This window comes from Mesorhizobium qingshengii (assembly GCF_027563465.1).
GTDB classification, from domain to species: Bacteria; Pseudomonadota; Alphaproteobacteria; order Rhizobiales; family Rhizobiaceae; genus Mesorhizobium; species Mesorhizobium qingshengii_A.
On record NZ_JAPFQA010000008.1, the window covers coordinates 57,672 to 165,913 of the forward strand.

The 108,242-nt window shown below is 61.1% G+C and carries 122 protein-coding genes, 2 tRNA genes and 2 pseudogenes (1 of these 126 only partly in view); 59 read left to right on the top strand and 67 right to left on the bottom strand.

The window, feature by feature from the left end; translation table 11 throughout:
- Positions 1-556 carry the 5' portion of a bifunctional acetate--CoA ligase family protein/GNAT family N-acetyltransferase gene (locus OOJ09_RS18785; RefSeq protein WP_269906612.1) on the bottom strand. 2,126 nt of this gene lie to the left of the window's left edge, so 556 of the gene's 2,682 nt are visible here — the first part of the coding sequence; its start codon is at positions 554-556; its stop codon lies off the left edge, out of view.
- 158 nt (positions 557-714) lie between these two features.
- Between OOJ09_RS18785 and OOJ09_RS18790 the strand changes: the two genes are divergently transcribed.
- The 5 genes from OOJ09_RS18790 (at position 715) to OOJ09_RS18810 (ending at position 5,205) form a co-directional block, all read left to right on the top strand.
- The gene (locus OOJ09_RS18790; RefSeq protein WP_269906613.1) at positions 715-1,101 is read left to right on the top strand and encodes a DUF302 domain-containing protein; all 387 of its coding nucleotides are present in this window, start codon (positions 715-717) and stop codon (positions 1,099-1,101) included.
- A 34-nt stretch (positions 1,102-1,135) separates the two neighbouring features.
- Positions 1,136-2,989 carry a heavy metal translocating P-type ATPase gene (locus OOJ09_RS18795; RefSeq protein ID WP_269906614.1) on the top strand — a complete coding sequence of 618 codons (1,854 nt, stop codon included), beginning with the start codon at positions 1,136-1,138 and terminating at the stop codon, positions 2,987-2,989.
- A gap of 27 nt (positions 2,990-3,016) precedes the next feature.
- Positions 3,017-3,466, top strand: a complete 450-nt coding sequence (trxC, locus tag OOJ09_RS18800; protein ID WP_269906615.1) for a thioredoxin TrxC — start codon at positions 3,017-3,019, stop codon at positions 3,464-3,466.
- 13 nt (positions 3,467-3,479) lie between these two features.
- Positions 3,480-4,730 (top strand): MgtC/SapB family protein, encoded by a 1,251-nt coding sequence (locus OOJ09_RS18805; protein ID WP_269906616.1) that lies wholly within the window; start codon positions 3,480-3,482, stop codon positions 4,728-4,730.
- Positions 4,731-4,818: 88 nt separating this feature from the next.
- On the top strand, positions 4,819-5,205 hold the full coding sequence (locus OOJ09_RS18810; protein ID WP_269906617.1) for a hypothetical protein: 387 nt from the start codon (positions 4,819-4,821) through the stop codon (positions 5,203-5,205).
- A 234-nt stretch (positions 5,206-5,439) separates the two neighbouring features.
- Here OOJ09_RS18810 and OOJ09_RS18815 read toward each other — a convergent pair whose 3' ends face one another.
- Together OOJ09_RS18815 and OOJ09_RS18820 are read right to left on the bottom strand one after the other, a co-directional pair.
- Complete coding sequence (locus OOJ09_RS18815; protein ID WP_269906618.1) at positions 5,440-6,423, bottom strand: zinc-dependent alcohol dehydrogenase family protein; 984 nt, start codon at positions 6,421-6,423, stop codon at positions 5,440-5,442.
- A 244-nt stretch (positions 6,424-6,667) separates the two neighbouring features.
- Positions 6,668-7,165, bottom strand: a complete 498-nt coding sequence (locus tag OOJ09_RS18820; protein ID WP_269906619.1) for a cupredoxin domain-containing protein — start codon at positions 7,163-7,165, stop codon at positions 6,668-6,670.
- A gap of 259 nt (positions 7,166-7,424) precedes the next feature.
- Here OOJ09_RS18820 and OOJ09_RS18825 point away from each other — a divergent pair, with 259 nt between their 5' ends.
- From OOJ09_RS18825 to arcC, 6 genes are all read left to right on the top strand, one after another.
- Positions 7,425-7,706 carry a PepSY domain-containing protein gene (locus tag OOJ09_RS18825; protein ID WP_269906620.1) on the top strand — a complete coding sequence of 94 codons (282 nt, stop codon included), beginning with the start codon at positions 7,425-7,427 and terminating at the stop codon, positions 7,704-7,706.
- 43 nt (positions 7,707-7,749) lie between these two features.
- A complete protein-coding gene (locus OOJ09_RS18830; RefSeq protein WP_269906791.1) occupies positions 7,750-8,280 on the top strand; it encodes a cytochrome b/b6 domain-containing protein in 531 nt (176 codons plus the stop codon).
- Positions 8,281-8,571: 291 nt separating this feature from the next.
- A complete protein-coding gene (arcD, locus tag OOJ09_RS18835; RefSeq protein WP_269906621.1) occupies positions 8,572-10,038 on the top strand; it encodes an arginine-ornithine antiporter in 1,467 nt (488 codons plus the stop codon).
- Between the two features lie 13 nt (positions 10,039-10,051).
- Positions 10,052-11,266 carry an arginine deiminase gene (locus OOJ09_RS18840; protein ID WP_269906622.1) on the top strand — a complete coding sequence of 405 codons (1,215 nt, stop codon included), beginning with the start codon at positions 10,052-10,054 and terminating at the stop codon, positions 11,264-11,266.
- An 18-nt stretch (positions 11,267-11,284) separates the two neighbouring features.
- On the top strand, positions 11,285-12,286 hold the full coding sequence (gene argF, locus OOJ09_RS18845; RefSeq protein WP_269906623.1) for an ornithine carbamoyltransferase: 1,002 nt from the start codon (positions 11,285-11,287) through the stop codon (positions 12,284-12,286).
- A gap of 1 nt (position 12,287) precedes the next feature.
- Positions 12,288-13,205, top strand: coding sequence for a carbamate kinase (gene arcC, locus OOJ09_RS18850; RefSeq protein ID WP_269906624.1), 918 nt, complete (start codon positions 12,288-12,290; stop codon positions 13,203-13,205).
- 39 nt (positions 13,206-13,244) lie between these two features.
- Here the strand turns inward: arcC and OOJ09_RS18855 are convergent, their stop codons facing one another.
- Positions 13,245-13,538, bottom strand: coding sequence for a hypothetical protein (locus OOJ09_RS18855; protein ID WP_269906625.1), 294 nt, complete (start codon positions 13,536-13,538; stop codon positions 13,245-13,247).
- A gap of 171 nt (positions 13,539-13,709) precedes the next feature.
- Between OOJ09_RS18855 and OOJ09_RS18860 the strand changes: the two genes are divergently transcribed.
- The 7 genes from OOJ09_RS18860 to OOJ09_RS18890 all read left to right on the top strand — a co-directional run bounded on the left by OOJ09_RS18860 (position 13,710) and on the right by OOJ09_RS18890 (position 18,203).
- Positions 13,710-14,357, top strand: a complete 648-nt coding sequence (locus tag OOJ09_RS18860; RefSeq protein ID WP_269905888.1) for a helix-turn-helix domain-containing protein — start codon at positions 13,710-13,712, stop codon at positions 14,355-14,357.
- 49 nt (positions 14,358-14,406) lie between these two features.
- Positions 14,407-14,928 (top strand): GNAT family N-acetyltransferase, encoded by a 522-nt coding sequence (locus OOJ09_RS18865; protein WP_269906626.1) that lies wholly within the window; start codon positions 14,407-14,409, stop codon positions 14,926-14,928.
- Positions 14,929-15,196: 268 nt separating this feature from the next.
- Positions 15,197-15,286: transfer RNA gene (locus OOJ09_RS18870), tRNA-Ser, on the top strand.
- A 182-nt stretch (positions 15,287-15,468) separates the two neighbouring features.
- A complete protein-coding gene (locus tag OOJ09_RS18875) occupies positions 15,469-16,713 on the top strand; it encodes a tyrosine-type recombinase/integrase (RefSeq protein ID WP_269906627.1) in 1,245 nt (414 codons plus the stop codon).
- Between the two features lie 459 nt (positions 16,714-17,172).
- Positions 17,173-17,379: a transcriptional regulator gene (locus tag OOJ09_RS18880; protein ID WP_269906628.1), complete on the top strand. Its 207-nt coding sequence runs from the start codon at positions 17,173-17,175 to the stop codon at positions 17,377-17,379.
- An 86-nt stretch (positions 17,380-17,465) separates the two neighbouring features.
- Entirely contained in the window at positions 17,466-17,969 is a 504-nt protein-coding gene (locus tag OOJ09_RS18885; RefSeq protein ID WP_269906629.1) for a hypothetical protein, read from the top strand.
- A 33-nt stretch (positions 17,970-18,002) separates the two neighbouring features.
- The gene (locus OOJ09_RS18890) at positions 18,003-18,203 is read left to right on the top strand and encodes a hypothetical protein (RefSeq protein ID WP_269906630.1); all 201 of its coding nucleotides are present in this window, start codon (positions 18,003-18,005) and stop codon (positions 18,201-18,203) included.
- Here OOJ09_RS18890 and OOJ09_RS18895 read toward each other — a convergent pair.
- The 5 genes from OOJ09_RS18895 to OOJ09_RS18915 all read right to left on the bottom strand — a co-directional run bounded on the left by OOJ09_RS18895 (position 18,190) and on the right by OOJ09_RS18915 (position 23,306).
- Complete coding sequence (locus OOJ09_RS18895; RefSeq protein ID WP_269906631.1) at positions 18,190-18,657, bottom strand: hypothetical protein; 468 nt, start codon at positions 18,655-18,657, stop codon at positions 18,190-18,192. The genes OOJ09_RS18890 and OOJ09_RS18895 overlap by 14 nt on opposite strands.
- Positions 18,658-19,007: 350 nt before the next feature.
- Complete coding sequence (locus OOJ09_RS18900; protein WP_269906632.1) at positions 19,008-20,471, bottom strand: hypothetical protein; 1,464 nt, start codon at positions 20,469-20,471, stop codon at positions 19,008-19,010.
- The gene (locus tag OOJ09_RS18905; protein ID WP_269906633.1) at positions 20,468-20,764 is read right to left on the bottom strand and encodes a hypothetical protein; all 297 of its coding nucleotides are present in this window, start codon (positions 20,762-20,764) and stop codon (positions 20,468-20,470) included. The genes OOJ09_RS18900 and OOJ09_RS18905 overlap by 4 nt, the downstream gene beginning before the upstream one ends.
- A complete protein-coding gene (locus OOJ09_RS18910) occupies positions 20,764-21,429 on the bottom strand; it encodes a hypothetical protein (protein ID WP_269906634.1) in 666 nt (221 codons plus the stop codon). The genes OOJ09_RS18905 and OOJ09_RS18910 overlap by 1 nt, the downstream gene beginning before the upstream one ends.
- A complete protein-coding gene (locus tag OOJ09_RS18915; RefSeq protein WP_269906635.1) occupies positions 21,426-23,306 on the bottom strand; it encodes a hypothetical protein in 1,881 nt (626 codons plus the stop codon). Before OOJ09_RS18915 ends, OOJ09_RS18910 begins: the two co-directional genes overlap by 4 nt.
- 139 nt (positions 23,307-23,445) lie before the next feature.
- On the opposite strand from OOJ09_RS18915, the gene OOJ09_RS18920 reads away from it, so the two are divergent.
- Positions 23,446-24,054: a hypothetical protein gene (locus OOJ09_RS18920; protein ID WP_269906636.1), complete on the top strand. Its 609-nt coding sequence runs from the start codon at positions 23,446-23,448 to the stop codon at positions 24,052-24,054.
- Positions 24,055-24,208: 154 nt separating this feature from the next.
- Here OOJ09_RS18920 and OOJ09_RS18925 read toward each other — a convergent pair whose 3' ends face one another.
- Together OOJ09_RS18925 and OOJ09_RS18930 are read right to left on the bottom strand one after the other, a co-directional pair.
- Entirely contained in the window at positions 24,209-24,442 is a 234-nt protein-coding gene (locus OOJ09_RS18925; RefSeq protein ID WP_269906637.1) for a hypothetical protein, read from the bottom strand.
- A 245-nt stretch (positions 24,443-24,687) separates the two neighbouring features.
- The gene (locus OOJ09_RS18930; RefSeq protein ID WP_269906638.1) at positions 24,688-25,023 is read right to left on the bottom strand and encodes a P27 family phage terminase small subunit; all 336 of its coding nucleotides are present in this window, start codon (positions 25,021-25,023) and stop codon (positions 24,688-24,690) included.
- A gap of 235 nt (positions 25,024-25,258) precedes the next feature.
- Between OOJ09_RS18930 and OOJ09_RS18935 the strand changes: the two genes are divergently transcribed.
- Complete coding sequence (locus OOJ09_RS18935; protein WP_269906639.1) at positions 25,259-25,447, top strand: hypothetical protein; 189 nt, start codon at positions 25,259-25,261, stop codon at positions 25,445-25,447.
- Between the two features lie 5 nt (positions 25,448-25,452).
- On the opposite strand, the gene OOJ09_RS18940 is transcribed toward OOJ09_RS18935, so the two are convergent.
- The 9 genes from OOJ09_RS18940 to OOJ09_RS18980 form a co-directional block, all read right to left on the bottom strand.
- Positions 25,453-25,962 carry an HK97 family phage prohead protease gene (locus OOJ09_RS18940; RefSeq protein ID WP_269906640.1) on the bottom strand — a complete coding sequence of 170 codons (510 nt, stop codon included), beginning with the start codon at positions 25,960-25,962 and terminating at the stop codon, positions 25,453-25,455.
- A complete protein-coding gene (locus OOJ09_RS18945) occupies positions 25,952-26,140 on the bottom strand; it encodes a hypothetical protein (RefSeq protein ID WP_269906641.1) in 189 nt (62 codons plus the stop codon). The genes OOJ09_RS18940 and OOJ09_RS18945 overlap by 11 nt, the downstream gene beginning before the upstream one ends.
- Positions 26,130-26,723 carry a hypothetical protein gene (locus OOJ09_RS18950; protein WP_269906642.1) on the bottom strand — a complete coding sequence of 198 codons (594 nt, stop codon included), beginning with the start codon at positions 26,721-26,723 and terminating at the stop codon, positions 26,130-26,132. The genes OOJ09_RS18945 and OOJ09_RS18950 overlap by 11 nt, the downstream gene beginning before the upstream one ends.
- A gap of 2 nt (positions 26,724-26,725) precedes the next feature.
- On the bottom strand, positions 26,726-27,256 hold the full coding sequence (locus OOJ09_RS18955) for a hypothetical protein (protein WP_269906643.1): 531 nt from the start codon (positions 27,254-27,256) through the stop codon (positions 26,726-26,728).
- Positions 27,257-27,509: 253 nt separating this feature from the next.
- Entirely contained in the window at positions 27,510-28,259 is a 750-nt protein-coding gene (locus OOJ09_RS18960) for a hypothetical protein (protein ID WP_269906644.1), read from the bottom strand.
- Between the two features lie 252 nt (positions 28,260-28,511).
- A complete protein-coding gene (locus tag OOJ09_RS18965; RefSeq protein WP_269906645.1) occupies positions 28,512-28,655 on the bottom strand; it encodes a hypothetical protein in 144 nt (47 codons plus the stop codon).
- A gap of 15 nt (positions 28,656-28,670) precedes the next feature.
- On the bottom strand, positions 28,671-28,877 hold the full coding sequence (locus OOJ09_RS18970) for a hypothetical protein (RefSeq protein WP_269906646.1): 207 nt from the start codon (positions 28,875-28,877) through the stop codon (positions 28,671-28,673).
- Positions 28,878-29,133: 256 nt separating this feature from the next.
- On the bottom strand, positions 29,134-30,636 hold the full coding sequence (locus tag OOJ09_RS18975) for a DUF3987 domain-containing protein (protein ID WP_269906647.1): 1,503 nt from the start codon (positions 30,634-30,636) through the stop codon (positions 29,134-29,136).
- Positions 30,637-31,074: 438 nt separating this feature from the next.
- Positions 31,075-31,293 carry a DNA-binding protein gene (locus OOJ09_RS18980; RefSeq protein ID WP_269906648.1) on the bottom strand — a complete coding sequence of 73 codons (219 nt, stop codon included), beginning with the start codon at positions 31,291-31,293 and terminating at the stop codon, positions 31,075-31,077.
- Positions 31,294-31,711: 418 nt separating this feature from the next.
- Here OOJ09_RS18980 and OOJ09_RS18985 point away from each other — a divergent pair, with 418 nt between their 5' ends.
- The 4 genes from OOJ09_RS18985 to rimO all read left to right on the top strand — a co-directional run bounded on the left by OOJ09_RS18985 (position 31,712) and on the right by rimO (position 35,216).
- Complete coding sequence (locus OOJ09_RS18985) at positions 31,712-32,401, top strand: DUF2161 domain-containing phosphodiesterase (protein WP_269906649.1); 690 nt, start codon at positions 31,712-31,714, stop codon at positions 32,399-32,401.
- A gap of 100 nt (positions 32,402-32,501) precedes the next feature.
- Positions 32,502-32,909 carry a DUF930 domain-containing protein gene (locus OOJ09_RS18990; RefSeq protein WP_269906650.1) on the top strand — a complete coding sequence of 136 codons (408 nt, stop codon included), beginning with the start codon at positions 32,502-32,504 and terminating at the stop codon, positions 32,907-32,909.
- 187 nt (positions 32,910-33,096) lie between these two features.
- Positions 33,097-33,756 (top strand): TerC family protein, encoded by a 660-nt coding sequence (locus OOJ09_RS18995; protein ID WP_269906651.1) that lies wholly within the window; start codon positions 33,097-33,099, stop codon positions 33,754-33,756.
- Positions 33,757-33,902: 146 nt separating this feature from the next.
- Positions 33,903-35,216, top strand: coding sequence for a 30S ribosomal protein S12 methylthiotransferase RimO (gene rimO, locus OOJ09_RS19000; protein WP_269906652.1), 1,314 nt, complete (start codon positions 33,903-33,905; stop codon positions 35,214-35,216).
- Positions 35,217-35,288: 72 nt separating this feature from the next.
- Here rimO and OOJ09_RS19005 read toward each other — a convergent pair whose 3' ends face one another.
- From OOJ09_RS19005 to OOJ09_RS19040, 8 genes are all read right to left on the bottom strand, one after another.
- Positions 35,289-36,356 (bottom strand): BMP family ABC transporter substrate-binding protein, encoded by a 1,068-nt coding sequence (locus OOJ09_RS19005; RefSeq protein WP_269906653.1) that lies wholly within the window; start codon positions 36,354-36,356, stop codon positions 35,289-35,291.
- Between the two features lie 50 nt (positions 36,357-36,406).
- Positions 36,407-37,327 (bottom strand): ABC transporter permease, encoded by a 921-nt coding sequence (locus tag OOJ09_RS19010; protein ID WP_269906654.1) that lies wholly within the window; start codon positions 37,325-37,327, stop codon positions 36,407-36,409.
- Complete coding sequence (locus OOJ09_RS19015) at positions 37,327-38,457, bottom strand: ABC transporter permease (RefSeq protein WP_269906655.1); 1,131 nt, start codon at positions 38,455-38,457, stop codon at positions 37,327-37,329. The genes OOJ09_RS19010 and OOJ09_RS19015 overlap by 1 nt, the downstream gene beginning before the upstream one ends.
- Complete coding sequence (locus OOJ09_RS19020; protein WP_269906656.1) at positions 38,454-40,031, bottom strand: ABC transporter ATP-binding protein; 1,578 nt, start codon at positions 40,029-40,031, stop codon at positions 38,454-38,456. Before OOJ09_RS19020 ends, OOJ09_RS19015 begins: the two co-directional genes overlap by 4 nt.
- A 134-nt stretch (positions 40,032-40,165) precedes the next feature.
- Complete coding sequence (locus OOJ09_RS19025; RefSeq protein ID WP_269906657.1) at positions 40,166-41,143, bottom strand: quinone oxidoreductase family protein; 978 nt, start codon at positions 41,141-41,143, stop codon at positions 40,166-40,168.
- A 22-nt stretch (positions 41,144-41,165) separates the two neighbouring features.
- On the bottom strand, positions 41,166-41,972 hold the full coding sequence (pcsA, locus tag OOJ09_RS19030) for a phosphatidylcholine synthase (protein ID WP_269906658.1): 807 nt from the start codon (positions 41,970-41,972) through the stop codon (positions 41,166-41,168).
- On the bottom strand, positions 41,969-42,583 hold the full coding sequence (locus tag OOJ09_RS19035) for a DUF1326 domain-containing protein (protein ID WP_269906659.1): 615 nt from the start codon (positions 42,581-42,583) through the stop codon (positions 41,969-41,971). The genes pcsA and OOJ09_RS19035 overlap by 4 nt, the downstream gene beginning before the upstream one ends.
- A 14-nt stretch (positions 42,584-42,597) precedes the next feature.
- Positions 42,598-43,536 carry a DUF2182 domain-containing protein gene (locus OOJ09_RS19040; protein WP_269906660.1) on the bottom strand — a complete coding sequence of 313 codons (939 nt, stop codon included), beginning with the start codon at positions 43,534-43,536 and terminating at the stop codon, positions 42,598-42,600.
- Between the two features lie 70 nt (positions 43,537-43,606).
- Between OOJ09_RS19040 and OOJ09_RS19045 the strand changes: the two genes are divergently transcribed.
- Together OOJ09_RS19045 and hspQ are read left to right on the top strand one after the other, a co-directional pair.
- Entirely contained in the window at positions 43,607-44,818 is a 1,212-nt protein-coding gene (locus OOJ09_RS19045; protein WP_269906661.1) for a UbiH/UbiF family hydroxylase, read from the top strand.
- A 173-nt stretch (positions 44,819-44,991) separates the two neighbouring features.
- The gene (hspQ, locus tag OOJ09_RS19050) at positions 44,992-45,315 is read left to right on the top strand and encodes a heat shock protein HspQ (protein WP_269906792.1); all 324 of its coding nucleotides are present in this window, start codon (positions 44,992-44,994) and stop codon (positions 45,313-45,315) included.
- A gap of 93 nt (positions 45,316-45,408) precedes the next feature.
- Here hspQ and OOJ09_RS19055 read toward each other — a convergent pair whose 3' ends face one another.
- On the bottom strand, positions 45,409-46,038 hold the full coding sequence (locus tag OOJ09_RS19055; RefSeq protein ID WP_269906662.1) for an invasion associated locus B family protein: 630 nt from the start codon (positions 46,036-46,038) through the stop codon (positions 45,409-45,411).
- A 233-nt stretch (positions 46,039-46,271) separates the two neighbouring features.
- Between OOJ09_RS19055 and OOJ09_RS19060 the strand changes: the two genes are divergently transcribed.
- The 4 genes from OOJ09_RS19060 (at position 46,272) to mgtE (ending at position 53,002) form a co-directional block, all read left to right on the top strand.
- Positions 46,272-48,092, top strand: coding sequence for an extracellular solute-binding protein (locus OOJ09_RS19060; RefSeq protein ID WP_269906663.1), 1,821 nt, complete (start codon positions 46,272-46,274; stop codon positions 48,090-48,092).
- A gap of 16 nt (positions 48,093-48,108) precedes the next feature.
- On the top strand, positions 48,109-48,786 hold the full coding sequence (locus OOJ09_RS19065) for a DsbA family oxidoreductase (RefSeq protein WP_269906664.1): 678 nt from the start codon (positions 48,109-48,111) through the stop codon (positions 48,784-48,786).
- A gap of 687 nt (positions 48,787-49,473) precedes the next feature.
- Positions 49,474-51,366 carry an ABC transporter ATP-binding protein/permease gene (locus OOJ09_RS19070; RefSeq protein ID WP_269906665.1) on the top strand — a complete coding sequence of 631 codons (1,893 nt, stop codon included), beginning with the start codon at positions 49,474-49,476 and terminating at the stop codon, positions 51,364-51,366.
- 271 nt (positions 51,367-51,637) lie between these two features.
- Positions 51,638-53,002 (top strand): magnesium transporter, encoded by a 1,365-nt coding sequence (gene mgtE / locus OOJ09_RS19075; RefSeq protein WP_269906666.1) that lies wholly within the window; start codon positions 51,638-51,640, stop codon positions 53,000-53,002.
- Positions 53,003-53,058: 56 nt separating this feature from the next.
- On the opposite strand, the gene OOJ09_RS19080 is transcribed toward mgtE, so the two are convergent.
- The 4 genes from OOJ09_RS19080 to rpiA form a co-directional block, all read right to left on the bottom strand.
- Positions 53,059-54,222 (bottom strand): serine hydrolase domain-containing protein, encoded by a 1,164-nt coding sequence (locus tag OOJ09_RS19080; RefSeq protein ID WP_269906667.1) that lies wholly within the window; start codon positions 54,220-54,222, stop codon positions 53,059-53,061.
- 43 nt (positions 54,223-54,265) lie between these two features.
- On the bottom strand, positions 54,266-55,654 hold the full coding sequence (gor, locus tag OOJ09_RS19085) for a glutathione-disulfide reductase (RefSeq protein ID WP_269906668.1): 1,389 nt from the start codon (positions 55,652-55,654) through the stop codon (positions 54,266-54,268).
- Positions 55,655-55,771: 117 nt separating this feature from the next.
- On the bottom strand, positions 55,772-56,386 hold the full coding sequence (locus OOJ09_RS19090) for a DUF2059 domain-containing protein (RefSeq protein ID WP_269906669.1): 615 nt from the start codon (positions 56,384-56,386) through the stop codon (positions 55,772-55,774).
- The gene (gene rpiA, locus OOJ09_RS19095) at positions 56,373-57,104 is read right to left on the bottom strand and encodes a ribose-5-phosphate isomerase RpiA (RefSeq protein ID WP_269906670.1); all 732 of its coding nucleotides are present in this window, start codon (positions 57,102-57,104) and stop codon (positions 56,373-56,375) included. Before rpiA ends, OOJ09_RS19090 begins: the two co-directional genes overlap by 14 nt.
- A 164-nt stretch (positions 57,105-57,268) precedes the next feature.
- Between rpiA and OOJ09_RS19100 the strand changes: the two genes are divergently transcribed.
- Both OOJ09_RS19100 and OOJ09_RS19105 read left to right on the top strand, forming a co-directional pair.
- Positions 57,269-57,955 carry a phosphoglycolate phosphatase gene (locus tag OOJ09_RS19100; protein WP_256754471.1) on the top strand — a complete coding sequence of 229 codons (687 nt, stop codon included), beginning with the start codon at positions 57,269-57,271 and terminating at the stop codon, positions 57,953-57,955.
- Between the two features lie 137 nt (positions 57,956-58,092).
- Positions 58,093-58,167, top strand: a tRNA-Val gene (locus tag OOJ09_RS19105).
- A gap of 607 nt (positions 58,168-58,774) precedes the next feature.
- Here the strand turns inward: OOJ09_RS19105 and OOJ09_RS19110 are convergent.
- From OOJ09_RS19110 to OOJ09_RS19190, 17 genes are all read right to left on the bottom strand, one after another.
- On the bottom strand, positions 58,775-59,545 hold the full coding sequence (locus OOJ09_RS19110; protein ID WP_269906671.1) for a M48 family metallopeptidase: 771 nt from the start codon (positions 59,543-59,545) through the stop codon (positions 58,775-58,777).
- Positions 59,532-62,690 carry a type I restriction endonuclease subunit R gene (locus OOJ09_RS19115; RefSeq protein ID WP_269906672.1) on the bottom strand — a complete coding sequence of 1,053 codons (3,159 nt, stop codon included), beginning with the start codon at positions 62,688-62,690 and terminating at the stop codon, positions 59,532-59,534. Before OOJ09_RS19115 ends, OOJ09_RS19110 begins: the two co-directional genes overlap by 14 nt.
- Positions 62,687-63,994, bottom strand: a complete 1,308-nt coding sequence (locus tag OOJ09_RS19120) for a restriction endonuclease subunit S (RefSeq protein WP_269906673.1) — start codon at positions 63,992-63,994, stop codon at positions 62,687-62,689. Before OOJ09_RS19120 ends, OOJ09_RS19115 begins: the two co-directional genes overlap by 4 nt.
- A complete protein-coding gene (locus OOJ09_RS19125; RefSeq protein ID WP_333474475.1) occupies positions 63,988-66,123 on the bottom strand; it encodes a class I SAM-dependent DNA methyltransferase in 2,136 nt (711 codons plus the stop codon). The genes OOJ09_RS19120 and OOJ09_RS19125 overlap by 7 nt, the downstream gene beginning before the upstream one ends.
- A 74-nt stretch (positions 66,124-66,197) precedes the next feature.
- Complete coding sequence (locus OOJ09_RS19130) at positions 66,198-66,659, bottom strand: DUF6998 domain-containing protein (RefSeq protein ID WP_269906674.1); 462 nt, start codon at positions 66,657-66,659, stop codon at positions 66,198-66,200.
- A gap of 36 nt (positions 66,660-66,695) precedes the next feature.
- A complete protein-coding gene (locus OOJ09_RS19135) occupies positions 66,696-67,160 on the bottom strand; it encodes a hypothetical protein (RefSeq protein ID WP_269906675.1) in 465 nt (154 codons plus the stop codon).
- A complete protein-coding gene (locus tag OOJ09_RS19140) occupies positions 67,160-67,705 on the bottom strand; it encodes a hypothetical protein (RefSeq protein ID WP_269906676.1) in 546 nt (181 codons plus the stop codon). Before OOJ09_RS19140 ends, OOJ09_RS19135 begins: the two co-directional genes overlap by 1 nt.
- A gap of 203 nt (positions 67,706-67,908) precedes the next feature.
- Positions 67,909-68,262: a hypothetical protein gene (locus tag OOJ09_RS19145; protein WP_269906677.1), complete on the bottom strand. Its 354-nt coding sequence runs from the start codon at positions 68,260-68,262 to the stop codon at positions 67,909-67,911.
- Positions 68,263-68,502: 240 nt separating this feature from the next.
- Complete coding sequence (locus OOJ09_RS19150) at positions 68,503-68,811, bottom strand: helix-turn-helix domain-containing protein (protein ID WP_269906678.1); 309 nt, start codon at positions 68,809-68,811, stop codon at positions 68,503-68,505.
- Positions 68,812-68,999: 188 nt separating this feature from the next.
- Entirely contained in the window at positions 69,000-69,767 is a 768-nt protein-coding gene (locus tag OOJ09_RS19155; RefSeq protein WP_269906679.1) for a recombinase family protein, read from the bottom strand.
- 176 nt (positions 69,768-69,943) lie between these two features.
- Positions 69,944-70,789, bottom strand: a complete 846-nt coding sequence (locus OOJ09_RS19160) for a hypothetical protein (protein ID WP_269906680.1) — start codon at positions 70,787-70,789, stop codon at positions 69,944-69,946.
- Positions 70,790-70,985: 196 nt separating this feature from the next.
- The gene (locus OOJ09_RS19165) at positions 70,986-71,459 is read right to left on the bottom strand and encodes a terminase small subunit (protein ID WP_269906794.1); all 474 of its coding nucleotides are present in this window, start codon (positions 71,457-71,459) and stop codon (positions 70,986-70,988) included.
- Positions 71,460-71,661: 202 nt separating this feature from the next.
- Positions 71,662-72,921 (bottom strand): AAA family ATPase, encoded by a 1,260-nt coding sequence (locus OOJ09_RS19170; protein WP_269906681.1) that lies wholly within the window; start codon positions 72,919-72,921, stop codon positions 71,662-71,664.
- Complete coding sequence (locus tag OOJ09_RS19175) at positions 72,921-73,805, bottom strand: toprim domain-containing protein (protein ID WP_269906682.1); 885 nt, start codon at positions 73,803-73,805, stop codon at positions 72,921-72,923. Before OOJ09_RS19175 ends, OOJ09_RS19170 begins: the two co-directional genes overlap by 1 nt.
- A 389-nt stretch (positions 73,806-74,194) precedes the next feature.
- On the bottom strand, positions 74,195-74,419 hold the full coding sequence (locus OOJ09_RS19180) for a helix-turn-helix transcriptional regulator (RefSeq protein WP_269906683.1): 225 nt from the start codon (positions 74,417-74,419) through the stop codon (positions 74,195-74,197).
- 115 nt (positions 74,420-74,534) lie between these two features.
- On the bottom strand, positions 74,535-75,179 hold the full coding sequence (locus tag OOJ09_RS19185; RefSeq protein WP_269906684.1) for a hypothetical protein: 645 nt from the start codon (positions 75,177-75,179) through the stop codon (positions 74,535-74,537).
- Positions 75,176-76,489 carry a tyrosine-type recombinase/integrase gene (locus tag OOJ09_RS19190; protein ID WP_269906685.1) on the bottom strand — a complete coding sequence of 438 codons (1,314 nt, stop codon included), beginning with the start codon at positions 76,487-76,489 and terminating at the stop codon, positions 75,176-75,178. Before OOJ09_RS19190 ends, OOJ09_RS19185 begins: the two co-directional genes overlap by 4 nt.
- Before the next feature lie 365 nt (positions 76,490-76,854).
- Between OOJ09_RS19190 and OOJ09_RS19195 the strand changes: the two genes are divergently transcribed.
- The 3 genes from OOJ09_RS19195 to OOJ09_RS19205 all read left to right on the top strand — a co-directional run bounded on the left by OOJ09_RS19195 (position 76,855) and on the right by OOJ09_RS19205 (position 78,587).
- Positions 76,855-77,112, top strand: a complete 258-nt coding sequence (locus OOJ09_RS19195) for a PepSY domain-containing protein (protein WP_269906686.1) — start codon at positions 76,855-76,857, stop codon at positions 77,110-77,112.
- A 160-nt stretch (positions 77,113-77,272) separates the two neighbouring features.
- Positions 77,273-78,013 (top strand): lysozyme inhibitor LprI family protein, encoded by a 741-nt coding sequence (locus tag OOJ09_RS19200; RefSeq protein WP_269906687.1) that lies wholly within the window; start codon positions 77,273-77,275, stop codon positions 78,011-78,013.
- A gap of 88 nt (positions 78,014-78,101) precedes the next feature.
- A complete protein-coding gene (locus tag OOJ09_RS19205; protein ID WP_269906688.1) occupies positions 78,102-78,587 on the top strand; it encodes a hypothetical protein in 486 nt (161 codons plus the stop codon).
- A gap of 63 nt (positions 78,588-78,650) precedes the next feature.
- Here OOJ09_RS19205 and OOJ09_RS19210 read toward each other — a convergent pair whose 3' ends face one another.
- Positions 78,651-80,531, bottom strand: a complete 1,881-nt coding sequence (locus OOJ09_RS19210) for a L,D-transpeptidase family protein (protein ID WP_269906689.1) — start codon at positions 80,529-80,531, stop codon at positions 78,651-78,653.
- Positions 80,532-80,877: 346 nt separating this feature from the next.
- Between OOJ09_RS19210 and OOJ09_RS19215 the strand changes: the two genes are divergently transcribed.
- On the top strand, positions 80,878-81,273 hold the full coding sequence (locus OOJ09_RS19215; RefSeq protein ID WP_269906690.1) for a rhodanese-like domain-containing protein: 396 nt from the start codon (positions 80,878-80,880) through the stop codon (positions 81,271-81,273).
- 12 nt (positions 81,274-81,285) lie between these two features.
- On the opposite strand, the gene OOJ09_RS19220 is transcribed toward OOJ09_RS19215, so the two are convergent.
- Positions 81,286-82,197, bottom strand: a complete 912-nt coding sequence (locus tag OOJ09_RS19220; protein ID WP_269906691.1) for an alpha/beta hydrolase — start codon at positions 82,195-82,197, stop codon at positions 81,286-81,288.
- 47 nt (positions 82,198-82,244) lie between these two features.
- On the opposite strand from OOJ09_RS19220, the gene OOJ09_RS19225 reads away from it, so the two are divergent.
- Complete coding sequence (locus tag OOJ09_RS19225) at positions 82,245-82,697, top strand: MarR family winged helix-turn-helix transcriptional regulator (RefSeq protein ID WP_269906692.1); 453 nt, start codon at positions 82,245-82,247, stop codon at positions 82,695-82,697.
- A gap of 25 nt (positions 82,698-82,722) precedes the next feature.
- On the opposite strand, the gene OOJ09_RS19230 is transcribed toward OOJ09_RS19225, so the two are convergent.
- Positions 82,723-83,334, bottom strand: coding sequence for a pyridoxamine 5'-phosphate oxidase family protein (locus OOJ09_RS19230; protein ID WP_269906693.1), 612 nt, complete (start codon positions 83,332-83,334; stop codon positions 82,723-82,725).
- A 71-nt stretch (positions 83,335-83,405) separates the two neighbouring features.
- Positions 83,406-83,759 carry a DUF971 domain-containing protein gene (locus tag OOJ09_RS19235; RefSeq protein WP_269906694.1) on the bottom strand — a complete coding sequence of 118 codons (354 nt, stop codon included), beginning with the start codon at positions 83,757-83,759 and terminating at the stop codon, positions 83,406-83,408.
- A gap of 200 nt (positions 83,760-83,959) precedes the next feature.
- On the opposite strand from OOJ09_RS19235, the gene moaA reads away from it, so the two are divergent.
- The 13 genes and pseudogenes from moaA to OOJ09_RS19300 all read left to right on the top strand — a co-directional run bounded on the left by moaA (position 83,960) and on the right by OOJ09_RS19300 (position 93,632).
- On the top strand, positions 83,960-84,955 hold the full coding sequence (gene moaA / locus OOJ09_RS19240; protein ID WP_269906695.1) for a GTP 3',8-cyclase MoaA: 996 nt from the start codon (positions 83,960-83,962) through the stop codon (positions 84,953-84,955).
- A 56-nt stretch (positions 84,956-85,011) separates the two neighbouring features.
- Positions 85,012-85,485 carry a hypothetical protein gene (locus tag OOJ09_RS19245; RefSeq protein ID WP_269906696.1) on the top strand — a complete coding sequence of 158 codons (474 nt, stop codon included), beginning with the start codon at positions 85,012-85,014 and terminating at the stop codon, positions 85,483-85,485.
- Positions 85,486-85,601: 116 nt separating this feature from the next.
- Positions 85,602-85,961: a hypothetical protein gene (locus tag OOJ09_RS19250; RefSeq protein WP_269906697.1), complete on the top strand. Its 360-nt coding sequence runs from the start codon at positions 85,602-85,604 to the stop codon at positions 85,959-85,961.
- Between the two features lie 119 nt (positions 85,962-86,080).
- The gene (locus OOJ09_RS19255) at positions 86,081-87,001 is read left to right on the top strand and encodes a DMT family transporter (RefSeq protein WP_269906698.1); all 921 of its coding nucleotides are present in this window, start codon (positions 86,081-86,083) and stop codon (positions 86,999-87,001) included.
- A 55-nt stretch (positions 87,002-87,056) separates the two neighbouring features.
- Positions 87,057-87,689, top strand: coding sequence for a molybdenum cofactor guanylyltransferase MobA (gene mobA / locus OOJ09_RS19260; protein WP_269906699.1), 633 nt, complete (start codon positions 87,057-87,059; stop codon positions 87,687-87,689).
- The gene (gene mobB / locus OOJ09_RS19265; RefSeq protein WP_269906700.1) at positions 87,686-88,195 is read left to right on the top strand and encodes a molybdopterin-guanine dinucleotide biosynthesis protein B; all 510 of its coding nucleotides are present in this window, start codon (positions 87,686-87,688) and stop codon (positions 88,193-88,195) included. The genes mobA and mobB overlap by 4 nt, the downstream gene beginning before the upstream one ends.
- 157 nt (positions 88,196-88,352) lie before the next feature.
- Positions 88,353-89,138: an ABC transporter substrate-binding protein gene (locus OOJ09_RS19270; RefSeq protein ID WP_091585816.1), complete on the top strand. Its 786-nt coding sequence runs from the start codon at positions 88,353-88,355 to the stop codon at positions 89,136-89,138.
- Between the two features lie 80 nt (positions 89,139-89,218).
- Entirely contained in the window at positions 89,219-89,938 is a 720-nt protein-coding gene (locus OOJ09_RS19275) for an ABC transporter permease (RefSeq protein WP_269906701.1), read from the top strand.
- A complete protein-coding gene (locus OOJ09_RS19280) occupies positions 89,935-90,756 on the top strand; it encodes an ABC transporter permease (RefSeq protein WP_269906702.1) in 822 nt (273 codons plus the stop codon). Before OOJ09_RS19275 ends, OOJ09_RS19280 begins: the two co-directional genes overlap by 4 nt.
- A gap of 110 nt (positions 90,757-90,866) precedes the next feature.
- On the top strand, positions 90,867-91,736 hold the full coding sequence (locus OOJ09_RS19285) for an NAD(P)-dependent oxidoreductase (protein ID WP_269906703.1): 870 nt from the start codon (positions 90,867-90,869) through the stop codon (positions 91,734-91,736).
- Positions 91,733-92,462 (top strand): annotated as a pseudogene (locus OOJ09_RS19290) (DNA alkylation repair protein). Before OOJ09_RS19285 ends, OOJ09_RS19290 begins: the two are co-directional and overlap by 4 nt.
- Complete coding sequence (locus OOJ09_RS19295; RefSeq protein WP_269906704.1) at positions 92,459-92,998, top strand: GNAT family N-acetyltransferase; 540 nt, start codon at positions 92,459-92,461, stop codon at positions 92,996-92,998. Before OOJ09_RS19290 ends, OOJ09_RS19295 begins: the two are co-directional and overlap by 4 nt.
- 61 nt (positions 92,999-93,059) lie before the next feature.
- Complete coding sequence (locus OOJ09_RS19300; RefSeq protein WP_269906705.1) at positions 93,060-93,632, top strand: DUF3299 domain-containing protein; 573 nt, start codon at positions 93,060-93,062, stop codon at positions 93,630-93,632.
- Between the two features lie 14 nt (positions 93,633-93,646).
- Here the strand turns inward: OOJ09_RS19300 and OOJ09_RS19305 are convergent, their stop codons facing one another.
- The 4 genes from OOJ09_RS19305 to OOJ09_RS19320 form a co-directional block, all read right to left on the bottom strand.
- A complete protein-coding gene (locus OOJ09_RS19305; RefSeq protein ID WP_006205209.1) occupies positions 93,647-94,138 on the bottom strand; it encodes an Lrp/AsnC family transcriptional regulator in 492 nt (163 codons plus the stop codon).
- A gap of 108 nt (positions 94,139-94,246) precedes the next feature.
- On the bottom strand, positions 94,247-94,927 hold the full coding sequence (locus tag OOJ09_RS19310; RefSeq protein ID WP_269906706.1) for a uracil-DNA glycosylase family protein: 681 nt from the start codon (positions 94,925-94,927) through the stop codon (positions 94,247-94,249).
- The gene (locus tag OOJ09_RS19315; RefSeq protein WP_269906707.1) at positions 94,867-95,478 is read right to left on the bottom strand and encodes a glutathione S-transferase; all 612 of its coding nucleotides are present in this window, start codon (positions 95,476-95,478) and stop codon (positions 94,867-94,869) included. The genes OOJ09_RS19310 and OOJ09_RS19315 overlap by 61 nt, the downstream gene beginning before the upstream one ends.
- A gap of 43 nt (positions 95,479-95,521) precedes the next feature.
- On the bottom strand, positions 95,522-96,145 hold the full coding sequence (locus OOJ09_RS19320) for a thermonuclease family protein (RefSeq protein WP_269906708.1): 624 nt from the start codon (positions 96,143-96,145) through the stop codon (positions 95,522-95,524).
- A 75-nt stretch (positions 96,146-96,220) separates the two neighbouring features.
- On the opposite strand from OOJ09_RS19320, the gene OOJ09_RS19325 reads away from it, so the two are divergent.
- Positions 96,221-97,738, top strand: coding sequence for a sensor histidine kinase (locus tag OOJ09_RS19325; protein WP_269906709.1), 1,518 nt, complete (start codon positions 96,221-96,223; stop codon positions 97,736-97,738).
- 33 nt (positions 97,739-97,771) lie between these two features.
- Here the strand turns inward: OOJ09_RS19325 and OOJ09_RS19330 are convergent, their stop codons facing one another.
- Complete coding sequence (locus OOJ09_RS19330) at positions 97,772-98,770, bottom strand: nicotinate-nucleotide--dimethylbenzimidazole phosphoribosyltransferase (RefSeq protein ID WP_269906796.1); 999 nt, start codon at positions 98,768-98,770, stop codon at positions 97,772-97,774.
- 199 nt (positions 98,771-98,969) lie between these two features.
- Between OOJ09_RS19330 and OOJ09_RS19335 the strand changes: the two genes are divergently transcribed.
- Together OOJ09_RS19335 and OOJ09_RS19340 are read left to right on the top strand one after the other, a co-directional pair.
- Positions 98,970-99,203 carry a DUF1289 domain-containing protein gene (locus OOJ09_RS19335; RefSeq protein ID WP_269906710.1) on the top strand — a complete coding sequence of 78 codons (234 nt, stop codon included), beginning with the start codon at positions 98,970-98,972 and terminating at the stop codon, positions 99,201-99,203.
- Positions 99,204-99,216: 13 nt separating this feature from the next.
- Positions 99,217-99,921: a TIGR02281 family clan AA aspartic protease gene (locus OOJ09_RS19340; RefSeq protein WP_269906711.1), complete on the top strand. Its 705-nt coding sequence runs from the start codon at positions 99,217-99,219 to the stop codon at positions 99,919-99,921.
- A gap of 16 nt (positions 99,922-99,937) precedes the next feature.
- Here OOJ09_RS19340 and dusA read toward each other — a convergent pair whose 3' ends face one another.
- Positions 99,938-100,933: a tRNA dihydrouridine(20/20a) synthase DusA gene (gene dusA / locus OOJ09_RS19345; protein WP_269906712.1), complete on the bottom strand. Its 996-nt coding sequence runs from the start codon at positions 100,931-100,933 to the stop codon at positions 99,938-99,940.
- Between the two features lie 128 nt (positions 100,934-101,061).
- On the opposite strand from dusA, the gene OOJ09_RS19350 reads away from it, so the two are divergent.
- The 3 genes and pseudogenes from OOJ09_RS19350 (at position 101,062) to OOJ09_RS19360 (ending at position 102,774) form a co-directional block, all read left to right on the top strand.
- Positions 101,062-102,150: a site-specific integrase gene (locus tag OOJ09_RS19350; protein ID WP_269906713.1), complete on the top strand. Its 1,089-nt coding sequence runs from the start codon at positions 101,062-101,064 to the stop codon at positions 102,148-102,150.
- A pseudogene (locus tag OOJ09_RS19355) lies at positions 102,131-102,259 on the top strand (zinc-binding alcohol dehydrogenase family protein); the annotation flags it as partial. The gene OOJ09_RS19350 and the pseudogene OOJ09_RS19355, both read left to right, overlap by 20 nt.
- 254 nt (positions 102,260-102,513) lie before the next feature.
- Positions 102,514-102,774 (top strand): hypothetical protein, encoded by a 261-nt coding sequence (locus OOJ09_RS19360; protein ID WP_269906714.1) that lies wholly within the window; start codon positions 102,514-102,516, stop codon positions 102,772-102,774.
- Here the strand turns inward: OOJ09_RS19360 and OOJ09_RS19365 are convergent.
- The 3 genes from OOJ09_RS19365 to OOJ09_RS19375 all read right to left on the bottom strand — a co-directional run bounded on the left by OOJ09_RS19365 (position 102,764) and on the right by OOJ09_RS19375 (position 104,455).
- The gene (locus OOJ09_RS19365; protein WP_269906715.1) at positions 102,764-102,979 is read right to left on the bottom strand and encodes a hypothetical protein; all 216 of its coding nucleotides are present in this window, start codon (positions 102,977-102,979) and stop codon (positions 102,764-102,766) included. The genes OOJ09_RS19360 and OOJ09_RS19365 overlap by 11 nt on opposite strands.
- Before the next feature lie 90 nt (positions 102,980-103,069).
- The gene (locus OOJ09_RS19370; RefSeq protein WP_269906716.1) at positions 103,070-104,080 is read right to left on the bottom strand and encodes a sensor histidine kinase; all 1,011 of its coding nucleotides are present in this window, start codon (positions 104,078-104,080) and stop codon (positions 103,070-103,072) included.
- A 72-nt stretch (positions 104,081-104,152) separates the two neighbouring features.
- Complete coding sequence (locus OOJ09_RS19375; RefSeq protein ID WP_269906717.1) at positions 104,153-104,455, bottom strand: hypothetical protein; 303 nt, start codon at positions 104,453-104,455, stop codon at positions 104,153-104,155.
- A gap of 365 nt (positions 104,456-104,820) precedes the next feature.
- Here OOJ09_RS19375 and OOJ09_RS19380 point away from each other — a divergent pair, with 365 nt between their 5' ends.
- The gene (locus OOJ09_RS19380; RefSeq protein ID WP_181179957.1) at positions 104,821-104,997 is read left to right on the top strand and encodes a hypothetical protein; all 177 of its coding nucleotides are present in this window, start codon (positions 104,821-104,823) and stop codon (positions 104,995-104,997) included.
- A gap of 14 nt (positions 104,998-105,011) precedes the next feature.
- On the opposite strand, the gene OOJ09_RS19385 is transcribed toward OOJ09_RS19380, so the two are convergent.
- The 3 genes from OOJ09_RS19385 to OOJ09_RS19395 form a co-directional block, all read right to left on the bottom strand.
- The gene (locus OOJ09_RS19385) at positions 105,012-105,224 is read right to left on the bottom strand and encodes a hypothetical protein (RefSeq protein WP_269906718.1); all 213 of its coding nucleotides are present in this window, start codon (positions 105,222-105,224) and stop codon (positions 105,012-105,014) included.
- A 113-nt stretch (positions 105,225-105,337) separates the two neighbouring features.
- On the bottom strand, positions 105,338-105,799 hold the full coding sequence (locus OOJ09_RS19390; RefSeq protein WP_269906719.1) for a hypothetical protein: 462 nt from the start codon (positions 105,797-105,799) through the stop codon (positions 105,338-105,340).
- 78 nt (positions 105,800-105,877) lie between these two features.
- Positions 105,878-106,339, bottom strand: a complete 462-nt coding sequence (locus OOJ09_RS19395) for an Hsp20 family protein (RefSeq protein ID WP_269906720.1) — start codon at positions 106,337-106,339, stop codon at positions 105,878-105,880.
- Positions 106,340-106,657: 318 nt separating this feature from the next.
- Here OOJ09_RS19395 and OOJ09_RS19400 point away from each other — a divergent pair, with 318 nt between their 5' ends.
- Positions 106,658-106,861 carry a hypothetical protein gene (locus tag OOJ09_RS19400; RefSeq protein ID WP_269906721.1) on the top strand — a complete coding sequence of 68 codons (204 nt, stop codon included), beginning with the start codon at positions 106,658-106,660 and terminating at the stop codon, positions 106,859-106,861.
- 172 nt (positions 106,862-107,033) lie between these two features.
- Here OOJ09_RS19400 and OOJ09_RS19405 read toward each other — a convergent pair whose 3' ends face one another.
- Positions 107,034-107,270, bottom strand: a complete 237-nt coding sequence (locus tag OOJ09_RS19405) for a DUF6894 family protein (RefSeq protein WP_269906722.1) — start codon at positions 107,268-107,270, stop codon at positions 107,034-107,036.
- Between the two features lie 196 nt (positions 107,271-107,466).
- On the opposite strand from OOJ09_RS19405, the gene OOJ09_RS19410 reads away from it, so the two are divergent.
- Positions 107,467-108,186, top strand: a complete 720-nt coding sequence (locus OOJ09_RS19410; protein ID WP_269906723.1) for a Crp/Fnr family transcriptional regulator — start codon at positions 107,467-107,469, stop codon at positions 108,184-108,186.
- Positions 108,187-108,242: the final 56 nt, after the last annotated feature.

The following is a 108,242-nucleotide window of genomic DNA, read 5'->3' on the forward strand; positions in this document are numbered from 1 at the left end:
CGCCGAGAGAGACGATCTGCGAGAAGCCGACATTGTTATTGCCGGCCCAGTCGATCAGCGACGTGGCAATGGCGCCGGATTGCGACAGTAGCGCTATGTTGCCGGGCTTGGCGGCCATATGCGCAAATCCGGCGTTGAGTTTGACGGGCGGGATCATCAGTCCGACCGTGTTCGGCCCGATGATCCGGAAAAGAGTGGGCTTGGCGGCATCAAGCATCGCCTGGCGCAAGCCGTTTTCGCGCGTCAGCCCGGCAGTGATGACAACCGCCGCCCGCGTACCCTTTTCGGCAAGGTCGCGCACGATGGCGGGAACTGTCTCAGGCGGCGTGACGATGACACCAAGGTCTGGGACCCCGGGAAGGTCGGCCGCCTTGGCATAGCATCGTCGACCGGCGACCTCGGAGTATTTCTGGTTGACCGGCCAGATTTCGCCTGCGAAGCCTCCGTTGACGATGTTGTCGAACACGACACGGCCGACGGCGCCGTCACGCGCCGATGCACCGAAGACGGCAACCGACTTCGGGGCGAACGCATATTCGAGATTTCGGATCGTCACCCCTGTGCCTCCAGTTCGCAGCGATAGTCGCCATTCGATCTTGCCCGTTCATTGCGTTGGATCAAAGCCTTCTCCGGGATCGCGATTAACTGTCTCATGAGGTTCGAGCCGGCCGTTGGCGGAGTGGCGAGCGGTCATGATCAGAGATCGGAAAGTGGATGAGCTACTATTTCAGCAAGACCGTCGACATGCCGTTCACCGCGGCAGTCAACCATGTGACCAGCAAGCTCGCAAACAAGGGTTTTGGCGTCCTGACGTCGATCGACGTGCAGCAGGTGATGAAGGCCAAGCTCGGCGCCGATTTCAAACCCTACGTGATCCTTGGCGCGTGCAATCCGCATTTCGCGTGGCGTGCGCTTCAGGCCGAGGACAAGATCGGAACCATGCTGCCCTGCAATGTCATCGTCACGGAGATCTCCCCAGGGAAGGTGGAGGTCGCGGCAGTCGATCCTGTCGCCTCGATGGGTGCTGTCGACAACCCCGGACTGGCCGGCATCGCGAATGACGTGCGGCGTCTGCTGGAAGAGATGGTCAGCGAGCTCTAGCGTTGCAGGAATCATCAAGGTCGAGGGGCATCGAATGAACGAGTCCGCCTTGCGGCGAACATTGCTGGTCATCGCTCTCTTGGGGCTGGCCGGTGGGCTCGGAGTCTGGAGAACCGGATTCGGCCCCTTCGACGCCGGCACGATATGGACGGTGGCGACCCTGCCCGTGGTGGTGGCTCTCGCCATTTCCATTTTACGCGATTTCTGGATCGGTCGTTTCGGGGTCGACGCGATTGCGCTGGTGTCAATGTCCGCCGCGCTGCTGCTCGACCAGCCGCTGGCCGCGGTGGTGGTCGCTATCATGTATGCTGGCGGCACTGTGCTCGAGGATTTCGCGCGCGGCCGCGCGGAGCGGAACCTCAAGGCATTGACCGACCGGTCCCCGCGCGTCGCGAATCGCAAATCGGCGTCAGGAACAGAAACCATCTCCGTCGATGAGGTGGGAGTAGGCGACGATCTTCTGGTGCGTGCCGGCGAGTTGTTGCCTGTTGACGGCATCCTTCTCGATGCTTCGGCCTCCCTCGACGAGTCGGCGGTGACCGGCGAGCCGTTGCCGGTACGGCGCGGTGCCGGCGACACGTTGCGCAGCGGTACCCTCAATGCCGGTGAGACCTTCAGTATGCGGGCTTCTGCCCTCGCGGACCAGAGCACTTATGCCGCGATCGTGCGCATGGTCGCGGCGGCGCAGACCGTCAAAGCGCCCTTTATTCGCATGGCCGATCGCTTCGCCCTGTTCTTGTTGCCGGCCACCTTGCTTGTTTCCGGCATCGCGTGGTTCATTTCCGGTGATCCGATCCGGGCGCTAGCCGTGCTGGTTGTCGCAACGCCCTGCCCGCTCATTCTCGCCGCCCCCGTTGCCTTCATCGGCGGTGTGTCGCGCGCCGCGCGCGGTGGCATCCTGATGAAGGGCTCGGCGGCGCTGGAGGCCCTTGCGCAGGTTCGGACCGCGATCTTCGACAAGACCGGCACCTTGACCATCGGTGGTGCCGAGCTCATCGAAATCGAAGCGGCGCCTGGGCGCGGCACCGACCATCTGCTGCAGCTGTTGGCATCCTTGGAACAGGCCTCGCACCATGTGCTTGCCGACTCGATCATCCGGGCGGCGCGCGACAGGCAACTGGTGCTTTCGCATCCACATGATGTCCGCGAGCATCGCGGTGCGGGCCTGAAGGGCCGGGTCGAAAACACGTCGATCGCGGCGGGATCGCGGGCTTTCGCGCTCGCCGACAAACCCCTGCCCAACTGGGCCAAAAACGGTGAAGATCGGTATCGGGATGCGCCGGTGTTGAGGGTTTTCGTTACGCTCGGCGAACACCTTGCCGGCGTTTTCACCTTCGGTGATGCATTGCGTGCCGATGCACACGACGCGCTCGCCAATCTGCGCTCGGCCGGCATCACGCGCATGGTCATGCTGACGGGTGATGATGGTGCCGCGGCAAAGCGTATTTCTTCCATGCTGGATCTGGATGTCATCGTCTCCGATGCGGTTCCCGCGGACAAAGTCGCGACGGTCGAGGCCGAGAAGGCAACGGCGCCAACAATGATGGTCGGCGATGGCATCAACGATGCCCCCGCCCTCGCCGCCGCGACGGTCGGCATCGCCATGGGCGCGCGCGGGGCGACGGCCTCTTCCGAGGCGGCGGATGTCGTTGTTCTCGCCGACCGGCTGAAGCCTGTTGCCGAGGCGGTGCGGATCGCCCAACGCACGCGCGCGATCGCCCTGCAGAGCATCGTTGTCGGGCTCGCGCTCTCGGCCGTGGCGATGGTCGCGGCGGCCATGGGGCAGATCACGCCGGTGGCAGGCGCATTGCTTCAGGAGGGGATAGACGTAGCGGTTATTCTCAACGCGTTGCGCACCCTTGGCGATGGACGTCTCGGACGCGCATAGTAGGCGACCGCAAATCGGGGAACGGCCATGGCACAGCAGAATCTGGTGGTTTGCAGCAAATGCGGCGGGGTCAACCGCCTGCCGCCGGGCCGCGATGCCGGACAGGCTAAATGCGGGAAGTGCGGGACCAGATTGTTTTCGGGGCACCCCCAGGACGTCGACGCGGAGATATTCGATCGGCAGATCACGCGCAGCAGCGTCCCCGTTGTCGTCGACGTCTGGGCACCATGGTGCGGTCCGTGCAAGATGATGGCGCCGGCATATGAGGCGGCGGCGAACGAACTGGAGCCGCTTGTTCGCCTGATCAAGCTCAATTCCGACAACGAGCAGGCTGTGGCGACAAGGCTCGGCATTCGCGGCATCCCGACGATGATCCTCTTTCATGGCGGGCGCGAAATCGCGCGCGCGTCCGGCGCAATGACGGCAAGCCAGATCGTCAGGTGGGTTCGCGACCGCCTGCCGACGGTCGCCGCCTGAAAGCCGGCGCGCCGTGGATCCGCTCATCGCCCGGCTCGGACTGGCCCTGGCCATTGGCCTGCTCGTCGGGCTGGAGCGCGGCTGGCGTGAGCGGGAAGCGCCCGATCGCAGCCGCACGGCCGGCATTCGCACCTTTGGCATATCCGGCCTGCTCGGCGGGGTTCTGGCCGCGCTCGCCGAAGCGCTCGATGCGGTATCGGTGCTGGTCGGCGGGTTCATCGCATTCGCGGTGATCTTCGCCTGGTACAAGGCGCGTGAGGCTGCCCATGACGAGGATTTCAGCGTCACGAGCGTGATCGCCGGTCTCGGTGTTTTCGCGCTTGGCGCGCTTTCCGTAGCAGGGGATTACAGAGCCGCGGCTGCCGGTGGAACGGCGCTGGCGGCAATTCTTGCCAGTCGCGAAATCTTGCACAGCCTGCTGCGGCAACTGACGTGGATCGAACTGCGATCGGCGCTGATCCTGGCGGTGATGACGGCGATCGTGTTGCCCTTGCTGCCGAACCGAACGTTGGACCCCTGGGGCGGTTTCAATCCCTGGGAGGTCTGGTTTCTCACGGTGCTGATGGCCTCGATATCGTTCGCCGGCTATGTCGCCGTCCGCATGCTTGGCACCAAGCGCGGTCTGCTCGTCAGTTCACTCGCTGGTGCCCTGGTCTCTTCCACAGCCGTAACCGTGGCGCTCGCCCGTAACGCAGCGTCGGCAAGCAATCCACTGCCGCTCGCGGGCGCGGCATCGCTGGCGGCAATGGTTTCGGTCCTGCGCGTTTGCGTCGTGGTTCTGATCATCGAGCCAAGCGTGTTCGCTTCCGTCGGCGTCCCGGCGATTGGTGCGGCGCTCGCCTTCGCTGCCTGCGGAACATTGCTGCTGGCTCGCGACAGCGGGAATCGCGAAGGCGGCACGATCGCGCGCAATCCATTCGAACTTGGCCCGTTGCTGCTCTTCGCCTTGCTCTTTGCTGTCGTCGCGACCGCAAGTGCCGCGCTGGCCGCTCAATTCGGCGGGCGCGGCTTGCTGGCGAGTTCGGCACTTGCAGCCACGTTCGATGTCGATGTCTCGGTGCTTGGCGCGTTGCGCCTCGTCAAACACTCGGTCCCTGTCGATACGGTGGGCCAGGCGGTGCTGGCTGCGCTGGCGGCAAATGCGATTGGCCGCCTGCTGCTCGCAATCTCCGCTGGTCCGGTCCGGTTCTGGTTGCCATTGGCTGGCGCAACCCTGATCGCCGTAACCGTGGGCACCTGCGCCATGCTGTTGACCAGCCTTTGATGGAAGCGCGGTTCTCGATCCTCCTTTGATGCGGATCAAGGGCCAAGGCCCGCCACCGTTCTATGGAACTCCATGAAAGGAGTTCTCCATGACCGATTTGAAGGACCTTACCCCGAAATTCCGCAATGTCCGGCTGCTGCTCGCCCGCGAGAAAGGCCACCCGGAAGGCGACCGTGAGGAGGGCTATGACGTGCTCGCTCCGTTGACCGGCGAAGGCCGGATCGATGCCGAGGAATGGAAGTCGCACAAGGCCTCCTGCCGCGTGCGCCGGTTTCGCGCCGGCGAAGATGATCTGATCGGCCGGCTCCGCCGCAAGCCCGGTGGACAGTGGTATTTCGACTATGCCGAAGGCGATCGTGACGACGAGATCGGCTTTCATCTCGGCGAAGAACGGTTCGTGACCGGTGAGTATGTGTCGATCGAGCGCAACGGCGCCATGCATACCTACCAGGTGGCACGGGTCGAACGGCCTTGAAGCCTAGGGGCAAGGCTCACTGGAAGTGAACCATGCCGCGACGCGCCCTCAATTGTGGCCGGTTATCCCGACCCGTCCCCGGACCGGTTCTGCCGCGATCTTGCCATGCGGCGAAGCGGTGCGCGAGGCTTTGTTCGGCATGGTCGCCGCCGCCAGCGACGCAACCCGCGCGAAATGGATCAGGCAAATGCGTGGGCTGGGTGAACGGGCCAGATAACGATCGTTGAGTGTCAATCACGGCACCAGGACGGCGGCGCCGCTCAATCTCCCTTCCCTCAGATCGTCCAACGCCTGGTTGGCCTGTTCCAGCGGATAGACCTTGGTATGCGTGCGAACCTGCGCGCGCTTCGCAATGGGGAAGAACTCTTCCGCGTCGCGGCGCGTCAGGTTTGCTACCGACACCAGTTCACGCTCTTCCCAAAGCAATTTGTAAGGCATCGCCGGGATGTCGCTCATGTGAATGCCGCCGCAAACCACACGGCCACCCTTGCGGACAGCACGAAGCGCGATCGGCACCAGGTCACCGACAGGAGCGAAGATGATCGCGGCGTCGAGCTGCCTGGGCGGAAGTTCATCCGAACCGCCCGCCCAGGTCGCTCCGAGCGAGCGTGCAAATTCCTGTGCTTCCTTGTCACCCGGCCGGGTGACGGCGAAAATCTCACGACCTTGCCAGATCGCGATCTGGGCGACGATATGCGCTGCGGCGCCGAAGCCGTAGATCCCGAGCCGCTTGCCGTCACCGGCTTTCTTCAGGCATCGCCAGCCGATCAGGCCAGCGCAAAGCAACGGCGCCAGCGACACGGGGTCGGCATCCGGGTCCAGATCGAAGGCGAACCGCGCGTCGGCAATGACATGGCTGGCGAAACCGCCATCGCGTGTATAGCCAGTGAAGTCTGGCTGGTCACAGAGATTTTCACTCCCTGCGGCGCAGTAGGGACAATGTCCGCACGTATGCCCGAGCCAAGGCACGCCAACTCTGCGCCCGACCCTGGAACGGGCGACGCCATCGCCAACCGAATCGATGATGCCGACGATTTCGTGCCCCGGGATGAGCGGCAGTCTCGGATGAAGCAGATCACCGTCAACCACATGCAGATCGGTCCGACAGACCGCGCATGCCTCGACCTTCAGCCGGATCTCGCCCGCGCCAGGCATGGAATCGGGCCTGTCGAGGAGTTTCAGGGGGGTGCCAATGCTTTCGAGCACCATTGCTCTCATGACGCGCTCCATGATGCCCGGAAACAAACGAAAGCGGACTGCGATCCACCCTTTCCGCCAGACCCGAAATCACGCGACGGCGATGCGATCTTCAACCACGCGAAACACCGGACACTGCCCACGCAGCCCGTTCCGTCGCGCGTCGTGCGGCGGCCCCCCCCCCCGAGAACAATGGCGATCCCGGCAAGCTTTCAAAAGCCGCGACAATCGCAGGCTCGGGCCAAAGGGCTGCCTGGTTCAGGGCCTATGGATCGACGGTGAACTCGGCCCACATGCCGGCTCCAAAGTGACCCGGCACGTTGCAGATAAGCAGGTATTTTCCAGCCTTCAGTTCGACGGTCAATGTGCCTGATTTGCCGGGATCGAGCTCCGAGACTTCGCCCTTGTCGCCAGCCTTGTCTTCGTCGACCCGGTTCTCGGCCTCAACGTAAGGAAGTGGCTTGCCGGGATCGGCAAGGTACATCACGATCATTTCGTGAACGGTGTCCTTGGAGTCATTCGTCACATCGAATGTGACCTCCCCGGCCTTCACCGCACCGGGCGAGACCTTGATGCCCATGGTCGCCTTGGCGAGATCGAGTCCTGGCGTTGCATAGGCAAGACCCGTCGGCATCTCCGCACTCGCGCCCTTGTCCCACAGCGAGACCTGGACAACCGCGGCAGCCTGGGCAGCGCCAGCACTGCCGGCCATGAGCATTGCGGCAGCAAGCCCGAGCGCTGCTCTCCTCGATATGGATTTCATGACGATCCTCCTTCAGGACGGCAGCACAAGCGCTCCACATCCCGACCGCCATCCTGCTCGCGGCGTCCCCCGCCGTCCTTGCGCCAGATCAAACTCACCGGCGGCGAGCCCGATCGGTGGCGCCGATGCAGCTGTCAGCCAGTTGTCAGGTTGAATTGGTTATGCCGCATCAATGACGTCATATCGCCGTCAGACCGAACCGATCGAAATCCACCCCTCAAGGCGCATCACCGCGCCCAACCTCCCGAATGGAGCCTTCATGTATCGCACACTCGTTCTCGCCGCTCTCGCCGGCATGGTTGCTGCAGGACCGGCGCTCGCCGCTGGCGCCAGCTGCAGCACCGCCCCGAAATCACAGTTCAAGCCCAAGGCAACGCTCGAGGCGCAATTGACCGGCGAAGGCCTTACCGTCCGCCAGATCAAGGTCGAGAAGGGCTGTTACGAAGTCTACGCAGTCGACAAGGCCGGCAAGAAAGTGAACCTGGCCTACAATGCCGAGACCCTTGAAAAGCTCGACAATGCCGAAGCCGGCGAAAACTGATCGGAACGTATCGGTAGCCGCGGACGCGCAGCCATCTCCGGAGATGGTGCGCGTCTGGGACCGGGTCGTGCGGAGCTTCCACTGGGCGCTGGTGCTCAGCTTCGTCACGGCCTGGCTCACCTCCCATTCCTCGGAGGACATTCACCATTGGGCTGGCTTCGCCGCTGCCGGGCTGGTCGCGATGCGGCTCTTGTGGGGCGTTCTTGGTACCCCCTATGCGCGCTTCTCGCAATTCGTGCGTGATCCGGCAACAGTGCTACGCTACCTCCTGGCGTTGCTGAGCGGTCGCGAAGCCCGCTACATCGGCCATAACCCGGCCGGCGGCGCAATGGTCGTCGTGCTGATTGCGGCGATGGGTTCAACCGCGCTGACCGGATGGCTGATGACAACGGACGCCTATTTCGGCGTGTCGTGGGTCGAAGCGGCGCACAGCCTTGCCGCGCACGGCCTGCTTGTGCTGGTCTTTTTCCATATAGGTGGCGTCGCGCTGGCGAGCTTTCGACATCGTGAAAACCTTGTCAGGGCCATGATCACGGGGCGAAAACGCGCAGCCGAGCCGGCGGACATCGCCTGACGATCCGCCAACGCGCCAGCCCCGATTCGCATCCCGCCGAACAACAGGCGCATGTCGGTCGCCCGTTGTTCGGCATGATCGCGGGAGCCGGCGACGCCACACGGACGACGTGGACCGGACAAATGTGCGAGCCGGGATCAGCGAGCGGTTTACGCGGCGACCTTGAAATCGGAACGGCAACGCAAACCGTCATTTGCCACCGCGCGGATGGATTTGACCCGCATCAAAGCTCCCGCTCCTTTTTCGTGTTCAATGCCTCCCATCAAGGTCTTCGAATTTTGGGAGCGCATCATGAGCACGGCCGGAATCAACATCCCTGTCCCTAGAGCCACTACCTCGGCATCGACGAAGCTTCGACTTGGTTCCCTCACCGCACTGGTGATCGGCTCGATGGTCGGCTCCGGGGTGTTCAGCCTGCCGCAGAACATGGCTGCCGGCGCCGGGCCTCTTGCCATCCTGATCGGCTGGGCCATCACCGCGGTCGGCATGCTGGCGCTGGTCTTCGTCTATCAATCGCTTGCCACCCGCAAGCCCGAACTCGACGCCGGGCCCTACGCCTACGCCAAGGCCGGCTTTGGTCCCTTCATCGGCTTCAACAGCGCCTGGGGCTATTGGATCAGTGCCTGGGTTGGCAACGTCTCCTACGCCGTGATTGTATTCAGCGCCCTGTCCTATTTCTTTCCGGCCTTCGGTGACGGAAACACCTGGCAGGCAGTGCTCGGCGCGTCGATCCTGCTGTGGCTGATCCACATCCTGGTTCTCGCCGGCATCCGGCAGGCGGCGGTCGTGAACCTCATCGTCACGGTGGCAAAGATCGCTCCGATCGTCCTGTTCGTCGGGGTTGTTGCCGTCGCCTTCAAACTGCAGGTCTGGTCGCTCGACTTCACCGGTCTGGGCAACGCCAGTCTCGGCTCGATCACCGCGCAGGTGAAAAGCACGATGCTGGTGACCTTGTGGGTGTTCATCGGCATCGAAGGTGCCAGCGTATTTTCCAGCCGGGCCGAGCGCCGCAAGGATATCGCCACGGCGACAGTTCTCGGCTTCTTCACTTGTCTCGCGCTTTACGCCCTGGTGTCGCTGCTGTCGCTTGGCATCCTCAGCCAGCCTGAACTCGCCGTGCTTAAGAACCCGTCCATGGCAGGCGTGCTGGAGGCCGTTGTCGGGCCCTGGGGCGCTATTCTCATCAACATCGCGCTTGTCGTGTCGGTGGTTGGCGCCTTCCTGAGCTGGACCCTGCTTGCCGCCGAAATTCCGCATGTCGCCGCCAAGGACGGGACGATGCCGAAATTCTTCGGCCGCGAAAGCGACCGTGGTGTGCCGTCAACCTCGCTCTTGATCACCAACCTGCTCGTCCAGGCATTCCTGATAATCACACTTTTCGCACAAAGCACCTACCAGGCGCTGTTCTACATCGCGTCGGCCGCGATCCTGGTACCCTACATCTTTTCAGGGGCCTACGCTGCCAAGCTCGCGCTGACCGGAGAGAGCTACGAGGGCGGCGAGCAACGCGCCGGTCCGCTTTTCGCAGGCTTGCTGGCGACGGTCTATGGGCTGTGGCTCGTCTACGCGGCAGGCCCCGCATATCTGTTCATGTGCGCGATCCTCTATGCGCCCGGCATCCTCTTCTACATCTGGGCGCGCCGCGAAACCAATCAGCGCGTGTTCCATCCCGCCGAAGCGGCACTCGCCGCTGCCCTCGTCGCCGTCGCCATTCTCGCCGTTTACGAGATGTGGACCGGCGCTGTCAGCCCGCTGTGAGAGGAATGACGCGATGACAAGCTTGGGTGTCCATTCCGAAGTCGGCCGTCTGCGCGAGGTGATGGTCCATCGTCCGGATCTCAGCCTGCGCAGGCTGACGCCGGAGAACTGCAAGGCGCTGCTGTTCGACGACGTGCTGTGGGTCAAGCGGGCCCGCCAGGAGCACGACGTCTTCGTCGATGCCTTGCGCGAACGCGGCGTTCTGGTGCATTCCTTCGGGGAGCTGCTGACAGAGACAATGAGCCTGGCCAAGGCCCGCGACTGGCTCCTCGACCGCCGGGTTCATCCCGGCGTCGTTGGGCTGGACATGGTCGACGAGATGCGCGGATGGCTCAATGAGATGCCGTCGGAGCAGCTGGCGTCTTACCTTGTCGGCGGCATTGCCCGGGCGGAGCTTCCTTTCGAGCCCAAAGGCCTGACGGGAAGGACGCTCGCCCCCCAGGATTTCGTGCTGCCGCCGCTGCCAAACCAGCTTTTCACCCGCGACAGCTCATGCTGGATTTACGCTTCGGTTTCGGTCAACGCCATGTACTGGCCCGCCAGGCGCCCGGAAGCGGCCAATGTCGAAGCCGTCTATCGCTTCCACCCTCGCTTCCGCGACAGCGGCGTCCCCTTTGTTTCGCCGGACTTGGGAACGGGCACCAGCCTCGAAGGCGGTGATGTCATGCCGATTGGTGGCGGAACGGTTCTCATCGGCATGGGAGAGCGCACCACGCCGCAAGCCGTGGGCGACCTCGCGCGCAGCCTGTTCGCAGCCGGCGAAGCCACGCGTGTGATTGCCGCACTGATGCCGCGGGACCGCAGTTTCATGCATCTCGATACCGTCTTCACATTCTGCGACCGCGATTTGGTGACCATGTATCCGCCAGTGGTCGAGCGGCTGCGCACCTTCTCGCTGCGGCCAGGTGACGGAAAGTCCGCGGTTGAGGTCACCGATGAGAAGAAACCGTTCACCGAAGTGGTTGCGGAAGCACTTGGGCTGAAGTCCCTGCGGATCATCGCCACGGGCGGCGACCGCTACGAGGCCGAGCGCGAGCAATGGGACGATGGCAACAATGTCGTTGCGGTCGAACCCGGTGTGGTCATCGGCTACGACCGAAATGTCTATACCAACACGCTTCTGCGCCGCGCGGGAATTGAAGTGATCACGGTCGAGGGCGCCGAGCTTAGTCGCGGTCGCGGCGGCGGGCACTGCATGACCTGTCCGATTGCCCGTGACCCGATCTGACCCGAAAAGGAAATTCCCATGTCGATCAATCTTCACGGTCGCTCCGTGCTCACGCTGGACGATCTCACGGCCAACGAGATCCGATTTCTTCTGAAACTGGCCGCCGACCTAAAGGCCGCCAAGCTCGCGGGGCACGAGATTTCGCGTCTTGTCAGGAAGAACATCGCGCTGATCTTCGAGAAGGATTCGACGCGCACACGGACGGGGTTCGAAGTGGCGGCCTATGACCAGGGCGCCCACGTCACCTATTTCGGCCCCACTGGCAGCCATATCGGCCACAAGGAATCGATGAAGGATACCGCCCGTGTGCTCGGCCGCATGTACGACGCGATCGAATATCGCGGCTTTGGCCAGCATCAGGCCGAACTGCTTGCAGCGCATGCCGGCGTGCCCGTTTACAACGGCCTCACCGACGAAGCGCATCCGACGCAGATACTCGCCGATTTCATGACCATGCGCGAATTCACGCACAAGCATCTCTCCGACATGACCGTCACATTCGTTGGCGAAGGGCGCGACAACGTTGCGCTGTCGCTGGCGCTGGGTGCCGCCAAGGTCGGCATCGACATGCGCATTGCCTCGCCAAAGGAGCTGTGGCCGGATGAAAAATTCTGCGCCCATGTCCGGGAGCTGGTGGAGCGTAGCGGCGGCCGCTTCCGGCTCGACGAGGATGTGGTGAGTTGCGTCCAGGATGCCGATTTCATCTACACCGACGTATGGATGTCGATGGGCGAGGACAAATCGGGCTGGGCCGAGCGCATTCGCCTTTTGAAGCCATATCGTGTCACCAGCGAGGTGATGGCTGCCGCCGGCAACCCCCACGTCAAGTTCATGCATTGCCTGCCGGCGTTCCACGATACCGAGACAGAGGTAGGTGCCTTCGTCGCGAAGGAATACGGGATCGACTGCATGGAGGTCACCGACGAGGTGTTCGAATCGGCTGCCTCGATCGTTTTCGACCAGGCGGAAAACCGCATGCACACCATCAAGGCCTTGCTCGTCGCCACGATCGGCAACTGAGATGCGTATCGTCGTAGCGCTCGGCGGAAACGCACTGCTGCGTCGTGGAGAGCCGATGACGGCCGGGAACCAGCGCGCCAACATCGTGCGCGCCGCCTCGGTGCTCGCCGAACTCGTCGGCGAAGGGCACTCGATCGTGATCACGCACGGCAACGGACCGCAGGTGGGGCTTCTGGCCCTCCAGGCGGCGGCGACCTCGGATGGCGGCACATTTCCACTGGACGTGCTCGGCGCCGAGAGCGCCGGCATGATTGGCTATGTGATCGAGCAGGAGCTCGGCAACCTCCTCAGGCAGAGGCTGTTTGCGACCCTGCTGACGCAGGTGAAGGTGGATCCGCACGATCCGGCTTTCGCTCATCCGACGAAGCCTATCGGCCCGGTTTACGACGAGGCAACGGCGCGCAGGCTTGCCACCGAACGCGGCTGGCAAATCGCGCCCGATGGCGACAAATGGCGCCGCGTCGTGCCCTCGCCCAAGCCGCTGGCGATCCTGGAAGCATCCGTGATCTCGTTCCTTGTCGAACGCGATGTCATCGTCATCTGCACCGGCGGCGGCGGCGTTCCGGTGGTGGCGCGAGACGATGGCAGTCTTTACGGCGTGGAGGCCGTTATCGACAAGGATCTGGCAAGCTCGCTTCTTGGCCGCCAGTTGAAAGCCGACATGCTGCTGATGCTGACCGATGTCGACGCCGTCTATGTCGACTTTGGAACCACCGCCGCTCATGCGCTCCGGCGAGTGACGCCCAGGGAGATGTCCGGACGGAATTTCCCCGCTGGCTCCATGGGACCGAAGGTCAGCGCCGCAATCGAGTTCGTTGAAGCGACCGGCAGGCCGGCCGCGATCGGCAAGCTCGATGACGCCGTCGAAATCGTCAGGGGAAATCGCGGCACATGGCTCGAAGCCGGCGCTTCCCTTTGAGGCGCGCCGGGCGGATGAGCCACCCAGTTCGGCCTCGCCCTAGAAAAGCGTGCCGTCGTGATGGAATGGCCGAACGTGGCTGGGAGACGCCGAGTTTGCCGCGGCGTCCACCGTGGCGCGTTTGTAAACCAGGCGTATGACAAAGGCGAAGTATCCGACCTGCAGCAGGACTAGGTCGACGATCGCCCAGCCTAGTGCGCTCCAGATTGAACCGGTTGCCGTGTAGGCCCATAGGGCCACGATGCCCGACGAAAAAAACATTCCCACCAAAAATTGCGGAAGATACATCGCTGCCCACCAGCCGTTCCGATGCAAGGGTTCGAAGTCCCCCACTGCTATCGCCCAGCGCAAAGGAACATTCTAGCGGCCGGAGTGCCTGGCCGCTTGATATGAATCAACAAGCCGGACGACCAGATTAGGTAGTTTCCCGTAGGGACATAACCGAATTTCGCCACCTGCGGATTCGCGCGATTGCTGTGTCGCGGATCAACCGGGAAAACAGCCATGCACACCTACACGACCTCCAGAATTGCCCTGCCGTCACGGTCCTCCCAGCCTGCCCTGCCAGAGGCTTTCGAGCCCGCGCTGCTGCAACCGCTCAGCTTCTTTCCCGCCGGCGCGGAAATCTATGCCCAGGGCGAGAAGGCAGGGCCCTTCTATCAGGTCGAATTCGGCGCCGTCCGCATCTACCGCCTGCTGGCCGATGGCCGCCGGCAGATCAGTGCCTTTCACCTGGCCGGCGAGACATTCGGCTTCGAGGCCGACAGCACGCATCATTTCTTCGCCGAGGCAATCAACGCCACCGGCATCCGCGTCTTCCGCTTCGCCACCGGTGCGGACATCTCCCGTCAGTTGCTGCCGCTGGCGCTCAAAGGGCTGACCAGGGCGCAGGAACACCTGTTGGTCCTCGGCCGCCAGAATGCCATCGAACGCGTCGCCGCCTTCCTCCTCGACATGGCCGAGCGGCAGGGTGGATTGCAGCCGATCGAGCTGCCGATGTCGCGCATGGACATCGGCGACTATCTCGGCCTCACCATCGAGACCGTGTCGCGGGTTTTCAGCAGGCTGAAGGACAAGGGCGTGATCCGCCTGTCCAGCCTGCGCAGCGTCGAAATCGTCAAGCACGACGCCCTGCAAGATATGAGCGAATGACCAACGGTAGCGCATTGCTTCCGCAACAACCCAGGATTAGAGGCCGCATATGACCAAGAACAGCGCGATTACCACACGTACCGGATTTCACTTTGAGGTGCGCCGTGCGCGGCCCGAAGACGAACCGACCCTGGCGGAGTTCTTCACCCATGTGACGCCAGACGACCTGCGGTTTCGCTTTCTCGGCGGAGTGAAGGAAGTTTCGCACGAGCGGCTTGTCGCAATGACGCGGTCCGATGACGCGCGAATACACAATTTTCTGGCTTTCTCGACCGACGGAATGCTGATCGCGGTCGGAACACTCGCGTGCGATGAGGCTCGGCGGCACGGAGAGGTCGCGATTTGCATCAGAGCGGATCGCAAGCATATGGGCGTCAGCTGGGAACTGCTCGCTTACATAGCGAGATATGCTGAAGGCTTGGGCCTCCACACAATCGAGTCGATCGAGAACCGCGAAAACCGTGCAGCCATCGAGCTCGAACGTGACATGGGGTTCACCGTCACGGCGTACCCCGACGATCCGACCCTCGTCCTGGTTCAACGCCAGCTGGGCAGCGGACTGCCGGACTAGCTGCCACAGCTTGCCAGTTTTTCAGGGACCCGGAAATGGAGTTTGCTGCCCACGGCGGTTTCCTCATCCGTGGCGTCGCCAGCAGGTCGACGCCGGGTCCGGCATTCCCATGGCATGCTTGGATGCAGGCGGACGCTGCCGAGCAAGTTGACGTGGCGATCCGGAGCGCGGTAAAGGCGAAGGCGTGAACGCCCTTTCGGTAGCAAAATGGTAGCAGCGGCCACTTGGGCTCCTGTCGAAAGCCAGAAAACCTAACGAAATCAGGCATGGAGGAATGGCCGAGCGGTTTAAGGCACCGGTCTTGAAAACCGGCGTGGGTGCAAGCTCACCGTGGGTTCGAATCCCACTTCCTCCGCCAGATACCCTCACCAACGTTTACCGCTGTTGCCAAAAGATACGTAAAAGCAACGCAATAAGCCCACCTTCTTTTCCCATCGTTGCCCGTTCATCCCAAGATTGACATTGCTATACCCGGTTGAAACCGGGGTATGAAACCGGGTATGATTTTCAACCTACCGGGTATTTTTGGGAATCGAAGCCATGCTGACCGATATCGCAGTCAAGAAAGCCAAGGCGGCCGACAAGCCGTACAAGATGGCGGACGGCAGCGGCCTGCACCTTTTCGTCAGCACAGCGGGCGGCAAACTATGGCGTTTCCGATACGAGTTCGGCGGGAAGGAAAAGCTTCTGTCTTTTGGGCCATACCCGGACGTTTCGCTTTTGGAAGCACGCGCGGCGCGTGACGATGCTAAGAAGACGATACGCGACGGACGCGACCCCGGCATCGCAAAGAAGCTGCGCAAGCTGGCGCATACCACCGACACAGGAAACACATTCGAGGCAATAGCGCGCGAGTGGCACGACATCCACAAGTCGACATGGGCAGAGCGGCACGCGCATGATGTGCTGTTCAGCCTTGAACGCGATGTTTTCCCGACGTTAGGAAATGTTCCAATCAAGGATATTTCCGCCGCCGATGTCTATTCATTGCTTCGCCCTATTGAGTTGCGTGGCGCAAAGGAAACAGCACGCCGAATCCGTCAGCGCATGAGCGCGGTGTTTGAGCGTGCAATCGCCTCGGGTCGAGCGACAGACAATCCCGCGGCATCAGTCAAGGGCGCGATGGCGCCTATGAAAAAGGGTAAGCAGCCCGCAATCACTGACTTAGACAGAGCGCGTGAAATGCTGACCAAGGCAGAGGGAGAACCGGCGCATCCTGTCACCAAGCTTGCGTTACGCATCCTCGCTCTGACTGCCGTTCGGCCAGGTACGCTGACGACAACGCCATGGGCGGAGTGGGCGAGCCTCGATGTAGACGCGCCGGTCTGGCAGATACCAGCCGCACGAATGAAGTTGCGGCTGCAGCACAAAGAAGACGATGCGCGCGACCACATTGTTCCGCTGTCCCGGCAAGCCGTCGAGGCGATTGCTGCCCTGCGCGTAATCAGCGGGCGCGGCCCCCTCGCCTTCCCCAATACGCGCCACGCACACAAGCCCATGAGCGAGAACGCAATCGGCTATCTGCTCAACCGGGCTGGCTTCCACCACAAGCACGTTCCGCATGGCTGGCGTTCGACTTTCTCAACGGTCATGAACGAGCGCTTTCCTGCCGACAGATATGTGATTGATTTGATGCTTTCCCACTTACCGAAAGATGGTGTCGAGCGGGCTTACAATCGTGCAGAACACCTAGCGCGCCGTCGCGAACTGGCGCAGGTATGGGCCGATTTGATCTTGGCGGATGCTAGGCCGGCAACAGACTTACTGGCTGGTGCGCGAAGGTAGGACAACAAAAACCCCGCCGAAGCGGGGCTTTGTCGTTCGTGGTGCGTGACGTCTAGGCGAGCATTCCACCCGGACAAAGCGCCGTCCGAAACAGCAAGCACTGCTCACACGGCTTGTCGCCTGGCGCTACATCAATTAGTACCTCGCCAAGCATCACCCTATCCCTTTGTGGATCCGCTACGGCAAACGACCGCACGCCGTAGATTTCGACGCCTTTGGTGGTTCTTACTCTGGTTAGCACCAGCGATGGCATTGGCTGGTCTCTATGCGATATGCACTGTCCTAGTTTGAATTGCCATTCGGTGGCGGCTTGGGTGTTAACCGTGTGGGCATTCATGGCGTGGCTCCTCGTTGCATCATAGTGGCGTTTTCGCTACTATGTAAACAATACTACTGGAAATCGCCACGTCAAGGCGTTTTCGATACGGAGAAGCGATTTTGTCACCAGCACAATGTAGGATGGCTAGAGCAGCGCTAATGCTGGGCGTCAGGGAGTTGTCGACGGCTGCCGATGTCTCGACCAACACGATAACCCGATTTGAGAAAGGCGAAGAACTTAAGCCACGTACAGTCGCCGCTATCCGCGCAGCACTCGATGCGGCTGGCATCATCTTTATCGATCAGAACGGCAATGGCCCTGGTGTGAGATTGCGAGACAGAATCTGAATATGCCGATCGGTATAGAAATATACCGAATAGCATAATAATTACAGTGGGTTGACTCCATTGCGCTTACGTGACCTTGATAGCGCATGGACATCCCTATGCCAACACAACTAGGCACCATTTACACCGCGAAAGAAGCGGCTAGCCGGCTCAAGATGACGCAGCGAGGCGTTATCACGCTGGGCAAGCGGTACGGTTGCTGCTCCATGAATGGGCGAAACGCACTGTTTTCTGAGCAAGATTTGCTCGACATCTGGCAGATCATGCGCGCTCCGGCTACCGCGACTAAGCGCGCCACGGCCAGCGCAATCGCATTCTATACATCTGACGCCTCCTACAAGGATCTTCTCCGCACGGACCAACGAAAACGTGAGGAGAAGCGACGCTTGTGTAAGGAACGCGAGGCTGCAGAGCGCGAGCGCCGCCTCGAAATAAAGCGGCAAGCGTCCCGCGCAAAGCTTGATGCGGTAGCTGCTAAAGCGGGCCGCGGCTTTGGAGGCGAAGCGGAAGCCGGTGGATACCGAACCTCTCGACTTCAACAACCGAGATCCGGCCTACTGGACAGACGAGAGAAAGAACCGACTGCGTGATGAGCGCGTAGCCAGGCTGAATGGGGACGCGAAATGACCCATGAACCTCGAACCGTAACCAACGCCGCTCTCGATAAACTCCCCCTCTTCGCCACCGATCTGGAAATCGCCATCGCGATCGTGGGAAAGATGAGGCCCGCCAACCAAGGAGTTGGTGCATGGGGTGACTTGGCTGGCTATCCGGAATACCGGAAGGCTGAGGCCGAAGAAGAAAGATTGCCTATTCAGAAATGAGGGTGATCGCCCGCAATTCGTCCGGAGTTTTTGCTTCGTCAATTTCGGCAATCTTCGTTGCGTCTCGCAATTGCTGTTTATCGGCAGCGACGGCTGCAAGCTTACCCTGATCTCCGGTCTCGATAGCCTGCAACGCTTCTATATCTTTTGCCGCCAATAGAGGCGCACGCTCTACTCGCAAGCGATCGCGAGTAATATCTCGCGCCTTGTCCATGTCGACAATTATTTTCCCATCCAGCACCGACCATGCATTTCGCATGTCCTGGTGCTCGGTCGGGAAATCCCCCAACTGGCAACGATGCCAGCCGGACGCAGCTATCCCAATCGCTTCCCATGTTTCCTTGTTCGCGTCAACCTGTGCCTGAACGTCCTCATCGGACGGGTCGGATGGTTCGAATATTTGCATGCGACCAACTGAGCCGTTGTCAAAAGCGATAGCTACGATAGTCGCCATTTATTGCACTCCAAATCCTGACACATGCCATGCAGCAGGATCGGCCGCAAGATTGGTCGTTGCTGTATTATCCGTGCAGTCGATCGCTACGCTTCCCGCCGCTTGAGCACCGTTTCGTATATTCGGCCTTCGCGCGTTGGCGACGGCATATGTCGTTGCGGTCATCTCGGCAGCGCAGTTGCAGCACCAATTGGCGGATGTGAAAGCAGTCGTCAGCGTTACCGTAAGAATGCCGAGACCTGTATCTGTTATGCTCGCAACATTGAAACTTCCGGCATTCGTCGGAACTCCCCCAGAAACGGTAGCCTTGATCCAGAACCCCGAAAGGTCGTCTGATTTTAACTGACCCATTAGGAGTATACCCCACCAGTTGTAACTGAGCCTGCGGAACTGCCAGGAAGATATGTAACGCCACCAGCCGATGAAATCACCGAATTGGCCGCAACTTGGTACCTCTGACCGGTTGCGCTTCCGGTGAACGTATCAGCGTTGCATTGAATTATTGCAGCCATGTTTGCATAGGCAAATGTGTTGCTGAACGCCGGGGTTCCCGTTAACGTGATGGTACGTCCGGCTGCTTGGACAAATCCTCCGCTTTCATTCCACCAATGCCTGAATGCGGATCCTGAAATTGTGTAATTTCCTACACAGTTTACGATTGCCCCGCCAAAGCAAACAATATGAGAACCAGTTCCCGTCAGCGCGCCAAAATCCATTTGCCCGTAGTTGACGATTGAGCCGTTTGAAGCTTGGATTCCGTGGCCGCTATTCGCCGCAACGGACGCTAACTTCATCCCCTGTAGCGTGTAAACACCGAGAACACTCGGAGCATTAAAACATATGCCGGAACCATTTAGAAGTATATTTGATGGAGTGGTGGTGTCCCCAATAATCGTAATTCCGTTACCGGTTCCGCCTACATACGTTTTCAGAGTTACATTTTCTGTATATGTCCCTACGCGGACAGTGATCGTGACGGTATAGATTGACAGATCGAGAGCTGATGCAACGTTGATCGCGTTCTGTATGGTTAGGAATGCTCCGCCAGCAGTGTCGGCCAACCCGTTGTTGCTATCGCTGCCGTCTTTCCGCACGTAGTATGTGCGATTGGCAGTCAACACCTCTCTTAGTGATAGATTAGACTTTAGAGTTGCCTTCAGGTTCGCCCATGTCAGCTTTTTAATGACATATGATGCCGCACTATCGAACAGTGACACTTCGTCAGCATCAACAGGAGTAGTCTTTGCTGTTCCTGGCCGCGTTGCCGTCACAACCGGAATCGCCGGATTGGTATTATTAACCGTAACACCCGCGCCAGCCACCAGACTCGACACGCCGCCCGCAGCAACCGCGTTGGCAACCGCAAACGGGCCTTCCCAAGACGTGCCATTCCAGCGATAGAACGCGAACGCGACGCCAATCTCTGCGTGCAGAAACAGGTAGCCCTTGTCGCCCATGGTCAGGCTAAGCGCTGCGCGGTCAGTAAGGTTGCCGGACGCGTCAGGATGGATGCCGGCCAGGCTGAGCGTAACCAGAAGCCGCGAAACGGTTGTCTGGAGATCCACGACACTAGCTGCGTCCGAACTCTCACGAACAATGGCGTATGAGTATGTGCCGGTCGTTCCGGTCCATTTTACGGCACCGGTTAGGTGCGTATCGTCCGTAACGGATGCAATAGGCATAGGGTTGCCGGGCGCCTCGATGTTCAGCACGCCGCCAGTCACAAGGGCAACAGCCCAAGCCGTACCAGTGCCGACCACGGCAGCACTGCCGTTGGTGACCGACACTGTGCCGGTCGAATAAATCTGGGTCATTGAGTAACCTTGATGTGCGGGGCTATTGCGCCCATCGCCTCTTTGATCGCGTCGACAAGCGGCGATCTGTCATTGCGGTATTCGATTTGATAGGCGGCATCGGTAATGACATCACCAGCCCAAGGGCGGCCAAGCGCAATCGCGCCAGGGCCGTCAACGCGAAGGATTGCCTCAGACATTCCAGCGCACATGAACTGGCCGCCGAACATGTCAGACGTCCACGTTGTGCCATCGCCAATGACGATGGACGATCCGTTGCTGACCGTGATGGTGCCTTGGTTATGGATCGCCATTAGGCAGCCTCCCGCAGCACGCTAGCAGGGGCGATCTTATAGCCGACCACGTCCTCCGGCCAGGCATGCAGCCGCGTTGTGCGGGCGCCGCTAGCGTCGACAACGGTCAGGTCGACATGACCGCCGATGCCGTAGACTTCTGGCAGGCCTGGCTTGGTAGGGTTCGGTCCCGGTACTTTGCGCATCGCCTCGAAAAGCTGAACGCCGCAAGCCGCAAGGCCAGCCATGAGGTCCAAACCAACCAAATCGTCAGCGGCTGGAACTGGACCACCACCGAACGCCGGGCCGACGAAGTACGGGGTCCACGGTTCCAGTTCCGCATAAGCCTTTGCGGTCGAAAAATACAGCATGAGCGGGCCGCCAGTTTCGGAGATCCCGGCTATCAGGGCTTCGAATTGGTCGCTTCGTTCGAACTCCTGCATGCGCAGCATTAGCGCCGTTGCGCGGACTAGCAGGTCATCGACCGATGGAATTTCCCAGGCAAGAACCGTCTCGGCATAAGCCTGCAGCTCAAAGGACCCGCGGCCAACGATGGCCACCGGCAGATTCGGATGTCGCCAAACCTTCTCCATGATGGCGAGCAGCGTGCCGTCCGGATGGTAAAAAACACCGTCAGTGAGGATCTCGATCCGATCGTGAAATGCTACGGAGTAAAAGGCGCTCATGCTGCGCTCCTAAATTGTTTGTGATTGTCATTGTCGGCGCGCAGGCCAAGAGTGCCGACCGTACCAAGCACGGCGGTTCCACCGCCGCCCGCACTACTAGCCTGCATTATCGAGTCGATAAGATCGTTCTCAATTTTGGAAATGATCTTGTCGAGCGCATCTTCCGCCACCTTGCCAAAGTCCTGCCAATCCAGCTTTCCGTCATCCAATGCGCCGCGAAGGTCATCAAAGACACCCTGCAAGACGTCGCGCTGGAGTTGTTGCGCCTCTTGGGCCTTCTTCAGCTGGTCAGCCTGTTCAGCGTAGGCTGCTGAGACGTCGTTGATAGCCTTGACCTGTGCTGGTGAAAGCTGCGCATTCTGCCAGTCGACGTCGCCCTTCTTGCGAGCCTCCTCACGGACCTGCTTCAGCGCCGTCTGTTCCAGCTGCAGTGCAATCTGGCGCTGTTGTTGTTCCTTGTACGAGAGGCCCATTGCGGCCACTTCTTCCATCAACGCAGCGCCGCGATCTTTGATGGCTTGTAGGTCACCCTCGAACTGATCTGCGGCGGTTTTCTTGGGTGCGGAAGTGTGTGGGGCATGAACCTTTTTGGGGGTGTTTGGATCCACGCCGCTGTCGTTGTCGTGTCCGAACCGACGCCACAGATTCAGTTGATCATCAAAAGACCCCTGAGCCCTATCTAGCGACCCCTTACCGCCAATGGCGTCGCCCCTGGCGCCTTCGCCTTCGCCTAGCCGCGACATACCGGCCAGCATCTCTTTCAAGGCGCCGACTGCGCCTTGCGCATTCTGTGCGGCCTCTTCGATGTTCGCCAACTGCGCGGCAATGTGCGCCGTATCAATCTGTTGCTGCGTTAGCTGCCCCAGCGCAACGCTCAAGTTGTCCAACTCTTCGCGTCCGCTCGCGGCCTTTTCGATCACGCCCGAGATTTGGTCGGCAACAGGCCGCAGCCGGCCAGGATCCGTAGCCGCTATCTGGTCTAGCGACTGCTGGAAAGCATCAAAGTCTGGCTTGCCGGCCTTGATTTGATCGCGCAGCTTGTCGATAGGCTCGGCGAAGGCGGCAAACTTCGCTTTCACGGCATTGAGGTCATTATCCCCCAAAAGGCCCATCTGCTGAAGCAGTCCAAAACCACTGAAGCCGCCGCTATCTGAGAGACCTGCTTTAGCGGCCTTCTCTGCAGCGGCAACCGACTCACGTAGGGCAGCCTCTGCGCGCCGTTGGGCCGATTCAAGCGACGAAACAGACCGGCGGGCATAATCTTCTGCACCGTCACCAGCTATGCCGTAAGCTTCCCGCAGGGCCTTAATCGTCTTGGCGTGTTCCGCCAGAGCATCATCGATGCTCTTAACCGTTTTGCCACCAATCATCTCATAGGCGACAAAGGCGACGCCCGCCGCAGCCACAGCAGCCGTAACCCATGGAAACTTGGTCACAATGCCAAGCGCCATATCGCCAACGCCCTTAAGCGCAGCGGTAATGCCGCCAGGCTGCGAGGCAACGTAGGACAGATGCGATAACTGCCCGGTCAGCGCCTGCGCTGGCGGCACGCCAAGCGCAAGCTGCTCACCAACCGAACGGATGGAGTGCAGCATGGCCTGCATAGAGGTGCTTACGCCCTCTGCTGCGTGGCCTGTGTCGGCCAGAGCACCCTTCCACTCCTTGACCTTGGAGGCCACCGGAATGCCCATCATAGCGTTAATGCGCTTCTGCACTGGTGTCATCGACGCGTCGATGGCCTTACCCATCCCGTCGAATTGCTTTTGGATGCCGCTTGTCGCGGTGCCGATGTCGGTTCCGAGTTGCTTAAGCTGCCTTTTGACAGCCGTAAGGTCGGTGCTTATCGAAATTAGCAGGTCGTCGTTACTAGCTGCCATGGGCGCACCCACGGCTATGCGTTCGCGCCGAGGCGCGTTTGGTGGTGGTCATTTTGTTGGGGTTTCCCAATGAAAAGGCTGTCTCGGTGGGCGGCTTGGTGTACTTGACTAGTACGAACGCCACTCAGAGAGATGCAGGATGAAGGCAATTGCTGTTGATTTGGCCCAGAACAAATTGGCTCTAGCTCAGCAAGCCTTTGCTAGGCTGCAAACCGCCAACAGTTACGAGGCTGCAGAACAGGCGTGGGCTGATTTCCTAGTTGCAGTCGGGGCCGTATATTCAAAGTTGGAACAAGGCGCAAAGGGAGTCGGAAAGAGTGATGCGTGGTTTGGTCGCCAAAAGCACCAAAGGAAGAGAGATGCGCTACTAAGATATCTTCATTTTGCTCGAGATAGCGATGTTCACGGCATCGAACATATTACGCACAGAGATGTTCCTACGATCGACGGAAAACCGATAGTTTTTCGCCCGGAACATTTTGGCAAGGAAATCCCCCTGCAAATCCGGAAGGTTGACCCGGTCACGAACGCACCAGTGGGGGATCCATTGGACGGCACGCTTCGCGGCCCAAACATAGTTTTGCGAACGGTCACGAATCAGAAATTCGGAGATCGCTGCGACGTCCCAACTGAGCATCAAGGTCAGGCCATCGAAGTCCCCACACCCCAGCTTATCGCCGAACTCGGGATCAAGTACATGATTGCGATGGTTGCCGAGGCTCGGAGTCTTGTTGTTCAAGACACATAGCCAAATACACGCTAACCACCAATTCGCTCATTGGCTGGCCGAGCATATGCTCTCTTGCTGCATAAATCCCGGCGTCAATCATTGTGGCTGTAACTGCAATTTCTTCCGCCATATCTTTGTCATGTGTCGTCACGCGCCCTCCCTGGTCAATCCGTTATAAACCGACACGACGACGCCTCTTACCGGGCGGCCCAAACTCGCGTTCCGCAAAGATCGGGCGGTCTGGCGGGCGGAAACCGATGTGAAATTCAGCCATGTAGTCAAGCACGTCTTCGCCGATCCGGTGCCAAGTCTCTTCGGCCAGTTCGCGCGGCACATCGTGACGGTCCTCGACTACGCCCGCCTCGACAAGATCACTGAAGAAATCGAAGCCGCTCATCATGTACATCAACCACGCCTCAGCTTCGGCTGGCCTGGCTTTTGCCTTTCTGCGTCTTACGGGCATCGGCTGTCCTCCTCAACACCACGCCAGCAACGGATCGTAGCCAGCCGCCATGCATTCGGCCTCTAGACGAGCGCATTCCGCATCCTCTGCTGGCGTCGTATCTGTCCGCTGCCATAGTTCCCGAACACGTCTCAGCGCCTCAACAGGCATGCCATCTTTGCGCCTGTCATTTCTGCGGCGAACTGGCATTAGCGGCGGCCTCCATAATCACGTGTGCGGGCCATCCGCGGGGCATCCGGTGCGTCTACACCGAGCGCCAGTTCGCGCAGACCGCGGAAGAATGCCGTTCGGCTGTCTCGTTCAATGGCGACGCAAGGGTGAGCCTTGGGCGTACCGTATCGATCGACCACAGTAAGGCCGTCAGCTGCGATTTGCTCGCGCGCCTGCTCTGACCGGTCGAAGGCTTCGGCCGTTTTCACCAGCACTCGAAAGTCCTGAGACTCTAGTTCGAAGTCAGCCAGGATTCCGCGCAGCCATTTGCGCGTTTCGGGCCGAAGGTGGCCAGGAATCTTATGTTTTTCCATGTTTTGTTCCATTTCTAGCAGCCCAAAAGCCTTACGGCGCAAGGAGCAGCAGGTTCACCGAACTATTCGGGGCAATGCGCATCAACACTGTGGGGGCCGCCCGGTATGCGGAAACCGATTTTGGCGAGTCCTTCGACACCCCCCCCAAGGGCGTCATCGCCGCACGAGGCACAAACGTGATTTTGCGGTTGGCGGCAGATCGGTTACCCTACGGCAGCAACGAAGGGTGAACGAAATGAAGACATTACTCGCAGTAGTCGCCGCTCTTGGACTGTCCATGTCCGCCGCTTCAGCCGAATGCGCCTTCCACTCCAAGGCATCAGCGGCTGTCGACGCACAGACTAAGACAGCGAGCGTCGAGAAGGCTGACACCACAGCCGACACTCAGACGATCAAGAAAGAAGTGCCGCCAAAGACCGAATAAGCCTCTCACCTGATACCGCGTAGCCGGTGCGCCGCCTCAACCTTGCGACGGAGAGCGGCCGATGCGTTGCTCGCTGCGCGTACACTCGCATCGGTCGTTTCATAGGCCGGGAATGCTGTCAGCGTGATCTCGTATAGATCAATCTCGGTGACGGTGCGGAGCGGCAGTCTGTCGCCCCCGTCCTGCCACTCCTCAGCCAGAAACTGCCCGGCAAACGAGCAGCCTTTTACATCCTGTCGACGCACCGTACCGAGCGCCTCCTGGCCTGATGGCGTCGAGGTGTCAACGTCCAAGCTGAACCAGAGTCCTATGCGATCTTCTCTGAGCGTCAACGTGCCAGCACTCTGACGGCCGAGCACACGGCCGGTATCGTGGCCAATCAGGGCAACAATGTCATTGCGCTTTAGCGTTTCGGTGAATGCACCGGGCGCAATCTTCTCGCGAAAGGAATTGCCGATCGTTGTGACGTCACCGAAACGCACGGCATAACCGGAGATGGTGTTGCTATCGGCCAATTTTAGCCTCCGCTGCCTTCAGTTTTGCCTCGCGCTTGCCAAGGCTGGACTTCGCCCTAAGCTCCGCGGCGATGTCCTTAGGATCTTTCGAGTCGTAGCGGACCTTGCCGTCCGGCATCGTGATCTTTCGCGACCGCAACGTCCTGGCGCGGGAGGTGTCAGTACGTTCAAGCGTCATAACCGGCGTCCTTCGCTGCACGGAACCAACGGTGCACGTGGCCGTCTCGAGCATCGCCCAAAAAGTTCGGTTGAAGCGGCACGAGGCTTGTCCATGAAATCTCATTACGACTGAACTCATCGACCATTTCGTCATAGCCGGCTCGCGCGGCCTGAACCGCACGCAGAGCCTGGCCGAGCACCGCCACGCGACGCGCGTATTCCGGCCGGCAGGCCGCCGTGATCTTCAAGCTGGTCTTGCCGCGCTCAACGGAGATGCGTTCGCGCAGGACGTCGAGCGCGATATCAATGTCCTGAATTTGGCGGCTGATTTCTGAAATACGCTTCATCTGATGGGGCTTAGTGTCCTCATCATCCCCGAGCAGATTCGCAATTGCCGTGCGGAGGTACTTCGTAGTGTCAGCCTCGATTTCTTTGCGGAGTTTCCGTTCTTCCGCGGATAGTGCTGACCGAAGGTCCGTAATCTCGATCTTCTTCGCGATCAGCGCGGCGTAAGTTTCCGAGCTGTCCTCCAGCGTAGGCATGACGAAAGGCGGAGTCTGAACGACATCTGGCTTAGTTGCCCCTGATTTCTTCATAAGCATTTTCATTTCCCCTTAAATAGAACTGTGACGGCATCGGCGAAGGCCATGCCCGAGACGATGACCGACTTCCGATGGCCGGACTGCTGCCAATGGGCTGGGTTGGCACCAGGATCGACAAAGCGGCTAATCGTGCCGTCGGGCTGGTGGACGGCCAGTTCGTTCCAGTTGCTGACGAACTCCAGTTTCACCCTACGCACGTCGAGTGAGCCTTCGGCGGCCAGCTCAGAGAGCGAGTCCAGGTAGTTGCCGGCTGAGTACTGAAGGCTCGCGGGAAGCGCACTGATCGGCGTGCCGGCGGGCGTCAGTTCCCTGATCTTCGCAACGGTGTAAGCGACGGCACGCAACGGCACGTCGACTGCGCATCCGATTAGAAGGTCCACAACATTGCTGATGTCGAGCATCGGTGACTTAGCTGGAGCACCAGGCGGCAGGCGCCCGGCGTCGGTGAGCGAGCGCGCAACGGCGCGGACCCTGGGTTTGTCGAAGCCGACGCGTGCAGCAAGCACGTCCACGGCCTCCATTGTTGAAGGCATGATGAGTTTTCCTATTTCGAAATTGGTTAGTTCTTACGCAAAGGGGGTTGCAGCCTCCGACGAACCGAAGCTCAATCGAAGGCCGCTATTCCGGCGCTGCTCGGAATTGGTCCCGCTCTCTGCTCTTGCAGAATGAGCGGGCTGCGCGTGACGATGACGAGGCGTCAGGCGCAAATGGAAATGGACGCCGGAGCGCCCCACTCGTTGCTGTTGCCCTAAAGTGTTTTCGGGGCCACGATTTGGCACTCAGCCACTAAGCGGCCAGGATTCGGCGGGTGTCATTCGCCACTGCCAGTTTTGCCCACCTGCCTGCAGCAAGCAGTTCGGCACCTCCGCGTCGATCAGCATTGCCGCCCTTCGCCCCGAGAGCCTTGCCGACGTCAGCAACGTTGCCTCCGGCCAGGATGACTTCGATAACGGTGTCAATGTCGGCCGGTGGATTTGTCGCTTCCGCATTTGATGAGAGACGTACATCCCCGCGGCGTTTGCCCATCTTAAGCTGGCCGAGTCCACCTATGGCGCCAAGGAAGCTTGCGCCTTCCGCTATTTCCGGAGGATGGAAGCTGAAGCGGCAATGTGGGCTGAATTTGAAGTCTTTCCGCTGCGGCTTGATCGTGACTCCACGCGACACAGCATCCCAGTTACCAGTTCGTGCAGGCCCTGGTTCAGGATCACCAAGCCGCGGTTGGACAGACGGCAGCGCGATATAGGCATCCAGAGAACGCGGATCCGGGTTCTTGCCACGCGGCCTTCCGTCCTTACGGCTCCGGTCGACGTTCAACCCTGGTTCCGTCGGCAGATTATCGTTCGCGGCTTGCGGCAAGCGCTGTCTGGCCACCAACCACAGAGCCGCGGCGCCCTTGTCGTCATGCTTCTTTAGCCAGTTCCAGGCGGGCCTGCCGCCACGGTAGCGAATACGGACAGCGGCGCGCTTCTCCTCCGGATTTGCCTTCAGGAAGGCGTCAGTTTCGGCAAGGATTTCTTTTCGAGTGGTCTTGGTCATTGGGTGGTCATCCCATTCGAGAAACCGGCAAGGCCGGGCAGTCCGTTTCCGCAATGCGCGGGACGGTAGTTCTGATTAAATTAATCAAAATCCGGAATTAAATGTCCGAATGGGATGGCAGCGGGTGCATGCGAGACGGCCATTTCAGGACGGCAGACACCCCCTGCCCAAGTTTCGAATTTTGCGGATGCGAAACTTTTCTTTGGGCACCGGTCCTAAGCGGCTAGGATGTGGATCGCGACGCACCCCCCCCTATGCCGCCTCCTCCCGGTTGTCATTGGCGGCTTCTTGCATCAGCTTTCGAAACTCCGTCCAAGACATACGCCTGCCGCGGTAGGGCTTGGCGCTTTCTGAAACGGTGTTGTCGCTGGTCGATCGTTTCGTTTCGTCTGCCATTGGCGTCTCCCATCATTAGTCAACCCGCCGCACTGTCGGGAAATTGCTGGTGTACATCTGGCCGTCCTCGCCTTCGGTTATCACTACAAATCGGCCCTGGTCATACGATCCGTCGTGAATTACTCCCACGACCTGGCAGGGATACCAGTTGGTCTTGCCGCCCATTTGCTTTACTGGGTACTCTGCTTCGAATGCGGTGACAGGAATTACGTTGCTGCTCATGGAATGCTTTCATGGTGTTCTCCTCTGGTTGAATCTCGCCGTTGTTGCGTTGTGATTATGCTTTGCCCGCCGCCCTACGGCCATCATAAGGGATAAAGAACCGGATTCAGAAGCATGTTCACAACGTAACAACGACAAAAAATATATATAATATCATATTGATATTACTCAGTTATTCCCGTTTTGATGACATCACAACGGATAACAACGGTAACAACGAAAATGCCAATTTCGTTGTTACGTTTTTGCGCCGTTGTTAAGTCGTCACAACGGGATTCCAACGGAATTTCGAGCCGCGTCCAGGCTTTGCCCGGCTGGCAATGTCGGTGATTTCTCCCGACTCCAGCAGCCAGTGCAAAGCACCTTCCAATTCCCGCATGTCGGCCCCAGACACGCCTTTCCGCTGCATCAGATGGGCGAACGGCAAGGTCTCGGACGGAGCGGATCGCAACGCCTCAACAATAGCCTTGCGCAGTGCTTCGGCCGGCGATGCCGACATGTGGCGGGAAACTCCTTCCGTGATGAGCAGAATTGACTGGTGCACGATCGCCCATGCCCACTCGACGTCATCGACATTGAGGGACGGACTTGCAGGCTCCCTAGAAATGGCGCGGATGGTGGCTAGCCGGATAGTGTTTTCAGCCGCGCGGCCATTTATATTCCGCTGCACCTCTGACCAGGCGGCATGATGCTGCCACAGAAAGACTTCTGCCCACCGTTTGTAAGCCTCGCCTTCCTCGCCACCGTCGAACGTGACGGTGACTTTACCCATTCCCGCAAAGCCAGCTTTTGGGAATGCCGTGACGGCGCTGCGTAGTGCCTCAATCAGGGTAGCCGGTGGCTTTGCGTCACGGTGCAGCCGTGGAGGCAGTGGAGGTCCAGCCGGCGCCGTTGCAGTTATGAAGAGAAAGCGATTGAGAAAACCGTCCGATATCGACGCCTCGGACAGCCCTTGGTAAAGCGTGTCGCCTGTCGTCATGCCGAGCACGGTCAACGCCGGACCTTGGATCGGGCCGTCATCTTTCTTCGTATCCGACGATGCGTAAATCCGACCGTCGAATGATGAGTTCGCCTGGTCGTAAACGGCAAGCAGGAATTTCCGGATGCTGGCCGCTACGGCATTGCGGTGCTTGGCGTTGACGTCCTGTAGTGTGATGCCAAATTCGTCCATGACAATGACGGTTGACGTGTTCTTGCGCAGCATGCGTTCAATCGCGGCGTAAGACGTTGGATCGCCATTGGTCACTGCGCCAATGCCTCCCACCGCATCAGCAAGCCCACGGATAGCCTTGGGCGGGTGGCCCTTACCTCCTGCCGTTGCAAGCAGAGTTGTGAGGTAGACGTTGATGCCTGCCGATGTCGGGCCAAGGCATTTCTTGCCGAACAAACCCGCGATCAATGCAACGGAAGAAACGAGAGAAAGCTCTGGCGAGGCAATGATTGCCGTCGACGTGATCCACTTCGATATATCGCAGAGTAACCCACCAGCCGCTTCGGGGCGGAACGGATCCGGGTGCATTGCTGGCGCTGGAACGGAAGGCAGATTGTCATTGTCTGCCACAATCGGCTGTGCAGTTAATGCGAGAAAATTGGCAAGGATTCGCTTTTCGCCGACCTGTGCAAATTGCACTGTCAGTTTATCGCCATCGATGTCGGTGACAGTGCCATCGCCAAATTTCCCATGAGTGATGGTATGGCCGATGTAAAATTCGTGCTGTCGTTCAGGCTGCGGTGCGGCCTCAATGCTGGTGCTGGACAAGGGCGACTGCCTCCGCTGCGATAATGTCTGCAATAGCGATTGGAAAGGTGACGGCGGCGCCACCGTGATGCTGCGGCCCGTACACGCGCCAGCCAGCGCGCGCTTGGACGAGCTTCAGGTCATATAGTCGGATGCCATCATCCATCTCGACGTCGAAGCGTGCGCGCACAGCTCCGCCGCCCGGTGGCTCCGGTCGAAGTGACAATATTTTCAAGCTGGGAACTTCCCGTTCTAGAGTTTTGGCCGCGGTTGGATCCACGGATGGTTTTTATAGAGAGACGCGCCCGCGGCGCACGACCAGTGGGTTGCGACCGGACGGTGGCCGCGGTCGCGATAGGGGCTACCGGGCGCGTTGCGTCTTGCGCCAGGCCTGCACGGCGCGAACGGCCTCGAGTTCGGCGGCGAGTTCATGAAGGGACATTTCGCTGTATGGCTTGCTCATGCGGCCCTCGCTGTGTTCGCTGCCGCTTCTTTGGCGGCAATCGTCGCCAGAATTGAAGAGCGGCGCGCGGAGACAGTCCCACCCAGTTTAAAAGTAGGCAAGTCGCCTGCGTAAATCAGTTTATATGCTTGCCGCCGCGTGATGCCGAGCGCGCCAGCGATAGCAGCGGCACCCATAAGAAGGTCGCCAGGTGCGTTGTCGTTCGAATGGTCCATAGATCTCCCCTTGCCGAGCCGAAATGGCACGGAAATGCTCACGCCTTAGCGCGCTCCAAAAAAGCCGAATGTGAGGGCCGCCGTTCAATTTGGCGGGAAAAGCCAGTCGCCGCGACAAGCACGATCTTACCTAGCATATAAGAATCTCTTCCAATTTCAGCAAGGGTTGCCAAGAATTATTTTTTGTTTCCAGATGGGTGAACTGGAATCCTAGGGAGATACTCGGTCGGGTACTTGTCGGGGTATTTTTCTGTTGATAATAATAAATCGTATTGATATTTCAACGTGTTATGTCGTTTAAATCGGCGGACACTTCCTCCGCCAGTTCATGGTGTTTCCAATGCTGATCCAGCGGGCGCGCCGAAAGCCCCCGCACCGCCGGAAGGCTTTATCGCCCGAATCGGCTAAGCCTTGAGGCATGAACGAGACCTCACTTTATGTGCCGGTGAAGCGGTTCCTCGAAAGCCTCGACTTCGTCGTGAAAGGCGAGATCGGCGGCTGCGACATTGTTGCGTTGCGCGAGGGCGAGCCGCCGGTCGTCGTCATCTGCGAACTGAAGCTGCAGTTCAATCTCGAACTGGTGCTGCAAGGCGTCGATCGCGCGACGGTCTGCGACGAGGTGTGGCTGGCCGCGCGCATGTCGGTGCGGGGCAAGGGACGCGAGGGCGATGCCAGATTTCGCAATCTCTGCCGCCGGCTTGGCTTTGGCCTGCTTGGCGTGGCCGCGAATGATCGGGTCGAGGTGCTTCTCAGCCCGGTCGCGCTGTCGCCGCGCAAGAATGCGCGCCGCCGCTCTCGGCTGGTCGACGAACACCAGCGCCGCCGCGGCGATCCCGTCGCGGGAGGCGGGTCGCGCAATCCGATCATGACGGCCTACCGGCAAAACGCCCTCGCCTGTGCCGCCGCGATGGCCGACGGACCCAAACGCCCTCGTGACCTGAAGGTGCTGACGCCGATCGCGCCCAAGATCCTGCTGCACAATGTCTATGGCTGGTTCGTGCGCGTCGACCGTGGCCTCTACGACCTCACCGACGCCGGCCGCGCTTCGCTGGTTCGATGGCCGCAATTGCCTGACGCGGCAGAGCAGACGAACGTGTCGAACGGGTGAAAGAGGGCGCGTGTCCGATCGGGCTGTCGCCAATCACTTTCCGATCATCGATTTCTGATCGGTGCGGAATGCCCCGTCATGTTGATTTTTCCGACAAAACATGCTGCTTGTCCCGCCCATGAAGAAGCTCTGCATGACCGCCTTGGCGTCTGTGACGCTGAGTTTTCCGGCCAGCGCAATGGACAGTGCATTGCGTGCCGGCCTCATGAAACTCGATCCGCAAACCCGCCTTGAACAGCGTTGTGACGCCGAAGTGCTCGACCGGATCACTCACGACGATCGCAAATTCAAGGCTGATCGCGTCGTCGCCTACGCCTTCGCGACGCCCGAGATGGGCACGGATGCAATCAGGAGCCCAGGTGCCGCGTTCCGCAGCAAGGGGCAATGGTACCGGTTGAAGTTCAAGTGCCAGACGGGGCCGGACCATATGGAAGTCTTGCAACTCCGCTACCGGATCGGCGATGAGATTCCGGAAGCCGATTGGGCAAAGTACAATCTCTACGATTGATTTGTTCTCGGCCGTGGCGGCTTTTCCCGGCTGTCAGCGAGTGCCGCGGATCATTGGATCCGGCCTCGGAGGAACGTGGTTTGGTGACGCCGCCATGGGCGGAAGCCTTGACGTCAAGGGACCACCAAGTTAGGGCCCGTCTGAATAATCGACGAACACTCGGCAAACAGGCAAGGGCTTCCGGTCGATGGATATTTTCAGCGCTGCCAGCCTGACGGCCCTGCTCCAGGTCATCGCCATCGACCTCGTGCTCGCTGGCGACAATGCGATCGTCATCGGCCTTGCTGCCGCCGGCCTGCCGGCCGAACAACGCAAGAAGGCGATCCTCATCGGCGTTCTGGCGGCTACGGTGCTGCGCATCGGTTTTGCCGCGGTGACCATCAGGCTGCTGGCGGTCGTCGGCCTGCTGCTGGCCGGCGGTATCTTGCTTCTGTGGGTCTGCTGGAAGATGTACCGCGAGTTGCGCACGTCGCATGCCGATGAGCTGGAAGCGACCGAGGCGCTGTCGAATTCCGATCTCGACAACGACAAGGCGGTGGCCGGCAAGACCAGGCGCAAGACGCTCGGCCAGGCAGCATTGCAGATCGTCGTCGCCGACGTTTCGATGTCGCTCGACAATGTACTGGCTGTCGCGGGTGCCGCGCGCGATCATTTCCCGGTGCTGGTCATCGGCCTCGTGCTGTCGATCGCGCTGATGGGCCTGGCGGCAAGTTTCATGGCCAAGCTGCTGCACCGCCATCGCTGGATCGCCTATATCGGCCTGCTCATCATTCTCTATGTCGCGGTCGACATGGTCTATCGCGGGGCGATGGAAGTGTGGCCCCATGTCAGCAATGCGGTAAGCTGAAAAAGCCTGTCTCCAGATCGTGCGATCCGGCTTGAGGTTTCGTGCTCGATCGCCACGCTTCTGGCCATGGATGTCTTCCACCATACCAATGCCGCAATAAGTGTGGTACTGGCGCCGCCAATCCTGAAAAGTCCGGAAAACCCTATATGTCCGCTCCCCGCGTGAGTTTTGTCAGTCTTGGATGCCCGAAGGCCTTGGTGGATTCGGAGCGCATCATCACGCGCCTGCGCGCCGAAGGCTACGAGATCGCGCGCAAGCATGACGGCGCCGATCTCGTCGTGGTCAACACCTGCGGCTTTCTCGATTCCGCCCGTGACGAGTCGCTCAACGCCATTGGCTCCGCGCTTTCCGAAAATGGCAGGGTCATCGTCACCGGTTGCCTGGGCGCCGAGCCGGACGTAATCCGCGAGAAGCACCCCAACGTTCTCGCCATCACCGGCCCGCAGGCCTATGAGAGCGTGATGGCCGCCGTGCATGAAGCGGCGCCACCTTCGCATGATCCCTATGTCGATCTGCTGCCGCCGCAGGGCGTCAAGCTGACGCCGCGCCACTATGCCTATCTCAAGATTTCGGAAGGCTGCAACAACCGCTGCACCTTCTGCATCATACCGGCGCTGCGTGGCGATCTTGTCTCGAGGCCGGCGGCCGATGTGCTGCGCGAAGCCGAGAAACTGGCCAAGGCCGGCGTCAAGGAACTCCTGGTCATCTCGCAGGACACCAGCGCCTACGGGATCGACATCAAGTACCAGACCAGCATGTTCGGCGACCGCGAGGTCCGGGCGAAGTTCCTCGATCTGTCCGAGGAATTGGGCAAGCTCGGCATCTGGGTGCGCATGCACTATGTCTACCCCTACCCGCATGTCGCCGACGTCATCCCGCTGATGGCCGAAGGCAAGATCCTTCCCTATCTCGACATCCCGTTCCAGCACGCCTCGCCGCAGGTGCTGAAGAACATGCGCCGGCCCGCGCATGGCGAAAAGACGCTCGAGCGCATTCGCGGCTGGCGCGAGGTGTGTCCGGATCTTGCCATACGCTCGACCTTCATCGTCGGCTTCCCCGGCGAAACGGACGATGATTTCGAGATGCTGCTCGACTGGCTGGATGAAGCCAAGATCGACCGTGCCGGCTGCTTCAAATACGAGCCGGTCCGGGGCGCCCGCTCCAACGACCTGGGTCTCGAACAGGTCCCGCAGGAGATCAAGGAAGCGCGCTGGCACCGCTTCATGCAGCGCCAGCAGAAGATTTCGGCGACGCAGCTGGCCAAGAAGGTCGGCAAGCGTTTGCCGGTGCTCATCGACGAGGCGCACGGCACGTCGGCAAAAGGCCGCACCAAATACGACGCGCCCGAGATCGACGGGTCGGTCCACATCCAGTCGCGCCGTCCGCTGCGCGCTGGCGATATCGTCACCATCAAGATTGACCGCGCCGATGCCTACGATCTCTACGGATCGGCAGTCTGATTTCATTCCGTTCACGCAAGCAAAAGAAAAGGGCGCCTCGCGGCGCCCTCTTCATTTCAATATCCGCGCCCCTTACTGCGGCAGCTTGTCGTCGACACCCTTCACATAGAAGTTCATGCCGAGCAGCGTGCCGTCGTCGGCGACCTCGCCTTCCTTCAGCCATGGCGTGCCGTCCTGCTTGGCGATCGGCCCGGTGAAGGGGTTCCAGCCGCCGGCGATCTTCTTCGAGGTTGCCTCGGCCATCGCCTTCACGTCGTCGGGCATGTTGGTGAAGGGCGCGAGCTTGACCGCGCCGTCCTTGATGCCAAGCCAGACATTGTCCGGTTTCCAGGTGCCGTCCAGCGCCGCTTGGACCCGGCTGATATAGTAGGGGCCCCATTCGTCGGTCAGCGAGGTCAGCTGCGCGTTCGGCGCGAACTTGATCATGTCGGACGACTGGCCAAAGCCATGCAGCTTGCGCTCCTCGGCCACTTGCAGGGCAGCGGTCGAATCGGTGTGCTGGACGATGATGTCGGCACCCTGGTCGAACAGCGCCTTGGCGGCGTCGGCTTCCTTGCCGGGATCGAACCACGAGTTCACCCAGACGATCTTGGCCTTGAAGTTCGGGTTGATCGACTGTGCGCCGAGCATGAAGGAGTTGATGCCCATCACCACTTCGGGGATCGGGAAGGAAACGATGTAGCCGGCGACGCCGGACTTCGATTCCTTGGCGGCGATCTGGCCGAGCACATAACGGCCTTCATAGAAACGCGCATTGTAGAGGCCGAGATTGTCGCCGGACTTGTAGCCGGTCGCGTGCTCGAACATCACCTTGGGGAATTTCTTGGCGACCTTCACTTCGGCGTCCATGAAGCCAAACGACGTGCCGAAGATGATCTTGCAGCCTTCGCGTGCCAGGCGCTCGAAGGCGCGGTCGGCATCGGGGCCTTCGGAGACGTTCTCCAGATAGGCGGTTTCGACCTTGTCACCGAGCGCTTTTTCGACCTCAAGGCGGCCCTGGTCGTGCTGGTAGGAGTAGCCGAAATCGCCGATCGGGCCGGTATAGACCCAGCAGGCCTTCAACTTGTCGGCAGCCTCCGCGGACGCGGCCAGCGACAATGTCGCTGTCGTGGTCATCAGGGCAATAAGCAGTTTTTTCATTGTGTTACCTCTCTGTGTTAAGCCTTGGAGCTTCCCGTTTGTTATTATTGTCAACGATCCGGAACGAATGGCTGCCCCAGGGATGCCGGCGTGTTCATCATCGTCAGACGCTTGTTGCGGGAGATTAGAACGAGAACCACGACGGTTGCCAGATAGGGCAGAGAAGAAAGCATCTGCGAGGGCACGGGAATGCCAAAAGCCTGTGCATGAAGCTGGCCGATCCACACAGCGCCGAAGATGTAGGCGCCGGCCAGCACCCGCCACGGCCGCCACGACGCGAACACCACCAGCGCCAGAGCGATCCAGCCGCGGCCCGCGGTCATGTTCTCGACCCATTGCGGCGTGTAGACCAGCGACAGATGGCCACCCGCGAGGCCGGCACAGGCGCCGCCGAAGATGACCGAGAGATAGCGGTAGCGGATGACCTTGATGCCGAGTGCGTGCGCCGATGCGTGGCTGTCGCCGATCGAGCGCAGCGTCAGTCCGGTACGGGTCTTGAACAGGAACCACATGACGGCGGCGGTCAGCGCGATCGAGATGTAGAAGATCGGGTCCTGGCCGAACAACAGCCTCCCAATGACGGGGATCGAGGTCAGGCCCGGAATGTCGAGATTGGGCAGCCTGACGCCAGGCTGGCCGACAAAGCTCGTTCCGATCATGCCGGAGAGGCCAAGGCCAAGCAGCGTCAGCGACAGGCCGGTCGCCACCTGGTTGGTGGCCAGCGACAGCGTCATGACGGCGAACAGCAGCGAGAACAGCGCGCCCATGGCGATCGCCGCCAGAAGGCCGATCCAGGGCGATCCGGTCAGGTAGCCGGCCCCGAAGCCGCCGACCGCGCCCATGATCATCATGCCTTCGACGCCGAGATTGAGCACGCCGGAGCGTTCGACCACCAGTTCGCCGATCGCGGCGATCAAAAGCGGCGTCGCCGCCGTGGCGATGGTCAGCAGGATGTTGACGGTGATGTCCATCAGCGGGCTTCCTTCAACTTCGGCGCGGCATCGAGCTTGGCCGCGCCGTCCGGTTTCGTTAGCGCCAGGCCGATCAGACGAATGCGATAGTGAATGAGCGTGTCGCAGCCGAGCACGAAGAACAGCAGCATGCCCTGGAACACCCGCGCCACCTTGTCGGAAATGCCGAGCGCGCTTTGGACGGCTTCGCCGCCGAGATAGGTCAGCGCCAGCACCAGGCCGGCGGCGACGATGCCGAGCGGGTTGAGCCGGCCAAGGAACGCCACGATGATGGCGGTGAAGCCATAGCCGGGCGAAATCACCGGCTGCAGTTGGCCGATGGCACCGGAGACTTCCGAGATGCCGGCAAGGCCGGCAAGCGCACCTGACAGCAGGAAGGCGAAGAACACCATGCGGTTGAGACCGAAGCCGGCGAAGCGCCCTGCCCGTGGGCTGGATCCCAGCACGCGCACCTCGAAGCCCTTCAGCATGCGGCTCATCAGGATCCAGATCAGCACAGCGGCGATCAGCGCGAAGGCGAAGCCCCAGTTCGCCCGCCCGGCGTCCGGCATCAGCTCGGGCAACACAGCCGAGTCGCCGAACTGGATCGTCTGCGGGAAACCATGGCCCTGCGGATCTCGCCATGGCCCGCGCACCAGCCAGTCGAGGAACAGCTGGGCGACATAGACCAGCATCAGGCTGGTCAGGATCTCGTTGGTGCCGAAGCGCGTCTTCAGCAAGGCAGGGATCGCCGCATAGGCCGCGCCGCCGACCATGCCGAGCAAAAGCATCAGCGGCAGCACCAGCGGGCCTTCGAACTGCGGAAACAGCACCGGAATGCTCGAGCCGAAGATGCCGCCGAGGATGAACTGGCCTTCGGCGCCGATGTTCCAGATGTTGGCCTTGTAACAGACCGATAGGCCCACCGCGATCAGGATGAGCGGCGCCGCCTTGATCGCCAGTTCGTGCAACTGCCAGACCTGGCTGATCGGCTCGATGAAATAGATCCGGAAAGCGGTCAACGGATTGACGCCGAGCAGCGCGAACATGATGGCGCCGGCGATGATCGTCAGCGCGAAGGCAATGAACGGCGACAGTGCCGAAAACAGCGCCGAGCGCTGCGGACGTTTGACGAGTTCGAGGCGCATCATGCCGTCTCCAGCGTGTGTTCGGCGTGACCGGGTTCGGCGCCGCCCATCAGCAGACCGACCTTCTCGAAGGTCGCTTCGGCGATCGGCATGGGTTTGGACAGCTCGCCATTGTGCATGACCGCGATGGCATCCGATATCTCGAACAGTTCGTCGAGATCCTGGCTGATCACCAGCACCGCCGATCCGCTGCGCGACAGCTCGATCAAGGTCTGGCGGATGCGGGCGGCGGCACCGGCGTCGACGCCCCAGGTCGGCTGGTTCACCACCATGACGCTGGGCCGGCGGTCGAGTTCGCGACCGACGATGAATTTCTGCAGATTGCCGCCCGAAAGTGCCGCGGCCTCCGGATCCGGTGCGCTCTTGCGCACGTCCATCGCCGCGATGATGCGTTGGGACGCGGCGTAGATAGCGCCGCTCTTGACCATCCCGCCGGTGCCGACAAAGGCCTTGCCGTCGGTGGCATGGCGCGACAACAGCAGGTTTTCCGAGAGCTTCATGCGTGGCGCCGCACCGTGGCCGAGACGTTCTTCGGGCACGAAAGCGGCACCCAGCAAACGCCGTCCGGTGATGGTAAGGCCACCTGCGTCCTTGCCGCGGATGCGTACGGACGCGGCATCCTGCTGCAACACCTCGCCCGAGACGGATTCGAAGAACTCGCCCTGGCCGTTGCCGGCGACGCCTGCGATGCCGATCACCTCGCCGGCGCGGACATTCAGGCTGATGTTCCTGAGCGGGATAGAGAACGGCGTTGCCGGCTTGCGAGTGAGGCCGCGGATTTCGAGCAGCGGCTGCGCCGTCTCGATCCCCTCGGCCGGCGCACGCACCACGGCCTGCACCTCGTTGCCAACCATCATGCGCGCCAGCGAGGCCGCGGTTTCCTCGCGTGGATTGCAGTGGCCGACCACCTTGCCATGTCGCAGCACGGTGGCGCGGTCGCAGATGCGTTTGACCTCTTCGAGCCGGTGCGAAATGTAGAGGATCGATTTGCCTTCCGAGCGCAGTCGTTCCAGCGTCTCGAACAGCTTGTCGGCTTCCTGTGGCGTAAGCACCGAGGTCGGCTCGTCGAGGATGATGAGCTGCGGCGTCTGCAGCAGGCAGCGGATGATCTCGATGCGCTGGCGCTCGCCGACCGACAGGTCGCCGACCATCGATTCAGGATCGAGCGGCAGGCCATAGCTGTAGGAAAGCGCCCTCGCCTTGGCCGCGATGCTGCCGATCGGCGAACCATCATCCAGCGACAAGGCGATGTTCTCCGCCGCGGTCAATGCCTCGAACAGCGAGAAATGCTGGAACACCATGCCGATGCCGAGCTTTTTCGCAACGCCGGGGCTGGTGATCCTGACCGCCTGGCCGTTCCAGAAAATCTCACCGGAATTGGGCTCCAGGGATCCGAACAGCATCTTGACCAGCGTCGACTTGCCGGCGCCGTTCTCGCCGAGCAAAGCGTGGATTTCACCCCTGGCGATGTCGAGATCGATATGATCGCACGCCGTCAGCGCGCCAAATATCTTGGTAAGGCCACGAACCTCGAGCAAGTTCGTGCCATCCTGATTTGCACCCACAGTGCCTCCCATCTGGTTAGCCAGATATGTTCTGTGTTCCCGCAAGCATGGTAGGCGCGGCCGGCTCCCATCGGAAAGCGGCACGCGTCTTGAAAGAGCTTCAAGAATTTCAGCGGAAATTCAAGGGATAGCAAGGCCAGAAGGGACTAAGGGATAAGAATGGTTGTCCCGGTTGTTCTGCGGCCTTCGAGATCGGAATGCGCCTTGCCGGCATCCTTCAGCGCGTAGCGCTGGTTGATCTTGATCTTCACCGCGCCGCTGAGCACGACCTCGAACAAGGCTGCGGCGGAGGCCTCGAGAGCCTCACGTTTTGCGTTGTAGACGAACAATGTTGGCCTTGTGGCGAACAAGGAGCCCTTCTGTGCCAGCAATGACATGCTGAACGGCGGGATCGGACCCGAGGACTGGCCGAAGCTGACGAACATGCCGAGCGGCTTGAGGCAGTCCAGCGACGCCGGAAACGTGTCGTTGCCAACCGAATCGTAGACGACATCGCATTTTCCGCCGCCCGTGATGGCGGCGACGCCGGCGACGAAATCCTGCTCCCTGTAGTTGATTACATGGTCGAAGCCATGCGCCTTGGCGAGTTCGATCTTGTCGGTCGAGCTGGCCGTGCCGATGACAGTCGCACCGAGATGCTTCGCCCATTGGCCCAGGATCAATCCAACGCCGCCGGCCGCGGCGTGAAACAGGATGGTGTCGCCTGCCTTCACCTTGAAGGTGCGCCGCAGCAGGTACTCGGCGGTCATGCCTTTCAGCATCATCGCGGCCGCCTGTTCGTCGCTGATGCCATCCGGGACCTTGACGACGCGGCTGGCATCGATAACCCGCTCTTGCGCATAGGCGCCCGTCGTCACGGCATAGGCGATGCGTTCGCCCGGCTTCAGCCAGTCGACGCCCTGGCCGACTTCCAGCACCACGCCGGCGGCTTCGCTGCCGGGCACGAGCGGAAATCCGCCAGGCGGCGGATAGAGGCCCGAACGATGATAGACGTCGATGAAATTGAGGCCGATCGCCGTGTGCCTGATCAGGATCTGCCCGGATCCCGGCCGGCCGGGATCTGCATCCTCGTAGGTCAGAACTTCCGGACCACCATTGGCGTGGATACGGATCGCTTTGGACATGGGCTAGGCTTCCTCTGGCTGATCAGCCCTTTTTGGCACCGAGATTTGGAAAGAACTGCATGATGCCGCCGATGCAGGCAAGGTAGAGCCCGGTAATGGTGATGCCGATCTTGGTGAAGGTGCTGACTTGCTCGCCCAACACGCCGATCTGATCGTAGAAGGCGGCGAGAGCCGCCTGCGCCAGGGCAAGCGCGCCGAAGGCGCACCACAAAAGGGTCACCGTAAGATTGATGGGCCGCAGCCGCACCACCCGCACCGGATGGATGAAGTTGATCGGCACGAAAGTCAAAATGCCGGCCACCACCACCACCGCGAGCGAAACCCATTGTCCCGGCTCAATGACAAACAGTGTGAACACCACCATGTTCCAGACCACGGGGAAGCCCTTGAAGAAGTTTTCCTTCGTCTTCATGCCGGTGTCGGCATAGTAGATGGCGCTGGAGACGACGATGATCGCCGCCGACAGGAATGACAGGCCCTCCCCCATGAAGCCGCGCTGATAGAGCGCGAAGGCCGGGATCAGGACGTAGGTCACATAGTCGATGATGTTGTCGAGGAGTTCGCCAGACCATGTCGGCAGGATTTCCTTTACCTCGAGTTTTCTGGCGATCGGCCCATCGATACCATCGACGAACAGCGCCAGACCGAGCCACCAGAACATCGCCGTCCAGCGCTCTTCGCTCGCCGCCACCAGCGAAAGGAAAGCCAGGAACGAGCCCGACGCGGTGAGCAGATGGGCGGAAAACGCCCTTGCCTGCGGCCAGGTGACTTTCTTCTTCGGTCGCGGTATCCGATCCCGGATCTTCTTGGCCGTTGTGTTTTTGCTCACGGGCCCCGCCAATCCAGCTTGCAGATTTCGGCCGAACGGCCAGCGAAATTCCAGTTGCGGCCGAAAGCCCGCATCTTGCTCTTGTCGGACTTGGCCACGATGATCTCCGGCGCGATCCAGTATTCCGAATTGCTGATCACCGTATCCTTGTCGCGGTCCTTGCCGGGAATGGGCGTCACCGCCCCGTCGATGATCTTCGGTATCTGGAAGATGCGCGTCTTGTCGCGCGTCTCATAGGTGATCGGCGCCTGCTCGACGCCGAGGAACTTACCGACAAGGATGGAGAGCAACGATGTGGTGCCGCCCGCCTTGCCGGTGAAAATCCTTGTCAGCGCCTTGACCGCGTAGACAGAGGCGCGCTTGTCGATGAACAGGCCGGCGGTCCAGTTGCCACGGCTCATGTAGCCGGGGATTTCCATGATCAGCCCGAGATTGAGACCGGACAGGTCGACGTCGCCGAAATGGCCGGCATCGATGCGAAACCCCGCCCAGGTCTGGCAATAGCCTTCGGTCGGTGGATGACTGCCGAGAGACAGCACGCAAGGGCAAAAAACCGTGCAATTGCAGGAGAGTACGAGCTCTCCCTTCATCGCCCAGCCTTGATCTGCCATCGAAATTTCCCCCACTACAGTGAGACTACTAGCAGGGCGGCTGCCCAGACAAGCAGTATCGCACCGGCCAGCCGGGTTGGAACCCTGCTTGCTGTTTGTTTTTCAATCAGGGTGAACAGCCCGATCAAGGCCATCCAGAAGACGTTCATCACGCCGACGGCGAACATCACCAGCATCAGCGCCCAGCAGCAACCGAGGCACCATATGCCTTGCGCGACGCCAAGCCGGAAGATGCGGGCGGGTCTCGCGCTCCAGTTCGAAAACAGGATCGAGAACGGGTTTCGGCATTTCTTCAGGCAGGCTTCCTTCAGGCCGCTGAACTGGTAGAGGCCGGCAACCAGCAGGGCGAGCGCACCGGTAATGCCAAGGGCCGGTGCAAGCATCTCATCGGATGAGGCGAACGCGTGGCTGGCAAGGGTCAGCACCGCGAACATCGCCGAGGCGGCAAGCCAGACGCCGAGGTAACCGGCGACCAGCACCAGCGGATGGACAACCGGCTCGCCCTTGATTCGTGCCGTATCGGCGATTTCGCAATAGGTACGGATCATCGGTGCGGCGGACGGCAGCATCGTCGCGATCGCCATCAGGAACCACATCGCAACGAGCGCGCCGGCCAGCAGGCCGACATTTCCGTCCAGCGGCGCCGGCGACAGGCAAAGGGCGAAGAACCGGTCCAGGAAAGCCGGCAGCGGCAGCCGCGGCAGGTTCTGCAGGATCGTGTCACCAGGAGCACCGCCCCCTGCCCCCCGTCCTTCAGCGCCACGGATTGCCGTCGCGGCAAGGAACAGCCAGGCAAGCAGGATACCGGCGCCAACAACCACATTGACCGTGACGCGCGGGCTGCGTGCGATGTTCGCCGTGGCGCGGCCCGCGCGGTCGAGATGGCTGAAGTCGTCTTGCTGGCCGGTCATGACATTCGAATGAGCCGAATCGCCGCGTTGATCAAGCGGCATGAACTGACCTATATGCTCATCAACTGGCAGGTCGGGTGGACCGCCCCGCATTGTAAGCTGGAAGCTGATCTTGGAGCATCAAGGAACTGCGCGGATACTGGTTGCTGGCACTGGGCCGGCAGGACTGATCGCGGCGCTCGGTTTCGCCGATGCCGGTTTCCCGGTGACGCTCGTCGGGCCTGAGGCTTCTGCACCCGATAGCCGCACGACGGCGCTGATGAACCCTGCCTTGAAAGTTCTTGCGCGGCTGGGCGTACTCGAAGACATCAAGCCCAGTGCCGCGCCCTTGAAAGTGATGCGCATCGTCGACGCGACCAGCCGGCTGATCCGCAGTCCGGTCGTCACCTTCCGCGCCAGCGAGATCGACGAGGAACAGTTCGGGTTGAACCTGCCCAACAGCGCCCTCAATCCGACGCTCGCCCGCACGGCTGCCGCGCATGCCGGCATCGAGTGGCGCAGGTCCATGGTGGCGAGCTGGCATCTCGATACCGAGCACGCCGGTGCCATTCTGACCGACGGCAGCACTGTGGAGGCATCGCTGGCGGTCGCCGCCGACGGACGGCTGTCGCCGGCTCGCCAGGCGGCCGGCATCTCGACCTCGGCTCGCTCCTACCCGCAGGCAGCGCTTGTCCTCAATTTCCGTCACACTGGCGACCATGCCTTCACCTCGACCGAATTCCACACCGAGACTGGGCCGTTCACGCAGGTTCCCCTGCCCGGCAATCGCTCGAGCCTCGTCTGGGTGGTTAAACCGCAGACCGCGACAGAGCTTGCCGCATTGGACGATGCAACGCTTTCGCTGCGGGTCGAACAGCGGATGCAGTCGATGCTGGGCCGGGTGACTGTCGAGCCGGACCGCCAGATCTATCCGCTTTCGGCGGTGACCCCGCTGCGTTTCGCGCGAAACCGGATAGCGCTGGTCGGCGAAGCCGCCCACGTGTTTCCACCTATCGGTGCACAAGGCCTCAATCTCGGCATCAGGGATATCGAAGATCTTATTGGGATTGCTTGTGAAAATCGTCGCGATCCAGGTTCCCCTACGACCCTTGCGGCTTACGACTTCAAGCGCCGCCCCGATATTCTGGCACGCAGCAGCGCGGTCAACCTGCTCAACATGTCGCTCCTCTCCGACATGCTGCCGGCCCAGATTGCCCGCGTTACCGGGCTCGGCGTGCTCGGCGGCTTCGCACCGCTTCGCGCCTTCTTCATGCGCGAGGGACTTCGTCCCGGCAGCGGCTTCGCGGCGCTCGCGGGCGGCCTGCGAAGGACGGTGCGCCGGTAACGACCTTCCGGACATTCTTGCTGATCTGCGTAATCGACGATCGCCGATATCGCCCGCGTGTAGCGCAGCTGTGCCCCGTGTCCTGCGGTGCTTGACGGCGCGTCAAGCACCGCAGGATTGAATTGACACGCGGTCTGCGCCAAATAAAGCTAAGGAATTCAGTGGTGAGTACGATGAAAACAGCCAAATTCGCAATCGGGCAAGTGGTTCGCCACCGGCTGTTTCCGTTCAGGGGCATCATTTTCGACGTCGATCCGCAATTCGCCAACACCGACGAATGGTACGAAGCCATCCCCGCCGATGTGCGGCCGCGCAAGGATCAACCTTTCTACCACCTGCTCGCCGAGAATTCGGAAACCGAATACATCGCCTATGTGTCCGAGCAGAATCTGCTCGAGGATCAGTCGGGTGAACCGGTCAGGCATCCGCAGATCAAGGAGATGTTCGACAAGAGGCCCGACGGTCGCTACGAGCGCAAACGGCAGTCCAGACACTGATTGCCCGGGATTTGCCGGTATGGTCAGGAACGAAAAAAAGCGGGGCATGACCCCGCTTTTTCGTTGGCTTGAGAATGACCCGATGACGGGTGATCAGTTGGCGGTCTTGGCCTTGTCCTGCTCTTCCTTGAGCTTCTTGGCGAAGTCCTGATTGTTCTTGGCGACGAAGTCCTGCAGCTTCTTCTGCCGGTCCTCGATGTCCGACTGCTGCAGCGGCGGGCCGTCATAGGCGCCGCTGAAGCCCTGCAGGGCAATCTTGATCGGGTTCTGCTGGTTCTGGAAATTGACCGAGGTCAGCGTGATCGCCTGGCCCTTCTTGAACGCTCCGACGAGTTGATCGGTCAGCGGCACTTCCGCCACGCAACGGTCGGGGAAGCAGATCACATAGTCGAGCTTCACGGCCTTGCCGGTATCGATCTGCAGGCCAATGCCGGGAGGCACCAGACGACCGGTCGGGACCGTCACCTGGAACACCTTGCGGTTCACCTTGCCCTTCAGTTCGATCAGGCTCACGCCGGTGACGAGTTGGCCGTTTCCGGCCGTGACGATATTCTGGACGTTGCAGATGTCGACGTCTTCCTGCTTGGTGCAGGCCTTGAACCAGCCTTGCGGAATCTGCTGTTGCTGCTGCGCGGAAGCAGCGGGAAGCCCTGCGCCTAGAAAGCCGATCACGCCAGCGGCCATGACCGACAGGCGGTACGCGTTGCTGTTCAGGCTCGTCATGTCGTGCACTTCCTCTCAAATGATCCCGGGACCGGCTTCTTCGCGCCGTGTGGTCCAGCTACCTGTTGCCGAAATGAGGCAACAGGATGACTTCGGACGGCGTGTTACACTGCAAGCGATGCCGAATCCAGCCCGCCACTTGTAATTCTTGACCACGCCATTGGCAGTCGCGCGGTTGGCCTCATGCTAGGGTGAGCACCGAATCATCAAGCCGACCTGTTAGGGAGACGGTCATGGGCCGCGTTCTTGTTTGGCTGATCACCGCAATATCGTTTCTCGCCCTTTCGCATCGGCCGGCGGCGTCGGAGCCGAGGCACGCGGTCGCCATGCAGGGCGAACCGGCGCTGCCGCCCGACTACACGCATTTCGACTACGTCAATCCCGACGCGCCGAAGGGTGGCAGCATCACCTATTGCGTCGTCGGCAGCTTCGACAACCTCAACCCCTTCATCCTCAAGAGCCTGCGCACAACGGCGCGCGGTATGATGGACACGATCTTCGGCAATCTGGTCTTCGAGCCGTTGATGCAGCGTAGTGCCGACGAGGCTTTCACCCTCTACGGGTTGCTGGCGGACACCGCCGACATGGATCCTGAGCGCAAGAGCATCGAATTCCATCTCAACCCGAAGGCCAGGTGGTCGGATGGCGAGCCGGTAACGCCCGAGGATGTGCTGTTTACCTATGATGCCTATACGGAGAAGGGCCGCCCGCCCTACAGCGACCGCATGGCCAGGGTCGCCAAGCTCGAAAAGACCGGCGACCACAGTGTGCGTTTCACTTTCAATGAGAAGGCCGATCGCGAATTTCCGCTGATCATCGCGCTGACGCCGATCATTCCCAAGCATGCTTTCGACAAGGAAACCTTCGACAAGACCACGCTGAAGCCGCTGATCGGCAGTGGCCCCTACACCATAGCGCAGGTACAGCCCGGCCAACGCATCGTCTTCAAGCGCAATCCGGATTACTGGGGCAAGGACGTTCCGGCCAAGCGCGGTTTCGACAATTACGACCAGATCACCATCGAGTACTTCCTCAACGCCAACGCCAAGCTGGAAGCGTTCAAGAAAGGCCTTTGCGCCATCGACGACGACAGCGATCCGGTGAAGCGCGAGCGCGATCTGGATTTCCCGGCCTTCCACAAGGGCGAAGTGATTGCCGAGACCTTCGACACCGGCATTCCACCTGTGGTGACTGGTTTCCTGTTCAACACCCGGCTGCAGAAATTCTCCGACCCCGTCGTGCGGCGCGCGCTCGGCATGCTCTATGACTTCGAATGGGCCAACAAGAACCTGTTCGGCGGCAAATACACACGCACGATGAGCTATTGGCAGAATTCCGAGCTCTCCGCGCTCGGCCATCCGGCCGACGACAGGGAGAAAGCGCTTCTGGCGCCCTACCCTGGTCGCGTGCCGGCCGATGTCATGGACGGCACCTACCGGCCGCCGGTCACCGACGGGTCAGGCCAGGATCGAAAGGTGCTGAAGGCTGCCTTCGACCTGCTGAAAAGCGTCGGTTACCACGTGCAGGATGGGACGATGCTCGATCCCGAGGGCAAACCCTTCGGCTTCGAGATCCTGACTGCCTCGCAGGACGAGGAGCGTCTTGCCGGCATCTACCAGCGCACGCTGGAGAAGATCGGCATCAATGTCAGCATTCGCAGCCTCGATGGCGATCAGATCCAGTCGCGCAAGCAGCGTTTCGATTTCGAGGTGCTGGTCGGCTCGAGCGGCTTCAACAATTCGCTGTCGCCCGGCATCGAACAGACCGGACGCTGGAGTTCGGCCGCGGCCAGGGCGGAAGGCTCGTTCAATCTCGCCGGCGTTGCCGATCCGGCGGTGGACGCGGCGATCGAGGCGATGCTGCACGCCCGCTCGAAGGAAGACTATGTCGCTGCCGTTCGCGTTCTCGATCGGCTGTTGATCTCCGGCAACTACATGGTGCCGATGCAGCACAACACGCAGCAATGGATCGCCTATTGGAACTACTTGGAACATCCGCGGAAGACGCCCATATTCGGCTATCAACTGCCAGCCTGGTGGCGCAAGGCGAATTGAAGATCAGGAGATCGAGATGAGCGTACTCAACGCCATCACCGTCGATGTGGTGTCCGATGTCGTTTGCCCCTGGTGCTTCATCGGTCAGAAGCGGCTCGACAAGGCGATCGCCGCTGTCGGCGGTGAAGTGCATGTTCGATGGCGGCCGTTCCAGCTCGATCCGACCATTCCGCCGCAAGGCAAGGATCGCCGCGAGTATATGCTGGCCAAGTTCGGCAGCGACGAGCGCATCCGCGAAATTCATGCCCGCATCGAGCCGCTGGGCGAAGCCGAAGGCATTTCCTTCGCCTTCGGGGCCATCAAGGTGGCGGCGAACACGCTGGATGCGCACCGGCTGATCCGCTGGGCTGGAGCTGTTGGCGAGGATGTACAGAACCGGCTGGTGCGCCGCCTGTTCCAGCTGAATTTCGAGGAAGGCGCCAATATCGGCGACCATGCGGTCCTGATCGAAGCCGCGCGCGAGGCTGGCATGGACGCATCCGTGGCCGCCACACTCTTGCCTACCGACGCCGATGTCGAGGCGGTTCGCACCGAGATCGCCACCGCGTCGCGCATGGGGATATCAGGCGTGCCGTGCTTCCTGCTCGAAGGCAAATACGCGGTCATGGGTGCGCAGGATGTCGACACGCTGGCCGACGCCATTCGTCAGGTGGCGGCGGCGAAGGCGCGCGGCGAATTGGAAAAAGCCGGCTGAGGCACGATCTTGGCTGTACCTAGCAACGCTGGCTATTGCACCGTCGCCGTTGCCTTGCCGATGGAGAAGCCGTGACCCGTTTGCTGCCGGTGCAGCTCAGCCCCTTGGTCGACGGCTGGCAAGTGAGCGGCCTCTTGCTCCAGCCGTTGCCGTAGTCGCTCGACGTCGCAGCCGCAGCCCTGCTCGCCCGGGTTCTTGATCGGTGTGGCTGGCCCTGCCGGGCATTTTTTTGCGGCTCCGCCAAGGACGAAGAAGGCAAGCCTGTCGGAATCACGAACGGTATTTTCAGGCGTTCAGGTCAGTCCTCGGTAAGAAAATCGATCCCTCCGCACGATTTTCGAGTTCACAAAACCGTGTGAAAATCTTCCCTATGGGAAGCTTCGATGAAGGCGTGCCTGCGTCGATCAAGGGTTTGAAATCAATGGCGATATCCTGATTTTTGCTGGTGGGATTGGTGGCATTCAGGCCATGCGGTCTGTTGCCTCACGGCAACGGCCGCAGGGAGTAATCCATTCGGCCAAGTTCAAAAATTAATGGAAAATGATCAATTGGTGTTACCCTCCGTAACAAAACAAAAAAGGTTTGGGCGGGATCGTGATTCGGATCGGCAAACGATCGCAAGAGTCAGCACCGGATGAACTACACCGCGATGCCGCGAGGCGGTCGCTTCTGACGCCGGTGTCCTCGATGCGCAGCTTCTGGGGCCTGATGCGGGCTTACTGGGTCTCGGATCGCTGGAAGGAAGCCTGGACGCTGACATTGGTCATCGCGCTGCTCACGGCACTGTCGAGCAAGGCCGGTGTCTGGTTCGCCGAAGCGTCCGGAGAACTCGTAAACTCGATCGCCTTCTTCCATGACGCCGCCAACACCACGCCGCTTCGCACCCTGCTGGTCAATGCCGGCATCCTCGTTCTGCTGGTCGTGCTCAAGGACGCCGGCTTTACCGGCATCCGCAATCTTGTCTCGGCGACGTTGCACCGCAAATGGCGCGGCTGGCTGGACAGCCGCTTCAACGAAGCGCTGCTGGACACCAATCATACGCATTTCCATGCCCAGCACGCGTCGACCGGCACGGGCGCGCCCGCTCCCGACAACATCGATCAGCGTGTCCAGGAATCCATCAAGGATATGACCGGCGGCGCCATCGGCCTCGCCATGGGCGTTCTGGGGGTTGCCACCTCACTCTATTTTGTCGGCCAGAAGCTGCTCGAAACCTCTGTCGAGGTGAAGGGACTGGAGTTCCTCGGCAGCTATGGCAGTGCCGTCCTGGCCTTCCTGGCGGTTGCCACCTATGTGCCGCTGAACACCTGGATAGCGGTCAAGCTCGGCGGCCTGCTCGAGCGTCTCAACATCAGGATGCAGCAGGCTGAAGGCAGCTACCGCGGTGAGCTGACGACGTTCCTGCGCCGCAGTTTCCATGTCGCCGCCTCTCAGGGCGAAGGCGTGCAGAAGACCATGCACGGCCGGCTCTATGTCGACATCGACGGCACCTGGACGCGGCTGAACATCGTCAACACCGTCTACATGTCGTTCGAGCTGATCTACAATTTTGTCGGCGCCCGCATTGTCGCCTATGGGCCTGGCCTCGTGCCGTTTATCCACAACGGTCTCGATCTCAAGGGCTACATTACCGGCTCCGAACTCGTCAATGCGCTGATCGGCCAATGTTCGTGGTTCATCCACGTCATGCCCGCCATTGCCACGCTGCGGGCCAACAGCCAGCGCGTCACCGAACTGGCGGTGGCGATCGAGAATGTCCAGCATCCACAGGAGTTCTACAGCCAGACCGGTCGCTCCGAATTCCGCTACGCCAGCCAGAACCCGGTTTTCGGCCTGACCATCCAGAAGCTCGAGCTGGCGCATCAGGGCGAAGACGCCACGCCGTTCCTCAGTGCCGCCAATCTGCGCTTCCGGCGCGGCGAATGGACGTTCCTGAAAGGCGAATCCGGTTGCGGCAAGACTTCGTTGATCAAGGCGATCAACGGTCTGTGGCCCTATGGCCATGGCACCATCGTTTTCCCCGAGGGAGTGAGGAGCTTCTATGCCGCCCAGGAGGTCAAGCTGCAGCAAGTGTCGCTCAAGCAGCTGGTCTGCCTGCCGGGCTCCGAGCACGACCATGGCGACGCGCAGGTCGCCTCGGCATTGCACAAGGCCGGTCTCGGCGACTTCATCGAGCATATGGGCGACAACAGCCGTGAAGGCAAAAGCTGGGATCAGGTTCTGTCGGGTGGCCAGAAACAGAAGCTGGTGGTGGCTCGCATCGTATTGCAGCAGCCAGGGCTGTTGTTCCTGGATGAGGCCACCGGCGCGCTCGACCCGGAGGGCAAGGTTGCCTTCCATCAGGCGATCAAGGACAACTGTCCCGATGTCACGGTGATCAGCGTCATGCACGAGGCGGTGGCGCCGCGATCGCTGACCGGCAGCGAATTCTATCACAGCATCGTCGCGATCGCCGACGGCGTCGCCACCAAGAAGCCTTTGGTTGCGACCCTGCCTGTCGAACTCACCACCATTCTCGCGCAGCCGAGGCCCGTCGAGGACAAATGGCTGCGTTTCTCGCGCCGGCTGAAGCAGAAATAACGAGGCTGTGAGACGAGCCGACCGCGTCATGTGGCGACCGGCGATCACAGTCTCGCGAGCGTGCTCGATCGCCGGCATTTTCCCTTCTCACCACGATTGACTCGGCAAGGCGCACCCCTATGTTGCGCCGGCTTGCAGACATTCAAACGCGAACCCGCAAGCGGAAAGGTCACCGCGCCATGCCTGGCGACAGTCACAGTCGAACGCAACCGCCGTCCGCCTAGACGTGACCTGAATGGTTCATGTCCTGCCGGATGGCAAGGAGTGAACCATGAACGAATTTACCCCGATAGCGGGCGACGATGCTGTCGCAATCGCTCGTATCCTGGCCAATGATCATGTCGCCGACATTGTCGAGGCGCTGAACAGGGAGCCGCGAGAAACCGCGGCGGAGCTGCTCTGCGAAGTGCAGTTCGAGCGTCTGGTCGAGATCTTCGACCAGCCGGAACTTGATGGTGCGTCCGAACTCATGGAGACGCTGCCGCGTGCCAGGGCAGGCAGGCTGCTCACGGCCATGTCGGTCGACCGCGCCGCCGACATCCTGCGCGATCTCGATGAGCCGGCCCGCTCCGTGCTGCTCGGAGCCCTGGCGCCGCCGCTGCGCGCGACACTGCTTTCCATTCTGGGCTATCCCGAAGGCAGCGCCGCATCGATCATGACGACGGAGTTTGTCAGTGTTCCCTCGGACTGGACCATTGGCCGCACGCTCGACCATATCCGCAAGGTCGAGCGGACACGCGAAACCGTCTACGCGATCTATATCGTTGACCCGCAAACGCATCTCCTGATGCGATCGACCGGCCTGCGTCGGCTCATCATCGGTGAGCCGGACGATCTGATCATGACGGTGGCACCGGACCGCGTGCCGGTGACAGTTTCACCGCTGACCGACAGCGAGAAAGTCGCTCAACTCATTTCCAAATACGATTTGCTCGCCGTCCCGGTCGTCGACCATGGCAAGATCCTGGGCATCGTCACCATCGACGACATCATCGACACGATGATCGAGGAGACGACGGAAGACGTGCACCGCTTCGGCGGCATGGAGGCTCTCGACGAGCCGTATATGAAGATGAGTTTTCTCGCCATGATCAGGAAGCGGGGCGGCTGGCTGTGCGCGCTCTTCGTCAGCGAGATGCTGACGGCCAACGCCATGCAGAGCTACGAGGGCGAGCTGGAAAAGGCGATCGTGCTGACGCTGTTCATCCCGCTGATCATGAGCTCCGGCGGCAATTCCGGCTCACAGGCGACGTCGCTTGTCATCCGGGCGCTGGCCCTGCGCGAGATCGGTCTTGGCGACTGGTGGCGGGTGGCGCTGCGCGAACTGCCCACCGGCCTCGTGCTGGGCGCCATGCTGGGCGTGGTCGGCATCTGCCGCATCGCGCTTTGGCAATATATGGGCTTCTACGACTATGGATCGCACTGGCCGCTGATCGCCGCGACGGTGGGCGCGGCACTGGTCGGCATCGTCACCTTCGGCTCGCTGTCAGGGTCGATGCTGCCCTTTGCCTTGAAACGCATCGGCTTCGATCCGGCCAGCGCATCGGCCCCGTTCGTCGCCACGCTGGTCGATGTCACCGGGCTGGTGATCTATTTCTCGGTGGCGCAGTTGATCCTGCGCGGGACGCTGCTCTAGCGTCAATTCTTTCCGCCGCCGGCAAATGGCCGGCGGCGGGTTTCGCCCTTCCGGCCCTAGGCTTGCCTGCCATAGACCGCGTCTCGGAGCGCATCGGGGAAGGCGCCCACCATGCCGGCGATCGCCGTGTTTGTCAGCGCCACCACCGTCAGGTCCAATGTCGGATCCACGAACCAGGAATGCCCGTAGACGCCACCCCAGCGCCAGGTGCCTGCGGCCTGAGGCGTCGATGCGGCCAGCGGGTCGCGCAGGATGCCAAACCCAAGACCCCAGCCCCAGCCGGGCATGGTGGTTTCCAGGCCCGATATCGCGTCCGTGGTCATCGCCGCGGCTGTCTCGGGGCGGATAACGGGTCCGCCCCCGGAACGCACCGCCTCGAGAAGCTTGAGGACATCGCCAGCCGTACCGTTCATGCCGGTGCCGCCCGAGGCGAAGGAGGCGGGATCGAAGACGCGCCCAGGCGAGAAGGAGATGGCGCCGTCGCCGAAGGGAACGCGATGATGCTCGCCCATCGCGACGGCCTTGCCGGGTCCATCGGCGTAAGGCGTCACCAGCCGTGATCGGTCGCGCACGATAAAGGCCGCGTCATGCATGCCGAGCGGCTGGGCGACCAGGCGGTCGATCAGCTCCGGCAGGGTGGCTCCGGCGGCCCTCGCCATGACCTCGCCCAGCACGTCCATCGCCACCGAATAGCCCCAGCCTGTTCCCGGCGCGTAGGACAGCGGCACCGAGGCGATGCGTCGGAGGTTCTCGGCCATGGAAAGGCCGGGCTGGTCGAGACCGTCGGAGATCCCGGCGTGATGATAGGGTCCGTCGGCCGTCTGGCGGAAACCGTAGGACAGGCCCGCGGTGTGCGTCAGCAACTGTCGGACGGTAATGACGGGCTCGCTGCCATCCGTCAGCTTCGGCCGGAATTCAGGGATGAACTTCGCCAGGGGATCATCGAGGCCGATCACGCCTGCTTCGACAAGGGCAAGAGCCGCGGTCGCGACGACGGGCTTGGTCACCGACGCGAGCCGGAAGATCGCGTCCGCCGTGATCGTTTTTTTCGACTCGCGGTCGGCAAGGCCGGCGGCGCGGCTGTAAAGGATTTCGCCGCGTCGGGCGACAAGGATCACGGCGCCGACAATGCGCTCCTCCTCGATGGCCCTGTCGACAACTTGATCGACGCGTCCGCCAAAGTCATGGTCGAGCGGCACGGAACCGATGGTTGCGGTCATTGATTGCCCCTTGACGACAAGCGAGCTGGCGAAAGGTGAAGGGTCAGACGCGCTGGCCATCCTTCACGCGGTAGGTGGGTTTGTACATGGTGACGAGTTCTTCCGCCGCCGTCGGATGCACCGCCATCGTGCGGTCGAAATCGTCCTTGGTCAGGCCGGCTTTCAGCGGAATGCCGAGAAGCTGCGCCATCTCGCCGGCATCCGGTCCCAGGATGTGGGCGCCGAGCACCTTCTTCGACGCGCCATCGACCACCAGCTTCATCAGCATCTTCTCGTCGCGGCCGGACAGCGTGTTCCGCATCGGCCTGAAGGTGGCGCGGTAGATTTCGATGTCGGGGAAGCTTTTGACGGCATCATCCTCCGACAGACCGACCGTGCCGATCTCGGGTTGCGAAAAGACGGCGGTAGCGATCGTCTCATGGTCGGGCGCGGTCGGATTTCCCTTGAAGGCGGTTTCGATGAAACACATCGCCTCGTGGATCGCCACCGGCGTCAACTGAACGCGATTGGTAACGTCGCCGATCGCCCAGATGTTGTCGATGTTGGTGCGGGAGTATTTGTCGACAGCGATCGCACCGGTCTTGGTCATCTCCAGCCCGATACCTTCGAGGCCCATGTTCTCGGTGTTGGGAATGCGGCCGATAGCGAGCATGACCTGGTCAACCGTCAGCACCTTGCCGCCCGAGACCACTGCGTCGAGCCGGCCGTCAGGACGCTTGCGGACCCATTCGGACACGGAATGACAGAGGATCTTTATCCCCTTCTTTTCCATCGTCTCGTGCAGCATGCGCCGCAGATCCATGTCGAAGCGGCTGAGGATCTCCTTGCCCCGGTAGACCAGCGTGGTGTCGACGCCGAGGCCATGGAAGATGTTGGCGAACTCGACGGCGATATAGCCGCCGCCTTCGATCATGATCGCTCTTGGCAGTTGCTTGAGGTCGAAGGCTTCGTTGGAAAAGATGCAAAGTTCGTGACCGGGCAACGCCGGATGCGCGGCCGGCCGGCCGCCGGTGGCAATCAGGATCTGATCGGCGGTGACGGTGCGATCATCGCCCAGAAGATGCACGACATGCGGATCGACGATCATGGCGCGCGAATGGAACGTATCGCCGCCGGCGCCTTGTACATTCTTCTCGTAGATCGCCTCCAGCCGGCTGATCTCGCGATCCTTGTTGGCGACCAGCGTCTGCCAGTCGAAACTGGCCTCCGGCACCGTCCAGCCATAGCCCGCGGCATCGGCGAAATGCTCGGGAAATTGCGATGCATAGACATAGAGTTTTTTCGGCACGCAGCCGCGAATGACGCAGGTGCCGCCATAGCGGAATTCTTCGGCGATGCCGACGCGCTTGCCGAGCGCGGCGGCGACCCGCGCCGCCCTCACCCCACCCGAACCGCCGCCGATGACGAAAAGATCGTAGTCGTAACCGGCCATGACGTGGCTCCTCGAGCTTTGGAAAATCCAGAGACAGGTAGGCTGCAAACCATCAAAAGAAAAGCCCGGACAAGCCGGGCTTCACAGATGGCCGCAAGGCCGGTTGGAAACGCAGGATCAGTTCTGCGTGTCGTCCGCGGGAGCCGAACCATCGGCCGGCGCTGCGCCATCCGCCGGAGCGGCTCCATCCGCGGGAGCGGTGGCATCGGCCGGCGCCGCCGGCGCCTTCGCCTTGGCGGCTGCGGCCAGTGTCTCGCCAACCTGCTGGGCGAGATCTCGGGCGAGGCCGTTCTGCCAGATGTCGGCTGCCTTGACCAGATCACGCGTCACGGTCGGGCCGCTGTCGAGCAGCTTCTTGCCTGAGTCCGAGCTGTAGAAAGCCGCGATATCGGTAAGCTCCTTCTCGGAAAACACTTTCGCATAGGCGAGCGCCGCTTCCTTTTCCAGGTCGGCGCGGCGCGAGGCCAGCGCCAATGCCTTCTCGTTGATCGTCTTGCCGATCAGCTCCTGCATGTCCGGGTTCTTCTGGATGAGCTGCGACTCGAGCGCGGCTGCCGCCTGCGGCAGGATGTTGTCAAACGGGTCGGTCGCATGGATCGCCGCGACCGCCGCCCGGGCAGCCTTCAGGTGCGATTCCGTGACATCCTGCGAAAACGCCGGCGAAGAGAACGCGAAAATGGCCGAAGCCGCCAGAACGGCGCAAAGGCTGCGAACCCGGTTATGCAACATCATGATCGGTAGAACTCCCTGGTTTTCGGGCGGCATGGACGGTTTGGATGCCGTCGCCACCGGCGATGATGGCAGCTGACGCCAGCCCGATGAAAAGACCATGCTCGACCACGCCTGGAATGGCGTGGAGAGCATTCGAAAGCGCTCTTGTATCCGGAATGCGGCCAAAAGATGCATCGAGGATAAAATGGCCGCCGTCTGTAACAAAAGCCTGGGCCCCCGTCATCCTCAATGTAACCGGACCGGAAAGGCCGAGATTTTGTGCCGCGGCGGCAATCGCGAGTTCGGTTGCGCGCAGGCCGAACTGATTGACTTCGATCGGCAGCGGAAAACGGCCAAGCGTCTCGACCATCTTCGAGCGATCGGCAATGACGATCATGCGCTGGGAAGCGGCGGCGACGATCTTCTCGCGCAGCAGCGCCCCGCCGCCGCCCTTGATCAAGGTCAGCTCCGGGTCGACTTCGTCGGCGCCATCGACGGTCAGATCGAGCTCGGGCGTTTCCTCCAGCGTCGACAGCGGCACGCCGAGCTCGCGGCACAGCAACGCGGTGCGCTCCGACGTCGGTACGCCGATGACGGTCATGCCGGTGGCCACCTTGTCGGCAAGCAGCCGCACGAACTCCTCGGCGGTGGTGCCGGTGCCGATGCCGAGCCGCATGCCGTCCGTAACATGGGCAAGGGCCGCCCGCGCGGCCTCGACCTTCAGTTGTCTTGCATCCATGCCGCTTGCTGCCCCGAAACCTGTCGGTTGGGCTCCTAGCATTTTTGACGGTCTGGTCAAAGCCCTTGGCCGCTATCCCCCGGCCTGCTTGCCCTGACGTGCTTGCCTTGGCGCGCCGCAGCCGCTATCGCCTGCCAGTTGTACAAACCTGCGCAGGACAGACCATGACCCGCCCGATCATCGTGTTCGACCTCGACGGTACGCTGGTCGATACAGCGCCGGACCTGCTCGACAGCCTGAACCACAGCCTTGCCGCCAGCGAGCTCGCGGCCGTCGATGAAGCAGGCTTCAAGCGCTTCGTCGGCCATGGCGGCCGCGTGATGATCGAACGAGCGCATGCTGCCCAGCAGCGATCGCTTGACGTCGCCGAGCATGACCGGCTGCTGAAACTGTTCCTCGATCACTACACCGATAACATCCCCGGCAAATCGCGCCCCTACCCCGGCGTCGTCGAGGCGATCGCGCGCTTCGAGAACGCCGGCTATCTGCTGGCCATCTGCACCAACAAGTACGAAGCCAATTCGCTGGCGCTGATCGATGCGCTCGGCCTGACAAGACATTTCGCCGCAATCGCCGGACAGGACACGTTCGCGTTCCGCAAACCCGATCCACGCCACCTGACCGAGACCATCGCGCGGGCCGGCGGCGACCCGCACCGCGCCCTGATGGTGGGCGATTCGCAGACCGACATCGACACGGCGAAGGCCGCCGGCATTCCGGTGGTGGCGGTCGATTTCGGCTACACCGATCGTCATGTGCGCGAATTCGAGCCTTCTGCGGTGATTTCGCATTTCGACGCGCTGACGCTGGACCTGGCGCAAAGACTGATCGCCGCCGCTGCCGGACGCTGACCGGGAAGGCACCGGCTGCGCCGGATAGAGGCTCGAAACTGCGGCGATCCAATCCTTGCCAGAACGCCCGACACTGCCTTGACTTAACCGGCTGGCCTCCCTTATATCGCGGCTCGCTTGGCCTTCGGGCAACGAGCGGGCGATTAGCTCAGCGGGAGAGCACACCCTTCACACGGGTGGGGTCGCAGGTTCAATCCCTGCATCGCCCACCATACATTTTCCCAATAAAACCAAATAGATATCGCAATTGATCGAACGCGGTAAAAGGTCTCGGCCTTCAAGCGGGTCGCCACCGTGTCGCCACCGGACTCCCATTGTGCGACAGCCTGCCGCAGCCTCAGTCCTTTTTAGAATCGCCGTCGGACGCACTGCTTGCGAGGTGGCTCGCGACGGCTTGCCGGAGTCTACAGACCTGCAGCCTGCCTTCCGGCAGTGCCGAAGAGGTTACTGAGAAGTCCACGCTGTTCGCGCGATCTGAGGGAGGCCGAGGCCATCGGCATCATCGACGCAGGTCATCCACACCTCTTTGGTATACTCTTAGGCGTCGTCGGCGACCTTATTCTAATCCGCGCCGGCTTTGCGGAACCAGACTGATCTGTCCGGATCGATCCGAAACCCAGAGCGCCGGAGGCGGGCCCATTGGCCAATGGAGTTCTTGATGTCCGAGGCGGTGGGCTTCATGAGTGAAAAACATAGGCGTAGAAACCGGAACGAGAAAGCCGGTTTGCGTGCCCCGCTGGCGCCGCTGTCCATCAGTTCCGGATCGTCGATGCGCCCTCTTGACCCAGGCCAGCATAGTTTCGTTGCCGCATTAGAGTCCTACTGGGCAGTCGCTGCCGCCGGTTCCATCAACTGAATGCGCTGTCCATTGGCCACCAGCCATTGCCGAGCCCGTTCTGTCTCGGAGCACAGGCTCTGTACCGTCAGCCAGAACTTTCGGGAATGATCGGGCACGGCCAGATGTACCATCTCGTGGGTGACGATGTAGCGCAGCACAAAGTCGGGGGCCATCACCAGCCGCCAGTTAAAGGACAGATTGCCCATCGACGAGCAGTTGCCCCACTTGGTGCGCTGTCCCATCACATAGATGCGGTTTGGCGCGCGCTTCAGGCGTTTGCCGACATCCGCGATATACTGCTCGATGCGCTCCCGCGCCTGTTTGCGCAACCAATTTTCCAGCGAGCGGGCAGGCGCAGTCTTGCTACTCACCTTACAAATCACTGTGATCGCGTCGTGTTCGAGGACGACCTTGTTTGGCGCGCGCCAAGTTTGCGAAGGCACAACCCGCACCGCGACCGTCTCACCCCGGAACAATATGTGTTCGTCGTCCCGCGCTAACGGCCGGCGCAAGTCTTGCAGTTGACGAAGCCGCGCCAGTTGCGCTCCCACCCATGCGCGCTGATTGCCGATAAAAGCCACGGCCTCTCGGTCGTCGCGCCCCTCGGGCAACACAACGACGATGCCATCCAGCCCCACCTTTATGCGCAGTTTCTTAGCTGTCGACGAACGCACGAGCCGCCACTCCACCTCCTGCCCTTCGAGCAGAAGCCGCTGCGGCTCAACCTTGCGGACTGTTTCAGCCGAGGCCATCGCTATCTACCAGTTCGTCGACCGCTGTGGCGAGGAATGGCGGATTTGCAGCGTCCGTGTCAAAGCCCAACGCCAAATAGGCCGGATTCCATGTTTCCGCCAGCAGGGATTGTTCCACCCGCATCCGGCCGCCCTTGGAATTGCTCCACCCCGCCGTAAGCACCTGATTGCTGCGCAAGTGCGCCATTATGCGCCGTGTACACTCGGCCAGATAAGCCTCGTCCTTGCTGGCCGAATATTCGCGCAGAACCGTGAACAGGCCATATTCGCCAGGCTGCACCAGGCCAAGCCGCGCCGGTTCCTCATCGGCCTGTGCCTTTTCGTCAGCGATGGCCTGCAACTCCTTGAGACGAGTTTCGGCTGCCTTGTCGGCCGCGTCCTTCTTCGCCTTCAGGCGTGCGAGCCGATCACCCAGCTGCCGGTAGGTGAAGCCACCACCATCGTCCTCGGCCAATTCTGCCGTCAAGATCGCTTCGAGCGCCGCCGCCTTGTCGGCTGCACTGGGCAGGTCTTCCAGTTTGTGGACGTAATCCTTGTCGATCTTGAACACCGGCAACGAGTCGGCCAAGTCCATGAAAGTGGTGTTTTCTTCGATCAAGGCACGTGTCTTGGCCGAAAGCTCTCCATAGGTGCCCTGCTTGCCTGCACCACTCTGTCTGCGGCGGTAAGCAATATATACGCTGCACAGCCAGTTGTAGGTGTAGCGGTGGTCGTAGAGCACGGGGTCGGGCGATACCGCCTCCCATAGCCGTTCCAGGCTCTTGAAGTTGTGTTCGAAAATCTTCGCTGCGTCCGGGTCTTTGATCGCTCGTAGCGCGGCCAGGAGGCATTCGCGCGTGTCCGCAATCTTGATGCCCTTGAAGCTCTCCATGCAGCGCGTCACCTCACCCGGGACCGTGGCCTTGAGCTTGTCCCAATCTATCAGCGCTTCTTCACGGATGTTCTCATCGAAGTTTAGCGCTTTGGCCAGATTGCTGAACACGCCGAAGTAATCCACCACCACGCCGGTACGCTTATTCATAGCAGGCAGCGGGCGGTTGGTGCGCGCGATGGCCTGTAGGAGGTTGTGGTCCCGCAGCGGCTTGTCCAGATACATTACCTGCTCGACCGGCGCGTCGAAGCCCGTCAGCAGCCGGTCGCAGACGATCAGGATCTTCAGCGGAGGCCTCCACTTGGCTCGGTCTTCGCCGAAGGCCTCGCGGTTCCAAGCCTCCCACTGCCTCGGTGTGAGCTTGAAGTAGTCGATCAAATCGTCCTGTTTCTTCTTGCCGTAGTGAAAGCGAGCAAGGTCTGGATCGTCGTTCTGACCTTCAGAAATGATGACATCACATAATTCCGGTGGCAGGCCCTTCTCCTTGAGCTTGGCGTCCAGCGCATCTTTGAAGCGCGCGCAGCCGATGCGATCCACTCCCACCAGTTGCGCCTTGAAGCCGTCGGGGTCGGGATAGGCCAGGAAGTGTTCCAACATTTTGCCCACCACCAGTTCCACGCGGTCGGGGTGCCGCGCCAGTTCCTTCCATTGCGAACGCTGGCGCTGGATCAAGTCCTTGGCCTCTTCGTCCTCGACCTCCATCTCCTCGCACATCTTCTCAAAATCGATGTTCAGCGTCTTTTCATCGACAAGGAAGGGCACGCGGTCGCGCAGGTAATGCACTTCCAGTGTCGCGCCGTCCTTGATGGCGCGCTTGATACCGTAGTAGCTGAGGTAACGTTCCTGCTCGCCGTTCACCGCTGGTCCGAAATCGCGATGGGTATTGACCATCGCGCGGTCGATGGGCGTTCCGGTTAGGCCGAAGCGGAAGGCATTGGGGAGTTTCACGCGCATCGTCATCGCATAGCTTTCAGCGCCGTCGCCCTTTTGCGAGCGGTGCGCTTCGTCTATCAGCATGATGATGTTGTCCTCGTTCAGCGGCTTAAGGTCACCCATCTTCTGGAATGACTGCACCGTCGTCACAAGCGTCCCGCGCCATAGATTGCGGAGCCTGCTCTTCAGGTCATCGACGCCCAGCGCCTTTTCCACGTTGGGGTAATCACAGGCCTCAAAATCGTCAGAAATCTGAGTTTTCAGGTCGCGCCTGTCCACCACGATCAGCACCGTCGGGTTCTTCATCGCCGTTTGCCGCCGCAGCTTGTAGGCGGCGAACACCATCGTGAGCGATTTGCCCGAGCCTTGCGTGTGCCAGACCAAGCCCGTGCGGTCTTGCGCGTTTACCGATTTGCCAACCAGTCCCAGCGTGCGATCCACGATGTCGTTCACCGCCTCGAACTGCTGGTAGCGAGCCACCTTTTTGACGGTCTTGCCATTCTTAGTTTCGAAAACAGTGAAGTGCTGCAGGAAGTCCAGCACATGTGCGGGCGCCAAGCGCAGCAGGCCCTTGACCGGCATTTCCAGAGCGTCATCCGGATTGTCGGCATCGGGCTCGTTCCACCAGCCTTTAACTTCCGGATAGCGTGACAGCCAAGGCCCCCAGGTGTCGAGGTGGCGCTCAATGTCGTCCTTCGCAGCGTCGTGGAACAGCACTGTGCCATAGCGGAATGCGTCCTCGTCCGCCGTCACACAAAAAACGTTCGGCGTGAGCATCAGCGGCGCTTGGCGCTGGTAACGGTGCAATTGATGCACCGCCTCCGTCCAGTCCTTGCCGCTGGAGAGATAACTCTTGTATTCCGCGATCACCAGCGGAATGCCATTGACCAGCAGCACGGTGTCGTCTCGGCACTGCTTCACGCCTTGGACACGGTACTGATTGGTGGCGGTGTAGTCGTTGAGGTGCTGGCGCTCCGGCTCAAAGGCGACCAAGAACACCGTGCGCGCGTCTTCGCCGGGCACGAGTTCCACTTTCACGCCGTCGCGGAGGCGGTCGAGCGTTTCGCGGTTGGCGGTGAGTTTGTCCGGCGCGTCCATGGTGGTGCGCAGCGCCTTAATAGCAAGCTTCGCTTGTTCCGGTGTTTTAACGTGATCGTTGATACGAAGGATGGCCTCGACCAGTAGCTTCGCTACCAGCGGGTCTTCTAGAGGGCGGTCGAAGGCAGCCATCGCAGCCTCGTCGCGATACGTCCAGCCCAGCCCCTTGTCATCGGGCGTGGCGCTGCCATGACCGGAAAGCCATTGCAGTATTGGCAATTCGACGTAGCCGGCTTCGCTCATATGGTGGCGTCCGTTTGCAGCAGCGAGGGGTTCACGCGAACGGCGCCGGTGAGCAGTTCGTGCATCAGTGATTTCTTCAGCGTTTCCAACGCACGAAGCTTGCCACGCAGTGAATCCTCGCGTTGCTCGGCAGCAGAGACAATCGCGACGATTTCTTTCTGCTGCTCATCAGGGGCGCGAACAAACCAGCGCGGATACAGGTCTTTGTTGTTCAGTTGCGGCACGCCTGAGCTTTCGACATAGCGCGCTAGATTTCGCCATTCCAACTGGTAGCGAAAGAACTCCGGCAAAATGTCATCTCGCACCTTGAGCGCCATCAAGTTTGGATCAAGAGCAATGGGAACAGCCGTCGTTCGCACGCGGTTCTTCAGGATGGCCGCCCCGCGCTTGGCGATAATGACAGTTCCTAAAGGCAGCAACTTGAAACTCGGGTTCTTCGCCGAAACAAAGCCGATTTGCGTCGTAGCGATACGCCTGGCATTGGCAGGGTGGTTGAAATCATCAACCTTCATGAACCACGCATCGGCTTTGTCATCGCCTCGCAAAGGCTTCAGCGCGTAGACGCTACTGCTGCCGCCAGTCAGGACGGAGAAGGCTTGCTTGCCCTTAAGAGCCTCCCACGATTGCGGAATTCTTCCGGCTTCTGTGTCGTGCTTGGGCTCATCAGTCATTTCGTAGTGGAACGCCGCCTGCATGACAGCCAGCCGTGCCTTCTTTGATTGTTCGACAGCTTCCCCCGCCCGATCAATCGCTGCCTCCACCGCATCGAGGACACGAGCGATGGCAGCCTGCTCGTCAGGCGACGGCACGGGAAGCGGCATCGCCAAATAGTCGCGAAAGTTTAGATTCCGCATCTGCGTCGTTTGCTGTTCCAAACGCAGGATGCGACCGGTTCGATTGACGCGATAAAGCACCCAACTCAAAAACGACGGGTCAATTGCTGCGTCTGGGCGGAGCAGATGCAAAAAGTTGGAAAAGGCGTGTTCCGGCAGATCAACGGCAACATACCCAACGCGCCCGACCGGCTGGTCGGGGCCACCGCCTGAACGCTCCAGCAGAATGTCGCCTTTGCGCAGCGCCAGTTTCTCGGTCTTTTCAGGCTTCAAGGCACGAATCGCGATATCTGACAGGTCAAGTCGGCGTTCGTTCGTTAGATTGGTGGAGCGGAGCACGCGAACCATGTGCGGCCCCCCGTCATCGCCCCAGTCCCCGGGTGCATCGAACTGAAGCATCGATTTCAATGGCTTCACATCCCAATCCTCTGGGACGTTGCCGAGCATCGTGCTTTGCTTGAGCGTCAGCACGTTTGTATCCCTGGATGGCCTGCCTTCCGAAGTAAGGCCAGCATTTCGGTTTCAGCGGTTCGCAATGAGAGTTCCGCATTCGCCAAGTCGCGCAAGGCATCGCTGACCTCCGTCCGGGGCTCCGGTTCAAAAGTGTCCACATAGCGCGGGATGTTGAGGTTGAAATCGTTCTCTTTGATCTCGGCGATGTCCACCACGCGAGCGTGCTTTAGCAGCTCGTCGGCATCACCGTAGAGCGCACCGAGTTCCCGTCCCACGGCATCGACATCGCGCCGGTCGTCGTCGGCGCGGCGTCGGGCTTCGTTCATTTTCTCGTCTCGCTCGGCAATCTTTGCCGCAGCCTTGTCGCGCTGGCCTTCCAGCTTGACGAGCGCGGCCTCGGCCTTCTCGCGGACGGTCTTCGCTGCGAGCGTAGCCAATTCAGCTCGCCTTTCCGCGACTTCCGCATCCAACCTGGCCAGTCGCACCGTGGCATCGGCGTATTCGGCTTCCAGTCGTTCCACTTCGTCGTGCTCGCGTGCGTTGATCTGTTCACGGATGCGCCCGCTGTGGCGCGCCACCAGATCCGGCACCTTTGTCGCGTCCCCATATGCCTGCACATGCACGAGAATGCGCATCACGTCCTGAGGACGGAGTTCGTTCTGGTTGGACAGCTCACGGAAGTGGCGCGCGGCATAGACCAACAGCACCTTGTCGTGCCGCTCGGGCGAGCGCTGCCGGCGAAGGATCAGCAAACAAGCTGGAACGCCCGCACCATAGAACACGTTGAGCGGCAACGATATCACCGCGTCAATCAGGCGCGATTCGAGTAGTGCCTTGCGGATCAGGTGCTCGTCGTCCGCCTTGCGGCGCTTGATGAATGGGTTGCCGTCGTCATCGAACTCCCCAGTTTCCTCCTCCACCTCCGCCTGGCCACGAAACAGCACCCCTTGCGGGCAGACGATGCCTGCGCGGCCCTGGTTAGTAAGCGAGGCGAGGATGTGCAGGATAAAAGCATAGTCGCCATAGCCTGCAGGCGGCGCCTTGAATGGCGTGCCGCGCCCGAAGCGGCCATAATTGTCCTTGAAACCTTCCTTGCCGAAGGTTTCCTTCTTGAGCTTGTCCTTCTTCTTCTTGTCGTCCGTTTGCTGCTCGGGCTTGAGCCACCAAAATTCGTCGGAGAATGGAAAATTGGCGAGCACCAGCGAGAATTTGCGCAGCTGGCCCGCACCGTCCTTGAAAGCCGGGTCAGTTATGGTGCTGGCGCCGGCGGCAATGTTAGCCTCCAGTCCGTGCAGCACGGAGTTGATCTTGCCAATGGCGGCGTTGCCCCAATTCATTTCCTGGGCGAAGTATTGGGCCGAGTTGGCGTGATGGCCGCCTTCGCGCAGGAAGTCTGCCGAGTGTACCAGCATGCCGCCGCTGCCGCCGGTGGGATCGTAGATGGTGTCGCCGGGGCGCGGCTCCAGGATGCGCACCAGCGTGTCAACCACTTCCGGCGGGGTAAAGAATTCGCCGGCCTTGGCGCCGGCGTCATCAGCAAACTGCTTGATGAGGTATTCGTAGGCATGGCCCAGCACATCAGGCGCGACGCTGGCGTTGGACAAGTCGTGCGTGTTGAAGTGCTGAATGAGTGCGTGGACGACCTCATTCGCGATGAGCGGCTTACCGCTGCCATCAGGAGCGGGCTGCGCCCAATCCACGGTGAACACGCCGCGCAGTTCTTCATTGGCGTTGGACACTGCGCGCATGGCCGAGGTGAGCGTCTCGCCGAGGTTCGTGGACGCGGCCAACACGTCGCCCCAGCGGCTGCCTTGGGGAATGGAATAGCGATGCTCGCCCCGTGCGCGAAACACTGCCTTCTGCGTCTCGGTAAACCCGCGGCCCTGCTGACGCTCCAGTTCGGCTATCGCCTCGTCAGCCTCGTTTTCCCATTGGTCGCAGAGCCGCTTATAGAACATTAGCGATAGGATATAGTTTTTGTAGTCCTGGCCAGCGGTCTTGCCGCGCAGGATGTTGGCCGCTCCCCAGAGATGGGTTTCGAGTTGTTGTTGAGTAAGTTTCATGCTTGAGTTCTGGTTCCTGCGCAGAGCTATTTCGCGCGGCGCCTGCCCACCCGCTTTTTGCGCCGACCCGACTGCAGCGTCCATTTCCGATCCCTCATATCGCGATTCTTTCCACCTACTATAGCCACACAGCGACAGGATGTACCCGCCGGATGATGCTAGTCATTGCAGATAAGATCGCCATTCAGGCCGCCTGATTGTCGCGGCATTGCGAGGCTGCGAAGGGCGCCGAGGCTGATCGACCGCTGGCCGTTCTTTGCCATCTTACCGGCGCGCGCCCACGCTGGCTCGCCAAGACCATCGTAGACGATCTCAACCTCTTCGGGCGAAACTACCTTGAGCACCACAAGCCGGTCGCAGGAAGCGTAAAGCGAGACTCTTTTCGCAGCCGTGCCTACCATCTTTATTTGTACGTCGCCGCCGTTGCCGTCATGGGCGTCGTGGCCGGGGTGGGAATTGGGATACAGGGTGAGGCCAAGCGCGGCCGCAGCGACAACCTCGCCAATTGCGCCTAGCAGATGCCCGTCAGGCGTGAACCGGCGGCCGGGATAAGCTGACTCAAGCTCGGCGACCGCCCGATAGATCGCCGCGACCTGATCCGGTAGCCTGATGCGTTCCATAATGCGAATGCCCCGTCCCATCCAAAAATCGCCCGCCTATACTATTGACGAAATCGCTCCGCATGCAAACCTGATGCCGCCCACCAACGCGAAAAACAGCGCTGTTGAGCATAGGATGGCCACAGGCTTCGAACGGACGAAATTTTCAGAAGGCGTTCGAGAAGGAAGCGTTCCGAGCGTGTACATAGCCAGACCCATCCCGACAATGGAGAATATGGCAGCCAATTCGAAGTGCCGGGACGCCGGAGGCAATACACCCTTGTTGATTGCGACAAAGGCGCCTACGCCGGCAACGATGATCGAGCTACCAGTGATCACACCGTTAAGCTGAGCGAGTATGACTTCTGCGCCGAGCTGTCGTTCGTCAAGGCAATCAGAAGCGGTGCTGCCCATATTTTGCCATGCGGCGAGAAGGCTTCTCAGCCAGATGATGAGCGCTATCGCCTCAAGCACCGGCCAGCACCGTATTACATCGAGCAGAGACGTCAGGAATGACGTCATCACCGAGCCCCGGGCAATTGCCGTGGGTCGAAAACTTGCTTGAAGTAGTCGTCTTCCTTTTGGGGCAAGAACCCACCTTCGGCAGCGAACTGATCCTTGCCGTACTTTTCGATAACCGAGGGCATACCAAAGCCGGCCGGGCCGATGGCCTTGCGTAAAGCGTCGCGAACCTTCTCGTCATAGAACGCGACGATCTGCGCGGGCCAATACTGCTCGACGAACGGCGGCTTATTTGGCGGCCAGATGCATTGCATCGAGAGGGCCGCAAGAAAGTCGTCATCAGACGGGGCTTTGCGCTTGTTGCGACTGGCCACCTCATTAGCCAAGACGGCAGTAGACGCCAGAAATCCCACGTACTTTGTGATGTCACCCGCGCTGGCCTTCTGCCAATCTACGCCGAGCCTGCGAGCAACAGGAAACTCCGTTGCAAGCTGCTGTAGCCGTTCTGGTATAATAACGGGACCGTTCTCCACTTGCGTGTCCTGTGCCGAGACGTTGGTTCCAACGATTGCTGCGAATGAAATAACAAGAAGAAACAGGCGCATTCGTTACCCCCCCGAATAGACGACAAATAGAGAGAAGCAGAATGCACATCGAAAGTCCATTCGGGAGCAACATCGGGCCCTCAGCGCGTTAGGGGGGGCAGGGTCGGGCGGGACTCGGTCCGCCGGGCTATCGGTCCGGGTCGACGCCGTGGGCCATCCTAAAGCCTAGCCAGTTAAGGTTGCCGCCTGCGCCGCACGGTCCATCAGCCCCGCATGATCGAGCGCAGGATGGCCTGCATATGCTCTTCCAGATCAAGCTCGCCACGAGCCTCGACGGCAAGCAGATATTTCGACTTGGCCCGGCGCTCATCTCGGTTGACTGCTGGAAAGGAGCAGACGGCCAGCAGTGCCTCTTGCTCGACCTTGTCGGCCCGGCCGCAGGCGTCGCTGCGGCTCCCCAGCCGATGAACAACACGATGGAACTCGGCATAGGCCGCCTCATGTGCAGCGATCAGTGCCTGCAGCTTCGGCGAGGTCCTTACGTCAGCGGACACGGGATCGACAGCAGCCGCCGCGCCGGTCAGCGCGAGAAGAGTACGGCGGGTGATCGCGGGCATGGATGATGTCCTCCTAGCTGCCGATCATGCCGACCATAGCATCACCGTGCCAGGGCGCAGAGATGGTCAGATGCTGTCTGCTGACAATGCGGTCAGTTGGCCATTGGAACCGAGAATGTGTGGTCGGGCACATAAACGCCCTGAGCCATCAAATTGGGGGTCTAGAGATGGCGAGTTCAGGGAAATTGGTCCAGAGCTTGCCGATGAGCCCGAGGCAGTTGCTCCGTTGGCACCCGTTGATCAGGACCCCTCCCGCAAATACCGCTCCAACTCGGTCGCGAGGACTAAGGTGCGCCCACCTGCCTTGCTCCGTTGCAATTTCCCCTCCTTAAACAAGCTGTAAAATTTCGTCCTTGAAAGACCCGTGGTCTCGCTCGCCTCTCGCAGCGTGTAAGCAAGTTTTTTATTTGGGCGAACGTTGTCAGCCTCAGGAGGATTCGCTTTGTTCTGCAGTAATTCCAGAATGTTGGCTACGTCATCTTCGATGCGCCTCAATCGACGATCAAAATCGTCCACCAACGCAGCTACTTCCTTGAAAGCGTCGTTCATCAGGTCAGCCTCGGGCCCCACCGAGATGTCGATAACATATTGAAGTGCCGACTCGCCAATAGGGTGGTCCGAGGTTGGAGGTGGACGCGGCTGTTTCGGCTTTGCGCGCCGGAACATGGGGCCCCCACAGAGCCCCCCCGCCCCGCCAACGGCAAACCCGGCGGGGGGGGGCGGGCACCCCCGCATGGCTACCAGCGGGAGCCGAGTGGGGTCCGCGATCCAGACGTAGCGCCTTCTGCCACTTCATCTTGGGGCTCAACAGCGGCTGGCTCGCGCTGACTGGACCTCAAGCGAGCATCACGATTGACGATGTCCGTCACCTGCACGGCTGTCCACGTTCCGCCTCGTGCCGTGGCGATGCCGCGAGCATTCAGCGCCGCAGCGGTCTGGCGCAGCGAGGCTCCTGTCGCGCGGATATCACGGATGATCGGAATGACATTCTCGGCAAAGGCGTCCGCTTGCTGCATGCGAACGGCGAGTGATTTCTTCTGCGCCATTGGGAGGTTCGGGCCACCTAACTTCACGCCACGCGCCTTTGCTGCCGCCAGGGCCTCCTTGGTGCGCTGGCTGATCAGCTCACGCTCCTGCTGGGCGACCGCTGCATAGATGTTCAACATGAAGCTGTCGACCTTGGGGCCAAGCTCTGCAACGATGAACGGAACCCGCTTGGCCATCAGGCCACTGATGAAATGGACATCGCGGCTGAGCCTGTCCAATTTGGCGACAACCACCGGGGCATCGGCTTTGCGAGCGGTGGCAAGCGCCGCCTTGAGCTGCGGTCGCCTGTCGAGGGCGTCGGAGCCCTTGCCGGTTTCGACCTCGACGAACTCGCCGACGACCTCAAACCCCTCGGCCTCGACGAAGCGGGCGATTGACTGGCGCTGGGCATCAAGGCCGAGGCCGCTCTTGCCCTGACGGTCGGTCGAGACGCGAAGATAAGTGATTGCGGGCTTCATCGGCGACTTCCTTGTTGATGTAAGGAATGTATACGCTCGTTTGTAGTTTTTACAAAACTATTTGGGCTGGCAGCAGCAAGGACTTGGCTGACCAAACGCGCCCCATCCCGACCAAACCCGTGGACCGCTTGGTGACGGCAATGATGAAGCCGACGCAGACTGTGACACTGCTCTGCCTACGGATCAGGCCAGTCCCGCGTCATCATAAGTAGGGAGAGTGTCTTCTGGTAGCTGAGGTCGCGGGTGACCTCGCCTGTATACCCGGCTTCCCGAAATTCGGCTTCCCGCTCAATAGCTTCGAAATCTACGAGCCTTGGATCGAAGCTAATAGACGTGAACAAGGAATTGGGATCAATCCTAAGACGGCGGAGCGTCGGCGATGGCTTGTCCTGGCGCCATGACCGCCCAATCAGAAGGAGACGTACCTCCTGCTCATGCCCGAAATAGTCTCGCTTCCATAAAAGTGAGTTCGCGCGACCCTGCACGGTACAGAAGAACCTAGGACCTTGCTCGCCGTTGCATGCGTTCACAATGCGTTGCGAGATTTCTTGGTCCTCCAGATATTCGACCCGGCCAACCACTATGTGGCCGTCCGCGCCGTCAGCATGCCATCCTTCTCCAGCAGCCAACAAACGCCGCACCGTGGTTGTCACGGTCACACCTTCGTCCAACCGATCCGTGTTGCGCCGGCTTTGTGGGTCCAACCTCACACGGGAGTATGCCCTGAGCAAGGTGTCGGAGCCGGGGTTAAGCGACCAGCATTGTGCCCATGCCGGAGCCAGATAGTCCGCCAGTTGTCGCTGGCCCTTGTTTTGGACGAGATTGGTTCCGTCCAGCATGCAAAGCACGGTCGGGTCTTCTCGCGGATCGTCCCATAGCTGTGGTGCGACCAGCGCCATTTCGTTCGACCTCATGGCATCGAGCAGCCGAGCGAGGGGAAATATCCGCCGGACAGGCAGATCAAGATCAGGGATGCGCGCGGCAAATTGAGACGGATCGTCGTTGATCTGAACGAGGTTCATCACATTCCAGCTGCCTGTCGATGCCATCTCATAAATTTAGTTCGATGGATTGTTTTCGCCCCTGGTCCGGCGGCTTCCTAGTGCCTACGGAAACGAGCGGAAACGGCATTCCTCGCGTATTGCCTTTGGCTGGCTGGGAAACGATATGCCTCGCCCTCGCTCCTTTGTGGAAGCCTGCGAGGCTTTTGTAAACGTACTACTGCAGCGTCCCGCCGCCGTCGCGCTTCGGCGCGAACTTTGCCTGCCATTCCTCAAGGCTCAGCTGACCATCGTAGCCCGGCTCCCGCATCGGCTTACGCTGGGTCGTGGCGACTTCGGCTTTGTCAATGATCAGCCCGAGCAGCTTCGCTTTGCCCATGACAGCCGTAACGCCAGCGGCAGGGTTCTTCGTTGCCAGCGCGAGCTTGAACATGAGGTTAAGCTCATCAACCAAGTCGTCGACCGTGATTTCTGACCGCCTTGCGGCGTCGGCTCGCAACTCAGCGATGCGGGCGGCCACCTTAGGCAATCTGACCATCTTCGAGGCCTCAACTTCAGCCGCATTGCCGCGCGCTGTGTAGCCGGCCTTGATATAGGCCCGAGACTGGGGGAGGCCTTCGACGAGGCCGTGGCAAAACTGCTCCTGCCGTGTGTTCAATTTGGTGTGTGGCATGGCGGTTGAAAGTACCACATTGACCAAGTTGGCGCCACATCGACTACGGCCAGTGGGCCTCGTTGCGCAATTGCGCCGTCGGTGCGCCATCGGGGAAAGACAATTGCGCGCATCAATGCGCAATTGATTTTCCTTAGGGCACCTTCGATGATTGCGCACCCTGTTTTGCGCAATTGGTGCGCAATCGAAGTTTGCCCATTGCGCGAGGCCTGAGCCCACTTCATGTGCCGACCTTTCCGGGTCGTTTCATGTCATCCACGTGGAGACCTTCCTGGTCCTTTCGAGTCCCCGGACTACGGTATGTTTCCTTGAAGAGCAGGCCACTCTTGACCCATGTGGCGACCATGTCGCGGCATTGCTTTTCCGTCTTCTTCGCTGCGTGCTTCTGGACCACCTTCCAAGCGGCCCGGCTCGTGGCAGAGCTGGCGGCGGAGTAGAGCTCGCCGTCCCCCGTGCCGGCGTCGATGTCAGTGAGTATCCGGTTTACGAGTTCGTCGGTAAGTCCTTCCCACGTGCCGGGCGCGGCCCACGGTTCGACAGTCTGCACATTGTCGCCGCCAGGATAAAGATCGTTGCCGTTGCCAAGCGCGACGTTGACCAGCCTGAACCACTTCGCTGCGGCCGCAGGCGGTGCGATGTTCACCTTGCCGGCATCCACCCGAACATAGAGCCGCCGGTCAGCAGGGGGCACCCCGAATGTCGCGGCCTCGTCGTCGCTCATTGTCGTCAGAGTATAGACAAGACGTGCGCCGTCCTTGATCGCGCTGGCGCCGCGACCGCGATCTGCATTGCCGGGATTGGCGCTGCCCTTTGCGGTATGGTGCGGCACATCAAGGGCAATATTCATTTCGATGGCAAGGTTGGCAAGAAACTCGATCACTTGGTCCATCAGGCTGTTGTCGTTTTCGCTCAGGCCGTGTGTCTTAACGAAGGGGTCTAGGCAGACAAAGTCGACCTTGCGGCGTTGGACCGTTTGTTTCAGTGCGGCGGCCAGCCCGGCGGTTGTAACCCGTCCTTTGTCGCCGGGGGTCATCAGCTTGCCCGCCTTGCCGCCGGGCGCGGCGAGGAAAAGCCAGCCCTTGACCTCTGCCTCGGAAACGTCGTGGTGGAGCATCGCTGCCTTGACCCGGCGGCGCAGTTCGTCCTTGTCGTCTTCGAGCGAGACCAAGAGAACGCGGCAGCGCTGAAACACATACTCGCCTGTAAGATTGCGTCCTGTGGCCAACGCGAGCGCCTGTGCAACGCGCAACGCGGTCTTGCCCGTTCCGCCGTCGGCAATCAGGGAACTTACGAAGCGGCGGCAGAAGACATTGCCGAGCAGCCATTGGCGGGGCGGAACTGGGTTAGTATCATCGCCCGCGTCCCATTCGCCGAGTATGGTCTCGCGACCTCTGCCGCCCGTCTGACGCGTCCCATCAATTCTCTCCCGCAGGTTCGCCTCGCCATTTTCGCGCAGGATGTCGTTGGCATCACGAGCCATCACGGAGCCTCCGTTCCGGGGACGCTCAATTCGGCATGGATGCCGCGTTGAACTAGCCGTTCGACCAAGGCCGGCGCATGGCACCGACCGGCGGCATCGTCATCCGCCAGCACGGTAACGCAATCGGTATGGCCGGGCACCTGATCCGCCAACGCCGGCAGCCGCGACGCCGATCCAGCCGCCCATGCGCCAAGCCCGGTCGCCTGATGTGCCGAAAGCGCATCCTCGATCCCCTCGGTAAGGATCAGCCCGAGCAAGTCGTTCGGTGGCGCCAAGATGAGTGGTGCACCCTTCGAGCGCCCGATCATGATTTTTGCCGGCTCTTCCGCCTTGCCGCTGCCGTCTGGACGGAGCCGCGTTAGATGCACGCCGGCTAGCCCTTTCTCGGCGAGATAGAGCCGACCCGGTTCGGGTTCTTCGGCCATCCCGAAAGCGGCGATCAGGGCTGGCGGATAGTGGCCGCGAGCCGGAAGGAACCCGAGTGTCGGCGGCAGCGGACAAGATATCGCACGGACCTTGCGCAGATAGTGTTCGGCTGGCGTACCTCCGATTGCCTGTCGCACGGACCATAGCCACAAGGCTTTCTGGTGCTGCTTGATCGCCGTTTCCGCGTCGTGAACCGCGAATGCTTTACGGGCGCGAAGCATCGCTGCCCGTGTGGCTGCATCGATTTCAACCCTCTGGTGTTGGCGGACGTAGCCATGTTCGCCACAGCGGGCGCAATAGTACGAAATGAAACCCGGCTCAGACCAAAGCCGAAGGACCGGACGGCTCCTGTTGCGCGGTTCACGGCAATGTGGGCCGCAGAGCGGGCAGGCCACATCGGCGACGTTACGGTCGTGCATCAACCCGCGCAATTCGGCATAGCCGGGCAGGCCGCTCATCGCACCCTCCATTGCGGCACGGCGAAACCGGACGGCAAGGCAACAAGGCGATGGTCGCGCCGCCAAGCGCGGACTGCAGCAGCTTCGATAGGACGCCCATCGCGCGCCACAGGCGTGAGCGATGTCGCTGGGTTCACCGGCGCCAGACCAAGCGCGGCACGGCGAACATTCAGTGCGAAAAAGCTCGCCGCTGTTGATCGATGAATGACGTGGTGGGGCTCGCCATCATCAGGACCAAGGAGAGGTTGGTCGTCTGGTGCGCGCATGGTTCGCGTCCCTCTTGCATAGGGGGGCAATTGACCTGCGCTTCAAACGGAGAGTAGTTTCGGGCCGTCCTACTGGCTTCAAACCAACCTTCGCCCGCCGAGCAGAGGTTTGCCCGGCGGGTTTTAGGCTGCGCGGGTTGGCAGTTCGGCGGTCGAGGCCATAGGGGCTGTCAGACGGTTCGTGATCCATTCGTCGAGCAGCTCGGGCTCGTAGTAGACGTTGTTACCCAGCTTGCGGAACTGCGGGCCGCCGCCCTTGACGCGCAAATTGCGCAGCGTCACCGGCGAGCGGGTCACCCCCTTTTCGCGTAGGTACTGAGACGCCTGCTTTGGGTTCAGCAGTGTCATGGCTCACTCCCGTATTAACTGGAGCCCCTCGTGGGGAGGGCGCTTCGGTTGCGACAAATGATCGGGAGTGATGTTGAAATGACTTCAGGGTACGCCGCACGTGGGTAAGCGAAATTTACTTTAACCCTTTGGTTCGAAGCGCTTTTTTGCGATATGCAATGATGGTTTCCACCGTAATCGGGTCGCTATTCCCCTTCCGGATTTCGGCTTCCTCCAAGACAGCCAGCACAAAAACGACATACGGGCTCAATTTGCCAGGGTGGATTTCACCGCCTTTGCGCACCGTTTGATACTGGCGGGCCGTAGCTCGCATGCCAAAATGGCGTGCGAAAATCTTCGCAAGGTGTTCGCCCACCAGCCACTCAGTCGCGCTTTCCGGTCCATGCGGGTTGAGCAACCACCGCAATGGCCTTTGGGCGGGGGGTAGCTTATGCCATCTACGTTTGCCTAGCGTCCGATACGGTCCACGAAGCCCACTGAACGCCTCAAAGATTCCATACCAGAACAGCGCGCGGTCGAGTTTGTGTCGCAGTTTGCTCCGGTCGAGCCGCACGGCGGCTGACTTAGACGACGCCACCGCCGCAACAATTCGGTCGACCGCTTCAGCCGAAAAGTGTGCTGGATACTTCAGCTGGTCTTCCACCTTGCTGGTAGGCAGCCGAAGCCGTGCCGCACCTACGGCCTCTAACTGGTCCTTCGACCACCGGGGAAATCCCGCCCTGGATATCCATTGGCCCGTGTACGCTTCATCCCCGCTCATTCGGTTCGATTTCTCATAGGCAGCACCTTGCCAGGTTTCTTTCCAGCAAGCGCCGCAGCGATAGGCGTCACGGCGCGGTCCGCCGCCTGCCGCAGCGGATCGTGCTGGAAATGCGCATAGATCGCAGTCGAGCGGTGGTCCTTATGCCCGAGGATCGCGCCGGTCATCGCCAGCGTCTCTCCGAACGATACGGCGGCTGAGCCCAACGTGTGCCTCAATGTGTGCGGCGTCACGCCAGGCAGCTTCGCCTTCTTCACGATTTTCGCCCAAATACGCTTCGTCCCCTGAAAGAAGCTTTTGCCGGAAGTGGCCGGAAACACCCAGGGGCTCAATCGATCTGGTTGATCGCTATCTGCGTAGCGCGGCAGGCTAGTAAGCAGTGCCATCGCTGCCGACGAGAGGGGTCGCACGCTCTTGCCGGTCTTCGTCGCATCGAGGATCAGGCACCCCCGCTGTAGGTCAACCTCTGACCATTTGAGACCGGCGACCTCATCGCGCCGGCAACCAGTAAGGGCCCACAACCGTGCTATGCTCAGAGCCTTGGGGTTGACGCCCTCTTTCTCCAGTTCGTCGAGTGCAGCACCGAACCGTTTGATTTCGTCAAGCGACAGAAAGCGGTCGCGTCTGTTGTCAACTTTGTTGATCGAAGCGGTCGCCACCGGATTGCTTGCGGCCAGCCCACGCTTCATCGCGAACGTGAAGAGCGTGGAGAGGTCGCGTGCCACCTTGCGCGCTGCGCCCGCGCCGCCCCTTACGACGACGCGGCGGCGCGGACCGATCTTTTCGTCCTTAGCGGTCTTACCTGTCGTGATAGCCTTGACCATGGTCTCGACATCAGCTGGCGTCACCTCGGAAATGCGCTTCTGGCCGATCAGCGGCACGACATGATGGCGAACCGCATTCAGCATCCACTGCTTGGAACGCGCGTTGCGCACCTGACCGAGGCGTTTGCCCCGCAGGATCGTGCCGCCGTCCTTCTCGTATAGGTCGACAAGATCTGCGATCTTGTTTTCGGCCCGCCTGGCCTTCTTCTCGGCTACCGGGTCTTTGCCCTTGTCGACGTCGGCCAGCGTCTCCTTCGCCCACTCGCGAGCTTGGGTCGCGGTGTGAGCGGTCGTGGTACCGAGCGTCTCGCGTTTCTTGGGCGTGTTGCGTCCGCCCGGATGAGGTCGGTACTCCACTTGCCAGCGCTTTGTGCCGTCCGACGAAACTTGGATGGCAAAGCCCGGCAGCTCGGTATCGAAGACACGGTAGCGCTTATCGGTCACTTTGAGGCCGTCGACGCTCATTTTGGTAAGCTTCAGTTTCACGGGGTGCCTTTCATTTCCGGGTCGCCACCGGGTCGTCACCATCGCAAGATCGGCGGGTATCCTCCTCATACCCGCGAGTGACACAAAACGCAATGAAAGGCGATACTTAGATACTTTGAGGTGATCGCGAGAAATCCGCAGAAACGCGCAATTCCAGCCTTCACACGGGTGGGGTCGCAGGTTCAATCCCTGCATCGCCCACCATTTTCCTCAAAGGTTTTCATCCTTACCTCCACCTTGCCGTCCAGTTGGCGACGGCCCTGCGAATCGCAGCCTGTGCAAGCCGGGTCGGGCACGTGTTGCGGCAAGGCGGAACAAATCAGCCCGCCAGCGAGTTTCCTTCCGTCGAAACTTGAGGGAAAACCATGTCCAGATTTCTGCTGGCGACCGGCGTCGCCGTTCTCCTAGCCGCCGGCCCGGCTCTGGCGGCGGACGAGAAGCCGCTGCCGCCGGCCAATGCCAAGAAACTGTCGGAGATCATCGCCAAGGTCGAGCAGCGCGATGGCTTCCGTTACATCAAGGAGATCGACTGGGACAGCGGCGCCTACACCGTCACCTACTACACGTCTGACAAGGCCAAGGTCGAAATCACCTACGATCCCGTGACGGCCGAGCCCAAATAGGGTTTTTCCAGAGACATCCGCGGTTCGAGGCGGCGCCCCGTTTCCCGGGGCGTTCTCAATGACCAACCGTCTCGCCCAGAAATGTCCATCCTGGGATAGGACCCAAAATGTCCATCCTGGGATATGATATGTGTGCAATCCTGTTGGCTTGGGGGCACGCATGCGATCTTCCGTTCGAACCGATGTCTTGCTGTTGCTCGCCATCATGCTGGCCGGCGGCGTGCTTGGGGCCGCTCCGGCACGGGCCGACGGGCCGTCCTTCGACTGCGCCAAGGCAAGTCTACCGGCGGAAAAGGCGATCTGCGCCGATCCGCAGCTCTCGGCCATCGATCTGCTGGTCTCCAAGGCGTTCAAGGGTTTCGAGCCGGCGTTCGGCGGCGACAAGCGCAAGATCGCCCGCGGGCTGATCGCCGACCGCAATGCCTGCAAGAGCGACACCGCCTGCATCGTCAGCGCGCAGAACAACGCATTGCAGACCTATGGCAATGCCCCGTCATGGGTGCAGGATTACAACATCGCGCTGATCGGCAAAAAGGCGCTGGAGGCCGCCTCGCGGAACCCTGGAGGGACGGATCAGCCCCTGCCCTCGGCAATCGGACAATGCGCCTCCACGCATATCAAGACGCTTACCGCGCGGCTTGGCGACGATCCGCTGGAAACGGCCAGTCCCGAGGCCGGCAGCGCCGCGACATTCACGAATGGCGGCACGGCCGTCTCCTATGATCGTGAGCCAGGCCTGGCCGCCTCGAAGGTCGGCGACGCGGCAATCATGTGCCTGATCTCAATTCCGCGCGATTGCCCCGAGGGCGACGATCGCGGCCGGCTCTACTACGGCATCGATCTCGCCATCAAAGGTTCATGGGCGCTGCCTGATTCGCAGCATCTGTGCGGTGGCGCCTGAGCCGCCTCCCTGCCGAGATACCCCGCCTGCGCTTGCATCAGCCCCGCTTTGATGGCTGACTGGAACGGTTGACTGCGCCGCATGGGGGATGGGCATGGCGACGGCGAGGCACATAGTGAAGCGTATCCTGATGATGCTTGCCGGCTATCTCGTCGCCGTACTGGTCGGCCTGGTCGCCGTGGCGGCGATCTACGCCGCGCTCAGTTCCTTGCCCAATGCGCCGGCGTATTTCGATGTCATGGGCGTCACGCCGATCGCGGCCCTGGTGGTGCCGCCGCTCGGCATGTTCATCTACTTCCTGACGATTGTCGTGACCGGAGCGCAGACGCTTGTCTTCGCGCTGATCGCCGAGTTCTTCTCGCTGCGCAACGCCCTGTTGCACATGTTCTTCGCCGCCGCGGCCGCGGCGGGCGGCTTCTTCCTGATCTGGCCGAGTACGGCGGAAGAGATGGATGCCGGGCGTTGGGCCGACATCGGCATCATAGCTGGCGCCGGCCCTGTCGCCGGACTGGTCTACTGGCTGATCGCCGGGCGGGATGCCGGCTTCCGGCGGCCGCTGTCACCCGATCAATAAAGGAGTTGAGGCGGCTAAACGTTCAGACGTTGCGCTGCCTCTGGATGCCGCAAACTGCTTTGCTCAACTCGACGGTGAACGCACTGCCTCGGTGGCGTCCAATGCCTGCTTCAGCCGCGAGTCGCGGTCGTAGACGTCGCCGAAATACTCGACCTTGCCGGACATGTCCGGCCATGCGGTGAAATAGGCGACATAGACCGGGATCTTGCGTGTCACGTTCTCTGTCGAATGCCCATGCTTCAGCTTTTCCGCGATATAGTCCACCGAGGTGCCGAGCACCGCCGCCGCCATGCCGCGCGGATCCTGCAGCCGCACGCAGCCATGGCTGAGCGCGCGCATGTCCTGCTTGAAGAACGACTTCTGCGGCGTGTCGTGCATGTAGATTGCATGCTTGTTGGGGAACAGGATCTTCAGTTCGCCCAGCGCATTGGCCTCGCTCGGCTGCTGGCGCACGCTGTAGGGAATGTTGGCGCCATAGGCGCCCCAGTTGACCGCCGACGACGGGATGCGGTTGCCGCGCGAGTCGGTCACCTCGTAGCCGGCCCGGTCGAGATAGCCTGGATCGCTGCGCAATCTGGGCAGCATTTCGTTGACGATGATCGACTGCGGCACCCCCCAATAGGGATGAAAGTCGACCTGCTTGATCTGGTCGTAGAAGAAAGCGGTCTGGTTGGTGGTTCGACCGACGACCACACGTGTCTTCAGCTTTTCCTCGCCATTGTCGATATAGCTGGCGGTGAAGGCCGGCTGGTTGATGAAGACGCGCGGACTGCCGAGGTCGGAAGGCAGCCAGCGCAGTTCCTCCAGCGCCACTTCCACCTTCAATAGCCTGTCGGCCTTGGATGTCCCGGCCAGCGACGCGACGGTGCGCGGCCCGATGACGCCGTCGCCCTTCATGCCTGCCTTCTGCTGCACAGCCTTGATGACCGGAACCAGTTCGGGAACGTAGACTTCACTGGTCGCCAGCCTGGACAGGACCTCGCCATAGGCGCCGCCCATCTCGTCATCGAGATTGCGCGCGATCAGCATCAGCAGCTTCGGCAGTTCTGGGCTGGTCTCGCCCGGTTTCAGCAACAGCTTGGGATCGACGACGATTTCGTTCTCGGCGCTTGCCTGCAGGGCTTCCAGTTCGACGCGCAGCGCCTGGTACTCCGGATTCTGCGGATGTCGCGATTCGAGGTAGGTGCGCACTTCCTGGGTGTGAGCCAGCGTTTTCAGCGCGCCTTGCAGGTCGAGCGGCTTGGCCGGGAAATCATAGTAGCCGGTCATGCGGTTGGGCTCGACACGGCCATTCTGGGCATCATGGGCATAGCGCAGCACGCGCGCCGACAGGGCCATTTCGAAACGGACGAGGTCCTTCAGCCGCGCGGCGGCGTCGGCCGTTGACGAGTCGGCGGCGGGCACGTCGACGGCATAGTCGGCGGGCGTAAGGCCGTAGCTCGCTGCCTCGCCGAGCACCCGCACCGCATCCTGCGCGCGGCTGTTGAGGCTGGTTCCGCTTACCCAGATGAAATCCGGATTGGCCGAGTAGTAGGCGATCAGCGCCTTGGCGATGTCGGGCTCGGCGTAGAGTTCGTAGTCGCTCAGGCTGGCAATCGCATCACGAAAAGCAGCGCCGGTCGCTGATGGAACGAAAGCGGCGTCCTGCGGTGCCGCCGGCTGCGGCGCTGCCGTCAGCGCCGAGAAATCGATTCGGACCAGGCGATCGGCCTTGTAGGTGTAGTAGGACGGACCGCTGATTTTCACACCGCCACCACCGGCAGGTATTTTCGGCTTGTGCTTCGGAGGAGGTGGTGGAAACTCACCTTGGGGCGCATGTCGGATGCCGCCCCCGAAAAGCATCTCGAAAAGCCCTTGCGCTCCCGCCTGAGGCACACCGAGGGCTAGCGTTGCCGTAATCGCCATCAGCGGCATCACGGCTGCTTTGTTTCCGAGGAATTTCATGGATCACCCGCTCCGGTCGCAACCGGTTCCCGTTCCGCACCGTTAGACGATCTCGCTCACCGCATGGCGGATGTAAGACGCGACTATACCGATTCATACTGATTTCGTTAAGCTTCCATAAATTTCGGAGCGCCTGTTGCAGAACGGTTTCACAACCTCGTGACGGCCGGAACGGATGCGGTTACGCTCCGGCGGGGGAAATCCATGGGCGATCAGGCGTTGGCGTCACCGTTGACGGTCAGCGCGGCGCCGGTGACGAAACGGCCTCCCGGGCCGTGACAAACGCCGGCTGTTGTGCTCGAAATTCGACCTGCCAGCAAACCACCTGGCCGGGAGGGACGACACGGTGAAAAAGGGTTATCGCGAACTGCTGGACGAGGCCAACGCCGAGATCGAAGTGGTGTCGCCCGAGGAAGCAGCGGGTTTGCTCGAGGACGAAGGCACCATCTTCATTGATCTGCGCGACCCGCGCGAAGTGGATCGCGACGGCAGGATTCCCGGTGCCATGCATGTCACCCGCGGCATGCTGGAGTTCTGGATCGATCCGGAAAGCCCCTACCACAAGCCGTTCTTCGCTTCGGGAAAGAGTTTCGTTTTCTTCTGCGCCGGCGGCTGGCGCTCGGCGCTGGCCACCAAGACAGCGCAGGACATGGGGCTTTCGCCGGTCAAGCACATCCTTGGCGGCTATACGGCCTGGAAGGCGGCCGGACTGCCGGTCGAGCCCGGCGACAAGAAGAAGTAATCTTGATTGCCGCTAGTGAAGCAGCGACGGCTCGCGGTGCGAAGCCACGAAGCCGACGGCACGTTCGACCACACCCCTGTCGGCGAGGATGCGGCGGTGGCCGAGCCCGTCGGCCCAGTAGAGCCGCACATGGCCGCCAGCGCCGGCATAGCGCTTGGCATGATCGGCCGAGACCTCACGGTCGTCCGGCGCGTGGATGACCAGGGTCGGCACCGGCGCATGGGCGAGCTGGCGGTCGCCGGTGAATTCATGCAGCGGCCGGCCGGAAAGGTGTTCGACACGGTCCGCCATGGCGGCCTGCGAGCGCGGCCCGACATTGAGCATGCGGCTGAAGTCGGCGAAGATTGCCGGCAGCGAACTCGGCGCCGCGATCAGGACCAGCCGTCCGGCCGCCAGCGGCGGGATGTTCCTGACTGAACCAGCGATGGCGTTGGCGGCGACGGCGCCGCCGAAGGAATGGCCAACCGCCGCGGCGAACGGACCGAACCATTCGCCGGCAACGCGCACGGCATCCACGGCATTGACCATGTTCAACCGCCGGCCCAGCGACTGGCCATGGCCCGGCAGATCAAGCGAAGCAACCCTGTAGCCGGCGGCGCGATACCCTTCGATCAATGCACGCATGTATTCGGTGCGCGAACGCCAGCCGTGGACGACAAGCACGGTGCCGGCAACCGCCCTGCCCGGTTCCGGCCGGAACTCGTGCACCATGATGCAGCCGGTGGCAGTCTTCAGCCGATGATGCCGCGCCCCGGCCATGAATTCCGCGGCGCGGTCGACGGCGCGGCGTTCGCCGTCGGTCAGCGCCTTGGCATTCGGCGTGCGGCAGAACAGTTCGAAAGCCGCGCGGCCGGTCAGGCGCGGCGCAATATGTTCGGCCGCACCAAACACCCCCCGGATGACCTTCAGCCCGATTGATGCCATAGTGGGAATCCATCCATACGTTCAAGCATGAACATAATAGTTCAAAGATGAACAATAAACAAGACCTACCCTGGGACAACCCGCGTTTTCGCAACTGGGTCGCGGTGGCGCGCGCCTGCCATGTGCTGGAGCGCACGCTGGCGGTGAAGCTCGCGCCGCTCGACCTGAAGCCGGCGCAGCTCGATGTGCTGATGAACCTCTATCGCCACCCCGACATGTCGCAGCACGACCTTGCCCGCAAGCTGCTCGTCGGCCGCTCCAACATCACCATGCTGCTGCCGCAGCTGGAGGCGCGTGGCCTGCTGCGTCGCGAAGGCGATGAGAAGGACAAGCGCATCCTGCGGCTCGCCCTGACGGAAGCCGGCGAGGCGCTGCTGATGCAGGCGCTGAAAGTGCATATGGCGCTGATCGAAAAGGCGATGAGCCAGTCGACACCGGAGCAATGCGATATGATCGGCGATCAGATGCGCAAGATCTATGAGGTGCTGAACGAGGCGTGACCTCAGTCTCGGCCACGCCGTCAGCCTACCACATCGTCTTTTTCGCCCGCTCCGGCCATTCCCTGTCGTAGGTCTCGCCGTTGATGTTCTTGCGGCTGGTTATTTCGAGGATTTGTCCAGGTGTCGGCAACGACTTCGGATAGACATGCCTCGCCGGGTTCCAGAGCTCGGAACGGACGATGGCGCGGGCACACTGGAAATAAACCGAATCGACGCTGATGACGGTCACCGAGCGCGCCGGCTTGCCATCGACCGTGAACGACGCGCAGAGCGCTGCATCCGTGGTGATATGGGCGCGACCGTTGATGCGCAGCGTCGTGCCCGAGCCCGGCACCAGAAACAGCAGGCCGACGCGCGGATCGCGAATGATGTTCTTCAGCGAATCGGCGCGGTTGTTGCCGCGCCGGTCCGGCATCATCAGCGTTTTCGAGTCAAGGATGCGCACGAAACCGGCGAGATCGCCGCGCGGCGAACAGTCCAGCCCCTCCGGCCCACTGGTCGCCAGGGCGACGAAGGGCGAGGCTTCGATGAAGGCGGCATACTCGGGAATCACATGGTCGAGTTCCTTGACCAGCGAGGTTTCGCCGGGCAATCCGTAAAGGGCCTCGAGCTCTTCGACCGTGGTGATGACGGACATCTTTTCGTCTCCGCATTTCCGCCGCCCTTACTCCCGATGGGTGACGTTTTCACGACGCCGGCTTGCCGCAGCTAGCGATCCCGGCTCAAGCCTTTTTCCGCGAGCTCGGCGAGATAGGCATTCCAGCGCGCGTCCTTCTCGTGGCCGAGCGTGTGCAGGTAGTTCCAGGTGAAGATGCCGGTGTCGTGGAAGTCATCGAAGGTGATGCGCACCGCGTAGTTGCCGACCGGCTCGATCTTGAGGATCGCCACATTGCGCTTGCCGGGAACCGTTACGCGCTGTTCGGGCGAATGGCCTTGCACCTCGGCCGAGGGCGAGGCGACGCGCAACAGTTCCGCCGGCAGTTCGAACGGATGATGATCGGGAAAGGTCACCGAGAGCAGTCGGCGGTCTTTTGAGACCCGAAGTTCCTTGGGGGCGGTCATGATGTTCGTTCCCTTGGCAATCCACCCTTCCCTACGCTGCTTCGCCAAACGGGAAAAGGCGGTTTGAGGTAAGCCGACATGCGATGTCGGCCAGGGAATGTTACCAAAGATCGAGAAACGGTATCTTGAATGGCGGGCCGGATCGTATCACATAGCGGTATATAACGAAGCCGTTCACGGCCACGGGAAGCGCTTGAAGCATGGATATGATCGACCCCTTCGGTCGCACGATCAGTTATCTCAGGGTGTCGGTCACCGACCGCTGCGATTTCCGTTGCACCTATTGCATGGCCGAGGACATGGCCTTCCTGCCCAAAAAGGACTTGCTTTCTCTGGAAGAGCTCGACCGGCTGTGCGGCGTCTTCATCGAAAAGGGCGTCAGGAAATTGCGCCTCACCGGTGGTGAGCCGCTGGTTCGCAAGAACATTATGCACCTCGTGCGCCAGTTGTCGCGACATCTCGAAAGCGGCGCGCTGGAAGAACTGACGCTGACCACCAACGGTTCGCAGCTTTCGCGCTTTGCAGCCGAGCTCGCCGATTTCGGGGTCAAGCGCATCAACGTTTCGCTGGACACGCTTGACGCCGACAAGTTCCACAAGATCACCCGCTGGGGTCATCTCGGCAAGGTCCTGGAGGGCATCGATGCCGCGCAGGCGGCCGGGCTGAAGGTCAAGCTCAACGCGGTGGCGCTGAAGGATTTCAACGACGCCGAACTGCCCGACATGATGCGCTGGGCGCATGGCCGAGGCATGGATCTGACGGTCATCGAAACCATGCCGATGGGCGAGATCGACGCGGACCGCACCGACCAGTATTTGCCGCTGTCGCTGCTGCGCGCTTCGCTTGAACGCCAGTTCACGCTGACCGACATTCCCTTCAAGACAGGCGGCCCGGCCCGCTATGTCCACGTCGCCGAAACCGGCGGCCGGCTCGGCTTCATCACGCCGATGACCCACAATTTCTGCGAAAGCTGCAACCGCGTCCGGCTGACCTGCACGGGCACGCTCTATATGTGCCTCGGGCAGGAGGATGCGGCTGACCTGCGCGCGCCCTTGCGCGCGTCCGAAGGCAACGAACTGGTCGCCGCCGCCATCGACGAAGCCATCGGCCGCAAGCCGAAAGGCCATGACTTCATCATCGACCGCCGCACCAGCCGCCCCTCCGTTTCGCGGCATATGAGCGTTACGGGCGGCTGATCTTTTCGAGAAATTCATGCAAGATCGCCTCTCGGTCATTGGCTCCGAGGCGAGATATGCAGAGGCGTTCCTCATTCCTGGCGGTTGTAGCAATCATTGCGGCGACCACCGCAGTCGCCGCCCCATTCACCTATGTGAATGAGCGCTTCGGCACCGTCTGCACTTTTCCCGACGAGGTCTTCACCGATCGCCAGCCTGAGCCCGACAATGGCGACGGGCAGGAATGGCTCAGTGCCGATGGCGCCAGCCTGATCTGTTCGGGCATCCTCAACATCGACGACGACACGCCGAAGGGTTTCGTCGCGGCGGAGAAAGCCAGCAAGGAGCCGGGCTACGAGATTACCTACAGCAAGGCCGGCAAGGACTGGGCCGTGCTGTCGGGCTTGAAGGATGGAAAGATCTTTTACGAGCGCCGCCTCTTCGGCAGGGATGGTGTCATTCGCACCGTATGGCTCGAATACCCGCCTGCCGTGAAGTCGAAGTACGATCGGCTTGTCGCGGCCATAGCGGGCAGTCTCAAGGCGCACTGAACATTTCGGCCACACATCGACAATATTGCCGAACACGGGCGCCGGCCGGATTTACCGTCGGCCTGTTGCGCCCTAAGCCTGCCCGTCGCGATTTTCGCTTCTCGGGGGATTAAAATATGCGCAAACTCATTCTTTCTCTTGCCTTGCTTGGCCTCGCGGCCATGCCAGCCGCAGCCCAGTCGATTGGCGGCACCTACACGGTCGCCGGTACCAACTTCGACGGCTCGACCTATGGCGGTGAAGCCACCATCACGCTGACCAGCCAGACGACCTGCACGATCCACTGGGAGACGGGCGGCTCGTCTTCCGACGGCATCTGCATGCGCAACGATGATGCCTTCTCAGCCGGCTATGTCATGGACAAGGACATCGGCCTCGTCGTCTACAAGGTGATGGAAGACGGTTCGCTGCACGGTCTGTGGACGATCGCCGGCAAGGACGGCAATGGCACCGAGGTGCTGACGCCAAAGAAGTAAATTCTACTCTTATCGAAGGGTTTTGTGGGCCGCGGCTAGGTCCGTGGCCCAGTCCTTTGCCATTGCTGTTTCAGGCCCGGCTGCTACAGGCTTGCTGCAAAGCAGAACCGGTAGTTGTCTTGCCCCTTTCTCCAAATCTTCGCGGCGCATTGCTCATGGTGGTGGCGATGGCCGGCTTCACCCTCAACGACGCCATTACCAAATACTCGTCGCAATCGATGAACATGGCGCAAGTCATGTTGGTCAGAGGAGCATTTGCTACCCTTTTCGTCGGCTCGCTTGCCTGGCAGCGCGGTGCTCTTGTCCGGTTGCGCTCGATGCTGGACCCGCTGGTGGCGCTGCGCGTCCTCAGCGAAGCCGGCGGCACGGTGACGTTTCTGATCGCGCTCGCCCATCTGCCCATCGCCAGCGTCTCGGCAGTGCTGCAGGCGCTGCCGCTGGCGGTGACGATGGGCGCGGCGCTCGTCTTCGGCGAAGATGTCGGCTGGCGGCGCTGGTTGGCCATCGCCCTCGGATTTGTCGGCGTTCTGGTCATCGTGCGGCCGGGCTTCGAAGGGTTCAGCGCATATTCCCTGGTCGCGTTGGCCTGCGTCGCATGTTGCGCGGTGCGCGATCTCGCCACCAAGAGGATTCCCAAGGCTATCCCGACCCTTCTGGTTTCGACCGCGACCGCACTTGCCATGACCATCGTCGGCGCGGTGCTGTTGTCGCCGATGGGCGGCTGGACACCGATGGCAGGGAAAAGCACGGCCTTGCTGGCGCTCGCCGCCGTGCTCGTGCTCATCGGCTACCAGTCCATCATCATGGCGATGCGGGTGGGCGACATCTCCTTCATCGCACCGTTCCGCTATACCGCCCTGATCTGGTCGATCCTGCTTGGCCTCTTCATCTTCGCCGACATTCCGGACCTGCCGATGGTCATCGGCGCCACCATCATCATCGGCTCCGGCCTTTATGCACTCTACCGCGAGCGGATCGTCGGCCGGCGAAAGATCGTCGCCGAAAGCACCGGGCCGACTATGGTCCCGGACGGAATCTAGCCGGCTCCTAGAAGGTTCTTGTGATTCCCGACGGCTGGCGTACAGGCTCCATGGCATGAAGCGAGATATTGTGGGGATCATTCTGGCCGGTGGCCAATCAAGACGGATGGGCGGTGGCGACAAGAGCCTTTTGCCGCTCGGCAGCGGCTGCCTGCTCGACCAGGTCATCTTGCGTCTTGCCCCGCAGGTGGGGCCGCTGGCACTCAGCGCCAATGGCGACCCGGCGCGCTTCTCCCGCTTTGGACTGCCGGTGCTTGCCGACACGGTCACCGGCTTTGCCGGGCCGCTTGCCGGGATCCTGACCGGCCTCGAATGGGCCATCGCCAACACCGCTTGCGAGGCAATCGTCACCGCTGCCGGCGACACGCCGTTCCTGCCGCCGGATCTTGTCGACCGGCTGGCGGCAGCCATCGACCAACGCCCCGGTTCGATTGCCGTTGCCTGCTCGGCCGGCAAGCGGCACCCGACCTTCACGCTCTGGCCGACGGGCTGTCGCGACGCCTTGCGGCGCTTTCTGGTCGACGAGGACAACAGGCGGGTTTCGGCCTTCATCGAGCGGCATGATTTTGCGGACGTGAAATTCCCCGTTCCGCAATCCGCCGGCCAACCGATCGACCCTTTCTTCAATATCAACGAGCCTGATGATCTTGTCCGGGCCGAGCGTCTGTTGCAGAGCATGAAACCATGAACAGACGCGTCTTCGGCATCACCGGCTGGAAGAACTCCGGCAAGACGACATTGACCGAGAAACTGGTCAGCGAGCTTGTCCGGCGCGGCTGGAAGGTGTCGACGGTGAAACATGCCCATCATGACTTCGACATCGACAAGCCTGGGGCCGACAGCTTTCGTCACCGGCAGGCCGGAGCCATGGAAGTCGCGATCGTCTCCGGCGTTCGCTGGGCGCTGATGCACGAACTGCGCGGCGAGGATGAGCCGACGCTGGAGGCGGTTCTGTCGCGGCTCGCGCCGTGCGACATCGTGCTGGTCGAGGGCTACAAGCGCGAGGCCCACCGCAAGATAGAAACCCGCCGTCGGGAAGCGAAGGACCGGACACCGCTTTCGGCAAGTGATCCCGCCATCGTCGCCGTAGCAGCCGACTTCACGACGGAGGGCGAAAGCCTGCCGGTATTCGATCTCGACGATACACAGTCGATAGCCGACTTCATCGAGCGCGCCACCGGTCTCGTTGCTTGAGAGGTAACGCAGCGGCAGAATAGCATTGCCTATTTTTGTGGTTTTGCAGTTGCTTTTTTCTTGGAAAGAGTGGGAGTATCGCCTCGGCGGGCGGTCAAAAGCACCGCCCCACAGAGCCGTTTCGGAACGACGGCCGGGACATAAAGAGAGGACTATCATGCGTATTGCACTGCGTATCGCGCTTGCCGCATCGGCTGCGCTGCTGACGCTCGGCGTAGCCCAGGCCCAGGAGAAGACCCTGAGGATCGGTACCGAAGGCGCCTACCCGCCATTCAACAACCTGACTTCCGATGGCCAGCTTGTCGGCTTCGACATCGACATCGCCAAGGCGCTTTGCGATGAAATGAAGGTCAAGTGCACCTTCGTCGCCCAGGATTGGGACGGCATCATTCCAGCGCTCCAGGCCGGCAAGTTCGACGCCATCGTCGCCTCGATGTCGATCACGCCGGAGCGCAAGGAGAAGGTCGACTTCACCCATAAATACTACAACACGCCGTCGGCGCTCGCCGTGCCGAAGGACAGCACGCTGAAGGGCGTGACCAAGGAAGATCTCGCCGGCAAGACCGTCGGCGTCGCCACCACGACCACGCATTTCAACTATGCCACGAAGACCTTCACCGACAGCACCGTGAAGGGATATCCGAGCAGCCCCGAAGAGCAGGCAGATCTTGCCAATGGTCGCCTCGACGCCATCGAGGACGATATCGTCGTGCTGCAGCAGTGGCTGGATTCGCCTGATGGCGCCTGCTGCAAGATTCTCGGCCAGCCGTCGCCGCAACCGGTCGAGATCTTCGGGCCGGGCGCCGGCATTGCCGTGCGCAAGGGCGAGACCGACCTGGTCAACAAGCTCAATGCCGCCATCGACGCCATCCGCGCCAACGGAAAATACAAGGAAATCAACGACAAGTACTTCAAGTTCGACGTCTTCGGCGCCGAGTCCTGATAGACAGGATCAAGACGGCGGGGAAATTCCCCGCCGTCTTTCCATTCATCTTGGTAGCGCCGTGGGGATAAGACCTGTCAATGCCAGCCCAAAGCATATGGACACTTCTCAGTTGGGGACCTGATGGCTGGCTTGACGATATCGCTTATGGCGTCATTGTAACGGTTCTTCTTGCGCTGGCGACGCTTCCCATCGGTTTGACGATTGGCTTTTTTGTCGCGCTGGGCAAGCAGTCCGAAGAGCCTTCGCTGCGGCTGGCCGCCAACATCTACACCACGGTCTTTCGTGGCCTGCCGGAACTGGTGACGCTTTTCCTGTTCTTCTTCGGCATGCCGATCCTGCTGCAACACCTCATCCGATATTTCCGCCCCGAAGCGACCATCGACGTCAACAGCTTCTTCGCCGGGATGATCGTGCTCGCCCTGATCTTCTCTTCCTACGCCAGCGAGGTTTTCCTTTCGGCCTTTCGCGCGATCCCGAAGGGGCAATATGAGGGTGGCTATTCCATTGGCCTGTCCAAATGGCAGACGATGCGCAAGGTGATCTTGCCGCAATTGCTTCGCATCGCGTTCCCCGGCCTGGAAAACTGCTGGCTCAGCCTGCTCAAGGACACCTCGCTTGTCTCGGTCGTCGGTCTCGCGGAGACGTTGCGCAATGCCGGTGTGGCGGCTCGCGTTACCAAGCACTCGTTCCTGTTCTACAGCCTGGCGGCTCTGGTCTTTCTCGGTCTGGCAGTTGTGTCGTCCTTCGCCACCGGTGCCATTTTGCGCTCGCTCGGCAAACGAGAGGCACAACGATGAGTGCTACAGCCGCCATGGTCGAACGGCCGCCACCGCGAGCGCGCGGCTGGCCGCGCCGGCGCATCATCGGCTATGCGCTGGTCTGCCTGTGGGTAGCCTTTGGCCTTGGTATCGTCAGCTACCTTTTCCTTGCCTGGAACGCCGCCTTCTTCGCCAAATACGCGCCGGCCTATCTGCAGGGACTCGGCGTCACCCTGTCGCTGGTTGCCATTTCGATGGTGCTTGGCGCGGTTCTGTCTATGCCGGTTGCCTATGGACGCATGTCCAGGAACCGGATTCTGTCCGGGCTCGCCTATTGTTACGTCTACTTCTTCCGCGGCACGCCGCTGCTGGTTCAGACGTTTCTGGTCTACTACGGGCTGGGCTCGTTCAGACCGCAACTCCAGATGGTCGGGCTCTGGGATTTTTTCAAAGACGCCTTCAACTGCGGTGTCTTCGCCTTTGCGCTCAACACGGCCGCCTACCAGGCCGAGATTCTGCGCGGCGCCATTGAGAGCGTGCCCAAGGGCCAATGGGAAGGCGCAGCTTCGCTCGGCCTGCACAAGCTGCAGACGCTGCGCAAGATCATCCTGCCGCAGGCCTTGATCGTCGCCTTGCGGCCCTACGGCAACGAGCTGATCCTTATGGTCAAGGCTTCGGCGATCGTCGCCATCATCACCGTCTACGACCTGATGGGTAACGCAAAGCTCGCCTTCGCCAACAGCTTTGACATCCAGGCCTATATCTGGGTGGCCTTGGTGTACCTCGTGATGGTCGAGTTGTTGCGCCACGCGATCGAATGGATCGAGCGCCGGATTACCATCCATTTGAAACGCTGAACCGTTCATTCGGCTGTACCAGTAGATCAGCCGGCACGCGTCTTGACGAATTGAGCGCAGAGCCTAGAGCTTTCGCGGCAAATTCTGTTTTCATTCTGAAGGGCAAGCTCATGGCATCTGTGGCATTTCTCGGTCTTGGCGTGATGGGCTATCCAATGGCCGGGCACCTCAGGAACAAGGGCGGCCACGACGTCACCGTCTACAACCGCACCAAGGCCAAGGCCGAGCAATGGGTTGGACAGCATGGCGGTGGCTTCGCCGCAACACCGGCGGAGGCGGCCGAGGGCAAGGATTTCGTCTTTTCCTGCGTCGGCAATGACGACGATTTGCGTTCGGTGACGACAGGTCCGGACGGCGCCTTCAAATCGATGAAGAAAGGTTCGGTTTTCATCGACAACACCACCGCCTCGGCCGAGGTGGCGCGTGAACTGGCGGCGGCGGCGGAAGCGCGCGGCTTTTCATTCCTCGATGCTCCGGTCTCGGGCGGCCAGGCCGGTGCCGAGAACGGCGTTCTCACTGTCATGGTCGGCGGCGAGCAGGAAGCCTTCGACAAGGCCAGGCCCGTCATCGATGCCTTTGCCCGCATGGTTGGCTTGATGGGCTCCGCCGGCGCTGGCCAACTCACCAAGATGATCAACCAGATCTGTATCGCCGGACTGGTGCAGGGACTGGCCGAGGGCATCCATTTCGGCAAGAAGGCCGGGCTCGACATCGAGAAGGTGATCGAGGTGCTTTCCAAGGGTGCTGCCGGATCCTGGCAGATGGAGAACCGCCACAAGACGATGAATGCCGGAAAGTATGATTTCGGCTTCGCCGTCGACTGGATGCGCAAGGATCTCGGTATCTGCCTGGACGAGGCTGACCGCAACGGCGCCAAGCTGCCGGTGACCGCACTTGTCGATCAGTTCTACAAGGATGTGCAGGCGATGGGCGGCAAACGCTGGGATACGTCATCGCTGCTGGCGCGGCTGGAGAAATAGCACTTGGCTGCGATGTCTCAGCCAGATCCGGATTGGACGGCCGATGACATCGTTGCCCATCTAAAGGCATTGCGCGCTCCCGAAAATCTCTCCGGCATGGCGCGGTTCGGCATCAACATTGCGACCGCGCTTGGCATCGGCAATTCGGATTTGCGGCCATTGGCGCGCAAGGTGAAGCGCAAACACGAGCGGGCTCTGATGCTATGGGACAGCGGCATCCGCGAGGCGCGGCTGATGGCAGCGTTCACCGGCGAGCCGAAAAAGATCACCATCGAAGAATGCCGCCGCTGGGCGGGCGACTTCGATTCCTGGGAGGTCGTAGACAGCGTCTCGGACCTGTTTGCCGCAACGCCTTTCTGGCGCGACCTGATCGACGAGTTCGCCACGGACGAGCGCGAATTCGTCCGCCGAACCGCGTTTGCCATGCTGGCATGGGCAACGGTGCATTTGAAGAAGGAGCCTGACACAACCTTCTTGAACTATCTGCCGCTGATCGAGGCTCATGCCGGCGATCCGCGCAACTTCGTCAGGAAGGCGGTGAACTGGGCGCTGCGGCAGATCGGCAAGCGGTCTTTGAACCTGCACGGCCCTGCCCTTGCCCTGGCGCAAAAGCTGACAGCCTCAGCGAACAAGACGACGCGCTGGATCGGCAAGGATGCCGTCAAGGAACTCACCGCCCGCAAAACGCTCGAGCGGCTGTCGGCAAGGACGATGCCCAAAACATGATCGATCTGGATTTCGTTCCTGTCACCAGGCAGACATGGCCGGACTTCGAGAAGCTGTTCGAACAGTCCGGTGGCCCGAAATACTGCTGGTGCATGAGTTGGCGTGAGCTTGCTGGCCGTCAGTCGAGCAGCGGTGCCGACAAGAAGCGGGCGATGGAATCGACTATCGCGGCCGGAACACCAGTGGGCATCATCGCGCGCGCCGGTGAGGAAGTCGTCGGCTGGTGCTCCGTTGCGCCACGCGAGTCGTTCAGAAAGTTGTCGCCGGATCAGAACGACAATGAGAAGGACATCTGGTCCATCGTCTGCTTCTTCGTCGCTCGCCCTCACCGTGCTGTCGGCATCGGCCCTCGTTTGCTTGAGGCCGCCGTCGATCACGCCTTCAAGAGCGGCGCATCCGCTGTCGAGGCCTATCCGGTCGATCCGGATTCGCCGAGCTTCCGCTTCATGGGCTTCAAGCCGATGTTCGCCGCGCGCGGATTCCACGAGACCGGCATGGCCGGTTCTCGCCGACATGTGATGCGGCTCGTCCGTTGACGTCGTCGGTAGCGGCGGCTTTACTTGACCTCAAAGGGAGCGGCCGGGAACGGATCAGCCAATGAGCAACCGTCGCAAATCAACCATGGCACTCGCGGCCGCGTTGTTGGTATGCGTTGCCGCCGCCGATGCCTCGGCCGAGACCGCGCACATTTTCTGGAAGGATCTGCGCCCGGCGACACAAGCCGCGGCCGAAAACGCCGGGCTTCCGATGATCGCGGCCAAGATGCCCGATCATGGCGAAACGCTCTCCACCAACCTGCAGGACAGGACCATCCAGTTGGCCGGCTATGCATTGCCAGTCGATCGCGACGGCGACCTGGTCTATCAGTTCCTGCTGGTGCCATGGACGGGCGCCTGCAGCCACATGCCGACACCGCCGCCCAACCAGATCGTGCTGGTCACGCCGGCACACCCCTACAAGATGTCGGAGGCTTATCAGCCGGTTGCCGTCACCGGCACGCTGATGCCCGGGATGGAGAAGAGCCAGCTGTTCATCCTCGACGGCGTCAGCGTCATCCAGTCCGGCTACGCCGTACGCAAAGCAGACGTGGTGAGCGTGGATATGGTTCCCGATACGATCACGCTGCCGGTGAACTCGCCCTGGACCTTCCTCAACAGGAAGAAGAACTGAGCGGTCCGGTCAGCTCAAGCTGCATTGGCGCCCGATTCCTTGTCCAGCACCATGTAATCGAGCGGGATTTCGGTGGTGTACTTGATCTGCTCCATGGCGAAGGACGACGACACGTCACGGATCTCGATCTTGGCGATCAGCCGCTTGTAAAAGGCGTCATAGGCGGCAATATCGGGCACCACGACGCGCAAGAGATAGTCGACATCGCCGCTCATGCGGTAGAACTCGACCACCTCGGGAAACTCCTGGATGACCTCGGAAAAGCGCCGCAGCCATTCATGGCTGTGCGAGTTGGTGCGGATCGACACGAAGACGGTGACCCGCACATTGACCTTTTCGTGGTCGAGGATAGCGACGCGCCGCTTGATGACGCCCTCCTCCTCGAGCTTCTGGATGCGCCGCCAGCAAGGCGTCGTCGACAGCCCGACCTTCTTGGCAACGTCGGCGACCGCGAGTGTCGCATCCTCCTGCAAGAGGCGGAGAATTTTTCTATCAAGGCGGTCCATGTCGTGCTCCCAAGGGAATAGATTGGCTATACTCCGCCTTATCAAGGCCTTTCACAAGAAAGAAATTCTGCCGGTAGGCCGAAAAGCGAGTGATTTCTTGCTGAAAGGTCAACCGAGGCGATAGCGGATTTCCGATCGCAGGAAAGGCAGCAAATCCATTTCAAACCAGGGATTCTTCTTCAACCAGCCGGTGTTTCGCCATGATGGATGTGGCAGCGGCAGCACTTTCGGGCCGGCGGAAGTCTCCCAGAAGGCACGCCAGTCCATCACCGTTTCCGTCAGCGAGGGTCGGCGCGCGGCGCCCATGTGCCAGGACTGCGCATAGATGCCGATCGTCAGCACCAGATCGATCCGCGGCATCAAGGCCATCAAAGGCGCGCGCCAGGCCGGGGCGCATTCGCGCCTCGGCGGCAAGTCCCCGCCCTTGGCGTCCTGGCCGGGAAAGCAGAAGCCCATCGGCACGATGGCGAATTTTTCGATGTCGTAGAATTCGTCGCTCGTTACCCCGAGCCAGCTGCGCAAGCGGTCACCGGAGGCATCGGTGAATGGCATGCCCGTGACATGCACCTTGGTTCCCGGCGCTTGGCTGGCGATCAGGATACGGGCGTTGGACGAGGGTCGCAGCACCGGTCGCGGCTCGTGCGGCAGCGGCTTGCCGATCGGATTTTCGACACAGATGCGACAAGTCCGAACCGTCGCGGCAAACCTATCGAGTTCCGCACTCATTTTCAGGCTGCTGCGCTCGGTCGACTCGACACCGCCTGATGCCAGCGCAACACATGGGTGCATTCTTCCGGCACCTTGATGCGTGCCGGCTTCATGAAGTCGACAGCAATCAGGCCTGTGATGTCGGCTATCGAATAGCTGTCGCCGGCTATGAACTCCCGGCTGCCCAGTTCACTGTCCAGAATCCTGAGGAACTCCACGGCCTTCGGCTTGTTGGCCTCGCCCCATTTGGCAATCTGCGGGATTTCCCATTCCTTCATGGCCGGGTGGATATGACGAAAAGCCTGCGCGACGCAGCTGAGCAGGTTGAACTCCATCCGTCTCTGCCACATCTCGACCTGCGCCTTGCCGAGGGCGCCGCGTCCGAACAGGGCCGGCTCCGGATGCAGCTCCTCGAAATAGCGGCAGATGGCAACGGATTCGGTGATGACGGTGCCGTCGTCGAGCTCCAGCACCGGCAGGCGTCGCAGGGGGTTGCGCGAGCTGACCGCCTGCTCCCTGTGCTCCAGCGCGCCCATGTCGACGGGCACCAGCGGCACCGCGATGCCTTTCTCGGCCAGGAAGACGCGCACCCGCCGGGGATTGGGCGCCCGGCCGCCGTCGAAGAGCTTCATTCCATCCTCCCGTCCGTTCTCGGTCCAGTTACAGGATGCGCGATCACCAGAAGCGGAAAATCTCGCGCACGGCATCGCCGATCGACACCAGCGTGCCGTGCTTTCTTTCGACGACTTCGCCGTGATGGCTGTAGCGCCAGTCCTGCGGCTGGTCGAATGTGCCCGCCCAGATGCCGGCCTTTCCCGCGCGGGCGCTGGCTTCCTCGCTCTCGTAGCCGCCATAGGCGACCGCCCAGCCCGCCTCGACCTGCGCACGGTTGAGATCCTTGCCGCCGGCGGTGCAGTCGCCAAGCAGCCGGCCGTAGCGGTCACGCTGCCAGCCGGTGCAGGAAACGGGCTTGCCGGCGATCAGCCGCACCAGCGATTGGCGCGCAAGTGTCCCGCAAGGATAGTCGGCGCCATTCTTGCGGCAGGTCTGCGAATACTCCGGGGCGTCGATTCCGCGCATGCGGATGCGCTCGGTGCCGAGCGTGATCGAATCGCCGTCGTTGACGATCGCGGCTCCCTCCGTCTTGCGGGTCTCCACCCGGTCGAGGCGAGCCGCCAAAAGGATCAGCAACCCGAGAATGACGACGGTCAGGCCGTAATCCGCCAGCCGGTGCCACAAGCCTCTTTGACGCGGCGCGGCGTATCGCCGGCGCGGCCCTGGGGCCCATGAACGGCTCATATGGCAAACGGTTGGTTAATCATTCGAACGTAGCTTAACACTCGGAAACCGCTGCTCGCATAAATTGAAGTTTTGATGCCCTTGCAACGCTCGAACACAGCGGACAAGTTCATTGTGGACCGCAGGAAACGCCATCGCAACAGCGATGTCGCGCGCGCGGTGCGCAAGACGCGCGACCGTCTTTCGCAGCAAGCCGGCAATCCCGATTTCGATCGCGAACTGCTGAAGCTCCACGCCCGCGCCATGACAAGCGGCGCCATCGCCATTCCGCTTCTCGTCCTCGCGATCGCGGCAGCCGGCCGGCTTGCCGGCGTCGGCAACGAGATCGGCCCCTGGGCGCTGTTCACTTTGACCTGCTACACCATCGTGGCCTTCATGGCGCGGCGCGTTGAACGCGCGGAAGCTTCCGATCTCAACCCCTTGCAAACACGACGGGAATTCCTGATCGGCCACTTCCTTTGCGGCCTTGGTTGGGGCTGGTTCGTCTGGCTTGGCTGCGACGCCTGCCAGGTCGACCAGTTCCAGGTGGTCAAGGCCGTGGTGCTGCTGTTCGCCATGGCGGCGACCGCGGTCATGGCTTCATCTCTGCGCGGGGCGTTGTTGGCGACCTTTGCGGTTCCGGTAGCGCTCTACGCCTATGCCGTGGTCAAGCTGTGGATGCCGGTCGAGGCGATCATGGCCGGGCTGCTGGTCGTGTCGCTGCCCTTCTTCGCCTATGTGGCCCGCCACCTCAACCGCTCCTCCCTGATGCTGCTGTCCTTCCGCTCCGAAAAGGATGCGCTGATCGCCGAACTGGAAACAGCGAAATCGATGTCGGACGAAGCGCGGCGGCGGGCGGAGGATGCCAATCTGGCGAAGTCGCGGTTCCTCGCCTCGATGAGCCACGAGCTGCGCACGCCGCTCAACGCCATTCTCGGTTTTTCCGAGGTGATGTCGAACGAGGTGCTGGGGCCGATGAGCAACCCTACCTATCGCGACTACGCCCATGACGTGCACGAATCCGGCCAGCATCTGCTCGACCTGATCAACGAGATCCTCGATCTGTCGCGCATCGAGGCCGGCCGCTACCAGCTCAACGAGGAGCCGGTGATGCTGCTCAACATCGTCGAGGATTGCTGCCACATGATGGAACTGAAGGCACGCAACAAGGATATCCGCGTTGTCCAGGATTTCGAGCATGAGTTGCCGCGCCTGTTCGCCGATGAGCGGGCGGTGCGGCAGATCACGCTCAACCTTCTGTCGAATGCCATCAAGTTCACCGCCACCGGCGGCGAAATTCGCGTTCGCGTCGGCTGGACAGCCGGCGGCGGTCAATACATTTCGGTCAAGGACAATGGTCCCGGCATACCCGAGGATGAGATCCCGATTGTGCTCTCGGCCTTCGGCCAGGGCTCGATCGCCATCAAGAGTGCCGAGCAAGGCACAGGTCTTGGCCTGCCGATCGTGCAAGGGTTGTTAGCCATGCATGGCGGCGAGTTCGAGCTTCATTCCAAGCTGCGCGAGGGCACCGAGGCGATCGCCATCTTCCCGCTGAGCCGGGTGATGGAGGAGCTGCCCGCGCTGCCGACCGCGGCGGTGGCGCGCCGGCGGTAACGGAAATCGTCCCGGCGTAGCCTTGTCTGGTGCCTAGCCACGAACAGCCGCGGCCATGCCCGAACTGGTCAGAGCCGCCGCCTTGACCAGACCTGCGGCAAGAGCGGCCCCTGCTCCTTCGCCATGGCTTATGCCGAGGTCGAGCAATGGCCGCAGACCAAGGCGTTCGGCGGCCCGGGCATGCGCGGGCTCTGGCGACAGGCTGGCAAGAAGACAATGGTCGAGCGCTGCGGGGTTGGCGGCATGCAGCACCGCCGCGGCAGCCATTGCCGCGACTCCGTCGAGCAGAACCGGAATTTTCTGCATCCGTGCGGCGAGGATGGCGCCGGCTATCGCCGCGAACTCGCGGCCGCCGACCCGGCGCAGCACCTCCAGCGGGTCGCCGAGATGGCCGCCGTGAAAGGCCAGCGCCGCATCGACCACGTCAGCCTTGCGTGCCTGCATCGCCGCCTCGGCGCCCGACCCCGGACCGACCCAGTCAACGCCCCTGCCACCGAACAGCGCCGCGAACAGGGCGGCGGCGACGGTGGAATTGCCAACGCCGAGATCGCCGAGGCAAAGCAGATCAGTGCCGCCCGCGATCGCTTCCATGCCGAAGGCCATGGTGGCGGCGCAGCCCCGCTCATCGAGTGCCGCATCCTCACTGATGTCAGCGGTCGGGATATGCAGGGCAAGATCGAAAACCTTCAAGCCGAGATCATTGGCGATGCAGATCTGGTTAATCGCGGCACCTCCCGCCGCGCAAAGCTCGACCGCATTGGCGGTCGCCGCGACCGGCCGAGGCGAAATGCCGTGGCGGGTGACGCCGTGATTGCCGGCAAAGACCGCCATCAACGGTCTCGTCACCGCGGGCGGAGCACGGCCGCTCCAGGCGGCCAGCCAGGCGGCAATGTCCTCGATGCGGCCAAGTGAATTCCCGGGCTTGTCGGCCTTGGCAAACAACGTGCGCACGCGGGCCTCGGCCGTTGTGTCGGCTGCCGGCAAATTGGCCAGCAGGTTGCGAAAATCATCGAAAGGCAGCGTGCTGGTCATGTCGTTGGCGATCATTCCATGGAGTTGGTGAGCGGCATAGCCGCGTTGCGTTGTCGGCACAACCTCCCGGATCATGCTCCTGCATTTGCCGCAAAGGTGACCGCGGGGGGCGCAATCGCGAGGGCTTGCATTGGCTTTGCGGTTGCACCATGTGGAGATGGAACAAGGGATTCCGGCTGGAAGCCCTCAAGAGAAAGTCATGACGGCCATCGAATCCCCGTGCATCCTCGTCTGTTCGATAGACATGAAAACCGGCTTCTGTTTCGGTTGCGGCCGCACGCGCGAGGAAATCGGCGCCTGGGTGGGGATGACGCCGGAAACGCGCCGCAGTGTCATGGCTGAATTGCCCGCCCGCCTGGAGACGGTCGAGCGCCGGCCACGTCGCGAAACGCGCCGCACACGCATGGCGCGAGAACGCGACGCGCTTTCGTGAGGCGGCCACGCGGATGAACCGGTTGTTCTGGATACTGATGGCGGCGATCGGGGTGGGAACGGTCCTGCTGATGTTCAACGATTCCGGCGGCAGCACGCTCGGCGTCGAGAATTACGATTTCGGCCGGTTGATCTGGCTTGGCGCCTTTGGCGCTCTTATCGGCGCCGGTCTGCTCCGCTCGGGTCGACCGTTGGGCGCCATGGCCCGCAACCTCGGCGCCTGGGCGGCAATCGTGCTCGTGCTGATCGCCGGCTACCAGTATCGTTACGAACTGCAGGATATTGCCAGCCGGGTGACCGCGGGTCTTGTTCCCGGCAGTCCGCTCGCCCTGGGCATCGACGATGGCCACGCCACGGTGACGCTCGAGAAGGCCGACAATGGTCATTTCGAAGCGAGAATCCTGGTCAACGGCAACCCGGTGCGGGCCGTTGTCGATACCGGCGCGACCAGCACCGTGCTGACATCGGAGGACGCGCAAGCCGCCGGGTTCAATCCAGCGGTGCTCAACTACACCATACCGGTCTCGACCGCCAACGGCATGGCGCGCGCCGCCGCCGTGAAAACCGACGAGGTGGCGATCGGCGGCATCGTGCGCAAGGACATGTCGGTGATGGTCGCGGCACCGGGCATGCTCAGCCAGAGTCTGCTCGGTATGAACTTCATCGGCTCGCTGTCGGGCTTCGACGTGCGCGGCGACCGCATGATCCTCAGGGATTGAAGCCAGCCTTGACGTGTCAGGCCGCTTCGGCCGCCGCTCCACTGAATTCAACGGCGGCGAAAGCCGTCTTCAGCACGTCCGGTCCAGCGCCGGGCCGGGTCGCGTCGGTGGACAGGATCTGGCGGTAGCGGCGCGCGCCGGGCAATCCGTGGAACAGCCCGACCATATGGCGCGTGACATGACCAAGCCGGCCGCCCTGCTCGATATGGCGTGCCGCATAGTCCGCCATCCTGTCGATCAGCGCGGCGAAATCGAACGCATCGGACTTGACGCCATAGAAGGCGGCATCGACGCCGGCCAGAATGCCGGGCGTATGGTAGGCAGCGCGGCCAAGCATGGAGCCATCGACATGATCGAGATGCGCCCGCGCCTCTTCAATGGATTGAATACCGCCATTGATACCAATGAATTCGTTTGGTTTTCTGGCCTTAAGCCGATAGACGCGGCTATAGTCGAGCGGCGGGATGTCACGGTTTTCCTTGGGGCTCAGCCCTTCCAGCCATGCCTTGCGCGCATGCACCCACAACGCGTCGGCGCCGGCATCGAAGACACCGTCCGCCAGCGCATCGAGCGCCGGCTCGGGATCCTGCTCGTCGACGCCGATGCGGCATTTGACGGTGACGGGAATTGTCACCACTGCTTTCATCGCCGCGACGCAGTCGGCGACGAGGTCAGGCACCTTCATCAGGCAGGCGCCGAACGTGCCCGACTGGACGCGGTCCGACGGACAGCCGACATTGAGGTTGATCTCATCATAACCGAAGGCTTCGCCAATGCGCGCCGCCTCGGCAAGCTTGCGTGGATCGGAGCCGCCGAGCTGAAGCGCGACCGGATGTTCCGCCGCGTCGAAGCCAAGCAACCGCTCGCGCGCGCCGTGGATGATCGCGTCGGCCACCACCATCTCGGTGTAGAGCAGCGCACGGCTCGTCAACTGGCGATGGAAGAACCGGCAATGCCGATCTGTCCAGTCCATCATAGGCGCAACGGAAATCCTATGAGCTTGATTTATCACGCTTTTTCTCGTATTTTCAGGGCCTTAAAACGTGCACACGTTCGCCGTTTGTACGACACGATATCCGTCAGTTTTCGCATTTTGTACTCCTCCCTGTGCACACAGCGTGCACGAAAAAGAGACCACCCATGGCATCCATCAACAAGTTGGCTTCCGGCAAGTGGCGTGTGCAGGTTCGCTGCAAGGGTCACTACCTCAGCACCAGCTTCTCGCTCCGCAAGGACGCCGAGATGTGGGCGCGCCGAATTGAGCGAGAAATCGACCTGGGTCAGAAACCTGCTCCCAAGCACAAGGACGGGATCAAAACGGTCTCCGACCTGATCGACCTGCATATCGCCGATATGGCGGAAGTTGGCAAGGCGACCGGGCGTTCGAAGGCATTCAGCCTGGACCTGCTACGAGCCAGGCTCGGAAGGCTCAACATCGCGGATCTCAATCGCGAACAGGTCATAAAGTTCGGCAAGGAACGAGCCGAGGAAGGCGCCGGACCTGTCACCGTTGGAATAGACATCGGATACATCCGGACATTGCTGGTGCACGGCGCGGCTGTGCATGGACTGCCTTATTCAGCGGAGCCGGTGGAACTTGGTCGTGTCGCCCTCACCCGCTTGGGTCTTGTTGGCAAGGGTAACGAGCGCGATCGGCGACCGACGCTTGACGAGATAGAGGCCCTGATCCGATACTTCAGAGGAAACAACTTCCAGATTATCCCCGTCGACAAGATCATCCGCTTTGCGATCGCAACCGCCATGCGGCTCGGGGAAATCTGCAACGCTACGTGGGAGGACCTCAACGACCGCAACAACACCCTGCTGATAAGAGATCGCAAGGACCCACGCCACAAGAAGGGCAATCACATGCGTATCCCGCTCCTCGATGTGAGTGGTTACGACGCCCGCGCGATCCTCGAAGAGCAGCGTTTTTCCACTGAGGGAAAGGGACACATCTTCCCCTACAATGGGAGATCGGCCGGAACTGCCTTCCGACGTGCCTGTCATGAACTTAAGATCGAGGATCTGCACTTCCACGACCTGCGTCACGAAGGCACAAGTCGCCTGTTCGAAGCTGGCTTCACCATCGAGCAGGTCGCGATGGTCACCGGACACAAGGATTGGAAGATGCTACGCCGCTATACCCATTTGAGGCCGGAGCAACTTCATCTGATCGCGGCGAGGCTTCAACAGACATCGCTCGAGTGCCGAGCTGCAACTGGTTGACGAACGCATCGTCGGACCGGCCCCGGCGTCGCTGTCGGCGGGTGCCGCTGCGGCTCTACCGCTGACGGCGCTCACGGCTTGGGAGATGCTGTTCGATCGCTTCGACGTATTGGCGGCTCACCGACGTCTGCGTTTGCTAACGGCCGCTATTTCAACAACCACATCCGCAACCACGTCCCCTCGCCGCTCCAAGGCCGCGGCACTCGCTATGCTCCAAAGACATCTCGGCAATTGCAACATCGCGGCTCTCGATCGCGAACGGCTCAGATGTCTTATCGAGCGTAGCGTCCTGTCAAGGCGATGAGACAGCGGCCGCTCCGCACCAATTGCAGGCCGAAATTATCCCATGGAGAGGATATCCGCGTGACACACGACGACGCCATGCAACTGTGCAAGACCATCGCCCATAACATGGGGCGCCTGTCCGGCATTGCCCAGCAACTTTATCGGCATGCCACCGAGGGCATGGAAACTGACGTAACGGTGCTGCGAAGGAATTCCGTGGAGGTGGTGCGCGACATGACCGGTGCCCTGGACGCGCTCCTCGACTTGGCCGAGGTGTCACCGGGGCCGAGAGCCGCATTGACCGACAAGAGACTTTGCCTTCTCAGGGCTACTTTTTGATGATGTTGCCATGGTTCAGGTCGAAAGCCTGGGCATCGCCGGCTTGCCTGTGGAAGTCGTCCTGCAGTTCCCCCCAGTCGCCTAGGTAGCGGCCGCAGTTGCTGCAATGGATGGGCGTACTGTCAGTGGCGTCATCGGGGATGTCCAACTGGACTGTCCCGCACGCCTTGCAGTCGAGCTTGTGGTCGAGCCTCTTGGGGTCCATTGGGCCTGGGCCTCCTGTCAGCTCGCTTTAGCGCCCTCGATGCCTAGGGTCCAGTAAAATTCATGGAGGACGCTACGGCGGGTGAACCGGCTATTGCGCGAGGCGCTCCGGCTGGACGTTAAGCGTGACGATCAAGCCCTGTTTTGACCAATCGTAGTCGATCGAACCACGCAGATGTCCTGTGACGCTGCGCTCAACCAGCCTGCTGCCGTAGCCGGGCGCAGCCGAAGGTGTCTCGACGAGCGGGCCCCCACTTTCTGTCCAGACGATGGTCACCTTTTCGTCCTGCGCCGAGCAAGAAACATCCAGCGTTCCCGCCTCGGCCGACAGGGCACCATATTTGAGAGAATTGGTGGCAAGTTCATGGATGATAAGCGCAAGGATGGTTGCCGAGGATTCACCGACGCTCATCCGGGGCACCGACACCCGGATGCGCCCGCTAAACGCCCCCAGGTCGTCATAAGGGGCCAGTAGGACCGTGAGCAGGTCGCCTAGCAGCGCCGAGGCGGCCTTGGTCTGGCCGGGCACCGGCCGTACAAGATCATGGGCGCGCCCCAAGGCCGTCAGCCGCTGGGTGAGCTCGCGCGCCATGTCGTTGGTCGTGGTCGTGGAACGGGACGTGATGGCCGTAAGACCGGAGGCGATGGTGAGCAGGTTCTTGACGCGGTGGCTCATTTCGCCGGCGAGAAGCTCACGGCCCTCCTCGGCCTGCTTGCGGCCGGTCACGTCAATGAAAATGCCGAACATCAGCCGCTGGACCATTCCTTCGTCGTCGCCCTGGCCCCGGGCGGAGATCCACTTGAGCTCGTCGCCGATCATGATCCTGAAATCAATCTCGTAGGTGCCGACGATCGACCGGGTGGCGTTGAAGGCGGCACGCACCCGATCGCGGTCGGCCGGATGGATGTGTGCGGACAGGTCTTCAAACTTGACGTCTTTGGTGCGCGGAATGCCCCACAGGTCATAAGCCCGGTCATCCATCGCCAGCGCATCGGTGTCGACATTCCACGACCAGAGGGTCACCCCTGCGGCCTCGACAGCCCGGATGAGGTTCTTGGGTTCCCAAAGGAGCGGCTTGAGATGTTCAGCGGTGGTTGTCATTGCGACTCGCAAGAATCTCGGAAGAGCAGGAAACGGCTTCGAAGTTGAAACACTGGGCAGACTAACCGAAGGTCAATGAAGGTCGATGAAAAAGTCGCAGATCAGGTCCGCAACCTTGACCGCTTCGAAATCCGTCATATGGGCGGCTGTTTCCACCGCCGTCCGTTCCAGGTCGTCCTGATCGACGGCCAAAAGATCGAGGATCCGGGCGAACCTGATCTTGAGCTCCCGGTCCCTTTCGAACTCGTTGATGGTGACCTGCAGGATGCTCTCTGTGGCGTTGATCAGGCGGGTCTGGATGCTGTCAGACGACGCCGCAAGGGTGCGTATCGCCGCGAAAATATGCTCTCGCGCATTGGCTTTGGTTTCGTCCATGTGAATACCTTCTTCGCTTTCAAACACGCCTTGGACGGGTGGCATGGGAAGCGATTGATGAGCGCAGGAAATAGGATCGTGTTCTGCGACGCACTCACCTGGCGGCGCTTTGCACGGTCTCGGACCTTCCGGATGGGGAGGCAAGCGGTCCGTAGCACAGTTTTGTGCGATTACCCACCTGCGTTTTGGGGGCGCACGTAGCTAGACCTCACGGCTTCGTGAGGTTTCGCCACCCCAAAGGCGAGGTCCATTACGCGGGGTGCGCAGGGCCCTCTTCCACAACCGGAGGTCGGTAAGTATCGCCGGAACGAATTGCGCGGCCCGCCGTTGCGTCTGCAGCTTGAAGCAGGGAACGGGGATAATCCATGGGCAAAGACGAAGACGACGCCCGCACGGCGGAGCGTGATCGGCTGGCAATCAGTCTGGCCAAGGAAACCGGAATCTCCGAAGCGCAGGCACGTGACCTCATCAACATGCTTGGGACTGATCGCAATTCGCTGCTGCGCGAAGCACGCCTGATATATGGCCAGCGCCTGCGCTAGACGCCCGCGCGAGATCAGTCGACCGTCGAATCGATAACCCCATAATCCACGGATTTTGCGGAGCGGTCTCTGCCGTGGCCAGAAGCATTTTGACCAAGTCGAAGCAACTCCCGCACCGCATCGGAACGGCTCGGCATTCTTCGATCGAAGCGCCACGCGTCGAGAACCGCGAGTTCTTCGGAATTGAGCATGATCTGGAGACGATAAGTGCGCTTTGGAATTGTCATCCGCTCTCCTGCTGCCGTTTTAGCGATCTCATTCGGTGACCTCGGCCCTCTTCCGCGCGGCAGCGGATCGGCTGCCCCGCCCGGGGCAGCCGCATGAATGAGTATACGGAAACTTAGGCATACGCGAGGTCGCGGCTGACCGTTGCGCCCCTTCCACCCAGGGGGCGCGGGCGCGGCGCAGCTGATACCGGGCATGGCGGCGGGTCGTCGTCATCGTCGGGGCCGAAGAACCGGCCGGTCCGTCGCCAGGACGCACCACGACGTGCAGAGGACCGCCAAGGCAGAACGCGGGCCGAAAATCTTTCCCCTGCTTCGGGCATCTCATCCAAGGCCTTCAAGGCACTTATAATCCGTTCGACAGGGATGACGGTTCCATTGTCCAGCCGGCGCAGCGTCGGCTGATTTTCCACCACATATGCGTCGGAGGCCCACGAGGCGAGCAAAGCCCGCTTCTCGGCACGGCTGACACGTGGATGGCGGATGACCTGCTCAGGATCGCCGAGCAAGTACAAAGCCGCTTCCATTCGTGGCAAGCGTTGGAAAGCATTTATCGAAGTCTGGTTCTGGGTGTCCATCTCCGTTCTCCGCAATCTGGGCCTCCCGGCCGAGACCGGGAGGCGGACCGCAGTGTTATGGGCTAATGGACGCGATGATCACGCGGCTTTGCGCGCGCGCTCCGTGTCCTGCGAGATCTGCTTGCTGACCGCAGCATCGCCGGCCCCGATGCTGATGCGGCGCGGCTTCAGCTCCTCGGGAATCTCCCTGACGATGTCGATCGCGAGGAGGCCGTTCTCAAGGGTTGCCCCTTTGATCTTCATGTGATCGGCCAGTCTGAACGTCTGCCTGAAGCTGCGATAGGCGATCCCCTGGTGGAGCAATTGACGTCCGCTCTGGTCATCGGCCTTTTGGCCCACGACAACCAGTTCGGGGCCATGCTGGGTCAGTTCAACCTCGTCCGGACTGAACCCCGCAATCGCCATAGCGATGCGATAGTCGTTCTCGCCGACCTTCTCGATGTTATAGGGCGGCCAGTCGGTTCGCGTGCCGCTATCGAGCATGTCAAAGAGACGGTCAAAACCGACGGTGGTGCGATACAGAGAGTCAAAGCTTCTCATAGCCACATTCTCCTTGAAGCAACATGGGTACAAGGGACGCCGCCCCAGTGCGGCGCCGCCGTTTTGTCGAGCCATATACAGCCTCGACGGCGGATGACTTAGGAGCCGACCAAAACGCCTTCAAGAGCCCTGCTGAAAATTTTATTCTTTCACCTGCTCGGCCACGAAGCAGGTGGTGCTGATGCCCTCGCGGAGGTCACGCCGGCGGTGAGACCTCGCCGAGGTTGCCATCGATAAAATTGCCGACACTACATCAAAGTTAAATGCGGCTTGCTGGGCCATCAGCCATTGATGACGCTCCGCTCAGAGGAACATGCCATGCCAACTGTCCAACGCATCGCAGAGTCCGATCCTCTCCTGTCTACACGCGTCGAGGTGGTCGAAGCCTGCGGCGAGTGGTTCGTTCATGTTGTCGAGGACGGCCGAGACCATACGCGGTCGTTTGACATCGAGGCTTTCGCGCTGAATTACGCCGAGGGCCAGTGTTCGCGGTTGAAGCTCAAGGAGTATCTACGGATCTAACTTTTGCGTGCGCAGGGCGCATGACTGGAACTTAAATTGCTGAAACGCATTGTTACCCGCCTGGAACATGGGGCGGGGACAGACCATGCATGCACGTCGTTCTACAACGGCGCTTTCGCAGCTATTGAACCAGCCGCCGATCCAGCCGGAAGGCGGTCCGTCCGACTGATGACTAGGCGCTCCATCCTGACGTCAGGATGAGTGACGCCTCGAAAACTTGTGCCCCTGTATCGCTACGCACTTTGACGGTGAGTTTCACCAGTTCGTGGTCCGGCATCTCCTCACGGGTGACATCATGCAGAATCCGCACCGCCTCAATCCGCGCACGTTCCCGTGATTCCAGCAGTTGGCCTTCGTCGTCGAGGACATGGCCATTGCTGTTATAAACGTCGAAAAAATACCGATTCATGTCGAGCCATTTGCATCAGGGATTTGGGTCAATTCCCGTCAACGGCCTTGGTTCCTGTTCACGCTGGCATTTCATCGTAAAAGCGGGCATTTTTCCCCTCCAGCGACGGGCCCGTTCTTAAGGGCAATTAAACCCTCGCCCCGCCCCACAAAGGCTCGGCGACCGGCACCCGGATCCGGATACGGCGAGCCCTAACATGCTTGAACCTCTCTACTTGCAGCTTGGCCAGCACGATAAACTCTGCGACGAAGAGAAAGCTCTCCTGGCCGACATCCTGTCTCCAGGGCGTGATTTTGCGGCGGGGCAGGACCTCGTTTCGGAGGGCTCACGACCCGCGTACAGCACCCTGCTGCTTGAGGGCTTGGCAGCCCGCTACAAAGTGCTGGAAGACGGCGGCCGGCAGTTTACATCGCTGCAGGTGGCGGGCGATTTCGTCGACCTCCATGCCTTTCTGCTCAAGACTATGGACCATGGCATCATAGCGCTGTCGCCTTGCCGTGTTCTGTTTGCGGATCATGCACGCCTGCGCATGGTCACGGAACAGGCACCCCACCTCACGCGCCACCTGTGGCTCGACACGCTGATCGACGGAGCCATTCACCGCGAATGGATCGTGGCCATGGGCCGCCGCTCCAAGACTTCACATCTTGCCCATCTCATTTGCGAGCTGTTTTTGCGATTGCAGGTGGTGAAGCACACCAATGGGATGAGCTTCCATTTTCCATTGTCTCAAGCCGAGGTCGCGGACGTCCTGGGTCTTTCCGTCGTGCATATGAACAGGGTAATCGGCGAGGTTCGCCGAGCTGATCTCATTACCTGGGTCAATCATACCATCAAGATCCTTGACTGGGACCGGCTGGCGGAGTTGGCGGAGTTTGACCCGACCTACCTAAGCCTGGTTTGCGAGCCCCGGTGAACATCGGCCAAGGCAAGCTTGGCTCAGGAAAGGCAACCGTCAGCTTACCTCCTCTA

Coding starts and splice junctions, on each gene's coding strand:
- OOJ09_RS19175 (WP_269906682.1), bottom strand. CDS start 73,805: ATGAGCGGCCTGCCCGGCTATGCCGAATTGCGCGGGTTGATGCACGAC.
- OOJ09_RS19090 (WP_269906669.1), bottom strand. CDS start 56,386: ATGATGTTGCATAACCGGGTTCGCAGCCTTTGCGCCGTTCTGGCGGCT.
- OOJ09_RS18935 (WP_269906639.1), top strand. CDS start 25,259: ATGAAGACATTACTCGCAGTAGTCGCCGCTCTTGGACTGTCCATGTCC.
- OOJ09_RS18950 (WP_269906642.1), bottom strand. CDS start 26,723: ATGCTTATGAAGAAATCAGGGGCAACTAAGCCAGATGTCGTTCAGACT.
- OOJ09_RS19325 (WP_269906709.1), top strand. CDS start 96,221: ATGCCCTTGCAACGCTCGAACACAGCGGACAAGTTCATTGTGGACCGC.
- OOJ09_RS18925 (WP_269906637.1), bottom strand. CDS start 24,442: ATGTACATGATGAGCGGCTTCGATTTCTTCAGTGATCTTGTCGAGGCG.
- OOJ09_RS18880 (WP_269906628.1), top strand. CDS start 17,173: ATGGCTAGAGCAGCGCTAATGCTGGGCGTCAGGGAGTTGTCGACGGCT.
- OOJ09_RS19275 (WP_269906701.1), top strand. CDS start 89,219: ATGCCAGCCCAAAGCATATGGACACTTCTCAGTTGGGGACCTGATGGC.
- OOJ09_RS18820 (WP_269906619.1), bottom strand. CDS start 7,165: ATGAAATCCATATCGAGGAGAGCAGCGCTCGGGCTTGCTGCCGCAATG.
- OOJ09_RS18980 (WP_269906648.1), bottom strand. CDS start 31,293: ATGGACCATTCGAACGACAACGCACCTGGCGACCTTCTTATGGGTGCC.
- OOJ09_RS18885 (WP_269906629.1), top strand. CDS start 17,466: ATGGACATCCCTATGCCAACACAACTAGGCACCATTTACACCGCGAAA.
- OOJ09_RS19220 (WP_269906691.1), bottom strand. CDS start 82,197: ATGGCATCAATCGGGCTGAAGGTCATCCGGGGGGTGTTTGGTGCGGCC.
- OOJ09_RS19230 (WP_269906693.1), bottom strand. CDS start 83,334: ATGTCCGTCATCACCACGGTCGAAGAGCTCGAGGCCCTTTACGGATTG.
- OOJ09_RS19210 (WP_269906689.1), bottom strand. CDS start 80,531: ATGAAATTCCTCGGAAACAAAGCAGCCGTGATGCCGCTGATGGCGATT.
- OOJ09_RS18810 (WP_269906617.1), top strand. CDS start 4,819: ATGACCGATTTGAAGGACCTTACCCCGAAATTCCGCAATGTCCGGCTG.
- OOJ09_RS18970 (WP_269906646.1), bottom strand. CDS start 28,877: ATGAGCAGCAACGTAATTCCTGTCACCGCATTCGAAGCAGAGTACCCA.
- OOJ09_RS19300 (WP_269906705.1), top strand. CDS start 93,060: ATGAGCAACCGTCGCAAATCAACCATGGCACTCGCGGCCGCGTTGTTG.
- OOJ09_RS19410 (WP_269906723.1), top strand. CDS start 107,467: ATGCTTGAACCTCTCTACTTGCAGCTTGGCCAGCACGATAAACTCTGC.
- OOJ09_RS19400 (WP_269906721.1), top strand. CDS start 106,658: ATGCCAACTGTCCAACGCATCGCAGAGTCCGATCCTCTCCTGTCTACA.
- OOJ09_RS19235 (WP_269906694.1), bottom strand. CDS start 83,759: ATGACCGCCCCCAAGGAACTTCGGGTCTCAAAAGACCGCCGACTGCTC.
- OOJ09_RS19100 (WP_256754471.1), top strand. CDS start 57,269: ATGACCCGCCCGATCATCGTGTTCGACCTCGACGGTACGCTGGTCGAT.
- OOJ09_RS19055 (WP_269906662.1), bottom strand. CDS start 46,038: ATGACGAGCCTGAACAGCAACGCGTACCGCCTGTCGGTCATGGCCGCT.
- OOJ09_RS19005 (WP_269906653.1), bottom strand. CDS start 36,356: ATGAAAAAACTGCTTATTGCCCTGATGACCACGACAGCGACATTGTCG.
- OOJ09_RS18795 (WP_269906614.1), top strand. CDS start 1,136: ATGAACGAGTCCGCCTTGCGGCGAACATTGCTGGTCATCGCTCTCTTG.
- OOJ09_RS18865 (WP_269906626.1), top strand. CDS start 14,407: ATGACCAAGAACAGCGCGATTACCACACGTACCGGATTTCACTTTGAG.
- OOJ09_RS18945 (WP_269906641.1), bottom strand. CDS start 26,140: ATGACGCTTGAACGTACTGACACCTCCCGCGCCAGGACGTTGCGGTCG.
- OOJ09_RS19140 (WP_269906676.1), bottom strand. CDS start 67,705: ATGCGCCTGTTTCTTCTTGTTATTTCATTCGCAGCAATCGTTGGAACC.
- OOJ09_RS18840 (WP_269906622.1), top strand. CDS start 10,052: ATGACAAGCTTGGGTGTCCATTCCGAAGTCGGCCGTCTGCGCGAGGTG.
- OOJ09_RS18900 (WP_269906632.1), bottom strand. CDS start 20,471: ATGACCCAGATTTATTCGACCGGCACAGTGTCGGTCACCAACGGCAGT.
- OOJ09_RS18985 (WP_269906649.1), top strand. CDS start 31,712: ATGAACGAGACCTCACTTTATGTGCCGGTGAAGCGGTTCCTCGAAAGC.
- OOJ09_RS19065 (WP_269906664.1), top strand. CDS start 48,109: ATGAGCGTACTCAACGCCATCACCGTCGATGTGGTGTCCGATGTCGTT.
- OOJ09_RS19060 (WP_269906663.1), top strand. CDS start 46,272: ATGGGCCGCGTTCTTGTTTGGCTGATCACCGCAATATCGTTTCTCGCC.
- OOJ09_RS19035 (WP_269906659.1), bottom strand. CDS start 42,583: ATGGCAGATCAAGGCTGGGCGATGAAGGGAGAGCTCGTACTCTCCTGC.
- OOJ09_RS19200 (WP_269906687.1), top strand. CDS start 77,273: ATGCGATCTTCCGTTCGAACCGATGTCTTGCTGTTGCTCGCCATCATG.
- OOJ09_RS19405 (WP_269906722.1), bottom strand. CDS start 107,270: ATGAATCGGTATTTTTTCGACGTTTATAACAGCAATGGCCATGTCCTC.
- mobB (WP_269906700.1), top strand. CDS start 87,686: ATGAACAGACGCGTCTTCGGCATCACCGGCTGGAAGAACTCCGGCAAG.
- OOJ09_RS19130 (WP_269906674.1), bottom strand. CDS start 66,659: ATGGAACGCATCAGGCTACCGGATCAGGTCGCGGCGATCTATCGGGCG.
- OOJ09_RS18965 (WP_269906645.1), bottom strand. CDS start 28,655: ATGGCAGACGAAACGAAACGATCGACCAGCGACAACACCGTTTCAGAA.
- OOJ09_RS19180 (WP_269906683.1), bottom strand. CDS start 74,419: ATGACACTGCTGAACCCAAAGCAGGCGTCTCAGTACCTACGCGAAAAG.
- OOJ09_RS19245 (WP_269906696.1), top strand. CDS start 85,012: ATGCAGAGGCGTTCCTCATTCCTGGCGGTTGTAGCAATCATTGCGGCG.
- OOJ09_RS19310 (WP_269906706.1), bottom strand. CDS start 94,927: ATGCACCCATGTGTTGCGCTGGCATCAGGCGGTGTCGAGTCGACCGAG.
- OOJ09_RS19110 (WP_269906671.1), bottom strand. CDS start 59,545: ATGGCCTCGGCTGAAACAGTCCGCAAGGTTGAGCCGCAGCGGCTTCTG.
- mgtE (WP_269906666.1), top strand. CDS start 51,638: ATGAACGAATTTACCCCGATAGCGGGCGACGATGCTGTCGCAATCGCT.
- OOJ09_RS18920 (WP_269906636.1), top strand. CDS start 23,446: ATGAAGGCAATTGCTGTTGATTTGGCCCAGAACAAATTGGCTCTAGCT.
- trxC (WP_269906615.1), top strand. CDS start 3,017: ATGGCACAGCAGAATCTGGTGGTTTGCAGCAAATGCGGCGGGGTCAAC.
- OOJ09_RS18790 (WP_269906613.1), top strand. CDS start 715: ATGAGCTACTATTTCAGCAAGACCGTCGACATGCCGTTCACCGCGGCA.
- mobA (WP_269906699.1), top strand. CDS start 87,057: ATGAAGCGAGATATTGTGGGGATCATTCTGGCCGGTGGCCAATCAAGA.
- OOJ09_RS19205 (WP_269906688.1), top strand. CDS start 78,102: ATGGGCATGGCGACGGCGAGGCACATAGTGAAGCGTATCCTGATGATG.
- OOJ09_RS19270 (WP_091585816.1), top strand. CDS start 88,353: ATGCGTATTGCACTGCGTATCGCGCTTGCCGCATCGGCTGCGCTGCTG.
- OOJ09_RS19170 (WP_269906681.1), bottom strand. CDS start 72,921: ATGGCTCGTGATGCCAACGACATCCTGCGCGAAAATGGCGAGGCGAAC.
- OOJ09_RS19125 (WP_333474475.1), bottom strand. CDS start 66,123: ATGGACGCTGCAGTCGGGTCGGCGCAAAAAGCGGGTGGGCAGGCGCCG.
- hspQ (WP_269906792.1), top strand. CDS start 44,992: ATGAAAACAGCCAAATTCGCAATCGGGCAAGTGGTTCGCCACCGGCTG.
- OOJ09_RS18830 (WP_269906791.1), top strand. CDS start 7,750: ATGGTGCGCGTCTGGGACCGGGTCGTGCGGAGCTTCCACTGGGCGCTG.
- argF (WP_269906623.1), top strand. CDS start 11,285: ATGTCGATCAATCTTCACGGTCGCTCCGTGCTCACGCTGGACGATCTC.
- OOJ09_RS19070 (WP_269906665.1), top strand. CDS start 49,474: ATGCGCAGCTTCTGGGGCCTGATGCGGGCTTACTGGGTCTCGGATCGC.
- OOJ09_RS19195 (WP_269906686.1), top strand. CDS start 76,855: ATGTCCAGATTTCTGCTGGCGACCGGCGTCGCCGTTCTCCTAGCCGCC.
- OOJ09_RS19015 (WP_269906655.1), bottom strand. CDS start 38,457: ATGATGCGCCTCGAACTCGTCAAACGTCCGCAGCGCTCGGCGCTGTTT.
- moaA (WP_269906695.1), top strand. CDS start 83,960: ATGGATATGATCGACCCCTTCGGTCGCACGATCAGTTATCTCAGGGTG.
- OOJ09_RS18915 (WP_269906635.1), bottom strand. CDS start 23,306: ATGGCAGCTAGTAACGACGACCTGCTAATTTCGATAAGCACCGACCTT.
- OOJ09_RS18895 (WP_269906631.1), bottom strand. CDS start 18,657: ATGGCGACTATCGTAGCTATCGCTTTTGACAACGGCTCAGTTGGTCGC.
- OOJ09_RS19155 (WP_269906679.1), bottom strand. CDS start 69,767: ATGAAGCCCGCAATCACTTATCTTCGCGTCTCGACCGACCGTCAGGGC.
- OOJ09_RS19185 (WP_269906684.1), bottom strand. CDS start 75,179: ATGAGCGGGGATGAAGCGTACACGGGCCAATGGATATCCAGGGCGGGA.
- OOJ09_RS19080 (WP_269906667.1), bottom strand. CDS start 54,222: ATGACCGCAACCATCGGTTCCGTGCCGCTCGACCATGACTTTGGCGGA.
- OOJ09_RS18825 (WP_269906620.1), top strand. CDS start 7,425: ATGTATCGCACACTCGTTCTCGCCGCTCTCGCCGGCATGGTTGCTGCA.
- OOJ09_RS18955 (WP_269906643.1), bottom strand. CDS start 27,256: ATGCCTTCAACAATGGAGGCCGTGGACGTGCTTGCTGCACGCGTCGGC.
- gor (WP_269906668.1), bottom strand. CDS start 55,654: ATGGCCGGTTACGACTACGATCTTTTCGTCATCGGCGGCGGTTCGGGT.
- OOJ09_RS18930 (WP_269906638.1), bottom strand. CDS start 25,023: ATGGAAAAACATAAGATTCCTGGCCACCTTCGGCCCGAAACGCGCAAA.
- arcD (WP_269906621.1), top strand. CDS start 8,572: ATGAGCACGGCCGGAATCAACATCCCTGTCCCTAGAGCCACTACCTCG.
- OOJ09_RS19315 (WP_269906707.1), bottom strand. CDS start 95,478: ATGAAGCTCTTCGACGGCGGCCGGGCGCCCAATCCCCGGCGGGTGCGC.
- OOJ09_RS19390 (WP_269906719.1), bottom strand. CDS start 105,799: ATGGACACCCAGAACCAGACTTCGATAAATGCTTTCCAACGCTTGCCA.
- OOJ09_RS19145 (WP_269906677.1), bottom strand. CDS start 68,262: ATGCCCGCGATCACCCGCCGTACTCTTCTCGCGCTGACCGGCGCGGCG.
- OOJ09_RS18960 (WP_269906644.1), bottom strand. CDS start 28,259: ATGACCAAGACCACTCGAAAAGAAATCCTTGCCGAAACTGACGCCTTC.
- OOJ09_RS18875 (WP_269906627.1), top strand. CDS start 15,469: ATGCTGACCGATATCGCAGTCAAGAAAGCCAAGGCGGCCGACAAGCCG.
- OOJ09_RS19135 (WP_269906675.1), bottom strand. CDS start 67,160: ATGACGTCATTCCTGACGTCTCTGCTCGATGTAATACGGTGCTGGCCG.
- arcC (WP_269906624.1), top strand. CDS start 12,288: ATGCGTATCGTCGTAGCGCTCGGCGGAAACGCACTGCTGCGTCGTGGA.
- OOJ09_RS19335 (WP_269906710.1), top strand. CDS start 98,970: ATGACGGCCATCGAATCCCCGTGCATCCTCGTCTGTTCGATAGACATG.
- OOJ09_RS19295 (WP_269906704.1), top strand. CDS start 92,459: ATGATCGATCTGGATTTCGTTCCTGTCACCAGGCAGACATGGCCGGAC.
- OOJ09_RS18995 (WP_269906651.1), top strand. CDS start 33,097: ATGGATATTTTCAGCGCTGCCAGCCTGACGGCCCTGCTCCAGGTCATC.
- OOJ09_RS19395 (WP_269906720.1), bottom strand. CDS start 106,339: ATGAGAAGCTTTGACTCTCTGTATCGCACCACCGTCGGTTTTGACCGT.
- OOJ09_RS19350 (WP_269906713.1), top strand. CDS start 101,062: ATGGCATCCATCAACAAGTTGGCTTCCGGCAAGTGGCGTGTGCAGGTT.
- OOJ09_RS19385 (WP_269906718.1), bottom strand. CDS start 105,224: ATGACAATTCCAAAGCGCACTTATCGTCTCCAGATCATGCTCAATTCC.
- OOJ09_RS19280 (WP_269906702.1), top strand. CDS start 89,935: ATGAGTGCTACAGCCGCCATGGTCGAACGGCCGCCACCGCGAGCGCGC.
- OOJ09_RS18890 (WP_269906630.1), top strand. CDS start 18,003: ATGACCCATGAACCTCGAACCGTAACCAACGCCGCTCTCGATAAACTC.
- OOJ09_RS19370 (WP_269906716.1), bottom strand. CDS start 104,080: ATGACAACCACCGCTGAACATCTCAAGCCGCTCCTTTGGGAACCCAAG.
- OOJ09_RS18815 (WP_269906618.1), bottom strand. CDS start 6,423: ATGAGAGCAATGGTGCTCGAAAGCATTGGCACCCCCCTGAAACTCCTC.
- OOJ09_RS18860 (WP_269905888.1), top strand. CDS start 13,710: ATGCACACCTACACGACCTCCAGAATTGCCCTGCCGTCACGGTCCTCC.
- OOJ09_RS19285 (WP_269906703.1), top strand. CDS start 90,867: ATGGCATCTGTGGCATTTCTCGGTCTTGGCGTGATGGGCTATCCAATG.
- OOJ09_RS19305 (WP_006205209.1), bottom strand. CDS start 94,138: ATGGACCGCCTTGATAGAAAAATTCTCCGCCTCTTGCAGGAGGATGCG.
- OOJ09_RS18990 (WP_269906650.1), top strand. CDS start 32,502: ATGCTGCTTGTCCCGCCCATGAAGAAGCTCTGCATGACCGCCTTGGCG.
- OOJ09_RS19340 (WP_269906711.1), top strand. CDS start 99,217: ATGAACCGGTTGTTCTGGATACTGATGGCGGCGATCGGGGTGGGAACG.
- OOJ09_RS19115 (WP_269906672.1), bottom strand. CDS start 62,690: ATGAGCGAAGCCGGCTACGTCGAATTGCCAATACTGCAATGGCTTTCC.
- OOJ09_RS19330 (WP_269906796.1), bottom strand. CDS start 98,770: ATGACCAGCACGCTGCCTTTCGATGATTTTCGCAACCTGCTGGCCAAT.
- OOJ09_RS19020 (WP_269906656.1), bottom strand. CDS start 40,031: ATGGGAGGCACTGTGGGTGCAAATCAGGATGGCACGAACTTGCTCGAG.
- OOJ09_RS19225 (WP_269906692.1), top strand. CDS start 82,245: ATGAACAATAAACAAGACCTACCCTGGGACAACCCGCGTTTTCGCAAC.
- OOJ09_RS19375 (WP_269906717.1), bottom strand. CDS start 104,455: ATGGACGAAACCAAAGCCAATGCGCGAGAGCATATTTTCGCGGCGATA.
- OOJ09_RS19320 (WP_269906708.1), bottom strand. CDS start 96,145: ATGAGCCGTTCATGGGCCCCAGGGCCGCGCCGGCGATACGCCGCGCCG.
- OOJ09_RS19040 (WP_269906660.1), bottom strand. CDS start 43,536: ATGCCGCTTGATCAACGCGGCGATTCGGCTCATTCGAATGTCATGACC.
- OOJ09_RS19150 (WP_269906678.1), bottom strand. CDS start 68,811: ATGAACGACGCTTTCAAGGAAGTAGCTGCGTTGGTGGACGATTTTGAT.
- OOJ09_RS19010 (WP_269906654.1), bottom strand. CDS start 37,327: ATGGACATCACCGTCAACATCCTGCTGACCATCGCCACGGCGGCGACG.
- OOJ09_RS19160 (WP_269906680.1), bottom strand. CDS start 70,789: ATGAACCTCGTTCAGATCAACGACGATCCGTCTCAATTTGCCGCGCGC.
- OOJ09_RS19365 (WP_269906715.1), bottom strand. CDS start 102,979: ATGGACCCCAAGAGGCTCGACCACAAGCTCGACTGCAAGGCGTGCGGG.
- OOJ09_RS18905 (WP_269906633.1), bottom strand. CDS start 20,764: ATGGCGATCCATAACCAAGGCACCATCACGGTCAGCAACGGATCGTCC.
- OOJ09_RS18910 (WP_269906634.1), bottom strand. CDS start 21,429: ATGAGCGCCTTTTACTCCGTAGCATTTCACGATCGGATCGAGATCCTC.
- rpiA (WP_269906670.1), bottom strand. CDS start 57,104: ATGGATGCAAGACAACTGAAGGTCGAGGCCGCGCGGGCGGCCCTTGCC.
- OOJ09_RS19025 (WP_269906657.1), bottom strand. CDS start 41,143: ATGTCCAAAGCGATCCGTATCCACGCCAATGGTGGTCCGGAAGTTCTG.
- OOJ09_RS19250 (WP_269906697.1), top strand. CDS start 85,602: ATGCGCAAACTCATTCTTTCTCTTGCCTTGCTTGGCCTCGCGGCCATG.
- rimO (WP_269906652.1), top strand. CDS start 33,903: ATGTCCGCTCCCCGCGTGAGTTTTGTCAGTCTTGGATGCCCGAAGGCC.
- OOJ09_RS19380 (WP_181179957.1), top strand. CDS start 104,821: ATGGGCAAAGACGAAGACGACGCCCGCACGGCGGAGCGTGATCGGCTG.